Raw genomic sequence first — 106,481 nt, forward strand, 5'->3', positions numbered from 1 at the left:
AATCCCTGGAGCGCGCGGTGCCGCCCCTCGCGCAGGCGGTACGCACCTTCCGGGAGCTCGCGGGGCGCGCCGGGCCTGGGCGGGTGCGCTGGCGCTACGACCCCATCTACCTCTCGCGGGAGACGGACGCGGCCTTCCACCGGCGGAACTTCGCCCGGATCGCCGATGCGCTCGCGGGCGCGACCGGGGAGTGCATCGCCAGCTTCGCCGACATGTATGGGAAGGTGAGGCGCAACGCGGCGAGGCTCCCGGAGGGCCTCCGGCCGGAGGAGGGGACGCTCGAGGAGCGCAAGGCCCTCCTGGACGAGCTGGCGGAAATGGCCGGGGAGCGTGGCATGAGGCTCCTCGCCTGCTGCGAGGACGCCCTGGTGGGAGGCCCCGCCGGCAAGGCGCGCTGCGTGGACCCCGATCTTCTGGACCGCCTCGCGCCCCTGGGCGGGGGCCGGCTGCCGCTCCGCCCCACCCGGGAGGAGTGCGGCTGCGCCGCCTCGCGCGACATCGGGGCCTACGACACCTGCCCGCACGGCTGCGTCTACTGCTACGCCAACGCCAGCCCCGAGGCGGCGCTGGCGCGCTACCGGGCCCGGGACGCCGCGCTGGCCTGGCTGGGATAGGGGAGGCGGTCTCCCGCGTCTGTAGGGGCGGTCCCCCTGTGGCCGCCCCGGGGGCAGGCACGGGGGCCTGCCCCTACAGACGTTTCGTGGCCCCATCCGGCTGACAACCCCCGGCGAATCCGCTAGAGTTCGCACCACCGGATGATGTGAATCCCGTCATGAACAGGAGAGCGCGCATGGCCCAGGAGATCCAGACGAAGGGCGTCGAGTACCTCCACGCGAAGGACGGCCGCACCCTCGCGCTGGTCATCCGCGGCGACTTCGACGACTACGCGGCCTTCCCGCCCTACCTCGACACCCCCGAGGAGCGGGCCCACCTGGCGGCGGCCTACCAGGGCGCCGACCCCGAGACCGAGCGGCGCACCAAGGCCCACATGACGGCGGACGAGCTCCCGCTCCAGATCGTGCTCTTGAACCGCAACCCGGGCGCGGTGGTGAAGCCGCACTACCACCTCGTCACCGAGCGGCCCTCGAACACCACCCGGCACCAGATCATGATCTGCCGCTCGGGCCGGATGCGGATCAACATCTTCTCGAAGGAGGGGGACAAGGCGGGCAGCGTGGTCCTCGAGCCAGGCGACCTCGTGCTCATGTACGAGGGCCACTCCATCGAGTTCCTCCTGCCGAACACGAAGGCCATCGAGATCAAGGAAGGGCCCTTCCCGATCACGGACGAGGCGGACAAGGTGGAGTACAAGTAGGGGGGGGCGAAGACCGATTCGGTACGTAGGGGCTCAGGGCGGGTTCCGCGAAGATGTCATCCTGAGCGCAGCGAAGGATATCGGTTTGGTTTTTGAACAAAGGCAAAGCCACACCGATATCCTTCGGTCGCCCTCTTTTCCGGGTGGCGGTGCCCGCCACCGCCAGGCGGCGAGCCGCCTGGGCGGGCTCCCTCAGGATGACAGGGGCGCGCCGGTTGGGACGACAAAAAGGGCCGGGCCCGATGGGGCCCGGCCTTGGTATTTGCGAGACGGGAAGGCGCCGGCGGCGTGCAGGGGCGGTTCGCGAACCGCCCCTACGGACAAATTGGCCGCTATCGGTTTTCCCCTTCCAATTTCGGAATGGACGGCGCGGTACGGCCGCCGTTCCCCCTATTTCTTCGCCCCCAGCTTCTGGGCCGCCTCCTCGGCGCTCTTGAGGTAGAGGGCCTGGAGCTCGGGCGTGGGGGCGGTGGGGCTCTGGTAGCGGCCGAGATAGCGCTGGCCGTCGGACCAGATCTCGCGCACGGCGAGGACGGAGTCGAGGGTGCCGTCGCTGCCCCGGTCGATGAACTCGTAGTAGAAGCGGCTCGACTGGTTGGTGGCCGAGGCGAAGTGGACCTCGTCCTTGTGGTAGAGGGACTCGAAGGGTTTGGGCGCCGGCACCTGCAGGCGGAGGTCGCGCGAGCCCAGGATGGAGTCGTGCGCCCGGATCACGTACCGGCTGCTGTTCGCCTGCCGCTCGAAGGTGTAGACGCTCCCGGCCAGGGTGGGCTTCTGGCCCCCCATGGCCAGCGCGGCGAGCCGCCCCGGGACGCCGGTGTTCATCTCCTTGGCGAAGTTGTTGGAGACGGCGTAGACGAACAGCAGCACCACCGCCGCGGCGAGCCCGACCAGCGCGGGCGAGCGGCGGGCCTTGGCCTCTCCGGCGCCGCGGGCGGCCGCCACGTCCTCCCGGAGCACGGCGAGGGGCTTATACATCTCCTCGGGGGAGAGGACGAGGGGCTCGGGCTTGGGCTCGGGCTTCGGCTCGGCCTTCTTGGCGGGGGTCTTCGCGGGAGCCCCCGCGGCGGAGGCCCCTGCGGCCGCGGCCGGGGCGGCGGCGGGGGCCGCGCCCAGGTTGGCGAACCAGTCGCGGTTGATGGCCGCGTACTTCTGCCACTGGCCCGGCAGATCGCCCTCGGCGAAGATGGCCTCGACCGGGCAAGCCGGGACGCAGGCCGCGCAGTCGATGCACTCGGCGGGGTCGATGTAGAGCTGCTTTTCGGCGCTGAAGCTGCCCTTGGAGCCGCCCTCGTAGGGGTGGATGCAGTCCACCGGGCAGGCCTTCACGCAGGCCGTGTCCTTGGTGCCGATGCAGGGCTCGGCGATGACGTGTGACATCTGGAGCGGTTCCTCCAATCGCGGTGTTCTGGCCGATGGCGGGGGCGGGACGCGGCGAACGCTGCCGGACCACTCTTTTTCCTTCGCCCCATGCTAGCACAAGGAGGCCCCGCAGGCGCAAGCGGGGGAGGATGCCGCAGAGATGGGACGGATTTGAAACGACAAAAGCCCGCTGACCAACCGAAATCCGTAGGGGCGAACCTCGTGTTCGCCCCCTTCGCCCGAAACGGCGGGCGATGACAAGCATCGCCCCTACAGAATCATTCAGCCACCCACATCCCCAGGGCCGGCCCTGCAAGAAACCCAGGCGCCCCCTACATCTACCCGCCCGTCAGCTTCTTGAGCAGGTTCTCGGCCTCCTTGAAGTGGGGGTCGAGGACCATCGCCCGGCGCAGGGAGCCCACGGACTGCTGGATCTCGCCGTTCTCGGCCAGGGCCAGGGCCAGGTTGTAGAAGATGACGGGGTCGTTCTTGGCGACGACGAGGGCCTTGCGGTAGTTCTCGATCGCCTCCTTGAACTTCTTCTGGCGGCGGAAGGCGATGCCGAGGCGGTTGAAGTAGTGGACGTTCTCGGGGTCGGCCTCGAGGGCGAAGGCGTATTCCGCCTCGGCCATGTCGGCCCGCCCGATGGAGAGGAAGAACTCGGCCGCGGCGGCGCTGCGGGCGGCGTCGCTCGCCTCGTTGGAGAGGGCCTTGTGGAGGGCGATGCGGGCCTCGTCCTCGTTGCCCTTCTCGAGGAGCGCCTTGCTGATGCGGAACTGCCGGTCCCGGTTGCGGGGGCTGATCTGGGAGGCCTTCCGGAGGAGCTCGAAGGCCTCGTCTTTCTTGCCTTCCTTCTCGAGCATGGTGGAGAGGTTGTCGTAGGCCTTGGCGCAGTCGTCGTCCACCTTGGTGGCCTCCTTGTAGGCCGTCTTCGCCTTCTCCTCCTTGCCCATCTCCTCGTAGAGCTCGCCCGATTTGACCCACACGCGCGAGGCGTCGGGCTTCTTCTGCTGGGCGGTCTGGAGCTCCGCCTCGGCCTCGTCGAAGGCGCCGATGTCGGTGAAGGCCGCCGCCCGGGCGAGGGCGATGTTGGGCTCCATCATGTCGGCGCGGCTCTTGCCGATCTCCTTGATTTTGGTCTCGATCTCCTGCTGGTTGACCGGCTTGACGAGGAGGCCGTCCACGTCGTTCTCGCTGGCCTCGGCGATGTCTTCGGGCTCCATCTGGCCCTTACGGCTCATCAGGAGGAAAGCGATGGGATGGAGGATGGGGCTCTGGCGGACGAAGTAGAGGAGCTGGACCCCGTTGATCTCGGGCGCCTTCCAGTCGCAGAGGACGAAGTCCACCGGCTGGCGGATGAGGATCTCCTTCGCCTCCTCGTCCGTCGTGGCGTTCAGGACGGCGCCGGCGCCGAGGCCCTTGAGCATCCCCACGATGGCCCGGCGGAGGTCGTTTTGGCCCTCGACCACCAGGAACCGCAGGTTCTGGGACGCCGAATCAGCATTCATGCCCGGCCTCCCGCCCATCGCAATGTGAGCCAAATCACAATTTTCATGGGGAGCATGAATCAGACCAGCCTCTGACTGACCTCGCGCGGGCGTTCCAGCCTAACCCTTGCCTCTGACGCAATTCTGGTGCCCATTAAACGGGGATTTTACCGATATTTATCTCTATTTTCCATTATTTTTTGTGAGGTATGGCGTCCGGGGCGGTGTCCCGGGGGTTTCGGGGGCCGGGGGCTTGCCGGGACCTCTGGGCCATGCTAGCGTGCGCCCCGCTCCCGGCCCGGAAAAATCGGCCCAAAACCCGGGTTTTCCTTGAATTTGCTGCCCTTTGCCCCTTTTGAGGAGCCACATGTCCGTCATCACCGTCGAGCGCGCCGAGCGGCTGAAGCGCCTGCCCCCCTATCTTTTCGCCATGATCGACAAAATGAAGCGCAAGGCCATTGAGGCGGGGATGGACATCATCAGCCTAGGCGTGGGGGACCCCGACCTCCCCACCCCCGGCCACATCATCTCGGAGCTCGACCAGGCCGCCCGGCGCCCCGCGAACCACCAGTACCCCTCCTACGAGGGGATGCTCAGCTTCCGCAAGGGCTGCGCCGACTGGTACGGCAAGCGCTTCGGGGTCCAGCTCGACCCCAGGACGGAGGTGCTCTCCCTCATCGGCTCCAAGGAGGGCATCGCCCACATCTCGCTCGCCTTCACCAACCCCGGCGACTACGCCCTGGTGCCCGACCCGGCCTACCCGGTGTACGAGATCGGCACCTACTTCGCCGACGGCAGGCCCCACTTCATGCCGCTCAGGGAGGAGCGAGGCTTCCTCCCCGACCTCGGCGCCGTGCCCACGGATGTCGCGAAGAAGGCCAAGCTCATCTTCATCAACTACCCGAACAACCCCACCGCCGCCTGCGCCGAGGTCGGCTTCTACCGCGAGGTGGTCGAGTTCGCGAAGAGCCACGACCTCATCGTGTGCAGCGACAACGCCTACTCCGAGATGTCCTTCGACGGCTACGAGCCCATGAGCTTCCTGAACGCCGAGGGCGCGAAGGACGTGGGCGTCGAGTTCCACTCTTGCTCCAAGACCTACAACATGACGGGCTGGCGCATCGGCTTCGCCGTCGGCAACGCCGACGTCCTCGCCGGGCTGGGCGCCATCAAGACCAACGTGGACTCGGGCGTCTTCCAGGCCGTCCAGGAGGCGGGCCTGAAGGCCCTGACCGCCGACCAGTCCTGCGTCGCCGCGATGCGCAAGACCTACCAGCGCCGCCGCGACGTGATGCTGGAGGGCCTCGCGGAGCTCGGCCTCCGGGCGAACAGGCCCAAGGCCACCTTCTACGTGTGGGTGAAGTGCCCCGAGGGCTACACCTCCATGGAGTTCACGGCTCACCTCCTCAAGACCTGCGGCGTGGTCACCACCCCGGGCGTGGGCTTCGGGAAGTCCGGCGAGGGCTTCGTCCGCATGGCCCTGACCGTGGAGGAGCCGCGCCTGCGCGAGGCCATCTCCCGCATCAAGAAGGCCGGTTTCCGGCGGTGACGGCCTATGTCTCCCTGGGGGCGAACCTCGGGGAGCCCGGGCGCCAGCTTCGGGAGGCGGTGGATCGGCTCGCGCGGGAGCCGGGCGTGCGCCTCGCCGCCCTCTCCTCCCTCTACCGCACCGATCCGGTGGGGCCGGTCCCCCAGCCCGCGTACCTCAACGCCGCGGCCGCGGTGGAGACCTCCCTCCCGCCCCGCGAGACGCTGGAGGCGCTCCTCCGGGTCGAGCGCGCGATGGGCCGGGAGCGCCGCCTGCGCTGGGGCCCCCGCACCATCGACCTCGACCTCCTGCTTCACGGGGGCGCGGTGGTGGAGGAGCCCGGGCTGAGCCTCCCCCATCCCCGCATGCACGAGCGCCGCTTCGTCCTCGCCCCCCTGGCCGAGATCGCGCCGGGTGCGGTGCACCCCGTCCTCGGCAAGACCATCGCCGGACTCCTCGCGGCGCTGGGGGAGGGCCCGGGCGTCGAGCGGATGGAGGAAAGGGGGTGGGCGGGGATTCGATTGGATACGTAGGGGCGGCCCCCTGTGGCCGCCCTCTGAGGGGGAGGCGCAAGGGCCTGCCCCTGCGGATGAATCTGTCTGGGTTGCTTTTGAGTGCGTTCAATTGAACGCCTCTACGGGCAACAATGGCGGGTGATATTGTAGGGGCGTATTGCAATACGCCCCTACTCTCGCTGCGAAGGATGCGCCGCCCATGCCCATGGATGATCGGGCTACCCCTCAAAAAGTCCTGCTGGCGTGGTCCAGCGGCAAGGACAGCGCCTGGGCCCTTCACTGCCTGAGGCGGGAGCCGGGCGTCGAGGTGGCCGGGCTCCTTACCACGCTCAACGCCGCCTTCGGCCGGGTCGCCATGCACGCCGTGCGGCGGGAGGTGCTGGAGCGGCAGATGGAAGCCGCCGGCGTTCCGCCCTGGCTCGTGGAGATTCCCTACCCGTGCAGCAACGCCCAGTACGAAGAGGCCATGGGCGGGGCGGTGCGCCGCGCCCGCGAGATGGGCATCTCGGCCGTGGCCTTCGGCGACCTGTTCTTGCGCGACATCCGGGACTACCGCGAAAGGCAGCTGGCCGGCTCGGGCGTCGAGGCGCTCTTCCCCCTCTGGCTGAAGGACACGGCCGCGCTCGCGCGGGCCATGCTGGCCGCCGGGCTGAAGGCCCGGGTGGTCTGCGTGGACCCGAAGGCGCTCGACCCCTCCTTCGCGGGCCGGGAATGGGACGAGGCCTTCCTCCGGGAGCTTCCGGCGGGCGCCGATCCCTGCGGCGAGAACGGGGAGTTCCACACCTTCGTCTATGACGGCCCCATGTTCTCGCGCCCCGTGGCCGTGAGGACGGGCGAAGTCGTGGAACGGGACGGATTCGTGTTCGCCGACCTCCTGCCGGGCTAGGCCCTTTTGGACCTTGGGGCCGTCCCGCCTGAGGCCTTCCCTTGTTTTCGCCCCGGAAACCCTGCAAAATAAGGGGGATAGACGTTCTCCCCCGCCCAGGCTCCTCGGGCGGGGATTCCGCCGCCTGCGGTCCGGAATCTCGCCCATGCGCCTCATCGAGTCCCCCAGCGAAATGCGGGAGGCGGCCGAAGCCCTCCGCCTCTCCCGCGCGCCCGTGGGCCTTGTGCCCACCATGGGGGCGCTGCACGAGGGCCACCGGAGCCTCATCCGCCGGGCGGCGGGAGAATGCGGGGCGGCCGTGGTGAGCCTCTTCGTGAACCCCGCCCAGTTCGGCCCGGGCGAGGACTTCGCCCGCTACCCGCGCTCGCTCGAGGCCGATCTCCGGATGTGCCGGGAGGAGGGCGCCGTAGCCGTCTACCGTCCCTCCGCCGAGGCCGTGTACCCCGGATGCTTCTCTACCTGGGTGGAGGTCCCCGCCCTGGCGGAGGGCCTCTGCGGCCCGCACCGCCCGGGCCACTTCCGGGGCGTGGCCACCGTCGTCCTCAAGCTCTTCGCGGCCTGCCGGCCCCACCGCGCCTACTTCGGCGAGAAGGACTACCAGCAGCTCGTCCTCATCCGGCGCATGGAGCGCGACCTCGACCTGGGGGTCGAGGTCGTGGGCTGCCCCACCGTGCGCGAGGCGGACGGGCTGGCCCTGAGCAGCCGCAACGCCTACCTGAGCGCGGAAGAGCGCCTCCGCGCCCTCTCCCTCATCCGGGGGCTGCGCAAGGCGGAGGCCCTGCTCGCGGAAGGCGAGCGCGCGAGCGCCCGGCTCGCCCAGGCGGCCTGCGGGGAGCTGGACCGGGCCGGGGCGCGGGTGGACTACGTGGAGGTGGTCCACCCGGCTACCCTCAAGCCCGTCGAGCGGGTGGAGGGCGAGGCCCGCATCGCCGTGGCCGCCTGGATCGGCGGGACGCGCCTCATCGACAACATCCCGCTGAGGGCCGCGCCGTGAGGCTCTCCGCGGGCCTCGGCCTCGCCGCAGGGGTGCTCTGGCTCGCCCTCGCCTCCGGCTCGTCCTCCGCCGCGCCGGGCAAGGAGACGCCCCCCGAGGTGCTCCACTTCGGCCTGAGCGCCTTCCGCGACGGGCTCTACGATCCCGCCATCGAGGCCTTCCGCGGCTACATCGCCCGCTGGCCCGCCGGCCAGGGCGCCGCCTCGGCGCGCTACTACCTCGCGGAGGCCTACCGCCGGCGCGGGAAGCCCGCCGAGGCCCTCGCGGCCTACCAGGAGTTCGCCGCGCGGCACCCGCGGGACGCGCGGGTTCCCGAGGCCCGGCTCATGATGGGCGAGCTCCTGGAGAAGAAGGGGGACCGCGCCGGGGCCCTCCAGGCCTACGCCTCGATCAAGGAGGGCCCGCTGCGCCCGGAGGCCCTCCATCGCACGGCCGCGCTCCACGTCGCGGCGGGGGAATGGATGGGGGCGGCCCGGGCCCTGGGCGAGTTCCGGCGGCTCGCGCCCCGGGACCCGCGCCAGGAGGCCGCCGCCTACGACCACGCCCTGGCCCTGGACCGCGCCGGGCGGCCCGAGGAGGCCGAGGCGGCCATCCGCGAGGTCCTCGAGAAACATCCGCACAACCCGCGCGCCACGGAGTTCCGCCGCCGGCACGGCTTCATCCTCCTGGGGCTCGGGCGACCCGAGGCGGCGGAGCGGGCCTTCGAGGCGCTCTTCCGGGCCGCGCCCAGCGAGCGCCACCGCGCCGACGTGCGCCTCGGGCACGCGGCGAGCCTCATGGGGCAGAAGAAGCACCGCCAGGCGGCGGGCGTCTTCGAGGGCGTGCTGGCCTTCTCGCCCTCGGCCGGGGAGCGCCGCACCGCCGAGCGGGGGGCGGCCGCCGCGTGGTGGGAGGCGGGGGAGTTCGCCCGCGCCGCCTCGGCCTACCGCCGCATGGCCGCCTCCTCGGGCAAGGAGGCGCTGCCCCGCTACATCGCCAGCCTGGACCGCGCCGGGCAGTGCGGGGGCGAGAAGGGCCGCGAGTCGCTGCGCTACGTCCTGGGCGCGCTGGAGCGGGGGGCCGATCTCGCGCCCCCCGACCGGCTGCGGCTCGGGGACTGCCTGGCGAAGGCCGGGATGGACGGCGAGGCCGCCGCCCAGTGGGAAGCGCTCGTGAAGGCCGCCCCCGCCTCGGAGGAGGGCCTGTGGGCCGCCCTGCGGCGGGCGGGGCTGCTCGAGCGCGGGGGGAAGCCGAAGGAGGCGATGGCCGCCTACGCCGCCCTCGCCGAGGCCGCGCAGGGCTTCAAGGGAGAGAAGGAGAAGGCGGCCGAGCCGCTGCGCCAGGCCGCCCTCCGGGGGGCCTTCCTCCACTACGGGGCGGACGACTGCGCGGGCGCCCTCGGGCTCCTCAAGTCCCTCCCGCGCGACGCGGTGCCGGAGGAGTCCCGGGCCGAGCTGGCATCGCTCCGGGCCGAGTGCGCCTTCCGGGCGAAGCGCTGGGAGGAGGCCGAGGTGTACTACGAGCAGGTCCTCCTCGGGGCGCGCCGGCCCGAGCTGGCCGCGCGGGCGCGGCTCCAGCTCGCCGCCGCGGCCGAGGCCAAGGGGGACCGGAAGCTCGCCATCCGGCGCGTGAAAGAGGCCCTGCCGCTCCTTCCGCCCGAGGCGGCGCGCGAGGCCCGGCTGGCGGGGGCGCGGCTGCTGCGCGGGGAGGGGGACCCGCAGGGGGCGCGGGAGATGCTCCTCCCCTTCGCGGAGGACGAGAAGGGCGACCCGGAGCGCAGGCGCGAGGCCTGGCTCTTCCTGGCCCGCGAGGCCGCCGGGCGCGAGGACTGGAAGGAGGCGGACCGGGCCCTGACCCGCTGGCGGGGGCTCTCGCCCGCCGATCGGTCCGAGGGGCTGGGGATCGAGGCCAAGGTCCGCTGGCGCGAGGGCCGCTGCCCCGAGGCGTCCGAGGCGGCCCGCCAGGCGCTGGCCGGGCCGGGGGACAATCCGGAGCGGGGCGAGCTGCGGCGCATCGTCGCCGCCTGCCTGCTGAGGGAGGGGAAGTTCGCCGAGGCGGTGCCCGCCCTCGAGGAAGTGACCCGCCTGGAGCCCCAGGCGCCGGACGCGGCCTTCGAGCTGGCCCAGGCCCTGGACCGGGCGGGGGAGGCCCGGAGGGCGGAGGCCGCTTACGCGGACTACCTCGATCGCTTCCGGGGGGAGGGGCGGTGGCAGCGGGCCGCGCTGCGCCTGGGCTACCTCCGGCTCGCGGAGGGCCGGGAGGGGGAGGCCCTGGAGGCCTTCCGGCTGGCGGCCGGGGCCGAGGCCCCCGAGGTCCGCGGCCCGGCCCGCTACGAGGTGGCGAGGAGCCTCGAGGCCTCGAAGCCCAAGGCGGCCCTCGATGCCTATGAGAAGCTCGTGGCGGAGGGCACGATCGAGGCGGAGTGGCGGCGCAACGCGGCCTGGCGGGCGGCGGCGCTCCGGGAGCGGGCGGGGGAGTGGAAGGAGGCGCTCGCGCTCTACCGGAGGCTCGCGCAGGAGAAGGCGGGCGGCGAGGGCGAGAGCCGCCAGGCGCACGCCCGGGCCGAGCGGATCGAGGCCTACCTCAAGCAGGCCGAGGAGCGCGAGGAGAAGATGCGGACCCGGGAGCCGCTCTTCCGGTGAGAGAGAGGGTGGGGATGCGCGCGGGATGGTTGGGCATAGGGCCTGTGTTCCCATCTGTAGGGGCGAGGCATGCCTCGCCCCTACGAACAGGTCAGGGCATGATCTGTCTGTGCGCCCTCCTCGCCGCGCTCTTGCTCGCCGCCCCCCCGGCGTGGGCCGGGCCGGCCGCCAAGAAAGGCGCCCCCCCCGCCGAGTCGCGCCTCTCGCTCTCCCTGCCCGAGGTGGTGATCGAGGTCCCGGACGTCGAGCAGCTCGTCGCCCAGCGGGTGCGCCCGGTCCCCCCGGAGCGGCTGGGGGTGCGGCTGCCGGACGTCCTCCTGGACGGCGAGATACCTCCGATGACGCTCCCGGAGCGGCCCCTCCCCGCCGAGCGCGAGCCCGACCCCGAGCTCACCCGGGCCTGGGGCGGCCTCTCCCGCGCCTTCGGGAGCAACGAGAAGATCTTCGAGACCGGCCTCGCCTACTGGAAGAAGAGCGCCCCCGTCGAGGCGCTGCGCTTCTTCGAGGAGGCGGCGCAGAAGACCCGCGAGCCGCGCCTCAAGGCGGCCTCCCTCTTCTGGGCCGGGGAGGCGGCGCTGCGCCTCGGCCGGAAGGAGGAGGCCCGGCGGCACCGCGAGGCGGCGCTCCGCGTCCAGGGGGCCGAGCCGTACCCCTCGACGGCGCGCTACGCCATCGCGGAGGAGCAGTGCCAGGGGGGGGACCTGCGCGGCTGCCTCGCCACCCTGGACGGCGGGCGGTGGCGGCCCGGGTCGCTCGCCTCGGAGGAGGGGCGCCTCCTCCGGGCCTGGGCGCACGAGCGGCTCGGGGCCCGGCCCCAGGCGCGCGGCGCCCTGCGGGAGCTGGCCGGGGAGTCCGGGCCCTTCGCCACGCGGGCGCTCGTGGTGCTGGGCCACTGGGACCGGCGGGAGGGCGACTTCCGCCGAGCGGCGGACCGCTACGCCCAGGCGGAGGCCTCGGGCCCCCCGCGCGGGGAGGCGCAGGCGGCGCTCCTGGGCGAGGCGCTCCACGGGCTGGGCTGGGCGCGCCTGCGGCTGGAGCGGCCGAGGGAAGCGGCCGACGCCTTCGCGCTCTTCCTCCGGCGCCACCCGAAGCACCCCCTCCTGCGCTCGGCCGAGGCGGGGGCGCTCGCCGCCCGCATCGAGGCCGCCGGCAAGGGCGCGGCCAAGGAGCTCGCCTCAGTCCTCGACGCCTTCCTCAAGAGGCATCCGGGCAGCCCCGAGGCGGGGCCGCTCCGGCTCCAGCTCGCCTGGTGGCTCTTCCGGCGCGAGAGCTACGCCGAGGCGGGCCGGCGTGCCGCCGCGGTGAGCGACGCCTATCCGCTGGGGCGCACCTACCGGCTCGCCCGGGTGATCGAGGGGCTCTCGCTCTACCACCAGGGGGAGGCGGGCCGGGCCTACGGGGTCCTGCGCCTCGGGGCCGAGCGCCCGCCCGCCGAGGGCCAGGACCCGGCCGAGCGGGCCGCCGCGCGCTCGGCGGCCATGGCCACGGCCTTCGCCGCCTTCCGGCTGCGGGACTTCTCCGGGGCGCAGGCCATCCTCGCCGAGTGGGCGTTCGGGAAGGACCCGCGCCGCGCCGCCGACGCCGAGGCGGCGCTCTGGCACGGGGAGGCCGCCTTCGAGGCGGGAGGCCTGGACGCCGCGCGCCGCGCCTTCGCGGCCATCCCCCGCGAGCACGGCCTTTACCTCCGCGGGCAGGCGGGCCTCGCCTGGGTCCACTACCGCCGGAAGGAGTGGGGGGCGGCGGCGGCCGTCTTCGACCAGCTCATCGAGAGAAGCCCCGAGGGGCCGCTCGCCGCCGAGGCGCTCGCCCGGGCGGGGGAGGCCCGCTACAACCTGGGCGACTTCCAGGGGGCCATCGCGGCCTTCGAGCGCGTCGAGCAGGGCCACGCGGGGCGCGAGGTGGCGGCCGAGGCCGTCCTCCAGAAGGGGAAGCTCCTCTTCCGCAGGGGGCGCATGGACGAGGCGGAGGCGGCTTTCCGCCACTTCCTCGGCCGGTTCCCGCGCAGCCCGGCCGCGCCCGAGGTCGAGTACTGGTCCGCCCTCGTGCCCTTCCAGCGCGGGGAATTCGGGACGGCGCGCGAGCGCCTGCTCGAGTTCGCCGGGCGCCGGAAGGACTCCCCCCTGGCCGGCGACGCCTACCTGCGGGCCGCCGACGCCAGCTACAACGAGGGCAACTACCTCCAGGCCGACCGCCTCTACCGGCTCGTGATGGCCCGGTTCCCCGACCACCCCCGCTACCGCGAGGCCTCCTACGGGCTCCTGCTCACCCGGCTCCAGCGCGAGGAGTTCGACGCCTTCCTGAAGGAGGGGCGCGCCTTCGCGGACCGCTTCCCGTCCTCCCCGCTGAGCATCGCGCTCCTGTTCCAGGTGGGGGAGGTGAACCTCACGCGCGGGAACATGGAGGAGGCCCTGCGCGCCTACCGCGAGGTGGCGGCCCGTTACCCCGAGGACGAGCTGGCCGCCCACGCCGTGCTGCGCATCGGGGGCATCCACCGGCGCCGCCAGAACGTCGACGCCGCCCTGGACGCCTACGAAACCCTCATCGTCCGCTACGCCGGCAGCCGCCTCAGGCCGGACGCCCTCTTCGCGGCGGGCGAGACCCTCGCCGGCATCGGCCGCTGCGCCGAGGCCAAGCGGCGCTTCGAGGAGTTCCTCTCCAAGCACCCGCGGCACGACTTCTCGCTCCTGGCCCGCTTCGAGCTGGGCCGCTGCGAGGCCCGGCTGGGGAACGAGCGGGCGGCGGCGGAGCACATGCAGGCGGTTGCGGGCTCGGAGGAGGCCGGGGGCATCCGCGCCCAGGCGGGGCTCCTGCTCGCGGCGCTCCGGGCCAAGGCGGGCGATCTCGACGGGGCGGACCGTGCCCTCCAGACCGCGCTCGGCTCGGACGACCCGGCCGTGGCGGCCGAGGCCCTCTTCAGCCGGGCGGACCTCATGGCCCGGCGGGGCGACCCCTCGGCCGCCTCGGAATTCCTCAAGTTGACCTACCGCTACCCGGAGCAGAGAATATGGGCGGCGCGCGCCCTCGCGCGCGCCGGCGAGATGTACGAGAAGGCCGGGAACCAAGCCACCGCCCTCCGGATCTTCCAGAAGATGCGCGAGACCGCTCCCCCCGGGGAGCTGCGCCAGGCCGCGGAGGAAGCGGTGCGGCGCCTGAGCCAGGCGCCCGCCGCGCGGCGCTGAACGCGAAGGCAATAATCCGCCGAGGAGAAATCCGGAGCCCGTTGGCCGGGATCGCGTAGCGCGATGGCAATCCCCCCCCTCCCAAAGGGAGAGTGGGGAGGCCCGGACCCTCCCAGGGCGAGCTTCGCAGGGTTCCACGCTGGCAGACGGCTTGTCCGCCCATCCACCGGCGTACGCGAAAGGGGCAGGGGATGCTCGAATTCCTGATGAAGGGGGGGATCCTGATGATCCCTCTCGGCATCTGCTCGATCCTCGCCCTGGCCATCATCCTCGAGCGCGCCTACAACCTGCGCTTACCGCGCGTCATTCCGGCGGATCTCATTCAGCAGGCGCGGCACCTGCTCGCGGAGGACCAGGTCGAGGAGGCCGTGCTCCTCTGCCGGCGCCACGCCTCGCCCATCGCGCGCATCATGCTGGCCGCCATCTCGAACTACGACCGGGAGAAGGAGGAGCTCAAGGAGATCGTCGAGGACGCGGGGCGCCAGGAGGTGCCCGTGCTGGACCGCTACCTGGGCGTGCTGGGCACCATCGCCGCCGTCTCGCCCCTGCTGGGCATCACCGGCACCGTCTTCGGCATGATCCGCACCTTCGCCACCATCAGCGAGAAGGGGGTGGCGCACCCCAGCCAGCTCGCGGGCGGCATCTACGAGGCGCTCATCACCACCGCGGCGGGCCTCGTGATCGCCATCCCGTCGCTCATCTTCTACAACTACTACGCCGCCCAGTCCGACCGCCTGGTCCTCGAGCTCGAGAAGCAGGCCTACCGCGTCCTCGAGATTCTCAAGCGCTGAGGAGGGGACGATGAGATTCCGCGAGCTGCGCCGCGTGCAGGCGGAGCCGGGGATGACGGCCCTCATCGACACCGTCTTCCTGCTCCTGCTCTTCTTCGCCCTGAGCTCCTCGTTCGTCATGCAGGTCGGCATCAGCGTGAACCTCCCCCGCACCGTCTCGTCCGAGACCGCCGTGCGCAAGGACGTCATCGTCGTCGTCGCCCGCGACGGCCGCATCTTCGTGAACAACGAGGAGGTGCCCTTCGACTCGCTGTGGGGCCGCCTCATCGAGGAGCTGCGCGTCCAGCCCGAGGGCGCCCTCATCCTCCGCGCCGACCGCGACGTGCCCCACGGCCAGGTCGTGCGCGTCATGGACGTGGCCAAGCAGGCGGGCGCCGGCCGCATCGCCATCGCCACCGAGCCCGCCCGGAAGGACGAGATTCCGGGCCGCCCCGCGCCGCCCGCCGAACCGAAGAGATGAGCCTGTCGCTGCTCTACTCGCTCCTCGCCTCGTTGCTCCTCCACGCCTTCCTGCTCGTGTTCGGGCCGGCCGTGGGCCCCCTGGAGGTCGAGCCCCCGCCCGCCGTCGAGGTGGAGCTCGTCCGCCGCCAGGTGCCGATCCCCGAGGCCCTGCAGCTCAAGCCCCTGCCCCCCGTGCCCCTGCCCGAGCCGCTCGACCTGGGCCGCCTCCTGAGCGAGGACCGCGCGAAGACGGGCCTCCCGGACCCCTCGCTCGAAACCCCGCTCTCCACGCGCCCCCCGGGGGAGCCCCCCGAGAGCAAGCCCTCGGGTCCCCCCAAGCTCGAGATGCCCCGGATCGCGCCCCCGCCCGACCCCCTGGCCATGCGGCCCCCCGCCGCCGGCGAGGTGCTCGAGGACGTGCTCCAGGGCGCCCCCCGGCCCGCCCCCTCCAAGCCCGCCGGGGAACACCGCCCGCCCGCCTCCGAGAAGGAGGAGGCGGCCCGCATCGAGGAGGAGATCGCCCGCCTCCTTCCCATGATCGAGCGCCAGGAGGCCGCCCGGCCCCCCATCCGGGGCCCCGCCGCGAGCCGCCGCGTCGTCTTCCAGCCCCCGCCGCCCCAGGTCGCGGGCCTGGACGAGACGGCCGACATCATCCTGCGCTTCTGGGTGCTGCCCGACGGAACGGTGGGCCGCGTCATCCCCATCCGCAAGGGGAGCGCCCGGCTCGAGGGCATCGCCACCACCCATCTCAAGCGCTGGCGCTTCACCCCTCTCCCCTCGCACGAGGCGCCGCGCGAGGAGTGGGGCATCGTCGCCTTCCGGTTCCGGGTGCGGTGAGATCGGGTATCATCGAACGCGCGGAAAGATAGGCGTGCGGACGCCCCTACGGACATTGCCGGCGGTGATGTGTATCCGCAGGGGCGTATTGCAATAGCCCCTACATGACGCAACGCCCGCACGCCGATCATGACGTAGGGGCGGCCCCCGTGCCTGCCCCGGTGGAAAGGCGGCCGCGGAGAGCCAACCCTGCCGGTATGGCGGGCGGCGGGGTTCCGGGGAGGAGAGGGGCGGTGCCGATGAAACCTTCCGTCTTTGCCCTCGTGGCGGCCCTGATCCTCCCGGCCCTCCCGGCCGCGGCCCGCGCCGCGGAGAAGGAACACCCGGGCGAGCGGCGGGTGCGCGAGCTGAACTGCGCCGCCTGCCACCCGATCGGGCCCGCGCCCCCGGCCCGCCCCGCCCCCCAGGTGGGGCCTCCCCTCCATCGGGCGGGCCTCCGCCTCCAGCCGGACTGGCTCAAGGGCTTCCTCGCCCGCCCCGCCAAGCTCCGGCCCGCGGAGCCGGCCCGGATGCCCGACTTCCGCCTGGCCGCCTGGGAGATCGAGGCCCTCGCCGCCCATCTCCAGGGCCTCCAGGAGCCCTGGGAGGAGGGCGCGCCCCCATCGGGGGCCTCCTTCGGCGCCCTCTACCGGGGCCTCCCGCCCGGGGACGCGAAGCGGGGGCGGGCCGCCTTCGAGCGGAACGAGTGCGCCAAGTGCCATCCCGATCCGGAGGGCAAGCTCCCCCCGCCCGGGGAACGCAAGGCCTGGGGCCCCGACCTGCGGGAGATGAGCCGCAAGCTCACCCGCGAGGGGCTGGCCGCCGTCCTCTTCGACCCCGCCCAGGCGCGGCCGGGCTCCGCGATGCCGAGCTTCTTCTACGACCAGGGGGAACCCCTCGACCCGGACGCCCCGCGGCAAATCGCCGACCTCGCCGCCTACCTCGCCTCCCTCGCGGGGCCCCCGCCCCGGGTGCTCGACCTGACCTCGGGGGGAGCCTCCCCCGGGACGCGGGAACGGGGCCGGCGGCTGGCCCTCCAGCTCAACTGCGCGGGCTGCCACGCGGGGACGGGCCTCGACCCCCGCCGCCCGGCCCAGGTGGCGCCTCCCCTGGGCTACCGGAACGCCCCCCGCACCTACACCCGGGAGATGGTCGCCGGCTGGCTCCAGCGCCCGGCCACCATCCCCATGCACGAGCGGATGATGGGCTTCGGCCGCATGCCCACCTTCGGCCTCTCCCGGGAGGAGGCCTGCCGGATCGCGGACTGGCTCTTCACCCTGGACAGGGCCGGCGGGGGGATGGGGGGCGGCATGACGATGATGAGCCAGGGGGGCGGGGTGAAATGCTGACCGGCGCGGGTTCGTTCGCAGGGGCGGATTTCAAACCCATCCCTGCGGACGAGGTCGGCGGGGATGTTCGTCCGTAGGGGCGACCGGCCGGTCGCCCCTACAGATGGGTTCGGCGGTGATGTGCGTTTGTAGGGGCCCCTACGGACACCCGGCGGTGACGCAGGGGCGTATTGCCATGCGCCCCTGCGGGTTGAATGTCCGTCGCGGATCGCACCCGTGGGGGCGGCCCCCCGTGGCCGCCCTTCGGCAAAGGGACAGGCTGTGTGGATGGGGCAGGCACGGGGGCCTGCCCCTACCGATGCATGCGGGGATGTCCGCCCGCCCAAGGAGACCCTCATGCCCGGCCTGTTCTACGAGGACCTGACGGAGGGCCGCGCCTGGGTCACCCCGGAGCGCGCCCTGGGCGAGGCCGAGGTCATGGCCTTCGCCGAGCTCTCGGGCGACCGCACCCACCTCCACACCGACGCGGAAGCGGCGGCGCGCGGGCCTTTTGGCGAGCGCATCGCCCACGGCCTGCTGGGGCTCTCGGCCCTCTCGGGCCTGATGATGGGGATGGGCTTCCTCGAGGGCACGGTCGAGGCCTTCCTGGGGCTCGAGTGGCGCTTCACGGGGCCCATCCGCTTCGGGGACCGGGTGAGGGGGGAGATCGCGGTCAAGGCGAAGCGCCTCAGCCGCAAGGGCCAGGGCCTCGTCACCTTCGGGCTGAAGATGAAAAATCAGAAGGATGAAGTGGTGCAGGAGGGCGAGTTTACGCTGATGGTAGCGAGGCGGGAGGGGGAGCCCCGCCCGTCATTCTGAGGGAGCCCGCCCAGGCGGCTCGCCGCTTGGGGACCCGGAAAAGAGGGCGACCGAAGAATCCGTTTTTCTTCGATGATAGGCCGAAAAGCAGAAGCAGATCCTTCGCTGCGCTCAGGATGACATCCTCATAATATCTCCTAAGCCTGGAGTTGCCTCTCCGGCGAAATAATTATAATTTTAGTTATAAGGAGGGACGCGCCATGCCCAGCACCAGGACGAAGGCCGCCAAGCCGAAAGCCGCGAAGCGGAAGGCCAAGAAAGCCTCGCCCGCCCGGAAGGACACCGTGAAGCTCCGGAAGGTGGGGGGCTCCCTGGGGGTGATCCTCCCCAAAGAGGCGCTCGACGCCCTGAATCTCAAGGAGGGCGACGAGATGTTCCTCCACAGCACGCCCGAGGGGGTGAAGCTGACGCCGTACGATCCGACCTTTGCCGAGGTCATGGAGTCCACTCACGACTACATGCGCCGCCACCGGAACGCCCTGCGCGAGCTGGCGAAGTGAAGGCCGAGCCCAGGTGGCTCACCGTCGCAATAGTTAAGGACGTCCATGAGGCGCAACTCCGCCTCTTCGGAGGTTCGTTCGGGATACGCGACGCGGGCCTTCTGGAAAGCGCCGTGGAGCGCCCGAAGCATCTCTTTCACTACGGCGAGAACCCGTCGCTTTTCGACCTGGCTGCTACCCTTTGCATGGGTCTGGTCAAGAATCACCCCTTTGTGGACGGCAACAAGCGTGCCGCCCTGCTGAGCGCCCGCGCCTTCCTCTACATCAACGGCCAGGTATTCGAGCCGGAGGAGGTGGACGAGGTGCGCATCATGCTGGCCGCCGCGGCGGGCGGGGCGGACGAGGCGCTCCTGGCCCGCTGGTTCAAGGATTTCTCGAAGCGCCGCCGCTGATATCCTCGCCCCCGCCAAGACGGCAGCCATTCTTTCCTCTCCCCCCCCAAAAAATCCCCCCGTGCATGAAATTGCTGTCATTTGCCGCGATTTGCGGTAACGGACTTTTCCCCTCCAGGCCCTAGATTGCCTCCGGGCGGGCGAGCGCGCGCCCGCGCGGAGGGAGGATTGCGCATGGGAGGAGAGCGTTTGAGGGGCCGTCGCGGGAATTGAGGGGAAAAGCCCATCAAAAGATGGAGGCGCGGCCGGCCGTCGCCGGAGGAGGAAGTAACGGTTAGTAACGGATAATAAGGGATAAAGCCCATCAAAAAAGGGTTGGGCGTGGCCTGACCAGTCCCCTTACCCTCCGACGATGGCCGGGAAGACGGAGAGCTCGGCGCCCTCCCGGAGGGGGGCGTCCGGGGTGGCGTGGCGGCCGTCGAGGAGGATGACGTAGGCCTCCTCGTGGGGGATCTGAAAGCGGTCGAGGACGTCCGCGACCCGGGCGCCCGGGGGCAGGCCGAGGGAGTGGGCGCCCTCCTCGTCCACCTCGGGGGGCATCTTGCCGGCGAAGTCGGCGTAGAGGCGGAGCCGGATGTTCATGGGTCCTTTCCCGGAGCGGCGCGGCCCGCCGTGGGCGCGGCCGAGCGGGCGGCGGCGAGGGCGGCGTCCATCACTTCCTTGAGGGGGGCGCCCGAGGCCTCGGCCAGGCGGCGGCAGTCCTCGAACTCGGGGGCGAGGTTCACGATCTCTCCCTCCCAGCGCGCCCGCTTGACCCGCGCCCGGCCCCAGGGGAGGTCCACCTCGATCCAGTCGCGCTCCGCGGTCGAGCGCTCGGCGGCGCGGTGGCGCACCCCCAGGGTGGTGGTTTCGCGGAAGAGCATCCGGGTCAGCTCCTCGCGGCGCTCGGGGGGGCAGAGCAGCGTCAGCAGGTGGGCGGGCCGGCCCTTCTTGCCCACGGTGGGGACGGCGAAGGCGTCGAGCGCCCCCAGCGCCAGGGCCCGCTCGATGACGTGGGGGAAGAGCTCGGGCCGCATGTCGTCGAGGTTGGCCTCCAGGATGGAGACGACGGAGGGCGGGGCGTCCCCGGACGCCGCTTGGCCGGCCTGGGAGGCCTCGCCCAAAAAGGCGCGGACGAGGTTGGGGAGGGCGGCGTCCCGTTCCCCGGAGCCGTACCCCACGGCCGCGACCTTCATGGCGGGCATGGGGCCGAACGAGGCGGCGCTCTCGGCCAGGAGGAGCGCCCCGGTCGGGGTGAGCACCTCGCCCTCCAGGCCGTTGTCGAAGACGGGGATCCCCTCCAGGAGCTTGGCCGTGGCGGGGGCGGGGACGGGCATCCGCCCGTGGGCCGCGTGGACGTAGCCCCGGCCCACCGGAAGGGGGGAGGCCGTCACCCGCTCGACGCTCAGGAGCTCCAGGGCCAGGAAGTAGCCCGCGATGTCCACGATGGAGTCCTCGGCCCCCACCTCGTGGAAGTGGATGGACTCGACGGGGACGCCGTGGATGCCCGCTTCGACCTCCCCCAGCCGCCGGAAGGCCTTGAGGGCGCGCTCCCGGGGCCGGGGGGGCAGGGAGGACTGGCGGATGAGGCGCTCGATCTCGGTGAGGGAGCGGCCGTGGCTGTGCCCGTGGCCTTGGTGCTCATGCCCGTGCCCGTGATGGGAGTGATCATGAGGGCGCTCCACGTGCACCCGGAACTGGGAGGCGGAGACGCCTCGCTTCACCACCCGGCCGAGCGAGAGCCGAACACCCTCCAGCCCCAGGGACTGGAGCGGCCCCTCCAGGGAGGCGAGGGGGAGCCCCAGGTCGAGCAGGGCGCCGAGGAGCATGTCCCCCGCGACCCCGGCGAAGCAGTCGAAGTGGAGGGCTCTCATCTCTTGGCCGCCAGGCGGTTGATGAGGTGGGCCTGGCAGCCGGCGCCGAAGCCGTTGTCGATGTTCACCACCGAGAGCCCGGCCGCGCAGGAGGTGAGCATCGCGAAAAGCGCCGTCAGCCCGCCCAGGCTCGCGCCGTACCCGATGGAGGTGGGGACGGCGATCACCGGCACGTCCACCAGCCCGGCCACCACCGATGGCAGCGCCCCCTCCATCCCGGCCACGACGACGATGGCGTTCGCCTCGCGCAGCGCCGGGAGATCGGCGAGCAGGCGGTGGAGCCCGGCCACCCCGGCGTCGTAGATGCGCTCGGCGCGGGAGCCCAGCGTCTCGGCGGTGACGGCGGCCTCCTCGGCGACCGGGAGGTCGGAGGTCCCGGCGCAGACGACGGCCACGAGCCCCACGGAGGCCGGGGGCTCGGGCGAGGGGAGGACGGCGATGCGGGCCGCCTCGTGGTGGACCGTCTCGGGGAAAATCTCGCGGAGGGCGCGGACGTGCTCATCCTTCGCCCGGGTCAGGAGGACGGGAGAGCCCTTGGCCCGGAGGCTCCGGGCGATCTCGGCCACCTGGGCGGCCGTCTTCCCGGCCCCGAAGATGACCTCGGGGAAGCCGTTGCGGAGGGCGCGGTGGTGATCGACGCGGGTGTGGCCCAGGTCCTCGAAGGGGAGGTCGCGCAGCCGCTCGGCGGCCTCCTGGGGGCTTATGGCCCCCTCGCGCACCTGCTCCAGGAGAGCCTGGATCCGGCCGGGGTTCACGGGAGGACGGGGAGGCCGTTCCGCCCCCGGAGGACCTCGTTCATGCTCCCGGAGCGGAAGCCCTCCAGGTCGAGGGCGACGTAGGTGAAGCCCGCCGCCTTGACGCGCCGCGCGGCCTCCTCCGCGAGCCCCCGGGCGAAGAGGGCGGGAATCTCCTCCCTGGGGATCTCGATCCGGGCGATGGTGCCGTGATGCCGCACCCGGAGCTGGCGGAAGCCCAGCTCGCGGAGCGAGGCCTCGGCCCGCTCCACCTGGGCGATCTTCTCGGGGGTGATGCGGTCCCCGTAGGGGAACCGGCTGGAGAGGCAGGCCTGGGCGGGCTTGTCCCAGGTGGGGAGGCCGAGCTCCCGCGAGAGGTGGCGGATCTCGGCCTTGGTGAAGCCGGCCTCCATCAGGGGGCTGCGTACCTCGCGCTCGCGGGCGGCCCGCATGCCGGGGCGGTGGTCCCCCAGGTCGTCGGCGTTCGAGCCGTCGGCGATGACCGGGAGGCCCTCCTCGTCGGCCACCCGGCGGAGGACGCCGTAGAGCTCGTCCTTGCAGAAGTAGCAGCGGTTCGGCGGGTTGTTGCCGAAGGAGGGGTCGCTGATCTCCTCGGTGTCCACGATGCGGTGGCGGATGCCGATGCGGCGGGCGAGCTCGGCCGACTCCTCCAGCTCGGCCCGGGCCAGGGTGACGGATCTCCCGGTGACGGCCAGGGCGCGGGGGCCCAGCACCCGGTGGGCCACGCAGGCGAGGAGGGTGCTGTCCGCCCCGGCCGAGAAGGCGACGAGCACGCCTCCCGCTTCGCGGAGGATGCCCTCGAGCCTGCGGGTTTTCTCTTCCAGATGGGCCGATTCCAAGCCGATTTCCTCCCTTGCCCGGGCATTTTATCTTGGGCGCCGCGGGGGAGCAATGAGGCCGTTCCCGGGGGCCGTCCGTTGAAACGCCTTGTGATAGACTTGCGGCCCTTCGGCGGGGAGGCCGCCCGACCGAAATGTTCATTCTGTAGGGGCAATTGGCTGTCGCCCCTACGGACGAATTGATCCACTTCCCCCTCTCCCTCCGGGAGAGGGGCGGCAGCCACGAAACGATATTTGCTTGAGAACTTGCCAGCGGAGGATCGGGCGAGGCTTCATCGCCCGATCTGATTCAAAGGAGATCCCCGCGATGCCGTTCGACCCCAAGGCCCTGCTGCGCAAGGGAGTGGACTCCCTCGCGCCCTACATCCCCGGCCGGACGATGGAGGAGGTGGCCCGGGAATACGGCGCGGCGGACATCGTGAAGCTGGCGAGCAACGAGAACGCGCTCGGGCCCTCGCCCGCGGCGCTGCGGGCGCTCCAGGCCGCGGTCGGAAAGCTGCACCGCTACCCGGACAGCGCGGCCCGGGACCTCCGGGCCAAGCTCGCCGGGAAGCTGGGGGTGGCGGCGGGGCAGGTGTTCGTGGGGAACGGCGGGGACGACGTGCTCTCCGTGCTGGCGCGCACCTTCCTGAACGAGGGGGAGGAGGCCGTCATCCCCGCGCCTACCTTCAGCCCCTATGCCCACGTCTCGCGGGTCATGGGGGCGCGGGTGGTGACGAGCCCCCTGCGGGACTTCCGGATCGATCTCGGGGACGTCCGCGCCAAGGTGACGGAGCGGACGAAGCTCATCTTCCTCTGCAGCCCGAACAACCCGACGGGCGCCATCCTCCCCGAGCGGGAGCTCGTCCCCTTCCTGAAGAGCCTGCCCCCGCGAGCGATGGTGCTCCTGGATGAAGCCTACGGGGATTTTGTGGAGGACCCGGCGTTTCCCGATTCCATCGCGCTGAGCGGGCGGTTTCCGCTCGTCGTGCTGCGCTCGTTCTCGAAGATCTACGGCCTGGCGGGCCTGCGGGTGGGCCTGGGGGTGGGGCGGGAGGAGCTGATCGGTTACATGGATCGGGTGCGGGAGCCGTTTAACGTGAACCTTCTGGCCCAGGCCGCCGCCGCCGCCGCCCTGGACGACGAGGCCTACCGCCGGAAGGCCATCGAGACGGTGAAGGAGGGGAGGCGGAGGCTCTACGCCGCCTTCCGGCGGATGGAGCTGCCCTGCCTGGAGAGCCAGGCCAATTTCGTCTTCGTCCGGGTAGGGGACGGGGACGGGGTGTTCGAGGCGCTCATGCGCCGGGGGGTCATCGTCCGCCCGGGGAGCGTCTTCGGCTGTCCGGAATGGATCCGCGTGACGGTGGGCCTGCCCGGAGAGGATGCGAGGTTCCTGGAGGCGCTGCGGGAAATCCTCGGTTGATCCATCGCCCGGGTGCAAGACGGATTGTCTTGCACCCGCCGGTCCGGGCTACTTGTTGACCGCGTCCTTGAGGGTCTTGCCCGCCGAGAACTTGGGGACCTTCGCCGCCTTGATCTTGATGGCCGCGCCGGTCTGAGGGTTGCGCCCCATCCTGGCCGAGCGCTTCGAGACGGAGAAGGTGCCGAAGCCGACCAGGGAGACGCGCTCGCCCTTCTTCAGCGCCTTCGAGAGGTTGACCAACAGCGAGTCGAGCGCGCGGTCGGCGGCAGCCTTGGAGATTCCTGCCTCTTCGGCAATCTTCACGACCAAGTCGGATTTCTGCATGAAACTTCCTCCAGGCCCTCAATGAGCACCACGACAGGGGAATAAGGATTCGAAAAGGATGCCCTCCAGATAGACGGGAATCTAGCCCACCACCCTGCCAACGTCAATCATTTTTCTCCGAGGGCATGTGAAAAAATCGGGGACGAGTGACGGAGATCGCAAGGCGCCCGCAACCGCATGTGCCTGGCCCGTGAAGAGACAAATCGAGAAAAGACAAATGAAACAGCGGAACCGCGCGGCCGCTGAGGCGTGTCGCGGGTTGTTTCAGTCGGATTCCAGCAGCCGGCGGAGGCGCCGCGCGAGCAAACGGAAAAGCGTTTTACCGCAGAGAGAGGCCGCTCCGCCTGGGCATGTTCCGCAGGCGGTCGTAGCGCGCGACCGGCGGCTGGTCCTTGAGCGGGCGGGGCTCGCCGCCGAGGCCCTTCTGGTGGATGTCGTTCTGGAGGCCGGGCAGCCCCACGCGCGGAAGGGCCTTTCCGATGAAGCGTTCGATATTCTTCACGAGCATGATCTCGCTCGGCCCCATGAGCGTGAGGGCGTACCCCACCCGCCCCGCGCGCGCCGTGCGCCCCGCGCGGTGAACGTAATCCTCCGGGTATTCAGGCACGTCGTAGTTGATTACATGAGAGATGTCGGAGACGTCAATCCCCCGGGAGACGATGTCGGTCGCGACGAGCACCCGGTGGACGCCCTCCTTGAAGCCGCTCAGCGCCTTCTCCCGCTGCCGCTGGCTGCGGTCGGAATGAATCCGCGCGACGGGAATGCCTCTGCTTTCGAGGAAATCGCTCAGGTGGTCGGCGCCCGCCTTGGTGCGGGTGAAGATGAGGACGATGGTGGCCTCGGCCTGCTCCAGGATGCACATGACGGCCCTCGGCTTGTTGGAGGCGCCGATGGGATACACCCCGTGGAAGATGCCCTCGGCCGGCGTCGCGGGCGGAGCCACCTCGATGTGGACGGGCGAGTCAAGGGCCTTGCGGGAGAGTTCCTCGATGGTGGTGGGGATGGTGGCCGAGAAGAGGAGGGTCTGCCGCCGCCGGGGGAGGCGCTGGAGGATTTCCTGGATTTCCTCGGCGAAGCCCATGTCGAGCATGCGATCGGCCTCGTCCAGGATCAGGATTTGAAGACCCGAGAAATCGGCCGTCTTGCGCTTCATGTGGTCGAGGAGGCGCCCCGGCGTCGCGACGATGATGTCCACCTCCTGCTCCAGGGCGCGGAACTGAGGCTCGTAATCCACCCCGCCGTAGATCACCGCCGTCCGCAGAGCCACGTGCCGCCCCATGAGGCGGAAGTGCTCGCCCACCTGGACCGCGAGCTCCCGCGTCGGGGTGAGGATGAGGGCGCGGGTGCCGGAGCCGCCCATGAGGCGGTGCAGGGTGGGCAGGGCGAAGGCAGCCGTCTTCCCCGTCCCTGTCTGGGCGCTTCCGATGATGTCGCGCCCGGCGAGGGCGATCGGGATGGCCTCCACCTGGATGGGGGTGGGCTCGGTGAAGCCCATGAGGTGAATGGCGCGAAGCAGTTCGGGGGCGAGATTCAGGTCCCGGAAAGCGGGGGACATCTGGGAGACGTCGAAATCGCCTATGCCGACCTCCCGTTCAGGCTCATCGGCGAACGAGGAGCCGCTGTAGAGGCCCTCGCTGTCGAAAGCCCGTCCCTTGCGGGCAGGAGCCTGGGATACGGCTTCGCCGCGCCGGCGCCGGGTCCGGCTTCGCCCGTGGCCCTTCTTCCCCTCCTTCATGGGCCCCCCGGGGGCCGCCGGATCGACGGTGGCTTGCGGGCTCGCTTTCTCCGCGGCGGAAGCCGATGCGGCCGCTTCCCCGCCCGCTCCCTCCGCGCTCCGGTGCCCGGAGCGCCGCCTGCGCCGCCTGCGCCGGGTGGGGGTGCCGCCCGTTCCGTCACCGCTCTCAGGGGAGGGGGAGGAAGCCGAATCCTCGTGATCGGATAAATCTGTATTGCTCAAGAAAACAATCCTTTTGGAAGTTGAAGTGAAGACGGGATATTAGGGGCGGGGTCAAGCGGTAAATGGGGCCGACTGGCCAAAGATGCTTCAATCTTCACGCAATGTTTATAAAGAATGGGGGGAAGGGTGTCAAGGCGGCCCATCGGCATCCCCAAAGGCCAGGGTGAGCTGATGGGAGGACCGCGGTTTTGAGGCGGGGCGGGGCGCCCCCGCGCCGGCGCCGGAAGGCGTCCGGGAACCCGCCGCCGCGGACAGGGAAGGGGGCGCATCCGGGAAGAGCGAGTTGCCGCCCGGAGGGGTCCACCGCGGCCGCCGGGGCGGAGGGGGTGGCGCCTCCTCCGCTTCCCCGGGCGCTTCGCCCTGCCGGGCCGCCTCCCGGGCCTCCTCCAGGGCGGCGAGCAGCCCCTTGGGCGGCCGCGCCCATCGCTCCTCCTCCGGAGATTTTCCCACCGGCCGGCCCGGCCCATAGAGCTTGGCCTTCAGGTCCTCGATCCGGCTGTAGAAGCCGGGGCTGTGCGGGGTGCTCGGGATGCGGTAGTGCTTGCGGTCGAGGTGGTGCATGAACTCGTGGATGAGGGTGTCGAAGAAGGTCTTGCCCGCGACCACCTTTTCCCGGATGGCGGTGTAGTGGGCGATCTGGATGAGCTGCTCCTCGAAGTGATAGACGCCATAGAGCTTGGCCGCGAGCCTTCCTCCCCGTAGGGTATGGGGCTGGGGGGTCTCAATCACCCGCAGGCGGACGGGCGGGATGCGCATCTTCTGGCAGATGCCGCTCAGGAGGAGCTGCCCGAGGGCTTCCCGCTCGGAAGCGCGCTGGCTGCCGAGGAGCCTCCCGGCGAGAGCGCGCTCCTCGGCGCCGGGATGATAGGAGGTCCTGAGGATCTTGCTGGAGCGGACGAAGTCGGGGGTGTCGCGGCGCTTGCGCATCGGCTCATTTCCCGGGCGGGCGCGGCCATTATAGCGGCTCCCCGCCTGCCGCGCGACGGCATTCCGCCCCGGCCCCGAATCGTTGACACCCGGGGGGGCGGGTGCTAGCGTCGCGGCGGATTTCCTGCCCCTCGCGCTTGTCCGATCCGGCGGCCCGGCGGACGCAGCACAGACATAGCAGACACGGAAGGAGAGGCGGATGGCGAAGTACCCCACGTGGGCGCGCGGCGGGAGCATGGTGGACTGGGAGCACCGGATCGACTTCGACCGCATGCGCCGGGAGCGGGTGGCCAGGACCCAGGCCGCGATGAAGCGGGCGGGCATCGACGCCCTCATCCTCTGGAAGGACGAGAACGTCCGCTACCTCACCAGCGCCCGGGTCATCATGATCCAGTTCCGCTCCTCGACGACCTACGGCGTGCTCCTCACCCAGGACAACGGCCCCACCCTGCTCGCCTCCTCGGGCGAGGCCCACCGTATCCAGGAGTGCATGCCCTGGATCGAGGACTACATCCCCATCGGCATCCTGGAGGAGCCGGGGCTGGTGGAGAACACGGTCCGGGACGAGATCGCGCCCCGGCTCAAGAAGTGGGGGGTGGCGGACAAGACCGTCGGCCTGGACCTCCACACCTTCATGCAGCGCCAGGCGCTGGACAAGCATCTGCCCGAGGCCAAGTTCGTGGACGGCGAGCGCTTCATGTACATGAGCCGGGTGCGGAAGACCCCGGACGAGGTGGCCTGCCTGCTCCAGGCCTGCGCCATCGCGGACGCGGTGACCCAGACCGCCCTCGACACCGTCCGGCCCGGCATCCGGGAGTTCGACGTGGCCGCCGAGGCCATGAAGACGCTCTTCACCCACTGCGGCGAGTTCGCCCACCTGGCCTCGCCCTTCGTGGCCTCGGGCGAGCACATGGCGCCCCCGACCCGCTTCCCGACCGACAAGATCATCCGCAACGGGGACATCGTCTTCATCGACATCGGCGCCTGCTGGAACGGCTACTTCGGCGACTGCGGCCGGGCCACCCTGGCGGGCGGGCCGCCCCACCCGATGCAGCGGAAGGTCTACACCACGGTCTACAAGGCCCTGAAAAAGGGCATCGAGAAGATGCGCCCCGGCTACACGAACGACGACTCGGCGGGGGAGTTCCTGGAGGTGGCCCGCTCGGCGGGCCTGGAGAAGAACTTCATCAAGCTCTTCATCGGCCACGGCTGCGGCATCTCGCCGAACGAGCCGCCCTACATCGGAGAGGTCATGCCGGGAGCCGAGAGCGTGAAGTTCGAGCCGGGGATGACCTTCGCCGTGGAGCCTCTCATCTTCGTGCCGGGAATCCCGGGAGGAGCCGGGGTCCGGATCGAGGACCACATCCTCGTGACCGAGGACGAGCCGGTCTACATGACCCGCGCGCCCTACTGCCAGGAGCTGATTCTGCAGGACTAGGCGGCGGGGACTTCGGGGAGGGGCGCTGGGTGAGATTGCCGGAGAGGGACGCTCCGTGAGCCGGGCCGTCCTGCTTGCCGTCATCTCCTCCGTCTGCTTCTCCCTGACTTACATCTACTCCCGCATCGGGACCATGGGAGCCTCCTCCCTGCTGGGAGGCTTCATCTCCACCTCGGTCGTCGCCCTCTTCTTCCTGCCATGGGTCGCGGCGACGGTCCCGGCCTCCGCCTACGGCGATCCGAGGCTCCTGTGGTTCGTGGGGCTGGGCCTTTTCATGCCGGGCCTGGTCCGCGCCATTCAGGTGGAGGGCATCAAGCGCATCGGCGCCGCCCCCTCCGGCATCCTGCGGGGGCTGGCCCCGTTCGTGTCCACCACCCTGGCCGTGGTCCTGCTCGGCGAGCGGCCGAGCCCGCGGGTGATCGCGGGGACGCTGGCCATCATCGCGGGGCTGGTCGTCCTCTCCATCCGCCCGGGCGAGTTGCGCTCCTGGAACCTGGCGGGGGTCCTCCTCGGGCTCCTCGCCACGTTCACCTGGTCGGTGAGGGACGTGGTGATCCGGTACGCCCAGCCGGGGGTGGCCCACGAGGGCCTGCCGATTTTCGTCATGTCGGCCACGTCCATGCTGACGATGGGGCTGGGCTGCCTGGTGGCGGACCGGGAGGCCTTCGGCCGGGCGACCCGCCGGGGCGTCACGGGATTCGTGCTCGTGGGGCTGGCGAGCACCGGCGCGCTCACCACCCTCTTCGCCGCCCTCCGGCAGGGCGAGGTGGCGGTGGTCACCCCCATCGTCTCGACCCAGCCCCTGTTCGTGCTGCTCTTCGCCCCGATCCTGCTGAGGGGGATGGAATCCATCACCCGCCTGATGGTCCTGGGCGCAGTCCTCATCGTGCTGGGCGGCGCCCTCATCGGGATGAAGTGAGGCCTACCCCTCCAGCCGGTCCTCCAGCTTGAGGGAGGCCGCCAGCTCGCGGAGCTGCTTCAGCAGGGTCTCGTTCACCGGGACCCCCTTCTCGCGGACCTCGATCTGGGAGCGGTGCTCCAGCTCCCCCGGCAGGAGGATGGGCCCCTTGCCCTCCATGGGGGTGGAGTCGCGGATCTCACGGATGCGGAAGTCCATCTCCGCCTTGAATCCCTTGATGTCCCGGAAGAGGTCGGGCCGCATGACGAAGTACATGTGCCCGGTGTTGGTGACGCTCTTGAAGTCCTTGTTGAAGTCGATGACGGCGCTGCCGAAGGCGGCCCCGTTCATCACCCCGGCCAGGGCCCCCAGGATGAAGTTGAGCCCGTAGCCCTTGTAGCCCCCGATGGGGAGGAGGAAGCCCTCGTCCGAGCGGTTGGGGTCGGTGAGGGGCTCGCCCTTCATGTCGATCATCCAGCCGGCGGGCATGGTTTCGCCGCGCTGGGCCGCCAGCTTGATCCGGCCGTAGGAGACGACGGTGGTGGCGATGTCCAGCACCACGGGAGGCTCCTCCCCCGCGGGGACGGCGATGGCCAGGGGGTTGGTGCTGAGCAGGCGGTCCACCCCGTTCCAGGGCGCCATGTGGTTCGCGTTCGCCACGGTGCTGTACATGGCGACCATGTCGTGCTTGAGGGGAAGGGAGGCGTAGACTCCGCCGCAGCCGGCGTGGTTGTCGTGGTGGGTGCCGATCCAGGCCATGCCGCTCTCCTTGGCCTTCTTGATGGCGAGCTCGGCCACGAAGGTCATCACCACCTGCCCGAGGCCGTTGTCCCCGTCCACGAGGGCGCTCACGGGCGTCTCGCGGGTCACCTTGATCTTGGGATTCAGATTGTAGCCGCCCTCCCGGATGCGCCGGCTGTAGGGGGGGAGCCTCAGGATGCCGTGGGCGCCCATGCCGCGCAGATCGGATTCGATCATCCGCTGGGCGGCGATCTCCGCGTGCCCGGCGGGCACGCCCTGGGCCACGAAGGCCGCCCGGATGAAGCTCTGGAGCCGGTCCACCGGAAAGCGAATCTCAGCCATCTCGTCCCTCGGCAGGAATTGAGCAAAGGCGGGGCGCCGGGGCGGCCGGCGCGCGGTTTCATGGAATGGTGTAAAATCTCCGCACTTCCTTTATCCCTGTGAAAACGGCCTTTTGACATGATGGCGCCGCCTGGGATCGGCAGGGCAGGATTCGCGGGAAACTATAATACAGGGCCGGTTGTTTCTCCAACGAAGCCGCTCGCGCGTCCGCGCCCGCGGTTTGGGGCCGGTGCCGCTGGAAAGGAGGGGCGATGAACTTCATCCGAAAGCCCGGCTGGGCCATTCCCGAGCGGGAGGCCACGCCCGAGGAGGTGTTCTTCGGCCGGCGGAAGTTCCTCATGGGGGCGGCGGGCGCCCTGGCCGGGGGGCTGGCCGGCAGCCTTGCCGGCCCAATGGCCGCCGGGGCCGCCCCGGCGAAGGAGGCGGAGGACAAGACGCTGGGCCTCTACCCGGCCAAGCGCAACCCGGCCTTCACCCTGGACCGCCCCCTGACGGAGGAGAAGGTGGCGGCCCGCTTCAACAACTTCTACGAGTTCGGGGGGAGCAAGACCATCTCCTGGCTCGCCCAGCGCCTGAAGATCCGGCCCTGGCAGGTGAAGGTCGGGGGCCTGGTCCGAAACCCCAAGACCTACGACATCGACGATCTCGTCCGCTCCATGCCGCTCGAGGAGCGCCTGAGCCGCTTCCGCTGCGTCGAGGCCTGGGCCATGGCGGTGCCCTGGACGGGCTTCCCACTCGCCGCTCTGGTCAAGGCGGCCGAGCCCACGAGCGAGGCCCGCTACGTGAAGTTCACCACCTTCTACGACCGCACCGTGGCCCTCGGCCAGATCTGGCCCACCTATCCCTGGCCCTACGTGGAGGCGCTGACCATCGAGGAGGCGATGAACGAGCTCGCGCTGATGGCGACGGGGGTCTACGGCAAGCCCCTCCCCAAGCAGCACGGGGCGCCGCTGCGCCTCATCACGCCCTGGAAGTACGGCTTCAAGAGCATCAAGTCCATCGTCTCGATCGAGTTCACGAAGGAGCGCCCGGTGAGCTTCTGGGAGAAGGTCCAGGCCAGCGAGTACGGCTTCTGGGCGAACGTGAACCCCGGGTTCGACCACCCGCGCTGGTCCCAGAAGACCGAGAAGATGCTGGGGACGGAGGAGGAGCGCCCCACCCTCCTCTTCAACGGCTACGGGAAATGGGTGGCCGCGATGTACCCGGACCTCAAGGACCGCAGGTACTTCATGTAGACCGGACAGGCAGCCTGTAAGGCAAGGGTTCCAGCGGGCTGAAGGAGTTCACAGGAGATACGTACCGCCTCAGCGCGTAACGTCGAAAATCACGGGCCGCGGTACGCCGTACCGTGGAGTTGTTGGTTCGGCTCGTCCTTCTGGTCATGGAAGTGAAACCAACTGAGCAGATGGTCTTTGCCCTCAGTAGTTGGGTCAATGATGCAGACCAGCCGCCTGAGTGGTCGGCGGCAGTCCGAGAACCACCAAGTTATCTCTCGCGTCTTGTTAGAGAAATCATCGCGGTGCATCCAAAAGATGGTGGAGAACTCACTCGGGCCTTCACTCCGAAGTTGCATTTGCTCCGCAAGGGCTCCAGCAATCATGTCAGGAATGGCGAGGAAGTCCTCAATCTGTTGCGATCCGTCGTCACATTTGCTGGTTCCGCACCGGCAATGCCCCAGATTGAACGTTAGGTACTGACTGCTGATCCACCCGAACAACTGAGTCAATTCCCTAACTCTATCGTCGTTGGCTGCTATGCTGTCCTCGTCAGTGAACCACATTACGTTTTGTCCTGGGGCCGCGAGTCCTCCCAGAAGCACACCGAGAACGTGCACAGCGAAGAATGCCTTCTCCAAGGCCGTTGCCTTCCACTTGCGGAACGCTGCGAAGTTGGGATTGGAAATATCCAACGAGGGACGGGCAGCGAAGAGAGACTCACATTTCTTGTTCAACGCAACGGAGAAAGACAGCCCCTCCAAGTTGTTCGCCGCCTCCAGCAAAGGAATCAAGGCTTGTCTGCGTTGCTCGTCACCGAGGCGCTTGAAGGACATGCGCCGCGAGTTTGTGAGATGCTGCCGTCTCACCTCCAACCGTTTTGGCTCCCAGCCGGCCCAGGATTCCAGGGACGTCAGAAGGAAGGAGAAGACGAGGTAGGGTGTGCCGGACGATTCCCCGCTGTAGTCGGACCCTACGAGAAGCGTTGTTGCCGACCGGAGATTGGGTAGGCAATCAACGTACTTAGCGTCCAGACGCAACATCTCCGAGTTCAAGAGGCCCGTAAAAGTTCTCCCTTCCACTTGAACTGGTTTCCATGTTGCGTTGCGCAATGCGATTCTCCGGTCAGCCCAACAATAATTAGCCCGATCCGCCTAAGCCGCGGAATTTATTTCGGCTGCCCGCATGACATGCCGTTGATTCATCGGGCAGGGCCGCGATAACCCCTTCCGTCCCAGCCGGTTGCGTCCGATGCCTTTTTCGCTCCTCCGCCTACGCCTCGTCGAGCACCTCGACCGCCTTGAAGGGCCGGCCCTCCAGGAACTCGAGGCTCGCGCCCCCGCCCGTGCTCACGTGGGAGACCTTCTCGCTCAGGCCCATTTGTTCGATGGCGGCCGCGCTGTCCCCCCCGCCGATGACGGTGGTGGCCCCCTTGGCCGTCGCGGCGGCCAGCGCCTCGGCGACGGCCCGGGTGCCCGCGTCGAAGGGCTTGGTCTCGAAGACCCCCATCGGTCCGTTCCACACCACCGTGCGCGCCTCCTGGATGAGGCGGGAGAACTCTTGGACGGCCTTGGGCCCGATGTCCAGCCCCATCTGGCCCTCGGGCACGTCCCCCTCGACGACCTGGGCGGGCGCTCCGCTCTTGATCTCGGGCGCCGCGACGGCGTCGGCCGGGAGGTGGAGCTTCCCGCCCCCGAGCTTCATCAGGCGGGCCGCCTCGGCGATCTTGTCCTCCTCGACCAGGCTCTTGCCGGTCTTGCGGCCCTGGGCCCGGGCGAAGGTGAACATCATGGCGCCCCCGATGAGGACGTGGTCGCACTTGGCCAGCAAGGCCTCGATGACCCCGATCTTGTCCGAGACCTTGGCCCCGCCCAGGATGGCGGCGAAGGGCCGCCGGGGGCGGTCCAGGGCGTCGCCCAGGTACTTGAGCTCCTTCTCGAGGAGGAAGCCCGCGACCCGGGGCTTGCCCGCCATGAGCTGGGGCACGGTGAGCATGCTGGCGTTGTCGCGGTGGCAGGTGCCGAAGGCGTCGTTCACGTAGACCTCGGCCAGGGAGGCCATCTGCTTGGCGAAGGAGAGCTTCTTCTCCTTCAGGGCGGGGTCCTTCGCGGCGTCCTTGTCCTTGATCTCCTCGGCGGAGTGGAAGCGGACGTTCTCGAGCAGGTAGCATTCCCCGTCCTTCAGGGCCGCGGCGGCGCGCTCGGCCTCCGGCCCCACGCAATCGGGGACGAAGGCGACCGGCCGGCCGAGCAGCTGCTCCAGGCGCTTGGCCACCGGCGCCAGGGTCCACTGTTTGTTGGCCTCCCGGCCGTCCCCCTTGGGACGGCCCAGGTGGCTCGCGAGGAGGAGCCTCCCGCCCCTCTCCAGGACGTGGCGGATGCTGGGAAGCGCCATCCGGATGCGGCGGTCGTCCGTGATGGCGCCGGACTTGTCCTGGGGGACGTTGAAGTCCACCCGCATGAGCACGCGCTTCGAGTGAACGTCGAGGTCCCTGATGGTCTTCTTCGCCATGTCGGTCTCTCTGGGTGAGGGTCGCCGGAAAGGGATGAGGCCGGCCGCGTTGGCTTCCGTTTTTCCAATATAGGACAATCGGGCGTTCGGCACATCATGCGGAGGGCGGTCCGGGCGCGGAGTCCGCGCCCGTCGAGGGCGCTTTATTTTCGGACCAAGGAGGAAAGAGGGTGATCCCCATCGATCTGAGCGGCAAGGTCGCGCTGGTGTCGGGAGGGAGCCAGGGCATCGGCCGGGGGTGCGGGGAATGGCTGGCCAAGGCCGGGGCGGCGGTGGCCCTGGTGGCCCGGAACGGCGAGAAGCTCAACGAGGCGGCCGAGGCCATCCGCAAGGAGGGGGGCCGGGCCGAGGCCATCGCCGCCGACCTGACCCAGCCGGGCAAGTGCGAGTGGGCCGTGAGCGAGACGGTGGCGCGCCTCGGGGGGCTCGACATCCTGGTGAACGTGGCGGGCGTCGCCCGCCGCTCCGATCCGGCCGAGACCACCGACGACGACATCGACACCGCCATCAACCTCAAGGTGCGCGCCGCCGTCCGGATGGTGAAGGAGGCGGTTCCCCACATGAAGGCCCGGGGCGGCGGGAGCATCATCTTCACCCTGGGCCTGAGCCACGTGCACACCTCCGTTTGGCACGGCTCGGGCTCCATGTCGAACGGAATGCTCCTTCCCTACAAGCACCAGCTCGCCAAGCGGGTGGCGCCGTGGAACATCCGCGTGAACGTCGTGAACCCGGGAGCCACCGAAACCCCCCGGATGTCCATCCAGCAGCGGCGGATCGCCGAGATGAGCGGGAAGAGCGTGGACGACGTGGCGCGGGAGCGGCTCGCGAACATCCCGATGGGGCGCTTCGTGCGCGTGGACGACGTGGCGAAGCTGGTGCTCTTCCTGTGCTCGGACATGGCGAGCTACATCACGGGCGAGTCCATCTCGGTGGACGGCGGGGAGAACAACGCGGTGCGGTAGGCCCTCTACCTCCGCTCCAGGGCCTCGCGGAAATCCTCCTCCTTCCCGGGGGAGGGTTTCGCGCCTTCGGGCGCGCCTCCCTTCCGCGCCAGGACGACGCACCAGCCCACCAGCGCGGCGTTCAGGACGAAGAAGAAGAGGAATACCCCCAGGCCCCCCACCCGCGCCGCCTGCTCGTGCAGGGCGTAGAGGCGCTCGACGGGGAGGGAGGCGAGCCGCACCCCCTCGCGCAGCACCGTCATCCCCAGCACCGAGAGCAAAGCTCCCGCCGAGGCGGCCGCGAGGAGGCCAGGCCTCAAGTCCGGCTTGCTCCAGAAGGTCAGCCAGATCCCCGCCTGGAACATCCAGCCGATCAGCGCCAGGCCCAGGTAGGGGGCTCCGGCCCCTCCCGAGGCGAACTCCCGGGCGCCGGGGGGCAGGAGGGTGCCATAGCCGGCGGCCGCGAGGGCGCTCAAGAGGAGCCCGAGCAAGGCGAGGGCGGCCAGGCGGCGGACCTCGGCGGGGGAGCCCACGCCGCCGAGCCACAGCTGCCAGCACACGAGGAGGGCCATCACGGGGATGGTCCCCGCGGCCCAGAGCGAGAGACGGGGGAGGAGGGCGGCGGTCCAGAAGAAATAGGAGCCGGCCCCGAAGAAGGCGGGCCAGGCCCCGGGCTGGAGGCTCAGGAGGTGATTTTCGGTCCAGGAATAGCCGGTGAAGGCGAAGCACAGCCAGGCCGCGAGGGCGAGGGCGCCTCCCCGCCACGCGGGGCCCTCGGCGGCGCGGCGGCTCTTGAGCAGGTAGAGCAGGTAGAAGCCCGCGATGAGGACGGGGAGGATGGCCATCCAGCGGTGGAAGAGCAGGAGGTTCGCCGTGTAGAAGGACCGCTGGTAGAGGATCTGGATGAAGAGCAGGGGCGCCACCCCCGCGGTGATGGCCCCGCTCAGGCCGAGGGGCATCCAGTCCCGCAGCGTCTGGGCGGCGGGACCTTTATGGCGGGGGGCCGAGGGATGGCCGGGCAGAAAGTGAACCGCCGCGAGATACCCCGTCCCCGCCAGCGCGTAGCTCACGAACAGCACGTGAATCACCAGCGTGAGCACGTACAGGGTGAGATAAAAGGCCGTCGGCAGGGGGAAGCCGAAGGGGAAGGGGGCGTTCATTGTTTCCTTTCCCGGTACCAGCCAGGGGAGATACCCGCCTCCTGGAGCCACCGGTCAATCTGCACGATGGTGGCGATCTCGTTCGAGGAGGGCCACTCACTGGGACTTCCCGCCTTGGCCCAGGCGATCATTTGCACCAGGGCCTCCAGCTCGTCCGCCGTCCCGGAGAAGGGGGGCATGAAGGGCTTCGTCTGCTGGAGCTTGGCGATGTTCAGGCGCATCTGGTCGGGGGTCCAGGTGCCCGCCAGGTGCACCAGGCCGTTCGCGCCGCTCAAGGTGTGGCAGACGCTGCACTGGAACCGGAAGACCTTGGCCCCCAGCCGCACCTGGTCGTTGGGGTAGCGGGCCGCGTCACGCAGGGGGTAGGGGTCCCGCGTGACTGAGCCGATGCGCCGCAGCTCCGCGATCTCGTCCGGCTTGATGGAGTTGGAGAACAGGGCCGCCCGGATGGTGTAGGGCTTCCGCACCCCCTCCCGGACGAACTCGCCCCCGCCCGTCGCGACGAAGGCCAGGCCCAAGAGGAGGGTGGCCGTGGCCCCGTTGATGGTGAGCCGCTGGAGATTCAGGCCGATCAGGGCGTAGAGGCCGACGAAGAGGGATGCCCCCGCCGCCACCCCCGTGAAGAGCGTCATGGCGGCGCTCCCTCCCAGCGCCCAGGCCCGGCTGTCCGGGGGAAGGGTATAGAGATACCACAGGCCCAGGAAGGGCATGAGGACCATGGGGATCAGGAAGTGCGCCGCGCGATGGATGACGGCGTCCCGCTGGGCGAGGCTCAGGCGGGGGTGGGCGTTCACCACCACGCAGGCGACCAGGGCGGCGATGCTCGTCGAGGCGAAGGTCCGGTAGAGCAGGGAGGGCCAGAAGCTCGGATTGAAGAAGCCCGCCCACACGTTCCCGCCGGGCGCCCAGCCCCCCGGTGTGAGCTGCCAGGAGAGAATGCCGTTGACCCAGAAAAGGCTGAACCAGGCGGCCACGGAATAGAGGACCAGAAGGCGCATCCGGGCGGGATCGGAGAGTCCGGCGCCGTGGCGGTAGTAGGCGTAGCCCGCGGCGATCTCCAGGCAGAAGAAGGTCCACTCGGTCGCCCAGATCCAGTGGAACTCCTCCACCATCATGCCGATGGTGCGCGGGCTAATCTGGATAGCGGTGAACCACATCCCTACGCCGGTGAGGGCGCCGGTGACGAAGCTGACGAGGACGAGGAACTTGAAGTAGCCGTCCAGAGCCTCCCGGGCTGCGGGCTCGCGGCCCGTCTGGGAGAGCCACTGGAAGTAGCACATGAGCATCCCGCCCCCGATCGCGAACTGGGCGAGGAAGACGTGGAAGATGCCGAGCCCGCCGATGATCATGCCCTTCATGGCGGGCCCGAAATCATTGATGGGGTAGTACGGGAACTCCATGCGCGGCGGTATCCTCAAGGTGCGAGGCCCAGGCGGGCCCGGCTACTTTACCACCGCGCGCCGGTGAGGTACATATGGACGGGGTTCCTCACTACGCCGAGAAAATCGCCACCAGAAGCGGGAGCGCGGGATGCGCGCCCGCGGGAGGGAGAGATGACGCCAGCGCAGGCGCCGGCCGCCCTGTCCGCCTGGAACATGGAGTTCGTGGGATACCACGGGCTGGAGGATCGGCCCGCCTTCAAAATTGCCATGCAGGAGAAGAACGGCCGCTTTTATCTGTATTTGTCCTGCTTCTGGGTGAGCGGCTGGAGCGTGCTGGACGTCACCGACCCGGCCTCGCCCCAGTATTTGCGCTTCATCCCCGGCCCCGGCAACACCTGGACCCTCCAGGTCCAGGTGGCCGATGGCCTGCTCGTCACCTCGCTCGAGAAAATTCCGCCCGGTTGGGGCCCCCGGCCGGACGATCCTCCCGAGAAGGAGGGTGTCTTCATCTGGGACGTGGACACGGACCCTTCCTCCCCCCGGCTCCTCTCCCACTGGGAGACCGGCGCCCAGGGCACCCACCGCAACTTCTACAATGGGGGCCGCTATGCCCACCTCTCGGCCTACTGCCCCGGCTACGACGGCAACATCTACCGGGTCATCGACCTCCAGGACCCCTCCCGGCCCAAGGAAGCCTGCCGCTGGTGGCTTCCCGAGCAAGAGAAAAAAAGCGGCGGCGTCACCCATGGCGGCGGGGAGGGGAGGCGCATCTTCCAACACGGCCCGGCCCACGCCGAGGGGGGGAGGGTCTACCTCCCCTATGCCGGGGGCGGCATGGTCGTCCTGAACATCGAGGACATCTCCTCCCCCAAGTTCATCAGCCGGCTGAACGTGCACCCGCCGCTCGGCAGCACCCTGGCCATGCACACCATCTATCCCTACCTGAAGCGGGGCATCGCCATCGCCAACAGCGAGGCGCTCAAGGAGAACTGCGACGAGCCGCTCAACTACGCGGCGGTCATCGACATCAAGGACGAGAAGAGCCCCCGGCTCATGAGCCTCTTCCCCGTGCCGGATCCCCCGCCGGGCTACAGCCACAAGAACTTCTGCGAGCGGGGAGGGCGCTTCGGCCCGCACAACCAGCACCACGCGCAGGGGCTCCCCTGGATGGAGCAGCGGGACGATCGCGTCTATCTCACCTACTTCAACGCGGGCCTGCGGGTGTACGACCTCCTGGACCCGGTCCATCCGCGGGAGATTGCCTACTACGTCCCCTCGGACCCGGACCGGCGGCTGGGCATGCTCCCCAAGACCCTCGTCACCCAGAGCGAGGACGTCCTCGTGGATCGGCGGGGCTTCATCTACGTGACCGACAAGAACCACGGCCTCCATATCCTTCGCTGCACAGCCTAGGGGAAGGCCCCAAGGAGAGACGAATGAAGATCATCGACCTCAGCCGCGAGATCTACCACCGGACCCCCCAGTACCCGGGCCAGCCCTCCATCATCGTGGGGATGTGGAAGGACCACGACGAGGCCTTCCGCGACTCGGGCAACGTGTGGGGCAACGCCGTCATGTATTTCTCGATGCCCGACCACGGGACGACCCACCTAGACGCGCCCCGCCACTTCCACAAGACCGGGACGAGCATCGACAAGTTCCCGCTCGAGCGCTGCATCGTCCCGGGCGTGTGCCTGGACTTCCGCCACATGGCCCCCCGGGCCGAGATCACGCCCAAGCACCTCGAGGAGGCGGCGGCGAAGGCGGGCGCGCCCATCCCCAAGGGGGGCACCGTCCTCCTCTGCACCGGCCATCACGCCCGCACCTTCCCCAAGCCGGCCTACAACACCGACAACCCGGGAGTGAACGTCGCCGCCACCGAATGGCTGGCCAAGCAGGGGATCGTGAGCTTCGGCATCGATTCCATGCGCCCGGGGCCAGAGGGGAGCGTCAATTCGCTCGTTCACAAGGCCTGCCACGAGCTGGGCATCACCCACATGGAGAGCCTCGTCAATCTGGAGGAGCTCGTCGGGAAGGGCCAATTCCAGTTCATCGGCCTGCCTCTCAAGATCAAGGAGGGGACCGGAAGTCCCATCCGGGCCGTGGCCATTCTGGAAAATTAGCCGTTTTTCGGGCTAAATTCGGACAAAGGGCCGGGCAAAAGTTTTCTTTTCGCTTTTTGTCCGCCATGGTAGGATAGCGGGAACTGATTTTCTGCTCCCCCCTCGCCCAGGGGATAGGCTCCGCCGCCTTCCTGCCCGCCTATGGCCAAGCCCTCCGATCTCAAGGAAGTGGGGAAGCGCATCGCCCAGGCCCGCAAGAAGCGGGGCCTCAACCCGAACCAACTGGCCCGCAAGGCGGACATCTCCTGGGCCAATCTCATCCGCTACGAGGAGGGGAAGAACGAGCCGGGGGCGGGGAAGCTCCTCCGCATCGCCGATGCCTTGGGGGTGACGGTGGACTGGCTTCTGGGCCGGGACGGGGCCGCCGAGCAAGAGGAGGCGCGGCCCCTCGACGTGGCGGTCCGGGTCGCGGACGGGGTCCAGGGGCCCGGGCGGCTGCGGGATGTGGACTTCCGGGCCGTGCCCCTCGTATCCGGTTCCATCGCCGCCGGGAAGAGCCGCATCGTGGAGGAGGCGATCGAGGAATACGCCCTCATCCACGTCTCCCAGCTCGGGAGGCGGGGGGACGTGGTCGCCGTCCGGGTGAGCCGCGAGATGGGGCGGAGCATGCTCCCCCTCATCCAGCCCGGGGCGGTGGTCGCCATCGACCGCCGGGACAAGGTCATCACGCCGGAGGGAATCTACGCCGTGCGCGACGAGGCGGGCGGCTGCACCCTCAAGCGGCTCCAGTGGACGCCGCCCCGGCTGTGGCTCATTCCGGAGAACCGCGACGAGCCCGTCTCCCACCTCGACCTTCCGGACGAGGACCCCGGGGCGCGCATCGTGGGGCGGGTGGTGTGGGCCTACCAGCCGTTCGTGTAAGCAAAAAAGCCGGGGGCGGCGGCCCGCCCCCGGCTTCGTGCTTTCTGCCGGCTAGTTCTGCATCAGCTCCTGGACCTTCTTCGTGAACGCCGGGAGAACCTTCCTGTAGTCCCCCACCACGCCATACTTGGCTCGCTGGAAGATGGGCGCCTCGGGGTCGGTGTTGATGGCCACGATGTTCTTGCTGGGCCCGGCCCCCACCATGTGCTGCATGGCGCCCGAGATGCCGACGGCGATGTAGAGGTTGGGGCTCACGATCTTGCCCGTCTGGCCCACCTGCATCGGGGTGGTCGCCCAGCCGGCGTCCACGGCGGCCCGGCTGGCCCCCACGGCCGCCTTGAGCACCTTGGCCAGGTCCTGCAGGTAGGAGAAGTTCTCGGCCCCGCCCAGGCCCCGGCCGCCGCTCACGACGATCTCGGCGTCCTCCAGGCGCACGCCCTCGGCCTCCACCCGCTTCGTCTCGACGAAGCTCATCTTGAGTGCGCCGGCCTCCACCTTCACATCCAGGCCCGCGAGCTCGCCCGCCCGGCCCTCCTGGACATCCGAGAGGGGGAAGGCCTTGGCGCGCGTGCTGGCCACGGCGAGCGCCTCGGTGCGGGAGCGGACGTGGCTGACCGCGCTCCCGCCGAACACCGGCCGCACGGCCGCCAGCCGCCCGCCCTCGATGGAGAGGTCGGTGCAGTCGTGGGCGTAGCTCGCGCCCCGCCGGAAGGCGATGCGGGGCGCCACGTCCCGCCCGACCGCGGTGTTGGCCACCAGAAAGATGGCGGGCGAAACCTGGCCCACCGCGGCGTCCACCACCTGGGTGTAGACGGCGTTGGTGTAGTCCGTCAGGTGCTCGGATTCGGCCGCGATGACCTTGTCCGCCCCCAGGGCGATGAGGCCCTTGGCCAGATCCTTCGTGCCCGGGCCGCCCAAAAGAACGGCGACGAGCGAGCCGCCCGTCTCCTTGGCCAGCTTCCGGCCGACCCCGCACAACTCGCTGCTCACCAGGGCGAGGCGATCCCCCGCCCGCTCCGCCAGAATCAGGACATCCTTTGACATCCGGTTTGCCTCCTTAGTTAGATGATCTTGTCCGCCCGGAGGCGCAGGGCGAGGTTTGCAGCCGCTTCCTCCAGCGTTTCGCCCGTGATGAATTCGCACTGCCCCGTGAAGACGGGCTTATAAAGCCTGGTGAGTTCCATGGTGGCCGCCGCCGCCCCGACGCTGGCCGCGTCCAGCCCCAAGTCCGCCGCCTTCCAGAGGGGGATCTGCTTGCGCGAGGCGGTCAGGATCCCCTTCACCGAGGGGAGGCGGGGCGTGTTCATCTCATTGCTGATGGTGAGGAGGCAGGGCGTCGACACGTCCACGACCTCCACGCCGTCCGCGAGCGCGCGCTCGCAGCGGAGGCCGCCGTCCTTCACCTCGATCGTCTGGAGCTGGGTGACGCTCGGCAGGTTGAGCGCCTCGGCCAGGGCGAGCGGGGTCGCGCCGTAGCTCCAGTCGCTGCTCAAGCGGCCGCAGAGGATGAGGTCGAAGGCGCCGATTTTCCGGATGGCGGCGGCCAGGGCGCGCGCCACGCCGAAGGCGTCGGAGCCGTCGAAAGCCTGGTCCTGGAGCAGGACGGCCTCGTCGCAGCCCATGGCGAGGCATTTCTTGAGGGCGTCCTTGGCCTTCTCGCCGCCCACCGTGACGACGGTGATCTTGCCGCCCTTGGACTCCTTGAGCTGGATGGCGGCTTCCACGGCGTTCTCGTCGAAGGTGCTGATGACGGGCGGGACGTTCGCCGGGGGCACCACCATCATCTTCTCTTCATCCACCTTGAAATCGCGAGGCGGGATGTCGGGGTCCTGCACTTGCTTGATGCACACAACGATGTCCACCGATTCGCTCTCCTTCGTGTCAACGTTCCCAGGGGCCGCGGGGGTAGGGTTCGATAACCTCTTGGTCCATGACCCTTACGAAAACCGGACTAACAGGTAGATTATGTTGGGTATGAAATGGCGTCAACCCGCGACCGCTGCCCTTTCTGGGACGATTCGCCCCGTTTGACAGCGAAAAAAGGGCACCCCTAAGATGGGTGAGCGCCCTTGGCCCCTCTTAGGGTCTGGAATTTTCCCGGCCAAGGGCGGCCATTCGGCCCCCATCTCCAGCCTGAACGACCCGGGAGAGAGCGTCCCCATGCCCGATATTACGCAGGAGCAGATTGTCGAAGCGCTGAAAAAAGTGAAAGACCCCGACCTGGGGAAGGACCTTGTGGCCCTCAAGATGGTCAAGGACATCACCATCTGCGCCGACGCCGTGGCCTTCACCCTGGAGCTGACCACCCCGGCCCATCCCCGGAAGGAGAAGTTCCTGGAGGATTGCCGCCTCGCCGTTGGCTCCCTGCCGGGGGTGAAGACGGTCAACGTCCGCCTCACGAGCCACGTCGCGGCCCGGCCCGCCGTCCAGGGGAAAATGTCCATCCCCGGAGTGAAGAACATCATGGCCGTGGCGAGCGGCAAGGGCGGGGTGGGGAAGTCCACCGTGGCGGCGAACCTGGCCCTCTCGCTGCACCTGGACGGGGCGAAGGTCGGCATCCTCGACGCCGACATCTACGGCCCGAGCCAGCCCCTGATGCTGGGGATCCAGGGGGAGAGGCCCCTCGCCGCGGACGACAACAAGATCTACCCCCTCAAGGCCCACGGGGTGAAGGTGATGTCCATGGGCTTCCTCGTGGGGGAGGACTCCCCCGTCATCTGGCGCGGCCCCATGGTGATGAAGGCCCTGGTACAGTTCCTGGGGGACACGATCTGGGGCGAGCTCGACTACCTCGTGCTCGACCTCCCGCCCGGCACCGGGGACGCCCAGCTCACCATCGTCCAGCAGGTCGCCCTGGCCGGGGCGGTGATCGTGACGACCCCGCAGGACATCGCCTTGCTCGATGCCCGCAAGGGCCTCCAGATGTTCCGCAAGACGGACGTTCCCATCCTGGGCATCATCGAGAACATGAGCCACTACCTGTGCCCCCAGTGCGGCCACCGCGAGGACATCTTCGACACGGGCGGGGGCCAGCGGGCGGCCGATCGGTACGAGGTCCCCTTCCTGGGCGCCATCCCGCTGGACATCAAGGTCCGCCTCGGAGGGGACCGCGGGACGCCCGTGGTGGCGGGGGAGCCGGACAGCCCCATCGCCCGCGCCTTCCGCGAGGCCGCGCGGAACGTGGCCCTCCAGGTGGCCATCCACAACTCCTCGGCTCCCTTCACGGTGCCCGAGCTCAAGATCATCGGCTAAACGGAAAAGGCGGGGCCGGGCGCCGCGCCCGAAGCCGGCCGGCGCGTCTGCGGAAAGAGGGGAGCGATGAGCGGCAAAGGACCGTTGGGGATCGCATTCATCGGGCTGGGCTGGTGGGGCGAGGTGCTCGCCGAGGCCGCCCTTGCCTCAAAGGAAATCCGCGTGACGGGAGGTTTCGCCCGCACGCCCGCGAGCCGGGAGGCATTCGTCCGGAAGTTCGGCGGGCGCGACTTTTCCTCACTGGACGATCTCCTCAAGGACAAGGACACCGAGGCGGTCGTCATCGCCTCGGCGAACAGCGTCCATCGGGAGCAGGCCGTCGCGGCGGCAAGGGCCGGAAAGCACGTCCATCTCGAGAAGCCCATGGCCCTCAGCGTCTCGGACGCCAAGGCCATTGACGCCGCCTGCAAGGAGGCGGGCATCCGCCTCCACATGGGGCAGAACTTCCGCCGCTGGCCCATGTTCCGCAAGGCGAAGGAGGTGGTCGGCAGCGGGACGCTGGGGACGGTGAGCCTCATCGTCGCCTCCTTCTCCAACAACCACGGCCTGACCGCCGGGCCCCAGAGCATGCGCTGGGATCCGGTCGAGAACCCGGGCGGCCCCCTCTACAGCTACACCATCCACCTGGGCGACACGCTGGAATATCTGTTCAGCGAGGTGGCCGAGGTGAGTGCCGGCACCGCCAAGGTGGGCGGGCCCAACCGCACTGAGGACGCGGCGGCGGCGGTCTTCCGCTTCCGCAGCGGGGTCATGGCCGCCGTCTCCGGCAGCTACGTCGCCCCCTTCAACTTCCTCTTCGACATCCACGGCACCGAGGCCAACCTGAGCCTCTCGACGGCCTTCATGCCCCGCCTCCAGCGCTCCGTCGGCAAGATGGGCGGCATCGAGACCGAGACGCTCGACGTGGGCTGCGACTTCGTGGAGGGCCGCAACCGGGCCAACCGGGAGCAATTCGTGGACTTTGCCCGCAGCATCCGGGAGGGGAAAGACCCCGAGGTGACCGGCGTCCACGGCATCCGCGCCCTGGCCATCATGCGGGCCATCCTCAAGAGCCACGCCGAGCGCCGCGCCGTCTCTGTGGACGAGATCCTCGAGCGGGACTGACGGTTCAGGGCCTAGGCAGGGAAAGGAGCGAGCGGCGTGGCCAAAGTGATACTCATCGACCCTCTCTATGAAACCCCGCAGTGGAATGTGGGCAAGGACTGGCTCGGCGCCGGGCACGAGGTGGTCCGGCCCTCCGCCTACACCCCCACGGCTATCATGCCGCTCCTGCCGGACGCGGAAGGTATCCTCACCGTCTTCAAGCCCGTGACGGCCCAGATGATGGACGCCGCCCCGCGCCTGCGGGTGATCGCAAAGCCGGGGGCGGGCGTGGACAACGTTGACACCCCGGCGGCGACCCGGCGGGGCGTGATGGTCTGCAACGCCGAGGGCGTGCGGGGGCTGTCGGTGGCCGAGCATGCCTTCTTCCTCATGCTCTACCTCGCGCGCCACGCCTGGATGAAGGACGATCAGAAAGCCTGGGAACACATGGCGGCCGTGCAATTGAGCGGCAAGAGCCTGGGCATCGTCGGGCTGGGAGACATCGGGCGCCGGGCGGCCCGCATCGGGCACGGGTTCGGCATGAATATCCTCGTCAACACGCGCACGCCGGACCCAGGCTACGTCCCGGGCGTGCCGATGGAGTTCATCTCCTTCGGCCAGATGCTCCCCCGGGCGGATTTCCTCGTCCTGTGCATGCCGCTCACGGCCGAGACGCGGGGAATGATCCGGGCCGAGACCCTGGCGCGGATGAAGAAGGAGGCCATCCTCATCAACGTCGCGCGCGGCCCCGCCGTGGTGACGGACGACCTCCTTCACGCGCTTCAGGCCCGCGCCATCGCGGCCGCCGGCCTGGACGTGACCGACCCCGAGCCTCTCCCGGACGACCATCCGCTCCGCTTCCTGCCGAACGTCCTCATTACCCCGCACCACGCTTCCCGCACGCCCGAGTGCCAGCAGGCGGCCATGGACCGGACGGCGGAGAACATGCGGCTCGCCCTGGCGGGGCGGCGCCCCGTCAACCTGGTGAACCCCGAGACGTTCACGAGCGCCCCGCGGTAAGGCGCTTCGAGCGGAGGGCCGTGTGCCCGTCGAATTTGCGGCGCTGATCCCCGCCTTCTTCTTCTCGCTATCGGGCATCATGACCCGCCGGGGGATGGAGGGGAGCAACCCCCAAACGGGAAGCCTCGTGGTCGTGGAGGTGAACTTCGTTGTCTTCACGGCCTCGCTCCTGGCCGTGGATTTCTCGGGTTTGGGCTTCTCCTGGTACTGGCTTTCGTTCCTGGCGGCGGGGGCGGTTTCTCCGGCGCTTTCCCTGCTCCTGATGTTCCGCTCCATCGACAAGATCGGCGTGGCTCCCACCAGCTCGCTGGCCAACGTGAACGCCTTCTTCGGGGCCGCCTGGGCGTTCGTTATTCTGGGCGAGCGCCCCGCGCCCATCATCTGGGCGGGGATTGCGCTCGTGGTCGCGGGGATGTACTTCATCTCGGGCGGCGGGGCGGGACGAGTGAAGCCCCGCGACATGCTTCTCCCGCTGTCCTCGGCCGCCTGCTTCGGGTTGGCCCATACGCTGCGGAAGCTGGGTTTCCTGGGATACGAGCCGCTCCTGTTCGAGGCGTTCCTCCAGGGGCTGGCGGCGGCCGTCGCGTCACCCATCCTGTTCCGTTTGGGAGGGACAGCCCGGCCGCTCGCCCTCAACCGCCGGTCGCTCGGGTTCTTTCTCCTGGCGGGCCTGAGCCAGGCGGCGGCCCAGCTCGGCGTGCTGTACGCGCTGCGGCGGGGCATGGTGGCGGTGATTTCTCCCATTGTCTCGACGGCGCCCCTGTTCACCATCCTGCTGACGCCCCTTCTCCTGCGCGGGCGCGAGAAAATCACAATAAGACTGCTCCTGAGCGCCCTGCTCATCGTGGCGGGGGTGGTCCTGGTGACTTCGCGCAGGTAGGGTGTACATCCGGTTGACACGGGGCGTTTGAGGTAGATAATCGAATAAAGGGAAGGGCGGCTGGTGCGTCCTCTCGTTCGTCCGGGAGGCCGAAAATCAAAGACCGGGGGGACAAATTACCGGCCCCGCTGCCGGCCCTCCAGAGGAGACGACCCGTGCCCGCATCTCCTGCCGCTGGCGCGGCCGAAATCCTGCGCGAAATCTATGCCGAGGCCGAGTACGGGGTCACGTTCCGTCTCTGGGATGGAACGGAAGTCCGGGTCGGCCGGCAGGTTTGTCCCGTGACGGTGACATTCCGTTCTCCCTCGGCGCTGCGCCGCGTCCTCGTCAACCCCACCGTGAGCGAATTCGCCGAGGCCTATTCGGAAGGCGATCTCGACATGGATGGCGATCTCATCGCTTCCATGCCCGCGGCGGACGCCTTCGAGGAGATCGACATCCCCATCTGGAGGCGCCTCGTGCTCGCGGTGAAGCTGAGGAGGCTCGGGGAATGAGCGGGTGGGACGTCATCGTCGTCGGCGGAGGGCCGGGAGGCAGCACGGCGGCCTGGCGCCTCGCGCGGGCGGGGAAGAAGGTCCTCGTCCTCGACGCGGCGAAGTTCCCCCGGGTGAAGCTCTGTGCGGGCTGGGTAACCAAGAACGTGCTGGCGGACCTGGAGTTGAATCCGGCCGCCTATCCCCACACCATCCAGCCCTTCGAGGCCGTCTATGTGAGCTGCGGGGGCCCCTTGAGGGAGACCCGCTGGCGGGAGCCGGCCAGCTACGGGATCATCCGCAAGGAGTTCGATGCCTTCCTGCTCCGCCGGGCGGAGGCGGCGGGCGCCGTGGTCCGCGAGGGTGTCCGGGTGAAATCCGCCTGGGAGGCGGGCGATGGGGTGCGGGTCGAGGCGGATGAGATATACGAGGCGCGGGCCGTCATCGGGGCCGGCGGCCATACCTGCCCGGTGGCCCGGGCCCTTGGCGGGGTGTCGGACGAGGAGGCGGTCGTCCTGACCCAGGAGAGCGAGACGCTGGTGGGGGAGGATGTCCTGCGCCGCGTCGCGCCCCACTACGGGCTGCCCGAGCTCTTCGCGGAGCCCGACTTCAAGGGCTATGCGTGGTACTTCACCAAGGGCGGGTTCCTGAACATCGGGGTGGGCTGCATCGGCAAGAATCCGAGCGTGCACAAGCGCCTCGAGGCGCTGATGGCGCTCCTTGAGGAGAGCGGCCGGGTTCCCCGCGGCGTCCCGCTCGCACCCTTCAGGGGGCATGCCTATTCGGTCCGGCGGTGCGCCGTCCGCCGGGCGGCGGGCAGGCGTTTCCTCCTGGTGGGGGATGCGGCCGGCCTGGCCCGGGACTTCAGCGGGGAGGGCATCGGCCCCGCCGTGCGCAGCGCCACCCTCGCCGCCGATGCCCTGGTGAAATGGCTCGAGGGCGGGGGCGCCCTCGAGGACTATGCCGCCCGGATCGAAACGCTCTACGGCTCGGGCGAGCGCGGCGTGGGCACTTGGCTCGCCGGCTTCCTGCCGGAGGGCGTGGTGCGCGCGGTGGCCAAGAGAATCTGCGGCAACGCGTGGCTGCGCCGGAAAGTGGTGCTCGAAGGAGCTTTCGGCATCGGCTGAGCCGCCATCGGGAGAGGATCATGATCCGGACGCGAAGCAAGGAATTCGACGCCGAGGCGATCTCCCACCATTACGACCTCTCCAATGAGTTCTACAAGACGTTCCTGTGCGAGAACATGGTGTACACGTGCGCGTACTACCGGACGCCGGACGGCGACCTCGCCCAGGCGCAGCGGGACAAGATGGACCTCGTCTGCCGGAAGCTCCGCCTCTCGCCCGGGGAGGACTACCTGGACATCGGCTGCGGGTGGGGGAGCCTCGCCATCTGGGCCGCCAAGCATTACAGCGTGAATGCCTCGGCCTTCACCCTCTCGCGGGCGCAGGCCGAGTACGGCCAGGAGTGGGCCCGCCGGGAGGGGATCGAAGACCGCTGCCGCATCTACCACATGGACTACCGCGACTTCCCGGTCGAGCGTACTTTCTCCAAGATATCCGCCATCGGCATCATCGAGCACGTCGGCATTCCGAATTACTCGATGTTCTTCTCCTCCGTCCGGTCGCGTCTGCGCGACGGCGGCCTGTTCCTCAACCACGGGATCACCTGCAATAAGTTCTGGAAGCCCACCAGCCAGACGGACTTCCTGCTCAAGTACGTCTTCCCGAACGGAGAGCTGGACAACATCACCCACATGATGGACGTGATGGAGCGGGAGGCGTGGGAGATACTGGACGTGGAGAACCTCCGTCTTCACTACGCCCGGACCTGCCGCCACTGGCTCGAGCGCCTGGAGGCGAACGAGCGGCGCATCGTTGGAATGGTAGGGGAGAAGAAGTACCGCATCTACCGCGTCTGGCTCGCCTGTTCTTCGAGCGCCTTCTACGCGGGCTCCCTCGGCCTCTACCAGGTGCTGCTCCAGAAGCACCAGATCAGCCGCCGCTTCGACCCGCCCTCGACGCGGGGGGATATCTACCGCTTTTCGGAGGATTCATTTTAGGCCGAGTACTCGCCCACGTACCCGGCTTCAAGGAAGAAAGGAACCGCGCATTTTTCGGCCCGCCTGGTTTTGCCCCGGCCCCATGCTCCAGAGCATGTGGGGAGCGCTTTTCCGCCGGCCCGGTGTCTTCCCCTGGCGTCGCGAGCGCTGGTCCACCCCGGACGGGGATTTCCTCGACCTGGACTTCCTGGGCCCGCCGTGCGCCGGCGCGCCCACCCTCCTGGCTCTACACGGCATGGAGGGTTCCTCTGCTTCCCACTACATCCAAGGACTGGCGGGTGAGGCTTTCCTCAAGGGATGGGGTTTCGCCGCCCTGAATTTCCGCTCCTGCAGCGGGGAGTTCAATCTCAAGCCCCGTTATTATCACAGCGGGGAGACCGAAGATCTCCAATTCGTCGTCGGCAAGCTCCTGCAGCGCCTGGAGGGGCCCCTGCTGCTGGCGGGCTTCTCGCTTGGGGGAAGCGTCTTGCTCAAGTGGCTGGGGGAGCGGGGGGAGGGGATTCCCGCGCCGGTGCGGGGAGCGGTCGCCATCTCGGCCCCCTTTTCCCCGGGGGAGTGTGCGCGGCGCCTGGATTCGTTCCTGGGGACCGCATTCCGATGGAGTCTCTTGTCCACGCTCCGGGCGAAGTGCCGCGACTTCGCGCTCCGCCACCCGGACGTGCTGGACCCGGAGCGGGTCAGGCGCATCCGGACCATCGCGGAGCTGGACCGATGGTATATCGCGCCCCTGCATGGTTTCGCCAACGAGCAAGATTATTACGACCGCACCAGTTGTCTCGGGTACTTGGCAAATATCCGGGTGCCCGCGCTCCTGCTGAGCGCGGCGGACGATCCCATCGTTCCCGCCTCCTGCTTTCCGCACGGCGCCGTGCGGGGCTCGGGCTGGCTGACGGGCGAGCTCCTCCCCCGGGGCGGCCACATGGGCTTCGTGTCGGGGCGGGATCCCAGGGCGCCGGTCTTCTGGGGGGAGCGCCGGGCGGCCGCCTTTCTCGCAGGGTGCGCCGGCAATGGGGGCGGCTAGACGCTACGTCAGCGACTTGCGGATGTGGTTGTACACCTCCCGGCTGAAGACCATGCGGGCGTGGCCGAGGTTCTCCACGGTGATGTTGATGACGCCGTCCCTTTCCCAGCGCGCGTTGTCGTTCGGGATCACCAGCTCGTCGAAGGTCGAAGCGATCGCCACGGCCCCCATGCCTTCCCGAAGCCCCGCCCCGTCCAGCGAGCGCAGGAGCTCCCCGTCCGGACGGAGCTGCCGCCCCGACGCGTAAATCGAGAACCGCCACAGCTCGCTGCCCCGGTGGGGCGTCCCGATGGTCACGACCCGGCGGATCGGATGGGTGCCCTCGTTCATCTGCATGTAGCGCCGGGCGATCAGGCCGCCCAGGCTGTGCGCCACCAGGTCGAGCTCCTCGTAGCCGTGCTCCTGGCGGATCCTCTCGATGAACATGCTGAGCTGGCGAGCGTAGCCGTCGATGAGCCGTCCCGGGGGCCAGTAGGTGAAGAGGTGAACCGTCCTTCCTTCCCGCCGGAGTCTCAGGGCCAAGGGCAAGAGGGCGAGCCCGCGCATCCCCATCCCGTGGATGAGGATCACCGGCCGCCCTGTGGCGGACGGCGGGGAAAAGTGCGTCGGCTCAAACGACCGCGCGGCCGATTTGGAGCCGAAGCGCTCGAGAAGCCACCGGAGGCCGGTAATCACGAAATCCGCCCCGGTCAGCACCAGCATGGCGAGGTGGCTCGCCATCTCCGCCAGGATGGGGAGGACGAGCCGGGGCGAGAATTCCCAGATGCTGTGTTCCTCGCCCCGGCGCTTCGCCTCCTCGTACCAGCGAATGGAATATGTGAGGACGTGAAAGATGATGAACAGGAACAGGAAGATATACAGGAGCAACTCGAGCAGCCCCATGCCGCGGTCCTCCCTGCCGGTGTGGACAACCGTGGCGGCCCGGCCGGAGCGGCCGGCCCAGAACGGAAGGATAGGATAACGGGGAACCGCCGCCGTGGGAAGAGGGCCTTTTCAGGATATCCTTTGGAAGCTGCGGGAGCGGGTCTGCTCCGTCCGGGAGAAGGCGCAGGCAATGAGGCGGTCCAGCATGTCCGGGTATGAAATCCCGGCGGCCTGGATCATTTTCGGATAGCCGCTGAGGGGGGTGAAACCGGGCAAGGTGTTCACCTCATTGATGTAAATTTCGCCAGTCCGCTCCCGGAAGAAGCAGTCCACGCGGGCCAGGCCCGAGCAGCCCAGGGCCAGGAAGGCCGCGCGCGCATGGGAGCGGAGGCGGTCCGCGACGCTTTCGTCCAGGGGAGCGGGGATGAGGATGTCGGTCAGGCCGGGGGTGTACTTGGCGCGGTAGTCGTACCAGCCCGTCTTGGGCCGCACCTCCGCCAGGGGGCTCGCCAGGATATCCCCCACCGAGGGCCCCTCCAGAATCGAGCACTCCACCTCGTGGCCCTGGGCCTCCTCCTCGACGAGCACCTTGACGTCGTAGCCCATGGCGTCGGCCACGGCGCGCTCGAGCTGGTCCGGGTTCTCCACGCGGTGGACGCCCACGCTGCTGCCGAGCGAGGCGGGCTTGACGAAGACGGGGAAGGTGAACCGCGACTCCACCTCCGCCAGGATGCCCCGCTTGTCCGATTCCCATCGTCCCTTGGTGACCGTCACGGTGGGGAGCATCGGGAGCCCCGCGGCGCGGAGGACGGCCTTGGTGATCCCCTTGTCCATCGAGACGGCCGAGGCGGTGCAGCCCGAGCCCACGAAGGGGATGTCCGCCAGCTCCAGAAAGCCCTGGAGGGTGCCGTCCTCGCCGAAGGTGCCATGGATCATCGGGAAGAAGGCGTCCACGCGGGCGGCTTCCGAGCCGTCCGTCCCGAGGAGCGCCGGGCGCCCCGGGGCGGGGGAGAGGAGCACCTCGCGACCTTCGGCCGCCGCCGCCCTGGGCCCGGGCAGGAGAATCCACCGGCCCTCCCGGCTCACCAGGAGGGGCAGCACCTCGTAGCGCTCCCGGTCGAGCGCCTCCATGACGGCGCGGCCCGAGGCGAGGCTCACGTCGTGCTCGGCGGAACGCCCGCCGAAGATCACGCAAATCCGTTTCCTGCTCTGGGCTGCCATGTCGCCGGCCGTTCCTCTTGAGGGCGGAGGGCTCAGCGGATGAGCCGGGAGAGGGCCTTGAAGTCCTCGGTCCCGGCCACCCGGAGAAGATCGAAGAGCGCCTGCTCGGCGGTGGTCGGCACCGCTCCGGCCCGCTCGAGCGCCGCGAGCCCGGTGCGCCAGTTGAGCTTGGAGCGGGAGCAGAGGGCGTCCGCCACGGCATGGACGATGAAACCGTTCTCCATCAGGTCCAGGGCGGTCTGGTAGCAGCACACGTGGGTCTCGGCTCCCGTGAGGAGCACCTTGGTGCGGCCCAGGCTCCGGAGGCGCTCCATGAAGCCCTCGGCGCCGCAGCAGCTGAACGACATCTTGGGGAGGGGGGCGGTCCCCTGCGGGAGGGCGGAGGCCACCTCGCCGAGGGTGGCGCCCAGCCCCTTGGGGTACTGCTCGGTCACGATTGCCGGGAAGCCCAGCCGCTTGCCTGCCTCGATGAGGGCCTGGATGCGCCCGATGACCTGCGGGCGCACTTTCTCCGGCATGGCGGCCATGAGGCGCTCCTGGACGTCCACCACGACGAGGACGCATTCCTCGGGCCGCAGGCGCAAGGCTTGGATGTCGCTCATCGGGCCTCCGGTTCGGCGGGCGAAGCCGGGTAGGGGGTATCACAGCGCCCGCGGGGGGTCAACGCCTTGATCGGGCGGTGGGGCTGGGATAGCATCGGACCCGAAATTCTCGTTGCCCTCCCCAGGCGTGCCGCGCGCGCCGCTCGAATCCTCGTGACAGGAAAGGGGAACCGGAATGGCTGGGAAGGCGAAGGTGGTCCTGACCGATTACGTCTGGGAATCGCTGGACGTGGAGAAGAAGACCTTGGAAGGCATCGCGGATCTCGTGGCGCTCCAGACCAAGAAGCCCGACGAATTCATCGCCCAGGCGGAGGACTGCGACGCGCTCCTGAACACCTACGCCGGGCCCATTACGGCCGAAGTCATGGGCCGGATGCGCAAGTGCAAGATCATCGCCCGCTACGGCATCGGCGTGGACACCATCGACCTGGAAGCCGCCACGAAGGCCGGCATCATCGTCACCAACAACCCCACCTATTGCATCGAGGAGGTGGCCGAGCACACGATGGCCCTCCTCGTCTCCTGCGCCCGAAAGATCCCCCTCTACGACCGCCTCGTGCGGGCCGGGCGCTGGGAGGTCCCGCCCGGCAAGCCCATGTTCCGCATGGTGGGGCGGACGCTGGGCCTGGTCGGCTTCGGGAACATCGCCCGCGAGGTGGCGGTTCGCGCCGCTGCCTTCGGGATGAAGGTGCTGTTCAGCGACCCCTTCGTGAACGAGGGGCAGTTCCCCGCTCCGGGCAAGAAGATGGAGCTGAACGGCATGCTGCGGGAAGCGGATTTCGTCTCGCTCCATCCCCCCCTCATCCCCCAGACGCGGGGGATGATGAACGACGAGATTTTCGGGTTGATGAAGCCCACGGCTTTCGTCATCAACTGCTCCCGGGGCCCCATCATCAACACGGACGCCCTGGTGCGGGCGCTGGACGCGGGAAAGATCGCCGGGGCGGCGCTCGACACCACCGACCCGGAACCCCTGCCGAACCCCCATCCGCTGCGCGGGCGCGAGAACGTCATCATCACCCCCCACGCCGCCTGGTACAGCGAGCAGGCCATGGTGGGCCTCCAGGCGGGCGCTCCGAACGAGGTGAAGCGGGTGCTCACGGGGCAGTGGCCGGTCAACGTGGTCAACAAGGCGGTGAAGGGCAAGAGCCGGGCGGGCATCTAGGCGCCCGACGCCGAAGCCCATCCGGGCCCGATCAGAGGAGAGCCTCATGAGCCAGGCGCCCAAGGTCAACGAGCGCACCGAAGTGCGGGACGGCATGAAAATCACCTGGCACCAGGGAATCCCGGTGGATGACGGCATCGTCCTGCGCGCCGACGTCTACCGCCCCATCGAGGATGGCAAGTACCCGGTCATCCTGACCTACGGAGTGTACGGGAAAGGGGTGTCCTACCAGGAGGGCTACCATCACCAGTGGAAGAAGATGGTCGAGGACTACCCGGAGATCCTCGAGGGCTCGACCAACAAGTACCAGAACTGGGAGGTGACGGACCCCGAGCGCTGGATCCCCCACGGCTACGTCTGCGTCCGGGTGGACTCCCGCGGCGCCGGCTGGTCGCCAGGCTTCCTGGACGTGAACTGCCCCAGGGAGATCGACGATCTCTACCAGTGCATCGAGTGGGCCGGCACCCAGCCCTGGAGCACCGGCAAGGTGGGGATGCTCGGCATCTCCTACTATTCCCGGAACCAGTGGCGTGTCGCGGCCCGTAAGCCGCCCCATCTCGCGGCCATCATCCCCTGGGAAGGCGGAAACGATCCCTACCGGGACTCGGGCTACCACGGGGGAATCCTGAGCCAGTTCGCCGAGACGTGGTCCAGGGTACAGGTGGCCCACGTGCAGTACGGGTATGGGGAGCGCGGGAAGCGCAACCCCAACACCGGCGAGCCCGCCGCGGGCCCCGTCACCCTCTCGGACGAGGAGTTGGCCAGGAACCGCACCAACGCCTTCGAGGAGCTCAAGAAGCACCCCCTCGACGACGACTGGCACAAGTCGCGCCGCGCCGAGTTCTCCAAGGTCGAGGTGCCGCTTCTCTCCTGCGCGAACTGGGGCGGGCAGGGCATCCATCCGCGGGGGAACTTCAACGGCTACATGGAGGCGGCCTCCAAGCAGAAGTGGCTCGAGGCCCACGGCGACTCCCACTGGTCGCTCTTCTCGGCCAACTACGGCCTCGCCCTCCAAAAGAAGTTCTTCGACCACTTCCTCAAGGGCATCGACAACGGCTGGGAGAAGACCCCGCCGGTAACGCTCAACATCCGCCACCCCGGGCCCAAGTTCGTGCCCCGGCACGAGAATGAATGGCCCATCGCCCGCACCCAGTGGACGAAGTTCTACCTCAACCCGGAGAACATGAGCCTCGACGCCAAGCTCCCCGCCAAGACGCTCAAGGCGGAGTACGAAGCGATGGGCGACGGCCTCACCTTCTGGCTCCCCCCGATGGAGAAGGACACCGAGATCACCGGCCCGATGGCGGCCAAGATTTTCCTCTCCTCCTCGACCAAGGACGCTGACCTATTCCTGGTCGTCCGGGTGTTCGATCCGCAGGGGAAGGAGCTGACCTTCATGGGCTCGACCGACCCCAACACCCCCGTCGCCAACGGCTGGCTGAGGGCCTCCCACCGGGCGCTGGACCCCAAGCTCTCCAAGCCCTGGAGGCCCTACCATCCCCATGACAAGGTGGAGCCGCTGACCCCGGGCGAGGTCTACGGGTGCGACGTGGAGATCGTCTCCTCGTGCCTCGTCGTCCCCAAGGGCTGGAAGCTGGCTCTCTCCGTCCGGGGGAAGGACTACGAGTACACGGGCCAGCTGAGCGAGTTCGCCAAGAGCTTCCACTACGGCACCCGGGGGACGGGGGGCATGACCCACAACGACCCAGACAACCGGCCGAAGGAGGTCTTCCACAACCGGGTGACGCTCCACTCGGGAGGCGGCAGGGACACCCACCTGCTCCTGCCCATCATCCCCCCCAAGTAACCGGTAGAACCAGTTTCCTTGGGGGCGCCGGGGAGAGAAATTGCCCTCCGGCGCCCCTTCTGCTAGCATTCGTCTGGGGAAGATTTCCCTCAAATCAATCTTTTTCAAGCGGTTGCCACTCGCTCCTGCCCGCCCGGGGACGGGCCCGGGGCCCTGGCGCCGCCGTGGCGGTTGATGCCGCTCCGATTGATGCTGCCGGAGAGGAGGTTTTCATGCGCACCACCGCCGGCGCCAGGCGCGCCGCGCGCGCGAAAGCCTCCGGCACGGCCCGGGAAATGGAAGCCCTGCGCGAGCGGGTGGACAGCCTCTCGCGCCTCATGGAGGTGACCGCTCTCATCTCCTCGACGCTGGACCTGGACGAGGTTCTGCAGCGCGTCATGAAGCTGGCCAAGGAGATCATGGGGGCCGAGGCGGCTTCCGTGATGCTGTGGAACGAGGCGGAGCAGTGCCTGGAGTTCCAGACGTCGGTGGGCGGCGTGGGGGTCGAGGAGCTGAAGACCATCCGCATTCTCAAGGGGCAGGGCATCGCCGGCTCGGTGATGGAATCGGGCCAGCCGCTCCTGGTGGCCGACGTCAGCAAGGACCCGCGCTTCTTCTCGAAGGCGGACGAGAAGACCGGCTTCGTGACCCGCTCCATCCTCGCCGCGCCGCTCATCGTCCACGACAAGGTGGTGGGCGTGGGCGAGGTCCTCAACCACACGGACGGCCGTCCCTTCAGTGAGCTCGATCTGCAGTTGTTCTCCAGCTTCTGCCGCCAGGTCGCCGTGGCCATCGAGAATGCCCGGCTTCACCGCTCCGAGGTGCGGCGCCACCTCCTCGATCAGCAGATGGAGATGGCGGCCTCCATCCAGAAGAGCTTTCTCCCCGCCGCCCTGCCCGTGGACAGGGCGGGGCGCTTCGAGCTGGGGGCGTTCAGCCGCTCGGCCCAGGAGGTGGGGGGTGACCTCTACTGCGTGTCCAGCCTCCCCGACGGGCGGCTTGGCGCCTGCGTGGGGGACGTCTCGGGGAAGGGCATCCCGGCGGCGCTCTACATGGCCCGGGTGGTGAGCGAGTTCCGGCTGTTCTCGTCGGGAGGCGCCCCCGCGGGCGAGGTGCTCGCCTCGCTGAACCAGAGCCTCGGCCAGGGCGGCACGCGGGGGATGTTCGTCACCTTCGCCTACGCGGTGCTGAATCCGGCCACGGGCGCTCTCCATGTGGCCAACGCGGGCCACCTGCCCCTCATCCTGGCGGAGAAGAAGGGCGGGGCGCGGTTCGTGGGTGGAGCCGCGGGCCCGCCGGTGGGGATGCTCCCCCGGGCGCGCTTTCAGGAGGAGGAGGTCCGCCTCGCCCCCGGCGACACCGTGCTCATCTACTCGGACGGCATCCTGGAGGCGCGCGGGAAAGACCGGGAGCTGTTCGGCGAGGAGCGCCTGCTCGCGGCGGCGGCGGCCGCGCCGCGGGGGGCCTCGGGCCTCCTGTCGGGCGTGCATCAGGCAGTCGAACGTTTCACGCAGGACGAGCCTCAGGCCGACGACATGACCATGGTCTCCCTTTCCTGGGGGGGATGAGCGCGTGGCCGGCGAGGAATGCCCGCGGCGTTTCCAGATCGAGGTGCCTTCGGACCCCGCCTTCCTGCGGATGGTCCGGACGGCCGTGGACACGCTGTGCGCGGTGGCGGGGATGGATGAGAACGGCCGGTGCATGATCGTGCTGGCCGTGGACGAGGCGTGCGCCAACATCATCCGCCACAGCTATGACGGCGCGCCGGACAAGCGGATCATCTGCGAGGGCAGGCTGGAGGAGGACGCTCTCTCCTTTGTCCTGCGGGACTTCGGCAAGAAGGTCGAGCTCTCCCGCATCCAGCCGCGCGAGCTGGACGAGGTCCGGCCCGGCGGGCTGGGGGTGCATTTTATGCGGAAAGTGATGGACAGCGTCGAGTTTGAGGATTGCGGCGCCGACGGCACGTGCCTGACCATGCGCAAGCGGATTTCAGTGGCCCGGGAGGGGTAAGATGCAGATCGACACGAAGGAGATTGGCAAGGCCACCCTGCTCCAGGTGTCGGGCGAGGTGGACATGTCCAACTCTCCCCAGGTGCGCGAGAAGCTCATCGGCTTCATCAAGAAGAAGGCGCCCGCCATCCTGGTGGACCTGGGCGGGGTGACCTACATGGACAGCTCGGGCATCGCCACTCTCGTCGAGGGGCTCCAGGAGACCATGGGCTACGGCGGCAAGTTCCGCCTCGTGTCCCTCACGCCCAAGGTGCGCCAGGTGTTCGACCTGGCCCGGCTCACCGACGTCTTCGAGATTTATCCCGATCTGCCGAGCGCGCAGGAGGGGCTCTAGCCTTGCCGGCACCCGAAGACGCCCTCGCGGCCATGGGGCGCGCCGCCATTCACGCGGCGGACGTGGCCCGCGACGTGTGGGGGCTCCTCAAGGACATCGTTTTCTGGATGTTCGTCGCGCCCTGGAAGCGCCAGAGGGCCGGCATCCGCTGGGAGAGCGTCATCGAGCAGGGAGTGCGGATCGGCTGGGACGCCATCCCCATCGTCGTCCTCATCAATTTCTTCATCGGCATGATCTCGGCGCTCCAGAGCGCCTCGCTCCTCAAGCAGTTCGGCCAGCTTCTCCTCATCGCGAACGCGGTGGCGCTCTCCATGACCCGCGAGCTTGGGCCGCTCCTCACCGCCGTCATCGTCTCCGGGCGCAGCGGCTCGGCCTTCACGGCCGAGATCGGGAGCATGAAAATGGCCGAGGAGGTGGACGCCCTCTCGACCATGGGGCTCAACCCCACCCGATTCCTGATCGTGCCGCGCATCCTGGCCATGGCAGTGGCCGTCCCGATGCTCACGCTGGTGGCCGACTTCATGGGCATCTTCGGAGGCTGGCTCATCGCCGTCACGGTGGTGGACCTGGGCTCATGGCAGTACCTGAGGCACACGGCGGACGCCATCGACATGGGCGACGTGATGCGCGGCCTCACCAAGAGCTGCGTCTTCGGCGGGATCATCGCCACGGTGGGCTGCTACCTGGGCGTCCACGTGGAAGGAGGGGCCGCCGGAGTGGGTCGCTCGACGACCAATTCGGTCGTGGTTTCCATCTTCCTGGTCATCTTCGCGAACCTGATCTTCACCGCGTTCTTCTACGTGATCGAGTGAGACGATGAGCGAGAAAGAATCCCTCCCCCGCGAATCCGCGCCGGCGGCCACGCCCGGCGAGCCGGTGATCGAGGTGCGCAACCTCGAAACCTATTACGAGGAGCGGCACATCCTCAAGGACGTGAGCTTCGACATCCATAGGGGCGAAATCTTCGTCATCCTGGGAGGCAGCGGAAGCGGGAAGTCGACGCTTCTCCGGCACATCATCGGGCTGCTCAGGCCCTCGGGCGGGTCCATCAGGGTATTCGGCCAGGAGACGGTGGACATGGGCGAGGAGGAGTGGGAGAGGCTGCGCCGCCGGATGGGGGTGCTCTTCCAGGGCGGCGCCTTGTTCAATTCGATGACTGTGGGCGACAATGTGGCGCTTCCCCTCCGGGAGTTCACGGACCTTTCCGAGGCCACCATCGGGATCCAGGTCCGGCTGAAGCTCGGGCTGGTGGACCTGGCTGGGTTCGAGAACCTGCGGCCGGACCAGCTTTCGGGCGGGATGAAGAAAAGAGCGGGGCTGGCGCGGGCCATCGCCATGGACCCGCAGGTGCTTTTCTTCGATGAGCCCTCGGCCGGGCTGGACCCCATCGCGGGGGCCGGGCTGGACGAGCTCATCCTCCGGCTCCGCTCCACGTTCGGGATGACGATCGTTGTCGTCACCCACGAGATGGAGAGCGTCAAGAAGATCGCGGACCGGGTGCTGATGCTCTTCAAGGGCGAGGCGGTGGCGGTCGGCCGGCTGGAGGAGGTCATGCGGATCGACCATCCGCGGGTCCAGCAGTTCTTCCAGCGCCAGGCCGACGAGGAGAGGGTGGACCCCAGGCAATACCTGGAGTACCTGACGGCGGGCGGTAGAAGGGAGATTTGAGGGAGTTCAGAAATGCCCAGGAACAAGTCGCACGAGGTCAAAGTCGGGATTTTTCTGTCCGCCGGGCTCGCCATCTTCGCCGTCTTCGCCATCGTCCTGACCGGCATCGCCGTCTCGGGGGGTGAAGACCTCTATCGGGTGAAGTTCCGCAATATCGCCGGCCTCGAGAACGGCAGCGTCGTGGCTCTCGGGGGCCTGAAGGTGGGGCGGGTCGATAGCGTGGGTGTCGCCAAGGACAATCCCTCGATGATGGAGGCGGTGATCCACGTGAAGAAGGGGACCCCCCTCCGCGCGGACAGCAGGGCCGAGATCACCTCGGTCGGTCTGACGGGCTCGATGTATCTTTCCCTCACCCTCGGCAGCCCGGACGCCCCCATGCTGAAGCCGGGGGCCGCGCTCCGCGGGGTCGAGGCGGCCAGCTTCCAGGAGGTGATCAACGAGGCGCGCCAGGCGGCCGAGAAGGTGAACAGCATCCTGGGCGGGCTCGGCGAGACGGCCCAGGCCATCGCCAAGGACGCGCAAGGGCTCATGAGCGACGTGCGGGGGCAGGCCTCCAAGCTGATCTCCACCACCGACCGGGTGCTCGTCCGGGCCGAGAGCATCCTGAGCGCCCGCAACGAGCAGAACATCAACCGCTTCCTCAGCGCCGTGTCGCGGGTGGCCGACAGGCTGGAGAAGAACATCGATCCGCTCGTGACCGAGTTCAACGAGACCCTTCGCATGGCGCGAGCCTCCCTGCGCGAGGTGAACCGAACGGCCGACGCCTACGAGAAGCTGGCGGGCCAGGGCTCGACGCTGGTGGCGGAAATCCACAAGCGGATCGAGCCCCTCGACCGGCTCCTCCAGACCGAGGCTGCGGCTACGGCCGAGACCATCCGGAATGAGATACGCCAGATCGGCGAGCAGATGCGCCAGACGCTCAAGGAGGGCGGGAAGGACTTCGCGAGCGCCGTGGGCGCGGTGGACGGGGTTTCGAGGAAAGTGCAGGAGTTCTTCGAGACCAACCGCCGGGAGCTCCGGACCATCGTCGTCAACCTGAGCGAAGTGAGCGTACAGGTAAACAAGGTGCTGACCGATCTCGCCGGCGGCAAGAACGGCGACCGCCTGACCGGGGCGGCCGAAGAGCTCCGGCTGGCTCTTGGCCGCGCCCGTTCTCTGATGACGAACCTCGACGAAACCGTCGCCCGGCATCGCGAGGACGTCGAAACCCTCATTACCGATTTGCGCGATATGGCCAGCAACCTGAGCGAGCTGAGCGTCACTTTGCGCGAGCGGCCCTCCCACTTCTTCAAGGGGCCCGCCTCTCCCCGGGAGTTCCAGGAGTGATTGCCAATCCGAACTGCAAGCCAACCGTTTTTTCGTCGCGCCTCGGGCGCCTCATGGGAGCGACGGCCTGCCTGGCCTTTCTGGCGGCGGGCTGCGGCGTGGGGACCGCCGATATCCCGGACACTCGCTTCTTCGTGATCGATTACCGCGTGCCGCCTTCCAACCCAGGGACGGGCCAAATGCTCCCCGTGGTCCTGGGAGTGGAAAGCTTCCGTGCCGATTCCGTCTACCGGACCGACCGAATCGTGTACCGCAAGGTGCCCTACCGGGTGGATTTCTATCCCTACGAGCGCTGGGGGGCCCGGCCGGACGAATTCGTGACGGACCGGCTCTTGGACCACCTCGCGGCTTCGGGCCGGTTCAAGGATGTGGTCAGGGCCTCGGCGGGGGCCTCGTACGATTACTTGGTGCGAGGCCGGGTGAAGCGATTCGAGGAAGTGGGATCGTCCAACGGGAAGTTCTCCGCCCTGGCCCAGCTCGATCTGTCCCTCATCGACCGGCACACGGGGAAGGTGATCTTTCAGCAGCAGTTCACCCAGTCGACCGAGGCCGGCTCGAAGCCGCCCCAGGGCTTCGTGGAGGCCATGGCGGAGAATCTGAAGACCCTCTTGGCCGGGGCCACCAAGGAGATCATCGAGGCCGCCAGCCGCCATCAAGGGGCCGCGCGGCCTTGACAGGCCGCCCGGGGCGCCGTAAGAAAAAGGCACAAGGGGCCGATGCCGACTCGAACCATTTCCTGTTTGCTTGCCGCCCGCGACGCCGGGGAGGAAGGCCGCGCCAGACCGAAGCAAGCGACCGTCCGGTTCAACGGCGGTCGCCGGCGGGCCGGGTGAAGGCTACTCTTTTATCCGGAATGTGACTTCTTGAGGCGAGGATGAGTCCCACGAGGTTGAAAGCTCCCAGCGTCAAGCTTCCCGCGGAATACGAGGCCGAGTCCCAGCAGAAGCCGCGGGGGATGGACCGACGGCGCTTCCTGAACTACACCGGCTGGCTCGGGATATTGGGCAGCTTGGCGGTCGGGCTGCTGGGCTTCCTGCGGTTCCTCTTTCCGCGGGTGCTCTTCGAGCCGCCCGCCCAGTTCAAGGCGGGCCTTCCCTCCGAATACGCCGTGGGGGCCGTGGACACGCGCTTCCTGAACTCGCAGCGGGTGTGGATCGTGCGCGAGGAGCAGGGCTTCTACGCGCTCTCCGCCGTCTGCACCCATCTGGGGTGCACCCCCGCCTGGCTGGCCACCGAGAACAAGTTCAAGTGCCCCTGCCACGGGAGCGGCTTCCGGCGCAGCGGGGTGAACTTCGAGGGCCCGGCGCCCCGGCCGCTCGAGAGGGTGAAGATCTCGCTGGGGGAGGACGGCCAGCTCTTGATCGACAAGGGCAAGATTTTCCGCCAGGAGAAGGGGGAGTGGACGAGCCCGGACGCATTCCTCATCGCCTAATACCGCTTCGGACTGACGACTTAACGCGGGGGCCCTCCCCGGACGACGGAGGACAGGGATGCCGAGCCTGAAGGAGCGCTTCAACCTGGAGCAGATGAAGCGCAATATCTTGGACTCGCAAGTGTGGCGCTCCATGTTCCGCCACGGGTACGAGGACACCCCGCGCAACCGGGTCCTCATGGTGGTGGATAACCTCTGGCTCCACCTCCACCCGACGAAGATCCGCCGCCACGCCATCCGCATCCGCTTCACCTGGTGCATGGGCGGCATCACCTTCCTGCTGTTCCTCTACCTGGTGGTGACGGGCGTCGTCCTCATGTTCTATTACCGGCCGGTGGGGGAGTACGCCTACGCCGACATGAAGTACCTCGAGTTCGACGCCCCCTTCGGCATGTTCATGCGGAACATGCACCGGTGGGCGGCCCACGCCATGGTCATCACGGTCTGGCTGCACATGCTCCGGGTGTTCATGACGGGCTCCTACAAGCCCCCCCGGGAGTTCAACTGGGTGGTCGGCGTGATGCTGCTGACGCTGACCCTCCTGCTGAGCTTCACGGGCTACCTTCTGCCGTGGGACCAGCTCTCCATCTGGGCCGTCACCGTGGGGACCAACATGGCGCGCGCTACGCCCCTGCTCGGGCATGAGGGCCCCTTCGCCGATGTCGTCGGCGTGACCCCCCGCTTCGACGCGCGCTCCGCCCTGCTGGGCGGCACCATCGTCGGTCCGCCGACGCTGCTGCGGTTCTACGTGCTGCACTGCATCGTGATCCCTTTGATCGCCTCCATCCTGATGATGGTGCATTTCTGGCGCATCCGGAAGGACGGCGGGATCTCCGGCCCGCTATAGGTCCGAAGCCGCTCGGGAGGCTGAAGAAGTGGCGAGAGAAGACAAGATCGTCGGGACCTCCGAGGACCTTCCCCGCACGAGCTGGGAGCGGGTGAACGACAAGGTCCATGTCTGGCCCTACCTGACGCGCCTGGAGTTCATGTGCGCGATCATCGTGACCATCCTCCTCACGGCGTGGTCCATCCTGGTGGACGCCCCGCTGGAGGAGCCCGCCAACCCCTCGGTGACGCCGAACCCCTCGAAGGCGCCCTGGTACTTCCTGGGCCTCCAGGAGATGCTGGTCTACTTCGACCCCTGGGTCGCGGGCGTGGTGCTGCCGACGCTCATCATTGTGGGCCTGATGGCCATCCCCTTCATCGACGTGAATCCCAAGGGAAACGGCTACTACACCTTCGGGGAGCGGCGCTTCGCCATCCTGACCTACCTGTTCGGCTTCCTGGTCCTGTGGGTCTGGCTGGTCGTCCAGGGCACCTTCCTGCGGGGCCCGGGCTGGAACTTCTTCATGCCCTGGGAGGAGTGGGACCCGCACAAGGTGGTGGCCCTGACCAACGTGGACCTGCCCTACCTCCTGGGCTTCCGCAGCTATTGGGGGCAGGCGGCCGTGGGGGCGGCGCTGATCGCGGCCTGGTACATGACCATCCCGGCCTGGTACGTCTGGCGACGCCGCTCGCTCCGGAACTTGGGCTTCGTCCGCTACGCCATCAAGAGCTTCCTCTTCGTGACGATGATGGGCCTCGTGGCCAAGATGGCGCTGCGGATCGGCCTCAACGTGAAGTACATCCTTGTCACGCCCTGGTTCAACATCTAGGGGCTCCGAGGGGACGGCATGACGCAGGAAGGGCGGCAGCGGAAGCACCTGTGGTGGGACGCATGCGGCCTGCGCCTCGCGGCGGTCATGCTGGCGGGCGGCATGGCCGCCTACCTTTGGTGGGCCTGAGAGGCCTATCCGCCGGCCGGCCGCGAAGCCGATCAAACCAAAGCCGCCTCCCTCGCGGGAGGCGGTTTTTTTTTCAAAAAAATTTCCGCGAACGGGAGGGGCGGCTTACGCGGCGGGCCAGAGGATGCCGTTTTCCTTGAGGATTTCGCGCAGCCGCGAGACGTTGATGAGTTCCATGGGGGCTCCCTCGGCGTACTTCTGGACCTCCTCGGTGAAGTAGCCCGTGGTGATGAGGATGCCCTTGAGCGCCCGCTCGGCCCGGACCGTGTCCGAGAGGCCGATGACCCGGATGGAGGAGACGAAATCCCCCTCCGGGACCAGGATTCCGTGCACGATGTACTCGCCCCCGATGACGGGGGCGGGGTTGTTCGCCAGGATGTCGATCTCCTCGTCGTTCACCCAGCGGACCTCGACGATCCGCAGGCCCAGGCTCTCGACGAGCTCCCGGAGCATGCTCTCGAAGGCGCGCCCCGGCATCCGGCGCAGGACCTGGATCTCCTCGTCGCCCCGCGCCCGCTCGGCGTCGGCCTCGAGAGCGACGTTGGAGGTGGTGCGCCGGACGAAGATGATGAGGACGAAGCCCAGGATGAGGGCGAAAGCGATCAGCTCGAGCATGATGCTCCCCGGGTGGAGAGGGAGGTGGGCGGCGCCCGTCGGCCCCGGCGCCCTGGACAGGCGGCCCGGCCGGCGCCCGCTCAGCGGATCATGTCGTCGTAGACGGCGTCCTTCTTGCCCTGCTTGATCAAGCGGTCGTGACGGATGCCCTGGGAAATGGCCCACCAGACGCAGAATCCCACGAGGGGGATCATGATGGCGATGGGGATGTTGTCGGACTTGGTCAGAATCTCGAGAAAATGCTCCATGCGCTCCTCATTCAAAGAAAGGGTTCCCGGGGCCGTGCAGGACCGGGAGCCATTCTGGGCCAAAACGGCGGCCCGGGCAACCCGTCCGGATATGCCCGTCTTGACAAAAAAGAGTCAACCCAATATGAAATAGAGGAACGGAAAACCGAGGGGCGGCCGCCGCCGGGGCCGCCCGTCACGCGGGATGCTGCGAGGCCTTTCATGCCCCATTTCATCTTCGATGCCTGTATCGGCTGCGGCGTCTGCGAGCCCGTGTGCCCGACGGACGCCATCTCCGGCGTTCTCCGCGACATCTACAAGATCGAACCCGGCCTGTGCATCGATTGCGGGGTGTGCGGCAAGTATTGCCCGGCTTTCGCCATCCAGGACAACGAAGGCAGCGTCATCCAGAACATCAAGCACAAGGAGATGCCGAAGGCCCACGTCCTGGAGGAGAACTGCACCGGCTGCATCTGGTGCGTGGACGTGTGCCCCTTCGACTGCATCCGCATGGCCCCTTCGGCCGTCGAGCGCGACCATTCCATGGTGGCGGTGGTGGACCAGAGCACCTGCGTGGGCTGCCGGCTGTGCGAGGAGATCTGCAACAAGGGGGCCATCGTCGTCCCCCGGCACGAGGACGAGGCCGAGTACATGACGCCGGCCATGCACGCGTTCGTCCAGGCCCCCCTGCGGGCCTACTGAGACGGCCCCCGCCCCGGCGCACGCCTGACCCCTCCCCGGCCCGGGGAGGATTTTCTCTACAAATCAAAGGCTTGCGCCAAGTTCCTTGACGGCCTTTCCCCCCTCGGATAGCGTTTGGGGATCAGGGGACTTTTCCCCTCTGGCCTATCCGGGGGAAGGGCGCCGTTCCGGCAGGATTCCGGCCCGCGATGCCCATCCCGCCGGCGGCGCTCCCGAAGCCGCTCCAGGCCAGCCATTGAGGGCTTTCGGATGCCTCCCGTGCTCACCGGGCGCCCCCCCGCCCGCATCATGGACATCGTGGACCTGGTGGAGGAATACGCCCCCGGGTACGGCGATCTCCTCATGCGGGCCTATATCTTCACGGCCAAGGTGCACCGGGGGCAGTCCCGCATTTCGGGCGAGCCTTACATCTCCCACCCTCTGGAGGTCGCCCGCATCCTGGCGGAGATGCGCCAGGATCCCGAGACCGTCGCGGCCGGGCTCCTGCACGACACGGTGGAGGACACCTCCACCACGCTGGACGACATCCAGACCCTCTTCGGCGAGCACGTGGCCTCCCTCGTCAACGGCGTGACCAAGCTCGCCCGCATCGACCTGCCTAACACCCAGGCCCTCCAGGCCGAGAACTACCGCAAGATGCTGATCGCGATGGCGCACGACATCCGCGTCATCCTCATCAAGCTGGCCGACCGGCTCCACAACGCCCTCACGCTCGAGTACCTGCCGCCCAAGCGCCGGGAGCGCATCGCCCAGGAGACGGCGGAAATCTACGCCCCCCTGGCCAACCGGCTGGGCATCGGCTGGCTGAAAGGCGCCCTGGAGGACATCGCCTTCAAGCACCTCCATCCCGAAGCCTACAACGAGATCGACGAGAAACTCCGTGAGGGGATGGCCGAGCGCGAAGCCTATCTCGAGGAGGTCAAGAAACAGGTCGAGGAATCCCTCGCGAAGGCGGGCATCGCCGCTGCCGTGACGGCCCGCTTCAAGCTCCACTCCAGCATCCACCGCAAGATGCAGACCCAGAACCTCGACTTCCATCAGGTATACGACATCAGCGGCCTGCGGATCATCGTGAACGAGATCAAGGACTGCTACGCCGTCCTGGGCATCCTTCACTCGCTGTGGCGGCCCATCCCCGGGCGCTTCAAGGACTACATCGCCCTCCCCAAGGCCAACCTCTACCAGTCCCTCCACACCACCCTCATGGCGGGCGGGGGCCAGCGGGTCGAGTTCCAGATCCGCACCAAGGAGATGCACCGCGTGGCGGAAGAAGGCATCGCCGCCCACTGGCGCTACAAGGAAGGCGAGCAGATCGACTCGGGCGTCATGGACAAGTTCGAGTGGCTCCGCCGCATCATGGAGAGCCTCCAGGAGGAGACGGACCCGCGCAACCTCGTCGACTCCGTCAAGCTCAACCTCTTCCAGGACGAGGTCTTCGTCTTCACCCCCCGCGGCGAGGTGCGCAACTTCCCGCGCGGGGCCACCCCCGTGGATTTCGCCTACTCCATCCACACGGAAGTCGGCCACCACTGCGTGGGGGCCAAGATCAACGGGCGCATCGCCCCCCTCAACACGCGGCTCGAGAACGGCGACATCATCGAGATTCTCACCAACCCCCACCGCACTCCCACCCAGGACTGGCTCAAGTTCGCCGTCTCGGCCCGCGCCAAGCAGAAGATTCGCGCCTGGATCCGCCAGGCCCAGCGCGACCGCTCCATCTCCCTGGGGCGGGAGCTCCTCGACCACGAGCTCGCCCGCTTCGGGGTGAAGCCGGCCGATTACATGAAGCCCGCGAGCCTCCTGGAGGCGGCCCGGAGCCTCGGCCTCCAGAGCGAGGACGATCTTTTCGCCATGGTGGGCTTCGGCCGCACCTCGGCCCGGCAGGTCGCCGGGAAGCTCCTTCCGGACGAGCTCCTCCGCCAGACCGAGAAGCGCGAGAAGTCCCGGTTCCGGCGCCTCGTGGCCCGGATGAGCGGCAAGGCCCGCCCCGGCATCAAGGTCAAGGGGCAGGACGACATCCTCATCCGGTTCGCCAAGTGCTGCGACCCGATCCCGGGCGAGCCCATCATGGGCTTCATCACGCGGGGCCGGGGCGTGACGGTCCACGCCGCGAGTTGCGCCAACGTGCGCTCCATCACGACGGACGAGGAACGGCTGGTGGAGGTCTCCTGGGGTGACGTGAAGAAGGAGGACCTCTACGTCGTCACCCTCGAGGTGGAGGCCATGGATCGGCCGGGCGTGCTGGCCGGCCTGAGCGCGGCCATCGCCTCCTGCGAGTCGAACATCGTCCGGGTGACGGCCGAGGCGGCGCGGTCGCGCGCGGGCATCCACCTGGAGGTGCAGGTCCGGGACCTGGACCATCTCAAGGAGGTGATGAAGAAGGTCCGGGACGTGAAGGGCATCGTGTCGGTCGTCCGGACCGGGCCCAGGATACCGCGGGACGGGGTGCGGGAGATGGCCGGCGGCGAATAAAACTTTCCGCGCCCCGGGGCTGTGCGGCGGCGGCGCGGTTATCGTATGATGGCGTTACGGAAATTCCGGAAACAGGCACAGGAGACGGCCACGCGGGCGGATCACGGCAAGGCGGCAATCCGCTCCGGTCATCCTCCCCAGGAGCCTCTCGGCGTCCATGGACATACTTCGCCACCGCCTGCTTTTCCCGGCCATCCTCCTGTTGATGGTCCTCTCCTTGGGCGTCGCCGGCTACATGATCGTCGAGAAGTGGAAGTTCATCGACGCCCTGTTCATGACGGTGATCTCCCTCACGACCGTGGGGTACGGCGAGACCAACCCGCTCACGACGAACGGCCGGATTTTCACCATGTTCCTCCTGCTCAGCGGAATGGGCGTCCTCGCCTATGGGATCGGGACCGTCACCGCTTTTTTCGTCGAGGGGCACCTGTCGGACATCCTGAGGGAACGGAAAATGCTGAAGCGCATCCAGCGCCTGAGGGATCACATCATCCTTTGCGGCTACGAGGGCGAGGGGCACTACGTCCTGGAGGAGCTCGTCAAGACGAAGACCCCCCACGTCGTCATCGCCCGCGACCTCGTCCGCCTGAAGCAGATGTTCCCGTCCGAGGCCCTCTGCCTCGAGGGGGACCCCTCTAAGGAGGGCATGCTCGCGCAGGCCAACATCGAGCGCGCGCAGGTGCTCATCAGCGCCATGCCGACGGACCACGAGAACCTCCTGGTGGTGCTGTCGGCCCGGGGGATGTCCCCGCGCATCCGCATCATCACCTGCGTCTACGACCGGGAGAACCTCCACAAGTTCCAGCGCGTGGGCGCGAACGGAACCGTGATGGGCACCTTCATCGGAGGTCTGCGCATGGTGTCCGAGGCCATCCGGCCCACGGTGGTTTCCTTCCTGGACCAGATGCTCCGCGACATCGACAAGACCATCCGCATCGAGGAGGTCATCGTTCCCGACGCGGACTGCGCCTGGGCGGGGAAACCGCTAAGCGAGATCGATTTCCCCGCGCGAACGGGCCTTGTCGTCATCGCGGTCAAGTCCATTCGCACCCAGCGCTACATCTACAATCCGCGCGGGAACTACGTCCTGAACGCCGGCGACGTCCTGATTGTCATCGGGGAAACCTCCCAGACCCTGGAGATGAAGCGCCTGCTGGGTCACGAAATCGCGGCGGACGGGGAGGAGCCCGAAGAAGAAGTCCCCGCCGCCCCGGGCGAACGGGCCTAGAGGGCGCGGGTGGGCCGGCCGGCCTCCCTCCTTCTCCATTCCTGGTCCCTGACCCCCGCCGAAGCCATCCTCCTGCAGCGGGAGCTCAGGAGCCGCGTCTCCCTGGAGCCCCGCCGCCGCCCGCCCCGCACCATCGCCGGGGCCGACATCTCGATGCCCCGCTTCGGCCGCCGCGCGGCGGCCGCCATCGTCGTCTGCTCCCTGCCGGGGCTGGCCGTGGTGGAGGAGTCCCTGGCGTCGGGGGAGCTCCGTTTTCCCTACGTGCCGGGCCTCCTCTCCTTCCGGGAGGGGCCTCTCCTCGAGGCCGCCTTCCGGGGGCTGAAGCGCCGGCCGGACCTCCTCCTGGTGGACGGGCAGGGGATCGCCCACCCCCGCGGGCTCGGCATCGCCTCCCACCTGGGCCTTAGGCTGGGCCTCTGCACGGTGGGGTGCGCCAAGAGCCGCCTGTGGGGGGAGGAGACGGAGCCGCCCCCGGCGCGTGGAGGGTGGTCGCCCCTCAAGGGCCCGGACGGAGGAGTGGTGGGCGCCGCCTTGCGGACGCGGGCGGGGGTCAAGCCCGTCTACGTGTCCCCGGGCCACGGCATCGACCTGGAGGGCGCCATCCGCTGGACCCTCGCGGCCGCGCCGCGCTACCGCATCCCGGAGCCCCTGCGGGCCGCCCACGAGCGGGCGAACGCGGAGCGGAGGCGCCTCGGGCTCTAGGGTGTCAAGCCTGAACAAGGGGTTCATTGGGAGAGGCCCAGCGCAGGCAATGGACCTCGGATGGTTACGACACCCCCTCCCTCCGGGAGGGGGTGGGGGGGAGGGAAGAGCCAAGGGTTCCCCCTCCCCGGTGGGGAAGGGGGACAGGTGTCCACATCTATAGTCGGAACAATATGCCTTGGTTTCACATCTGGGCTGGAAGATCCCAGACAAACAAACAGGCCGCCTCCTTGGCGGGAGGCGGCCTTTTTGCGTGCGCGGCTTGAATCAGCTCCGGGGGCGCGAGGGTCCTTCGGCCCGGGGGGCGCCGCCCTTGGCGGGAGGCGCGAACTTCTCCTCGATCATGAGGTAGTCGCGGAGCGCCTGGATCTGCTTGTAGGCGTCCCCGCCCAGGACCTCCGGGTCGATCGGATCGCCGTGGTTCTCGACCTCGGCCTTGCCGATGGTCCGCCCCAGGTCGGGCAGGCCGGTGAGCGTCACTTTGCGGCCCTCCACGCCCTTCACCTTGGCCACGTGGCTCTGGCCGCCGATGTTCAGGCTGACGATCTGGTTCTCCTGGAGCTCCACGTCGGCCCCGGCCTCGAGGGCATAGGTCCAGCGGTCTCCGTCCCTCTCGCCCTGCGTGCCCTGGCGGATGGCCAGCTTGAGGCCCGCGTTGGGGAAAAAGACGGGCATCTTGGTGCCCGGCTGGAGCCGGCCGGGGTTGCGGATCCAGTCGATGATCCAGTCCGGCCGCAGGCGTTCCTTGGCGAAGCGCAGGTTGGGCGCCGTCGGGGGCTCCTGGCCCTGTGGCGGGGGGAACTCCCCGTGGCAGGAGAGGCATTCGGCCTTCTGGAAGAGATCCTTGCCCGCCGCGGCTACCTGGGGCGTCACCGCCGACCGGTCGAAGTGGACGTAGGGCTGCATCTTGTTGTCCAGCGCGGCGAAGTAGTCCACGAGCGCGGCGGCGTCCGGGTCGGGCAGGGAGAAGCTGGGCATCCGCACCTTGAGCCAGGGCCGGAGGGTGACCACGTTCCGCAGGAACTTGTAGAACCAGTCGGGCTGCACCTTGGCGCCCTCGCCGTTCAAGAGCGGGGGCCCTTGACCCGGGTCCTCGTAGCGCCCGAGGAGGACGCCGCTGCCGGAGGCGTTCTCGACCACGTGGCAGCCGATGCAGTTGTACTTCTCCATCATCCGCCGCCCGGCCTCGACCCGCTTCTCGCGCTCGTTCATCGCCGGCGTGGCGAAGTGAGGGGCGCCGTGGCGGTCCATGGAGCGCAGCAGGGTCCGGATGGCGGTGACTTCCTGGTCCGAGAGGTCGAAGTTCGGCATGAGTAGCTCTTCGCGCTCGGTCTGGTAGATCTTGGGGTTCTTCAGCTTCGCGAAGGTCCAGGCCTCCCACGTCTTGGGGATGTCCACCACGTTGCCGAACGAGAGCTCGAAGTTCTTCTTGCGGGCGAAGCTGGAGAGGTCCGGCCCGATCTTCGAGAGCTTCTCGGTCCCCGGGATATCGTGGCAGCCGAAGCAGCCCCGCTTGGCCACCAGCTTCTTGCCCCGTTCGTAGGCGGCCTGATCGCCCAGCCTGGCGGAAACCACCTTCGGGTCCGGGGATGAGAGGCTCAAGAGGTAGCCGGCGACGGCATTCGCCTCCTGGTCCGAGAGCCGGAGGCTGGGCATGGTCGTCTCGTGCCAGTAGTTCTGGGGATTCTTCAGCCACCTCACGAGCCAGTCGGGCTGCACCTTCTGGGCGATCTTCCCCAGGGCGGGGGCGAAGTCGCGGTTGCGGAAGACGATGGGGCGGCCGCTCACCCCCTCGATGGGTTTCCCGGCCTTGCGGTCCTCATCGTCCCGCACGTGGCAGCCGAGGCAGCCGACCGACTCGAAGAGCTCCTTCCCCTGCTGGATGAGGGCGGGGTCGTTCAGGCCCTCGGGCTTCTGGGAGGGTTCCTTCCACTGGCCCGTGCCCCAGATGAAGGTGGCGATGTCGAACGCCTCCTGATCCTCGAGGCTGAAGAAGGGCATCTTGGTCCGCGCGTTATAGTCGCGGGGCCGCTTGATCCAGCCGGGCAGCCAGCCCGGATACACCTTCTCCTGAATGCGGCTGAGGTCGGGCCCCGCCTTGCGGATGTCCTGCGTCCCGGGGATGGTGTGGCAACCGAAGCAGCCCAGCTCGCGGACGAGGGAGATTCCGCGGGAGACGTGGGGCGCCTCGGGGATGTTCGTGACCTGGGCGTGGCAGGTGCGGCACTTGGTCTGAACCTCGGGACCCTTGAGGAGGGGGTCCTCCCAGAACGTGACGTGGCCGTGCGCCTTCTCCACGCTGGTGATGGCCGATCCCTGGCCGCCGTGGCAGGAGGTGCACCCGACCTTCTCGGGATCGTGCTTGCCCAGGTAGAGCTCGGGATGGGGATGGCTTCGGAAGGGCTGCGGCGCCTTCTCGAAGCCGGCCCGGTCGATGGCCAAGTGGCAGGTCTGGCAGCGGTCCACCCGCATGACCGGCTCATTGAAACTGTTCCGGTCGTACTCGCGGTAGACCGCCTGCTTCACCTCGTAGGTGCGCGCGCGGATGGACGAGAGGCGGCGCTCGAGATCGGCGAGGTCCTTGGCCGCCTCGCGGCGCTCCCGCTCGGCCTCCACCAGCGGCCGGCGCCCGGCGGCGATCTTCGCCTCGATCTCGGCGAGGGCGGCCTCCGCCTTTTCCGCGATAGGCTGGAGGCGCTGGAGCTCCTTCCGGTGCGCCTCGACGTCGCGGCGCTCGCGCGTGGTGTCGCGGCCCTGGCGGATGGCCTCCTGGTACTCGAAGAAGGACTGGTCGTAGACGGCTTTGGCGAACCCGAACTCCTGGACCTTCTCGAATGTGTCGATCTTCTGCCGGTCCAGCTCCTGGAACATGCGCTGAAGCTCGGGGTCGCCGTTCAGCTTCTGGGTCAACTCGGCGATCCGCTTGTCGAGGCCGGCGATTTTTCCTCCCGACTCCTTGTGGACCTCGGACAGGAGCTTCTCGACCAGGGCCTGCTCATAGGTGTTGAACTGCTTTTGATAGGACTTCCACGGCCGCCGGGTGAAGGTCTCGTCCCAGACGGTCCAGAAAGTGAATGCGACCATGACGATGCCGAGGATGAAGAATGGGACGGGGCTGGTTCTCTCCTCGGGCGGCTTAAAATCTCTCGAGGGCATGAGAAGCGGCACTCCTGGGAAAGTTCCGGCGGTCTGTTAAGGATTCGGGCGAAGACCCGGCGGATTATAGGTTTGGCGCCCCCGGCGCGTCAACCTAAAGACGGGCGGCGAGGCGAGGCATGGCGGGGCTTATTTTTCGGCCCGGGCCAGGGAGGAGCGGAGCTGATCCTGGTTGCGGATGATGGAGGCGAGCTGCTCGATGATGGCGATGGAAATGGAGGGGTGCTCCTGGACCAGCAGGAGCAAGGGGTCCTTCTCGATGCCCAGGAGCGAAGTGTCCTGCGCCGCGCGGGCGGCGGCCGAGCGTCCCTGGTTGCCGAACAGTGCCATCTCGCCGAAGCACGCGGAGGGACCCAGGACGGCCAGGATCTCCTCGTGCGTGACGCCCGGGTCGTTCACGATCTCGATCTGGCCATCGACGATGACGTAGAGGTAGTCGCAGGGGTCGCCCTTCTCAAAGAGGATGTCCCCGCCCTGAACCTGAATCTCGCGCGAGATGTTGCTCAGGATGCGGAGCTGGTCCGCCGTCATCCTCTCGAAGAGCTTCACCCCCTTGAGGAAGAGCGCTTTCTCGATGGTGGACAGCATTTTCTCCTCTCCTTGATGCGAAGTCCCGTCCCCGTTCAGTGCCAGAAGCAGCCGGCGGGCCTGGAGCCGGACCCGCTCGTCCCCGTCGTCGCGGGCGGCCTCCGCCAGGGCGCGGCCCTCGCCGCCGCCCAGACGGCCCATCGCCGCCAGCGTCGCCTCCCGCACATAGGGGTCCTCATCATAGGCCAGCGTCCGGAAAAGGGCGAGCCACGCCTCCCGGTCCTGCGCCGGCAGGCGCTGCCACCGGGGGGCGACGTACCGGCCCGCCGCGTCCGCCGCGACGGCCCGGAGCCAGGGCTCGTTCGCGCCCATGTAGAGGCGGAGCACCGACTCCATGGAGGGCAGCCCCAGGTTCCAGTGCTTTCGCCCCTCGGCCACCTTGTCCTCGGTGCTGCCGGGGGCCAGGAGCGGCTCCAGGAGGAGAATGATTTGCCGGGCCGGGCCGATGGCGTTGGCCGCGGTCAAGGTCTCGACGGCGATGGCGCGGAAGGACGCCTCGCCCCGCGCCAGCGACATCGAAACCGTGTCCACCGTCTTCTCGTCCCCGATGACGCCCAGCAGCTCGAGCAGCAGGCGCTGGCGATCGTACACCTTGTCCCAGAGCAGCTTCCGCAGCATGAAGACGTCGGTCAGATCCCCCTCCCGCTCGATGGCGCTCAGATGGCTGATGACCTCGTACACCTCGCGCAGGTGATCGAGGGAGAACGTCCCCAATTCCTGGACCAGGTCTCCCGCCGGGAGGTCCTGCGCGCCGCCGTTGGCTTCCGGGTGGAGCCACCGCCCCAGGAAGGCGAAGAACGGCCCTCCCTCCAGGGAGAGGGCCCGGGAGCGCTTCATGGCCTTGAGGCAGCCCACCGCCTCGTGCCGCACGAGCGCGTCCGGGTCCGTGATGGCGGCCAGGAGCCGCTGGAAGTCCAGGCGTGTTCCCCGCGAGCCCAGCAGCCGGATGGCGCAGCGGCGGACCGCCGGGCTGGAGTCCGCGAGGGTGATGTGCAGCACCTCCTCGAACTGCGACGCGTCGGCCCGGCCCGGCGGGAGGAGGCGTTCGATGGCCTTCACAGCCGCCTCGCGGACCTCTGGGTGCGGGCTCCGGAGGAAGGGGATGAGACGGCGGACGAAGCGCGGGTTGCCCAGTTCGGTGATTCCCTGGAGGGCGGCGACCTGCTCGGTGACGGAGCCGGTCTCCATCATGGCGTGAAGGGTCTGGAGGCCGGAGGCCAGCCAGAACAAATCGTCGGAGCGGACCAGAAGCTGCACCGCCCGCACCCGCACCTCGGGAGAGGCGTCCTGCAGGATGTCCTGCGCCTGCTCCAGGGCCTCCTCGATGAAGCCGAGCCGCTCGATGGCGTCCATGGCGGCGATGCGCTCCTGGGGGTCGCCCTCGCGGAGCGCCTTCAGCAGCCACTCGCGGGCGACCGGATCCTCCTTCGCCCCGGGCGACGCTCCGAGGAGCCGCAGGAGCTGGGCGCGCACGGGTCCCTGGCGCCGGGACAACTCGTCCAGGATGGCCGCCAGGGCCTCGATGCGGTCCGTCTCGGCGAGCATCCCCGCCGCGAAGAGGCACATCTCGTCGTCTCCCTCCCGGAGATTCCGGAGGAGGAGGGCCATGCTCTCCCCGTCCATGGCGCCGAAGCCTTCCTGGGCGTAGCGGAAGAGGCCCAGAGTGCGGTCCTCGAGCATCTTCCGCAGGGCGGCGCCGTATTCCCGCCGCATCATGAAGCCCCCCGCCAGGTAAAGGGCGCCGAAAACGAGGGAGATGACAGCGACGCCGCGCGGGCTCAACGGGAAAAGGGCGAAGCCCGAGGGCTTGATGGCCAGGAGGAAGAGGCCGCTCACGATGCTGCCCACCGCCACCACCTGTCCCGACACGAAGGCGCCCAGGCGCCCGCGGATGCGCGTCGGGACGGCGTTGTACAGCAGGGCGTTGATGGTGTTGCGGATGGACTCCTGGAGGTTCCGGTTGTTGAACCGCATGAACAGCGCGGGGAAGAAGCTGGGCGAAACGGCCATCGCCGCCAGGCCGACGAGGGTGGTGAAGGGGTAGATGAGGTTGGCAGTGCCGAGCCCCAGGCGGCGGATGAGCCGGGGCGTGACGAAGGTCTGGATGAGGAGGGCCAGGGTGCTCCCGATGGCGGTGAAGTAAGCCAGGAAGGTGGCGAGCCCCTGGCGATCCGGGAAGACCTCCCGGAAAACGACCGAATACTGGAAATCCTGGAACGTCCGGAGGATGACGACCAGGAAGCTGAATAGGGCGAAGGCGGCCACGTAGGGGTTGGTCCGCATGAGGGAGATGTTGCCCTCGCGGGCCGCGCCGGCCTTGGCGCCGCTGCGGCGGCGGACGGGGGCGTCGTCCTCGATCCTCCGGTGGCCGAGGCGGGTGTCGATGAACGTCATCAGGCCGATGCTGCCCAGGATGGCGGCCGCCCAGACGAAAAGGAGGTTCGCCACGTTTCCCAGCACCGGCAGCAGGATGGGGACGAGGAGGCCGCCCACGATTCCGCCGTAGCGTCCCCCGGTGAGGATGAGGGGGACGAGCCGCTTCGACTGGAGGACGTCCAGGTAGAGGCCGTAATGGGCCCGGAAGTTGTTGGGGACCATGTTGGTGAACATGACGTTCAGGGTGTGGAGCAGGGGGTAGGCGACCGGCATCCCGAGCAGGCGGATGTCCACCCCGATGAGGAAACGGATGCCGAGGATCAGCGCGAGGAAGAAAATCAGCACGGCGGCGAACATCTTGGAAACCGAGAGGCGCTCCGTGAAGGAAGAATACACGCTGCTGACGAGGATGATGGCGATGGCGTTGAGGATATACATGTATGGAAGGAAGGAGGGGCCCACCTCGGCGAGGAAGAGGGCCTCCGAAACCGTCAAGCCGATGGAGAATTGGAGCCCGATCAGGAAATAGAAAAAAAAGAAGCCGCTGAATACGTGCAGCTCATCCGGCCGGACATTGAACAGTCGCTTGAAAAAATTGGACATTCCCGCTCAGCCACAGGGTGAGAGTGAAAAGGGGCGCAAACCTGGGGATTCTAGCTCAACTCCCGCCCGTCTTCCAGGAGTAGTAGGCGATGGCGTCCTCCAGCCACTCCTCGGCGTTGGCCCGGAAGCGCTCCCAGCGGGTGTTGGGGCACTGGGCGCGGACGGGGTCGGCGTTTCCCTCGGCGATGAGGCCGTTCAGCGGCGAGATGTCGAACTCCGCCCGCACGGGCAGGATCTTCCGCTCCTCCGCGGGGAGAAGGCTCACGAACCGCGCGAAGGCATAGAAGGCGCCGCGTATCCGCTGGGCGAGGGCGTCCACCCCGCCCACGGCGGCCACGAGTGCGGGATGCAGGGGGGCATAGCGGTTGAACTCCATGCCCATCCCCGCCCGGTTGGAGATGCTGTCCACCCCGATGACCCCGATGGTCCGGTCCGTGAACTCCACCGGAAAGAGCCGGGCGTAGAGGGATTCCAGGAGGGGTCCGCTCCGGCTCATGCGCAGGTGGACCCTCAGGCTGAAGAGGCCGAAGTCGATCCACTCGCAAAGGAGCGGCTGGTACCGGACCTCGAAGAGATCCTCATAGTTGCCGATGGCGCGGGCGAGGCGGCGCTGGGCCTTCCCGAAGGGCTCGGCCGCGCCCCGGAGGCCCTCGATGAGGATGGGAGGGCAGCGGCGCAGCAGGTTCCCCAGGTAAGCCGTGCGCGCGCCGCCCCGGCGCAGGGAGGGCAGGGCGCTTCGGTCGAGGTAGGCCCGGGCCGTCGCGGGGCTGGCGGCGAAGCGGTTGGCCACGAACGCGAGGGCCTTCAGGTGAGCGCGGTCGCCCGGATCGAGGGGGAGAGGCACGGGGCAGGTCCGCTCCGGCGGCACGCCCAGGCGGCTCAGGTCGGGCAGCGAGAAGCCTTCCGGGAAGACGTCGATGCGGAAGGCGCCCCGCCCGCCTCCCCCCTCCTGAGGTTTGACGAAGAGGGTCTGTGTGTTCCACTCCCCCGAGAGGCGCCAGGCTTGCTCCAGGATGGCCCGGGCCACCGCCGCCGGGCCGTCGCCGTCGACCTCGATGGTCTGGTAGCGCGCGGCCAGGGGCCCGGAGTGGCCGTTCGCGCCAGGCCCCGCGCCGCCGTTGAGGAGTTCGTAGGTTGTTTTCTTGTTGGACAGGGGGCCGCCGGGGGCGGTGAGGGGACCAGGCACCACCACGACCCCCCGCTCGATCAGGGCCTCCGCCAGGTGATTGTCATAGAGGCTCCGCTGGGCCGCCTGGCTGAGGACGAGGGTGTCCCGGGGCGAACGGGCGGCCCGCGCCAGGAGCGCCTCGCGCCGGGACACCACATGGGTGGTGACCTCGGCCCCCCGGGCGGCCAGCCAGGCGGCAGCCACGCGCTCGGTCTCGGCCGCCAGGGGCATGCGGCTCGGCGAGCCGTCGAGGAGCAGGATCTCCGCGGGAAGGCGCCTCCAGCCCTCCTTGCGCAGGCGCAGCCCGGACAAGGCCTCCTCGCGGGCCGCCCAGCCGTTCACGCGCTCGATCAGTTCCTCGGTCAGGTTCCCAGGCGAGAAGTCGAACTCGCGGCTGACGCGCAGCAGGTCCCATTGCCCGTCGCTGGCGTCGGGGGAGAGCCGGTAGAGGGAGGGGTCGCGGCGGATGGGTTCGCGGGCGATTCGGGAGGAAGAAGCGGCTGAGCGCACGCGGGCCCTCTTTTTAGACATTCAGGGAGGTCGTCAGGCGATCACGCGGCGGCGCGACATGATGTGGCGCAGCACCCAATCGGCCAGGGCGCCGCCCGCCGTTTTTCCCCCCAAGGCGGAAAGCCCGCTCGGAGAGGTGCAGTTCACCAGGCTGACGCCCGTCATCCGGGACGCCTCGCGGCGAAGGTCCTCGTCGTTCGCCACGCGCCCGGAGATGAGCAGGTTCTCCTCCTCGATTCCCATGTGGCTTCGGATCCAATGCACGATGAGCGTCGATCCCAGCGTGTCGCAGGCGCAAATGACCAAGCCCCGCCGGCGCAGCCAGCTCAGCAGCCAGGGGTCCGTGGCGGCCGCGACGCTGCCATCCGCGCAGGGGGAATCCGCCACCTCGGCCAGCACGATCTCGCTGTGGACGGCGGCGTGGCCGAGCAGGAGGCGGGCCGACCAGCGGGCCTCGTCCTCGGGGACCTCGAAGGTGGTGGCCAGCCCGGCGTCCACGAAATCCCATGCGAGGCGGGCCGAGTCGAAGAACCCGCTGGAGCGCCCGTAGTTCACCCGCATGAGGTCGCGCATCCGGCCCGTGCCCGTGAGCTTGACGTAGCTGACGCGGATGCCCGCCGCCCGCAGGGCGAAGGCGAGGGAGGCGGCGCAGGTGGTCTTGCCCACGTCCATGTCGGAGCCGGTGACGAGGACGACGGGGGTGCCCGGCGTCGCGTCTTCGTCCACGGGAACTCCCCCGCCCGGGATGCAAATGAGGTCGCGGACGGCGGCCGGGCGCCCGCCGCGGTCCACCCCGCCCAGGATCCGGAGCTTGACCAGCGGCAGGTCCGGCTCGTGGCACAGGCCCGTCACCCCCCCCACGTTGAGGAGGTCGAGCTCCGCCCCGGGTGGTACCGGGCGGTCCGGGGCCCGGCCCGAGATGCTCCGGTTCGCGAAGCGCCCGCCGAGGGCCACCACCACCCGTTGGCCCGGCGCGAGGAGCGCCTCCCGCGTCTGCCAGGCATCGGCCGAGCCGGCGAGGGGCTCGATCACTTCCAGGCGATCCACCGTGCAGCCGTCCGGAGCGGCGGTCACTTCCGCCACCGCCACATCGCCCGCGGCCAGAAGGGCCTCGGCGAGGGAGACTTCCCGCGCCTCCCGGGAAAGGGGGTGCTCGGCGAGGAAAAGGCCTCGGACCGTGGTGGCGAAGTGATCGATGTTCATCTTCACGGAAATCTTCCTGCCTTTCGAAGCGCTGCGCGCTGACGGTTAATGCAACTCCGAGACGGCCAGCCCCCGGGTGAAGCTCTCGACCGCCCTCGGGACCCAGGGGGCGATGCTCCCCACCTCCTCATCGTACAGGGTCCCCAGCCCCTCCAGCTTGAAATAAACCCCGCGGGGCTCCACCACCGTGCCCTCCGCGGGCGGGGAGCACGTCAAAAAGACCTCCGACGGCTCCTTAAGCTCCGAAATTCGGACCCCTTCCCTCAGGAAGCGCGGAGAAGCCTCTAGATTACCATAAATTCCGGGCCTTAACGACGCCCCGACCCTCTGGGGCGAGCTCCCCGTGTTCCGCAGGAGAAGCTGGAAACCCTCCAGGCGGGGGCGGGACAGGGGGAGAAGCCAGCGCTCCGCTTCCTCCCGGGCGTCCAGCCCCAGAAATCCGGCCAAATGCCAAAAAACCGAGGGAGGCGCCTCGTTCTCCCTCCGCTCCAGCTCGGTCAGGAGCTGGGTCGTACCCAGCATCCGGGGGTTGAGCTCCAGGGCGTAGGCTTCCCCCTCATGGACGATGAAATCGACTCCGAAAATCCCTTTATAGCCCGAGGCGGCCGCCCACTCCCCGATCCGGAGGGTGGAGATCTCAATCTGCTCCCGGGCCCGCCGGGGAAGGCGGAGGTAGGCGCCGTAATCGCTCCCGGCGTAGTCGAAGCGGTGCATGGCGCAGCCGGCGAGGCCGGTCACCATGACCGAAGGATGGGACATCCACGTCCTTCCTCCATAAACAATCCCCGTCGCGCCCACCGCCGGCCCGGGAAGGAAAGCACTCGCCACGACGAGCACTCCGGGGCCCAGCTTGACGGTAAGGTCTTCGCGGAGGCGTCTCAGCGCCCCAGCATCCTCGATCAGGTGGGTCTGATTCCCCGAGGAGCCGACGCGCTCGGTGACCACCATGGGAGCGCCCCACCGCTTGAGGAGCTCCGCCTCCAGGCCCTCCGCCTCGACGATCTCCCCCGGGGGCACTCGCAGCCCCCGCCGGGCGGCCTCCTCCCGGAAGGCGACCTTGTCGTCGAAGCGGGCCTTGAGGGCCAGCGGGTTGGCGAGAATCGAGAGGCGGCCGCCGCTTTCTCCGGCCAGCCGGGCCAGGAATTCCGTCGAGCGGTAGGGGACGACGAAGCGGGGGAGGTCGTCCCGCCGGAGGAAGGCCCGCATCTCCTGGCCCAGGGGGCCGTCGTAGGCCTGGACCAGGGAGGCGTGGGTCCAGACGATGCGCCGCCCGCCCCCGCGCTCGACGGAGAAGTAGCGGAGCCGGCCGTCCCAGCCGGGGCCGTCGAGCCCCCAGTCGCAGGCGATGAGGAACTCGAGGGGGAGGCATTCCTCGACCGCGATCGAGTCGGCGGCCCTCAGGCCCTGGAAGCCAAAGCGGGCGGAGGAGGGGGCGGCGGCCGCGAGGCGGCGCGCGAAGCTGTCAAGGGCGAAGGACGGCAAAGGGGAGGGGTCTCCTGTGGTCCGGGGCTCGGGCCCTCGGGCCCATGCCCGGGGAAATCGCGCGATTCTAGAGAGATCGCGTTTCTCCTGCAATTCTCCTCCCGCGTGTCATCCCTCCGCGCGGGAGAGGGCGCGAAATCGCGGGCTGTGCTAGTATCACCCGCGTCTCAAACCGCCATGATTTGGAGAGCGAAAGGGAGGACTTTCCCGCCTATGGTTCGGCAGGAAGCCCTTGCACTGCCAGACGAAGAGTCCGCTCCGGCTTTTTCCGCCCGGATGGGCCTGGCACGGAGCCTCAGGCGCTATAAAACGGCCTTCCTGGGATTGATATTCCTCGGTGTCCTCCTGCTGATGGCCCTGACCGCGCCGCTCATCGCTCCCCATGACCCCCACAAGATCGACGTGGCCAAGCGCCTTTGGCCCGCCTACTGGACGCCCGGCGGCATCCGGGCCCACCCCCTCGGGACGGACTCCCTGGGGCGCGACATCCTGAGCCGCCTGATCTACGGCGCCCGGGTCTCGATCATGGTGGGCGTCGTCTCGGTGGCCATCTCCGGCGTGGTGGGGATCACCCTGGGGCTCGTCGCCGGCTTCTTCGGGGGAAAACTGGACGATTTCATCATGGGGCTGGCCGAGATCCAGCTCGCCTTCCCCTTCATCCTCCTGGCGATCACCGTGATGGCCGTCGTGGGACCGGGCCTCTTCAACGTGATCACCGTGCTGGGCATCAGCCGCTGGGTGGCGTACGGCCGGGTGGTGCGCGGGCAGGTGCTCACCGTGCGGGAGAAGGAATTCGTCGAGGCCGCCCGGGCCCTGGGATACCCGCTGCACCGGGTGCTTTTCTTCCAGATCCTGCCGAACATCACCTCGCCGCTCATCGTGATCGCCACCTTCGCGGTGGCGGGGAACATCATTTCGGAGTCCTCGCTGAGCTTCCTGGGCCTGGGCGTGCCCACCTCCACCGTGACGTGGGGGAGCATGCTGGCCGAGGGCCGGGAATATCTCCGGGTGGCCTGGTGGCTGGCCGCTTTCCCGGGCCTGGCCATCATGCTCACCGTGCTCAGCATCAATCTCATCGGGGACTGGCTCCGGGATTACTTCGATCCTCGGCTGCGCGATCAGCCTTAGGCGCGGCGCTGGCCGCCGCGGGGAGACCTTCATGCGTAGGAGATTCACGGACGCCGCGCTGGTCCTCCTCCTGGCCGCCCCTTTCCTCGCGGGGTGCGGCAAGCAGGAGGGGGAGAGGCCCTTCACCGTCCTTGTGCCGGTCGAGGCCAACACCCTGGACCCTCATTTCGCCACGTCCACCATCGAATGGACTATTCTGATGAACGTGATGGAGCCCCTCATCGCCCGCTCGGACGGCATGCGGGAGGCCCCGGCCCTCGCGGAGAGCTGGGAGGTGGACGGCACGAAAAAAGTGTGGACCTTCCGCCTGCGGAAGGGGGTCAAGTTCCAGAATGGGGAGTCGTTCGATGCCCGCGCGGTCAAGTATACCTTCGAGCGGATGCGGGACAGGAGCCTCCGCGCCCGGACCACGGTGCCGAACCGCATCGCCCTCGACAAGGTGGAGGAGGTGGACGCGCACACCGTCCGGATTCACACCAAGACCCCGATCGCCATCGTCCCGGCCTGGCTGGTCAACGCATTCATCCTCCCTCCCAAGTACTATTCCTCCACGCCTCCCAAGGAGGTCCTCGGCAAGCCGATGGGGACGGGGCCCTACAGGATGACCGAGTGGGTGAAGGACAGCTTCATCCGCATGGAGGCCCATGAGGGATGGTGGGGCGGCAAGCCCCGGATTCGCACCGTCGTGTGGCGGCCCGTGCCGGAGGCCTCGGCCCGGGTGGCGGAGCTCGAATCCGGGGGAGCCGATCTCATCACCGCCATCAGCGCCGACCAGGCGAACCTCATCGCCCGGCGCAAGGAGGGCTTCCAGACGTTCAGCATCCAGGGCGGCCGCCGGGTCTACATCGGCATCCGGACGGACTGGGACGCCTTCGGCGACGCGCGGGTGCGCCAGGCGATGAACTACGCCGTGAACTTCGAGCTCGTCGCCAAGCAGTTCCTTCTCGGCCACGGCAGCCGGATGGCGACCGTGGTGTGCCCCCCTAACGGGAACCCCCAAGTGAAGCCTTATCCCTACGATCCCGCGAAGGCGAGGGCCCTCCTCGCCGCGGCCGGCCTCAAGGACTCGGACGGCGACGGGATACTGGAGTCGAACGGGCGCCCCCTGCGGCTCAAGCTGGACGTCCCGGTCGCGCGCTATCTTCAGGGAATGGAGATCGCCGAGGCCGCCGCCGCCGATCTGCGGGCCGTCGGCATCCACGTGGAGGTCCAGCCGCTGGAGTGGTCGGTCTTCCTGTCGAACCGCCGGAAGAAGGCCCTCTCGCCCCTTTACCTGCACGGTTTCAGCTCCGCCTTCAACGCGGAGACGGACCTCGGAGCGCTCCGCCCCGCGCTCTTCGCCAACATGACGGGATGGAAGAACGCCGAATTCGTCGAGGGCTTCAACAGGCTGCGGCAGACGTTCGACGAAGAGGAGCGCAAGCGCATCAGCGACCGCCTCCAGGAGCTGGTCCACAAGGAAGCCCCCTGGATCTTCCTGTGGAACCAGTACGACTTCTTCGCCGGAAGCTCCCGCGTCGAGTGGAAGCCCCGCCCCGACGAGCGGATCTACCTCCCGGCCGTCTCCGTGAAGGAAAAGCCGGCCAAATAGGGAGGCCGAGTGGGCGCTTATCTCGTACGAAGGGCCATCCGCGCCGTCCTGGTCGTCGTCGGCGTGAGCTTCATCTCTTTCGCCGTCCTGTTCATGTCGGGGGATCCGACCGACGTCCTGGTGGGGGAGGATTGGACGCGCGAGGAGGTCCGGCGGCTGCGCCATGAAATGGGCCTCGACAAGCCTTGGGTCGTCCAGTATCTGCTCTACGCGAGCCGGGCCGTGCGCGGGAATTTCGGCGAGAGCCTGCGCTACCGGCGCCCCGCCTTCGACCTCATCAAGGAGCGCCTGCCGGCCACCCTGGAGCTGGCCCTCGTCGCCCTCCTTCTCTCCATCGTCCTCGCCCTCCCGGTGGGCGTCCTGAGCGCCGTGAAGCGGGGCTCCGTCTACGACCAGTTCGGCATGCTGTTCGCCCTGGTGGGCCAGGCCATGCCGGTCTTCTGGCTGGGGCTCATGCTCATCCTGATCTTCGGCGTCGATCTGGGATGGCTGCCCGTGAGCGGGCGCGGCACCTTGGCTCATCTCGTGCTGCCGGCGGCGGCGCTCTCGACCTACTCGATCGCGCGCAACACCCGCGTTATCCGAAGCTCCATGCTCGACGTGCTCATGAACGACTACATCACCACCGCCCGTGCCAAGGGCTTGGCCGAATGGACGGTCATCCACCTGCACGGGCTCCGGAACGCCATGATCCCGGTCGTGACCATCATCGGGCTCGAGTTCGGCCACCTGCTGGGCGGCGCCGTGATTGTCGAGACGATCTTCGCCTGGCCGGGCATCGGCCGGCTCATGATCCAGGCCGTCTACGCCAAGGATTTTCCGCTCGTGCAGGCGTCCGTCACCATCACGGCGCTCATCTTCGTCTCCCTGAACTTCATCGTGGACCTCCTCTACTCCGTCCTCGACCCCCGCGTCCGGCTGGCATGAGCCGCACCGCCTACTACTGGGACGAGGCCTCGCTCCGGCACGACACCGGCGACTTCATCGAGGGCATCCCGCGCGCGGAGGTCCTCCGCCCGGAGGCCCTCGCGGGGCGGGTCCCGGGGCTGGACCGCCGTCCAGCGCGCCCCCACGGGGCAGAGGAGTGGGTGCTCCGGGTGCACGAGCGCCGCCACCTGGAGCGCGTCCGTCAGGCCTGCGCCCAGGGCCCGGGTCTCGTGGACAACCCGGACACCCCCGTCGGCGGCCCCGGGAGCTTCGCCGCCGCCCTCGCCGCCGTTGACGCCGCCCTGAGCGCCGCCGATGCAGTGGCGGCCGGGGAGGCGGACAACGCCTTCTGCGCCGTCCGGCCGCCCGGCCATCATGCCCTGCCGGACTACTCGATGGGCTTCTGCCTCTTCGCCACCATCTCCATCGCGGCGCGCTACCTCCAGGAGCGGCACGGCCTGCGCCGCCTCGCCATCGTGGACTGGGACGTCCACCACGGGAACGGCACCCAGGCCGTCTTCTGGCGCGATCCGGACGTCTTCTTCGCCTCCCTCCATCAATATCCCTTCTATCCCGGCACCGGGGCGGCCCATGAGCGGGGGGAGGGCCCGGGGGAGGGGACCATCCTGAACATTCCCCTTCCGGCGGGGACGCCGGAGGAGGTTTTTCTCGCCCGGTTCGAGGCGGAGGTCCTCCCCGCCGTGGAGAACCACGCCCCGGAGGCCATCCTGATCTCGGCCGGCTTCGACGCCCACCGCTCGGACCCCCTAGGGGGCCTCCGCATGACCGAGGCCGGCTTCGCCCGGATGACCCGGCAGATCAAGGCGCTCGCCGCGAGGCGCTGTGCCGGGCGCCTCGTGAGCCTCCTGGAGGGTGGCTACAACCTCGGCGCCCTCCAGGCCTCCGCGGCGGCCCACCTGCAAGCGCTGGCCGAATAACCTTTAGTTACTTCTCCTTTTTCTATGTTTTACATTTGAATTTATTGCTGTTCCATATTCATCTCAAAATTTAGTTGACTGACTAACTAAGAGGTATATATTGAGTGTCAGGAGGAAGAGGCATGACAACTGGCACAGCGGTGGCGGAGAAACGGGGCACGCGGGAGAAGGTCATCCTGGCGGCGGCGGATCTCATCTACCGGCAGGGTTTCACCGGCACCTCGCTAGACATGGTGGCCGTGAAAGCGGGGGTGAACCGCGGGAGCCTGTACTATTTCTTCCGCTCCAAGAAGAACCTCGGCTCGGCCGTCATCGGGCACTATGAGCGCCTCCTTCACGAGAATTTCCTGGAGCCCGCCCTGGGGGGGGAGGGCACCGGGCGGGAGAAGCTGGCCCGGCTGGCCGATCTCTACTCTCATCTGCCCCTCTCGGACCGCCCCTGCTGCGGCTGCCCCATCGGGAACCTCTCGCTCGAACTGAGCGGCCTGGACGAGGAGCTGCGGCTGCACCTGAAGGAGGTTTGGACGGGGGTGTTCGCCCGGGTGGCCGAGGCCGTCCGCCAAGCCCAGGAAGAGGGGGAGCTGGATCCGGGCGCGGACGCGATCGGCCTGGCCCGCGCCTTCTTCGCGCAGATCCAGGGGGCGCACCTTTTCGCCCGCACATCATTGGACGAGGACGCCTTGCGGGGGGACTGCCGCCAGGCGCTGGACGCGCTGCCGTGGACGGGGGCGAGGAAGCGGTCATGACGCAAGAAATTCCCGCGTACGGCCTGTGGTTCCTCGTCCTGGTCAACTCAGCCATCTTCATCCTCTTCGCGCTGAGCTTCGTGCGCCCCAGATCGGCCCGCGATTGGCGTTCCTTCGGCGCCTTCTCCGGCTTCCTGCTGGCGCTCTTCACCGAGATGTACGGCTTTCCGCTCACGGTTTATTTGCTTTCCGGCTGGCTCGGCACGCGCTACCCGGAGGTGGATCTCCTCTCCCACAACGCGGGGCACCTCTGGTCCACCCTGCTGGGCGAGGAGGGAGATCCGCATTTCAGCCCCTTGCATCTCCTGAGCGGCCTGCTGATCGGGGGCGGGTTCATCCTCATCGGCTCGGCCTGGAAGGTGCTGCACGAGGCCCAGAGGACCCGGCGGCTGGCGGCGGCCGGTCTCTACTCCCGTGTCCGCCATCCGCAGTATCTGGGCTTCATCCTCATCATGCTGGGCTTCTTGCTCCAATGGCCCACGCTGCCGACGGTTCTGATGTTCCCCCTCTTGGCCTTCATGTACGTTCGGCTGGCCCGGCGCGAGGAAATGGAGGCGCTGGAGGAATTCGGCGACGAATACGCCCGCTATGCGAAGGAAGTTCCTCCATTCATGCCTCATTTCCCGCTAAGACCGCGCGGGGAGGCCCTGTGAATATTCCACGCGATTCGCGTGAGGGAAGGAGAACATCCAAATGGTGACAGTGAAGAAAATGGCAACCCTTCAGACGCTGGACCTCCCCGTCGAGGGCATGACCTGCGCCTCGTGCGCGGCCCGCATCGAGAAGGCGCTCAACGGCTTCGAGGGCGTCGAGCGGGCCTCCGTGAACCTCGCCACCGGGCGGGCCCGGGTGGACTATGACACCGGGAAACTCAGCCCCGCCCGCATCGCCGGCCGCATCGAGGAGACGGGCTACGGCGTCCCCGAGGCCCGGGTGGAGCTCGCCATCGGGGGAATGACCTGCGCCTCGTGCGCGGCCCGGATCGAGAAGGCCCTGAACGGGATGGAGGGCGTGACCTCGGCCTCGGTGAACCTGGCGAGCGAGCGGGCCCAGGTGCGCTACAAGCCGGGCTCCGCCTCGGTCGAGGACCTCATCCGCCGGGTGGAGGAGACGGGCTACACCGCCCGCGAGGCCGCCGGCCAGGACGAGGACGCGGAGGAGGCCGGGCGGGCCCGCAAGGCCCGCAAGGACCTCTGGATACTTGGGGGCGCGATCGCTTTCTCCCTGCCCCTCCTGTTCCAGATGGTGGGCATGTTCACGGGAGGATTGCACGGGGAGATGCCCCGGTGGTGGCAGTTCGCCCTCGCCACCCCCGTCCAGTTCATCGCGGGCTGGCGCTTCTACCGGGGCGCCTGGCACGTTCTCAAGAACGGCGGCGCCAACATGGACGTGCTGGTGGCCCTGGGCACGAGCGCCGCCTACTTTCACAGCGCCGCCGTGACGGCGCTGGGGCTCCACGGCCAGCACGTGTATTTCGAGGCCGCGGCCGTCATCGTCACCCTGATCCTCCTCGGGAAGGTGCTGGAGGCCGGCGCCATGATCCGCACCTCCGCGGCCATCCGGAAGCTCATGGGCCTCCAGGCCCGGACCGCCCGGGTCATCCGCGGCGGCGAGGAGCGCGAGGTCCCGGTCGAGCAGGTGCAGGTGGGGGACATCGTGCTGGCCCGGCCCGGCGAGAAGTTCGCCGTGGACGGGGAGATCATCGACGGCCGCACGGCGGTGGACGAATCCATGCTCACCGGGGAGAGCCTGCCCGTCGAGAAGGGCCCGGGCGATCCCGTCATCGGGGCCACCCTCAACAAGAACGGAGCGGTGCGCTACCGCGCCTCGAAGGTGGGCAAGGACACCGCCCTGGCCCAGATCATCCGCCTCGTGCGGGAGGCCCAGGGCTCCAAGGCCCCCATCCAGCGCCTCGCGGACAAGATCTCGGGCGTCTTCGTCCCCATCGTGCTGATGGTCGCGGCGGCGACGTTCGCCCTCACGTACTACTTCGCGGGCTTCACCCCCGCCCTGGTGAGCGCGGTGGCGGTGCTGGTCATCGCCTGCCCGTGCGCCCTGGGCCTCGCGACGCCCACCGCCATCATGGTGGGGACGGGGAAGGGGGCCGAGACGGGCATCCTCATCAAGAACGGCGAGGCCCTGGAGACCGCCCACAAGCTTCAGGCCATCATCCTGGACAAGACGGGCACCCTGACCCGCGGCAAGCCCGAGGTGACGGACATCGTCCCCTTCGACGGCATCGGAGAGAAGGACCTCCTCGCCCTCGCGGCGAGCGCCGAGCAGGGCTCGGAGCATCCGCTCGGGGAGGCCATCCTCGCGCGCGGGAAGGCGGAGGGGGTGCAGCTCCTCCCGGCCTCGGACTTCACCGCCGTGCCCGGCCACGGGCTGGAAGCGAGGGTCGGGGGACGGATGGTGCGCCTGGGGAACCTCAAGCTCATGGCGCGGCACGGCTTCTCCCTGGACGGGCACATGAGCGCCGCGGAGAGGCTGGAGGGCGAGGGGAAGACGGTCATGTTCCTCGCCGACGAGAGGCGCGTCCTCGGGGCGGTGGCGGTGGCCGACACCTTGAAGGAGAGCTCCCCGGCCGCCGTGCGGGCGCTCGAGGAGATGGGGATTGAGGTCTGGATGCTGACCGGGGACAACCGCCGCACGGCCGAGGCCATCGCGGCCCAGGCGGGCATCACCCGGGTGATGGCCGAGGTGCTCCCCGAGGAGAAGGCGGCCAAGGTCCAGGAGCTCAAGCGGGGCGGCAAGGTCACGGGCATGGTGGGGGACGGCATCAACGACGCCCCCGCCCTCGCCGCGGCCGACGTGGGCTTCGCCATCGGCACGGGCACCGACGTGGCCATGGAGGCCTCGGACGTGACCCTGATGCGCGGGGACCTGATGGGGGTGGCGGACGCCGTCCGCCTCTCCCGGGCCACCCTGCGGAAGATCCGCCAGAACCTCTTCTGGGCCTTCGTCTACAACGTGCTGGGCATCCCGCTGGCGGCGCTGGGCTTCCTCAGCCCGGTCATCGCCGGGGCGGCGATGGCCCTGAGCTCGGTCTCGGTGGTTTCGAACGCGCTCCTGCTCCGGCGCTGGCGGCCGGAGAGGTAGGGGGGAAATTACCGAGGGGCGGAATGTCTGTAGGGGCGTATGGCAATACGCCCCCACTGGCGGCGGGACAGGAAGCTCCTGTGGGAGGGGTCGCGGGATGGCCGGCGGAGGACTCACGCGGAGAAGGGTGCTGGATTTCCTCCTGGGGGGCGGGGCCGTCGCCATGTTGGGGAGCATGCTGTACCCGGTCTTCCGGTATCTGCTCCCCGCCAGGCCCGCCGCCGTCGAGACGGGCAACGTCCGCGCGGCCGGCGCGGCGGAGCTGAAGCCCAACGCCGCCAAGATCTTCCGCTTCGGGGGCGAGCCCGCGATCCTGGTCCGGACGCCCCAGGGGGAATACCGGGCGTTCAGCGCCATCTGCACCCACCTGTCCTGCACGGTGCAGTACCGGGCGGACCTGGAGCACATCTGGTGCGCCTGCCACAACGGGCACTTCGACCTCTTCGGCCGGAACATCGGGGGCCCGCCGCCCCGCCCCCTGGAGGCCTATTCGGCGGCGGTCCGGGGCGAGGAAGTCCTGGTTTCGAGAAAGGCGTGAAGCCGGGCGGGGGCCGTCCCGCCTGACGAGGAGGATTCGATGGACTGGCTGTGGTTCCTGGCGTTCGCGGGGCTGATGATCGTGATGCACCGGTTCGGGATGGGCTGCTGCGGCGGCCACGCCCACGGAGGCGGTAAGGGCCATGACGCGCACTGCGGGGCGCCGAAGCCGGACGGCGAGGACAAGAAGCCGGCCGCTCAGGCGGTCCCGGAGGAAAAGGCATGAACCGCAGCAGGGGGATTTGGATGCCGGCCGCGTCCGGGGCGATTGCCGCCGGGGCGCTCCTGGGGCTCTTCATCGGGGCCCTCACCCTGGCGAACAAGCTCGAGTACGCGATCGAGGAGTTCGAGCGGCTGAAGTGGTGGTTGGTGGCGCTGGCGGCGGGCTTCGGGACGCAGGTGGCGCTTTACGCGCACATCAAGCTCGCCGCGCGCGCCCAGGCCAAGGGGGGAGCGGAGGTGGCGGCCTCGGGCGGCATCTCGGCGGGGGCCATGCTCGCCTGCTGCTCCCATTACGTGACGAGCATCCTGCCCATCGTGGGCGTCTCGGCCCTCTCGATGTTCCTGACGAAGTACCAGACCTCCTTCCTGGTGCTGGGCATCTTCTCGAACCTCGTGGGGATCACCTACATGCTCTACTTCATGCAGCGCCACGGCCTGCTGCCCCGGTCGATGGGATCGGGCGCGCTCGCGCGGTGCGACATGAAGACGGTGCGGAACGCGGCGCTGGCCGCGGGGGCGGCCGCGGTGGCCGCCTCCTTCTTCTTCCCCGGAAACTGAGTGCCTCCGGGGAAATCGCCATCATATCGATCTTATTCTGGAGGCGGAGCGATGCGGCGGAGATGGATCGGGGTCATCATGGCGGGGCTTATCGCCGCGGGGGGCGGCGCCTGGGCGGCCTCCAAGAAGGATCTGACGCGGAGGGACTCCCGCGCGGCGGTGACCGTGAGCGTCACCTACCTGAACCCGCTGGAGAAGGGTGCGAAGGACACCCTCGACTTCGCGGTGGAGATGAACACCCATTCGGTGGACCTCGACCCCTTGAAGGTGGAGGAGCTCGCCGTCCTGCGCGCCGGGAAGGCGGAGGTGAAGCCCCTGGGCTGGTCCAAGCCCGAGGGCGGCGGCCACCACCGCTCGGGCGTCCTGCGCTTCCCAGCCAAGGACGCCTCGGGCAAGCCGCTGCTGCCGGAGAGGAAAGGCAAGATCGAGCTTCGCATCAAGGGCGTCGGCTCTCCCGGCGAGCGCGTGTTCGCGTGGGAGCTGCCGGTGAAATGACGGGGGAATTTTTCCCCCTGACGCAGATTTCCGCTGGGGCGTTCGATTGAACGTCCCCACAGACAATCATCTCGATGGAGGATAGATCACATGGCAAGCGCGAAGATCATCGTGAAGGGCATGACGTGCGGGGGCTGCCAGGCGGCCGTGCAGCGGGCGCTGGGCTCGGTGGCGGGGGTCTCGAAGGCCCAGGTGGACCTCGCCGGCGGGGTGGCCACGGTGGAGTACGACGAGGGCAAGGCCGGCCTCCCCGAGCTCAAGAAGGCGGTCGAGCGGGCCGGGTTCCAGGCGGCCTGAGCCAGGACGGAGAGAACAGCGGGTTCCCCGCCCCGCCTCAAAGCCCCCCTTTGCCAGGCAACGGCCCGGCGCCGCCGGGCCGCAGGGGGCGGGGAATCCGCTTTTTTCGTCTATCCGAAGGCTTTCCCGTACGCCCGAAGGAGGCGAGATGCCCCGCCTGATCGATGCCCCCGCCGTCGTCGAGGCGGCCGGGACCAAGCCCAAGCGCATCGAGGAGTACGCGGGTCGGGTGCGCACCGGCCACGAGCGGGTGAGCGTGGCCCGCATGGTCTCTCCCCAGGGGTGGGAGGAGCCCGGCCAGCGGCCCGAGTTTGAGGAGATCACCGTCGTCCTCAGGGGGATGCTCCGGGTCGAACACGCGGGCGGGGTCATGGATGTGAAGGCGGGGCAGGCCGTGGTCTGCTCGCCGGGGGAGTGGGTGCGCTACTCGACGCCGGAGCCGGGGGGCGCGGAATATGTCGCCGTGTGCCTGCCCGCGTTTTCGGCGGAGACGGTGCACAGGGACGGGTGAATGGGAAGATAGAAGCAGATTTCTCGCCCCTTCCGATTGCCGAGCGGCCGTTCAAAGGCGCTGCCCGAAAAAATCCTGACCTCGATTTCGGACCTCGGACCGCTCACCCCAACCCACGTGAGGGATGCACTGACGCATGGGCGGGGTTGGTCATGAGCACCCCGAGCCATGCGAGCGAAATGCGAAAGCCTCGGGCTCGGCTGGCGGGCGGGATGGTCCCGGAGAGGGATTTCCATGGCCCGAAAACATGGCGCGAAAAGAGTTCCTGGAGAGCCCGGAACAAAGTGCTTGGGAGGAATGTTAGTTTACCCGGATGCCTACTAAATGCGATGGAGGGAGGAAGTGTCACCGCGTGTGCGTGGTGCGTCACTTCTTCCGTGTGACGCTGGGAAAGCTCTCCAGCGCGGGTTCGGCCGGCAAGTCACGCAACGGCAGGAATTAAAAAGGAGGGGGATGAATGGTCAGGAGAACCCGTCTGATTCTGCTTGGTGCGGCAATTGCGTCATTCCTTTGGGGTGGCTCGGCACAGGCGCAGCAAAGCGCACCGCCTCGAACTCCACCGCAGTTCCCGAACATGACCTTCTTCATCTCAAGCACGAGCGGCCCCGATGGCGCCAATTTCGGCGGCATCGAGGGCGCCGACAGGCATTGCCAGGCGCTGGCGGCAAAGGCGGGCGCGGGCAAGAAAACGTGGCGGGCCTATCTCAGCACGCAGGCGGCCGGCGGAAAGCCGGCGGTCAACGCGCGCGACCGCATCGGCAAGGGCCCGTGGGTGAACACGGAGGGAGTGCAGGTCGCCGCGAACGTCGACGAGCTGCATTCGAACAACAACAAAATCAATGTCGAGATCGGCCGCTCCGAGAACGGCCGGCGCATCCCCGGGCGCCTGTTCGTCGTCAACCAGCACGACGTTCTGACGGGCTCGACGGTGGACGGGCGCGCCTTTCCGCCGGAGAAGGACCTGACCTGCGGCAACTGGACGAAGAACGGGGAAGGAGCCGCCATGGTTGGCCATCACGACCGCATGGGCCTTCGCGATGACGCCCCGTCGAAGTCGTGGAACTCCTCGCATCCTTCGCGCGGTTGCGGCCTCGCGGCGCTTAAGAGTTCGGGCGGGGCGGGCCTGCTGTACTGCTTCGCCGCGAACTGAGGGCGGTACGCACGGACATGCGGGGCAGGCTGTGGTCCTCGCCCCGGGAGGATAAAGAAGAAGCAGATTCTTCGCGCCTCCGGCGCTCAGAATGACGGCATGGGCAAACGCATTCGGCCGTCATTCTGAGCGAAGCGAAGAATCCGCTTCTGGCTTAAAACGTAGGGGCGACCGGCCGGCCGCCCCTACGGATTTTCCATCTGCTGCGAGTTTCTTCCCTACCTCGGCTGGCCGTCCTTGAACTCCCGCTCCAGGAACTCGCCCAGGGTGCACTGCAAGAAGCCGTTGAGGCGCCCGACGGGGTGGAGCTTCTTCATGTCGATGTACTTGCCGGTCATGACGGCCGGGTCCACGTGGAAGTAGACCACCTCCCCGATGAGGAGGGGGTGCTTGTTGGGGCCCAGGTAGATGACCTGGTGGGTCTTGCACTCGAAGTGAATGGGCGCCTCCTTGACGCGCGGCGCCTTGATCTTGACCGAGGGGATGGGGGTGAGGCCCGTCACCTCGAACTCGCTGACGCCGTCCGGGTAGCCGTTGGCGGAGTCCACCATCCGCTCCCAGGTGTCCTCGGTCACCACGTTGAAGCAGAACTCCCCCATCTCCTCGGCGTTCACCAGGGTGTGCTTCTTCCGCCCGTCCGGATGGCGGGCGATGGTCAGGGAGATCATCGGGGGCGCCACGCACACCACCGTGAAGAAGCTGAAGGGGGCGAGGTTCGTCACCCCCTCCCGGCTCACCGTCGAGGCCCAGCCGATGGGCCGGGGCACCACCGACCCCGTGAGGAGGCGGTAGACCTCCCGCCGCTCGATCTTCGAGGGGTCGAACTCCAGGTATTCCCGAGCCGGCGTCTCCACGCGCGTCCCGTCCATCTCAGTCCACCAGCCCGACGGCGGCCAGGTCGCGCTTGAGCTCCTCGCGCTCGGCGGGCTTGAGGGGGATCATCGGGGGGCGCGAGGGCCCGCCGTGCATCCCCATGAGGTCCATCCAGGTCTTGAGCGCCGGGATGGAGAAGGCGCCCCGGCTCCAGGGGCCCCAGATCCACTTCTCTTGCACCCGGCGGGCGTCGTTCATGGCCTCGCGCGCCGTCCAGGCCTCCTCGAGGTTCCCCTCGTCGATGAGCCGGGTGTAGCGGTCCATGCCAAGGTTGCCCTTTCGCTGCATGAGGAAGGGGTCGGGGCCGCTCATGAAGGTCTGCTGCTTGTTGTAGGCGCGGTTGAAGAACCAGTGGCTCTCCATCGGGTTGCTCACCACGATGTCCCGGCCCACGGCCTCGCGGACCTCGTCGCAGTGGTTCATGGGGGCCGCGTTCTTGATGCAGCAGATGCTCTCGTTCTCGTCCACGATCTGCCTCACCAGCTCGGGGGACATGAGGTAGCCCGAGGAGCCGAAGTTGAAGAGCGAGACGCCCAGCTCGGTGTTGTCGCAGACATACTTGAAAAACGCCCGCACGCGCTCCGGGATGCCGCCCGTGCCGAGGTAGGGGTTCCCCACGATGGCGTAGGTGCAGCCGGCCTCGGCCGCCGCGTCGATGAGCTCGACGCACTCCTTGGCCGAGGTGTGGCCGGTGTGGGCGATGATGGGCACCTCCCCCGCCTCGTCCGCCGCGATGGCCTGGCCCCGCAGGCGCTCCTCCTTCGTGAGGCACCAGAATTCGCCGATGAGCCCCCCGACGAAGAAGCCCTTGATCTTCAGGTTGTCGATGTAGTGCCGGATGTCGGCCCGGAAGGCCCCCTCGTCGATGCGGTCGTTCTTGTCGAAGGGGTAGGGGATGGCCGCCCAGATCCCCTTCATGTTCTCCTTGCAGTAGGCGCGGGCCTGGGACTTCTTGTAGCGGGGCATGGGAATTCCTCTCGTGGTGTGGTTTAGCCGAATGAAAATGCCGATTCCGTAGGGGCGAGGCATGCCTCGCCCCTACAAAAGGAATTTCACCTCCTGAACTCTATCACCATCCCATCTCCCCATCCAGCGGGATGAGGGGGAAGGCCTTGAGCTTCACGGCCTCGTTCGTGCCGAAGCCGTGGAGGTAGCTCAGGACGTCGCGCCAGCACTTCTCGGGGGTGGGGCGGTCGGCGAAGTGGACGGCGCCCGCCTCCTCCCAGAGCTCCATCGCCATGCGGCAGACCTTGATGGCCGCCTCCGAGGCGAAGACCTTGGACATGAGCCGGCGCTTGGAGTCGTCCGTGGGCTTTCCCCCGTGCCAGGCGGCCGCATGGAGGACGGTGCGGCCCGCCTCGATGAGCATGTACATCTCGGAGATCGCCATCTGCGCCCACTGGTGCCGGGCGGTGCCGCGCTCGCGCACGGCGCGCCGGGCGAGGTCGAAGGCCAGCCGGGCCGGGCCCATGACCGGGATGAGGGCCCCGCTCACCATGCGGCGGAAGATGTCGAGCCCCTGGTTCCACTCGCCCAGGAGGTCCTCCTCCGGGACGCGGCAGCCGCTCAGCACGAGCTCCCCGTTCTGGAGGAGGCGCCGCCCGAGCTTGCTGTGGGCCTCCCCGATGGTGAAGCCGGGCGCGCCCCGGGGGACGACGAAGCCGGTCAGCCCCTGGCTCATGGGCTTCCCGGGGTCGGTGCGGGCGAAGATGAAGTAGAACTTCGCCAGCCCCCCGTTCGAGATGAAGTGTTTCGTACCATTGAGTATGTAGGAATTCCCATCTTTCTTCGCCGTCATGCGGGGCCCGGCGCCGGGGGCCTCGTAGAGGAGGAAAGAGTCGGTGCCGCTCTGGGGCTCGGTGATGGCGATGGCCAGGAGCGCCCGGGGGTCGGTCAGGAAGCCCGCCAGGTGGCGCGCGCGCTGCGTCTCGGTCGTCTCCTCGCAGATGAGCTGGGTGAACTTGTAGGTCTGGTCCATCGAGACCGCCACGCCCAGATCGCCGTAGGCCAGCTCCTCGGTCACGATGGACTGCTGGAGGTGGTTCGCCCCGTAGCCCCCGAAGCGCCGCGGCACCGTCAGGGTGCGCAGCCCCAGGGCGTCCAGCTTGTCGATGAGGGGCCAGGGGAAGGCCTCGTTCGGGGGCGAGTTCCGGTCGCGCTCCGCCGCGATGGGGAGGATCTCCTCCCGGGCGAAGGCGCGCGCCGTCCGCTGCAGCGCCAGGTCCTCGGGGGCGAGGGTGAGGTCCATGGGGATACTAGTCCTCAGAAGATTCGTCACCTACATGCACGAAGAACGGAATTTTGATCGAGTCCAGGGAAGGAGGATCTACGACTTCTATTTCCTTATGTTCTTTGTCTTCGAAATTTCGTTCAATCAGTACGGTCATGCACGCCTGCATGAAATATCCAAAATACGAGGAACAATTGTTGAGATCATCGAAAAACTTATTGACCGCCGCCTCTCTACCTCCTCCGTAAATTCGGTCGACCAATGTTTCCATCATCACGACCTCGGATAGATAGTAGAGGCAATTTCCATTTCGTTCTCCCAGCAGAATTGCAAGCTCATCTGTCTCAGGAAGACTTTCAAAAGATTTCTTTATCTCGGGAATGTCATAGTGAAATGTCAATTTATTGCGCACCGTACAGAAATGATTATTCTGCCCAAAATAGCGCTTAAGTTCGGTCAGGGCATCTTTGCCATACTGTGGCATGTCAGCAAATAAAGATCCTTCGAATAGTTTATCGTTAAATATCAGCAGCCCGACCTTATTCCATGCTTCAAATAGCTTTGAGACTAACACCTTCGCAATCAGCAAAGACTGGGTGACGACAGCCCAGCTTTCTTCTTGGGTTTTCTCTGTCTCGCCGGCGGGAATGCACATCAGCAAGAGTTTTTGGAGAATTATGTTTTCATTCGCAATGTGTCCCAGAAGAAACAACAAATTTCTGTCTTTCTCGGGCATCTTTGCCAAATCGTCTTTTGTAAATTCAATTTTATGTATCTTCATATGTCCCACGGCCCCTTAGTGCAAATACCTCCCCCCGTTCACGGCGACGGTCTGGCCGGTGAAATAGGCGCCCTCGGGGGAGCAGAGGAAGAGCACCCAGCCCACCATGTCCGAAACCTGGGCGATGCGGCCGACGAGGGTGCTCTTGCCGATCTGGGCGCGCTGCGCCTCGTTGCGCACGGCGACCACGCGCTCGGTGGCGGTGGTGCCGGGGGCGATGGCGTTCGCGGTGACGCCGTACGGGCCGAGCTCGACGGCCAGGACGCGGGTCAGGGAGTGGATGCCGGCCTTGGCGGCCGAGTAGGGGGGCGAGGAGAGGGCGCCCGGGAAGATGGAGAGGCCGGCCATCGAGCCGATGTTCACGATGCGGCCGTAGTTCTGCTTCTTGAAGTAGGGGATGACGAACTTGCAGGTGAGGAAGATGCTCTTGAGGTTCAGGTCGACGACCTTGTCCCACTCCTCCTCGGAGGTCTCCTCGACGGTGAGCTGCTGCCAGAAGCCCCCGGCGCTGTTCACGAGGATGTCGATGCGCCCGGCCTCGCCCCCGGCCTTGTCGATGGCGGCCTTCACTTTCTTCGAGTCCATCACGTCGCAGGCGAGGAAGGCGGCCTTGCCCCCCTTCTCCCGGATGCCCTGGGCCACGGCCTCGCCCAGCTTCTCGTCCAGGTCCACGACGTAGACGCGCGCCCCCGCCTCGGCGAACGCCTCGGCCGAGCCCCGGCCGATGCCCTTGGCGGCGCCCGAGACGACGGCCACTTGCCCGGAGAAATCGAACTTGGTCTTGCCCACCGGGGTGTCTCCTATGATGGAAGAAGGCGCTCCCGCCGGGCCGGGGCCGCCGGGGCCCCGTCCTTCCCGCGGGAGAGAAAGGAGACGGAAAGATACCACCGCCCCGCCCCCGATTGACAAGCCGGGCGGAGTCTCCGCGCGGAGACGCGGTGAGGGCGCGAGGGGAAGGGCCGGAAGGGAAGGGGAAAGCCGCTTAGCGGGAGCCTTCGATGAAGGCCGCCACGGTGTCCACGATCCCGTTGTCCCAGAGGGTCCAGGCGGTGACCATGACGACAAGCAGGAGAGCGAAAAGGAGGAAGTACTCGATGACCCCGCGCTTCGCGCCGCGTGTTAGCTGGGTGGGCTTGGATTCGCCGCTCGCCATGGAAAGAAGCATGCCTCAGGCCGGGTCGAAGGGCGGCGTCCCGAATGCCCTGAAAGTATATCGGGCCTGGGGCCGGGAATGCAACCCCAAGGTTGACGGCGCGTCCCATGCCGTTTTGGTGTAGGATCGGCGGCGGCCCCGGGGGGCAGGGGGCGCATGCGCGCCGGCGGGAGGACGCGATGTTCGTGGCTCGGCACAATTTCGGACTGGTGGAGTCGATCAAGCCGGAGGCGATCGGCTCGCCGGGCAAGCGGATCTTCCGCATCCTGGTGGACGCCCCCACGGCCTCGGCCGCCACCCTCTGGGTGGAGAAGGAGCAGGTGTACGGCCTCTCGATGGCCATGAAGCGGATGCTGGAGGCCCCCGCCGCCGGGGAGCCGGAGGAGGGCCAGGAGGCGAATTTCCCCCAGCTCGCCGACTCGTCCATCCTGCGGGGGGGCGACTCCCAGGTGCTCGAGTTCAAGGTGGGGCGCCTGGGCCTGGCCTTCGGGCCGGGCGAGGAGCACATCACGGTCTTCTTCCACGACGAGCGCGACGAGCCGGAGGACGAGGACGACGAGGCGGACGAGGAGTCCCCGGAGGCACAGGAGGCCGCCGTCCCGGCGCCCACGCTTCAGCTCTGCGTGAAGCGGAAGCAGGCGGAGGCCTTCATCCGGGAGAGCCTGGAGGTGACTTCCTCAGGCCGCGGGACGGACGCCATCTCCCGCCATGCGATGGTGGCTTCCGGGAAGGTGGACCCGAACCGGAACGGCCACTTCCGCCACTAGGCGGGAGGCGCCGCGCCCCGCTCACGATCTTCGCCGCCCGCTGAGGTGGTCGCGTTGAACCCGAAGGCGCACCGCAGCCGCGCGTCCGGCTCCGCTCCCGGGCCGCACGCCGAGGTCCGCTTCACCTTCGAGGAGGCGGAGCGGCTCCTCCTGGACGCCGAGGTGGAAAAGAGCGAGCTCATCCCGCAGGGGTCCAACTACACCTTTGCGCTCCACCTCAAGGCGAGGAAGACGGCCTTCTACGCCGTCTACAAGCCCGCGAGCGGGGAGCGGCCCCTGTGGGACTTCCCGTTCGGCACCCTCCACCGCCGGGAGCGCAGCGCCTTCCTGGTGTGCCGCTTCCTGGGCTGGGACTTCATCCCCCCGACCGTCATCCGCGACGGCCCCCAGGGCGAGGGCTCGGTGCAGCTCTACATCCCCCCGGTGGGCAACTCCAACTACTTCACCCTCAAGGAGGAGAGCCGGCCCGAGCTGCCGCTCCTCGCGGCCTTCGACCTCATCGTGAACAACACCGACCGCAAGGGCGGCCATTGCTTCAAGGGCCAGGACGGCCGCGTCTGGGCCATCGACCACGGCCTGACCTTCCATCCCGATCCCAAGCTCCGCACCGTGATCTGGGACTACGCCGGCCTCTGCCTGGGCGGCCAGCCGCTGGGAGACCTCACGCGCCTGGCCGAGGCCCTCGAGGACGGGCAGGGCCCCCTCCGGCGGGAGCTGGACGCGCTTCTCGATCCGGAGGAGGTGAAAGTCTTCAAGCGCCGCGTGCGCGGATTCCTCAAGAACCCCAAGCTCCCGTCCCCCCAGGAATACCGGAGCGTGCCTTGGCCCCTGATCTGAGGCCCATCCGTCCAAGGAGAGGTAGACCCGAATGAAGAGTCTCCGTTTCGCCCCCTGGTTGCGCGCCCTCCTCGCGCCGGCCCTCCTGGCGGCCTCGCTGGCGGGCTGCGGGAGCCTTCTCGCGGGCCCGCCGCCGTCGGCCTCGGTGGTCGCGGGCCAGGACGCCGCCGACTACGAGATGGCCGCCACCGAGCACACCGCCCGCTCCTACGCCCGTTACCTCGAGCGGCACCCGAAGGGCGCCTTCGTCCGCCAGGCGCGGCACTGGGCCGAGCGGCTGGCCTACTTCGACGCCGTCTCCTCGCGCGACCCGGCCGTGCTCCAGAACTTCCTCAGGCGCTTTCCCCAGAGCGGCCACGCCGACACGGCGGAGGCGAGCCTCCAGCGGGCCGAGTACGAGAAGGTGAAGGCGCGGGACGCCATCGAGAGCTACCGCGCCTTCGTCGCCCGCTACAACAAGCAGCGCAGCGAGTGGACCGCCGCCGCCACCCAGCGGCTCGAGCGCCTCCTCCTCGACAAGGCGAAGGAGGAGCGCAAGGAGATCGGGCTCTCCCGCTACATCCACGACAACCCCGGCAGCCCCTACCTCGACGAGGCCCGCGAGGCCCTGCGCCGGCTCGCCTTCGAGCGCGTCATGCAGTCCAAGGACGAGAGGGATTGGATCGATTTCGTCCGCGGTCACCCCGGCACGCCCGAGGCCCAGGAGGTCGCCGGCCACATGGAGGAGGAGGCGCTGCGCGGGGCCGAGCGCTCCGGGCGCGTGGCCGCGTTCGAGCGGTTCCTCGAGCGATACCCCAACTCCCACTACCGGGGGCGCGCCCGGACCGCCATCCTCCTCATCCAGCGCGGGCGGGACCGGCAGGCGCCGGGCCTCGTGAAAATCCTGAACGCCGAGATCGAGGTGCATACCCCGCCCAAGTGCTCGGGCTGCAGGCCCGTCCTGCGGGTCCACGGCACCCTCCACAACACCGACCCCGACTTCTCCTACGACCTCACCCTGGAGGCCCAGGTGGACGACCGCGGCCGCAAGTGCTGCCTCACCCGCCACCAGGAGAAAGCCGTGAGGCCGGGCGAGCGCCGTCCGTTCGTCTTCCAGGTACCCGACCGGGCGGCCCCGGCCTCGGGCCGCCCGCCCGACTTCGAGGTCCGGGTGGCACAGGGCCGCTCGTACAAGGACAAGGCCGCCGGCGCGCGCGTGGCCATCCCGGGGCTGGGCACCGGCGAGAAGGCTCCGCCCGCCGACACCTTCCGGCCGGAGAAGGTGCCGCCGCTGAGATAAAAAAGGGGGGCGCCCCGGAGGGCACCCCCCTTTTCAACGGCGGATTGGAAGGCGGGGGAGCTACTGCTTCTGCTGGCGCTCCTTGCGCTCCTTCTCGACCCTCTCCTTCAGGGCCTGGGCCCGCTCCTTGATCTCCTGCATCGTGTCCCGGTCCTGCTGGGTCGGTCCCCCCGTTTGCTTGTCGGAGCCGATCTCCTTCGTCTCCTTCTCCTTGGGCGCGACCTCCTTCACCTTCGTCTCCTTCACCTTCTTCTCCGCGGCCCAGGCCGGAGCCCCGGCCAGCATCACCGCGAGCGCCGCCCCTAGCACCATCCCCGTCACCCTGCCGAAGCGAATCATCCCTCTTCCCTCCCCATGAGACGAAGCCGCCCGCAAACTCCGCACGAACGGGCGGAAGCAAGGCCAAGCGAGAGTGTATTATAGAATGGGGCGAACGGCTCCGCCCGCCGGCACCTTCCGGCCGGAGAAGGTGCCGCCGCCGAGGTGAGAGGGGGAAATTCCCCCGGGAACCCTGGAAGCCGTCATCCTACAGACGCGATCGAAATTCCGTAGGGGCGACCGGCCGGGCGCCCCTACGTAAGACAGGCTCCGCGAAAAATTTGCTTCAGCGCCTGTCTTCACCGGATGTCCCTCTGAGAATCGAGCCTGTTAGGATCTTTGCGTGCCGCCTTTCCCGGGCTTGCGCCGCCGGAGGAAAGGAGATGCCCAGCCTCATGCGGGCGGCCGGGGGAGCGGCGCTGGCCGCGGCCCTCCTCTCGGGGGCGGCCGAGGCGGCGGTGTACCGCTCCGAAGTCCGGCCCGCCCCGGGTTCCCAGACCCAAGGCGTCCTTTCGCTCCAGGTCGCCGGCACCGTCCTCACCGTCTCGGGCAAGCTGGAGCGGGTGCCGCCCGGCCCGGTTTACGGCCTGCTCATCTCCCGGAAATGCGGCGAATTCGAGGACGGCTCGAGCTTTCTTCTCGCCAGCCTGCTCGAATCCGGAGGGGATCGGGCCCTCTCCGTCCATGAGAGCCTCTCCCTCGATTTCCGCCTCTCGTCCGCCGTCGAAAAACTGGAAGACATGATGATCAGCCTGTTCCGCCAGTCGCACGTCGTCACGATGAAGGCGGCGTATCCGCGGCCGGTCACCCACATCGCCTGCGGCGCCATCGAGCTCTGGAGTCCTTGAGCGGATGCAGGGAAACACCTGCAAGGCGGCCCTCGCCCCCCGGCGATCCTTTTCCAGGCGCCGCCTGAATCGGGGGGGCGGGAAAATAGTTCACGCGCAAGTCATGCTTCAGACGCCGCATGTACGCCGACAGGGAGCGAAACTCGCCGTTTCTTTCGGCCGAAGCGGTTGCGCGGAGGCTTATTTTAATAAACAGAAGGTTGATGTTCGCGGAAGCGGATCGGACGGAGCGCTTCCGCCATGAGCCCGCTCCAGTCCCCCGGCCTCTTCCCCTTTCCCTCCGGCCGGGCGAATCAGCCGCCGCGCCGCCTGCCTCGGATCATCGTTCGGAGCCGCCTGACCGGTGAGTGAATGGCCGGGAATGGGAGATGTGTGCAATGCGGTCGAATCCTTTTTCGGAATCCGTGAAGCGCAACTTCCGCTATCTGATGGACGAGTACGGCTTCCGGGTGACGTCGGAAGGCTACTCCCCCCGGACCATGGGCAACTCCGCCCTGGTGCTCGAGTCGGCCCGGGTGGGCGTGGAGATCGTGCTCGACCGGGGGCGCGTCATCATCGCCCTGGGCCCCCGCGCCCAGCCCAAGGGCACCTGGTACGAGTTCACCGAGGCCGTGCGCCACTTCGCCCCCGAGATCGGCGAGGACTATTTCCGCCCCCATGACGATCCGGATCAGCGCGCGCGCGTGGAAGCCCAGGTGGCCCGCCTCGCGGGGCTGATGCGCTGCTATTGCGGCCCGATGCTGCGGGGCGATTTCTCGATGTGGGAAAGGACCAGGAAATCCACCGCCGCGGCGTGGTCCGGCTGAAACCGGGCCGGGCCCGGGCGCCTCCCAGGCGTCCATCGCCCGGGCGCCGCGCGTTTCCTCCCGGGGCGGCTCCGCCTCCCAAATGCGCGCGCCTGCGCGAGCCGCCGCTCCCGTTAGGCACGCCCGCCGCTCACCCGCACCCGGCCCCGCCGCTCAAGCCGCTTCACGCAGGACGGGGCGGACGGTTTCCCCTGCCGAAGCCTCCGCCCGGCCGCCTCCCAGAAAGCGAGTGCGCCCCCCTGGCGCGCCGGAGAAATTCCTCCGCCGTGCTGGGCGCCGGGCGTCCCCATTGGGAGATTTCATGGCATGCCTGTTTTCCACGTCTACGTCATGACGAACGAGGCCCGCCAGCTCTTCATCGGCGCCACGAGCAACCTCGCGCAGCGCGTGTACGAGCACAAGAACGGCCTCGTCTCCGCCTACTGCACGCGGCACGGCATCGCGCGGCTGGTCTATTTCGAGGAGGCCCGGAGCCCCCAGGCCGCCGTCGAGCGCGAGCAGCAGATCAAGAGCTGGCTGAGGAAGCGCAAGGTCGAGCTCATCGAGTCCATCAACCCCACCTGGCACGACCTCGCCCAGGGCTGGATGGACGCCGGTTCCAAGCCGGACGTCCCCGAACCCGCCCCGTAGCGGCGGCGCCCCCCGCGGCGGGAGGGAAAAATGGCCTTCAAGAACCCGGCCCCGGCCCGGAGAGCCCATTCGCTGCTGGAGGAGTTCAAGCGCTTCGCCTTCAAGGGCAACGTCATCGACCTGGCCGTCGCCGTCATCATCGGCGCGGCCTTCACCAAGATCACCGATTCCCTGGTCAAGCACGTCCTCATGCCCCTCGCCGGGGTCCTCCTTCCCGCCCAGCGGGGCTACCTGGCCTGGAAGCTCAATGTCGCGGGCCAGGAGATCCCCTACGGCCTCTTCATCGGCGAAGCGCTGAACTTCCTCATCGTCTCACTCGCCCTCTTCCTCTTCATCGTCAAGTTCCTCGGCTGGCTCGCCCGCTCCCGCACGGAGGAGGCCGCTCCCCCGCCCGCCCTGACCAAGGACCAGGAATTGCTCGCCGAGATCCGGGATTTGCTGAAACGGGGCACGGGGCAGTCGTAGAGGCCGCAAAGCCGGGAATGGAGGCGGAGGCGCGGCGGCCCGGACCCTGAGGATTGCCATAATCCCAATGATTCCATAACGGTTTCACCCGCGAGTGTCCGAATTTAGTGTCCGAATTTGCAGCGGGCTCGCCTCGTCATTCCGAGGGAGCCCCGCCAAATTAGGACACCACCCCGCAAGCCCCTCAGATTCGAAGGTCATGGAATATTTGCGGACCCAATAACCTTTTTGGATAGAATTGAAGGGTTATTGGGGAAATATCGGCCGAACCCAGGGGAATGTGGGGACATATATCGGATTATTGGAGGCAAAAATGCGACAACTGCTGGACAAGCACTTCTCCCTTCCCGCATCCGAACTCCTCCGCCAGGTGAGAGATGCGCGCGGGCGCACGCTGGAGCTGGCCGCGGACCTCGACGATGCGCAGTTCACCGTTCCGCTCCTTGAGATCGTGAACCCCTTCCTCTGGGAGCTCGGACACACCGCTTTTTTCTATGACGTGTTCCTTTTGCGGGTTCTGGACCGCGCGGAACCCATCATGGAGGGAGGGGATGACTTCTACAATTCGTTCACGGTGGACCACGACGATCGCTGGTCCTTGCCTCTCCCCTCCAGGGATGAAACGCTGGGTTACATGCGCCGGACACTGGAGTTGACCCTGGGCCGCCTGAATTCGCATGAGCCCAGCGCCGAGGAAACCTATTTGTATCTCAACGCCGTTCATCATGAGGACATGCATGGCGAGGCGTTCACATACATGCGCCAGACCTTGGATTACCCCGAGCCGCAAATCGCGATCGCCCGCGCCGGCTCCCTCCCCGAAGAAGTGGGCGGGGGACCATTGCCCGGGGACGTGGAGGTGCCGGGAGCCGCGTTTCAACTCGGGGCCACGCCCGACCTCCCCTTTGTGTTCGACAATGAGAAATGGGCGCATCCCGTGGAGGTTTCCCCGTTCAAAATCGCCCGCGCGCCGGTCACGAACGCGGAGTTCGCGGAGTTCGTGGAAAGCGGCGGATATTTTCGGCGCGAATGGTGGGGCCGCCAGGGCTGGGTCTGGCGGGCCAAGGCCGGGGCGCAGCATCCCATCCATTGGAGGCGCGAGGGGACGGGATGGCTGCGGCGGCATTTCGACCGGATGGTGCCCCTCGAGGAACATGCCCCCGCCGTCCACGTGAACTGGTACGAGGCGGAGGCGTATTGCAATTGGGCGGGCAGGCGGCTTCCGACGGAGGCGGAATGGGAGATGGCCGCCAGCGCGGTGCCCGCAAGGGATGGGATTGAAAAAGGCAAGCGAAGGTATCCGTGGGGAGACGCGCTCCCTTCCCCCGGCCACGCCAATCTGGACTCGCGCCGCCTGGGGTGCGCCGATGTCGGCGCCTTTCCTTTGGGAGACAGCGCCTTCGGATGCCGCCAGATGGTGGGGAACGTCTGGGAGTGGACCGCTTCCCCCTTCTATCCGTTCCCCGGCTATCTCGTGGATTTTCCCTACCGGGAATATTCGGCCCCCTGGTTCGGGTACCGGAAAGTATTGAAGGGAGGGGCCTGGGCCACCCGCTACCGCCTGGCGAACAACCAGTACCGCAATTTTTTCCAGCCCTACCGCAACGACATCTTCGCGGGGTTCCGCACGTGCGCCCG

At 68.4% G+C, this 106,481-nt stretch carries 101 protein-coding genes and 1 pseudogene; 69 read left to right on the forward strand and 33 right to left on the reverse strand.

All coding sequences use genetic code 11. The annotated features are described in order from the left end of the window. Both HYZ11_10965 and HYZ11_10970 read left to right on the forward strand, forming a co-directional pair. The coding region (locus tag HYZ11_10965) for a DUF1848 family protein (GenBank protein ID MBI3128115.1) at positions 1 to 614 on the forward strand (614 nt) is incomplete at its 5' end. A gap of 176 nt (positions 615 to 790) precedes the next feature. Beyond that, the gene (locus HYZ11_10970; GenBank protein ID MBI3128116.1) at positions 791 to 1,315 is read left to right on the forward strand and encodes a hypothetical protein; all 525 of its coding nucleotides are present in this window, start codon (positions 791 to 793) and stop codon (positions 1,313 to 1,315) included. 1,146 nt (positions 1,316 to 2,461) lie between these two features. Here HYZ11_10970 and HYZ11_10975 read toward each other — a convergent pair. After that, positions 2,462 to 2,695 (reverse strand): annotated as a pseudogene (locus tag HYZ11_10975) (4Fe-4S binding protein). Positions 2,696 to 3,015: 320 nt separating this feature from the next. Further along, positions 3,016 to 4,185: a tetratricopeptide repeat protein gene (locus tag HYZ11_10980; GenBank protein ID MBI3128117.1), complete on the reverse strand. Its 1,170-nt coding sequence runs from the start codon at positions 4,183 to 4,185 to the stop codon at positions 3,016 to 3,018. Between the two features lie 346 nt (positions 4,186 to 4,531). On the opposite strand from HYZ11_10980, the gene HYZ11_10985 reads away from it, so the two are divergent. From HYZ11_10985 to HYZ11_11045, 13 genes are all read left to right on the forward strand, one after another. Then, positions 4,532 to 5,713 carry an LL-diaminopimelate aminotransferase gene (locus HYZ11_10985; GenBank protein ID MBI3128118.1) on the forward strand — a complete coding sequence of 394 codons (1,182 nt, stop codon included), beginning with the start codon at positions 4,532 to 4,534 and terminating at the stop codon, positions 5,711 to 5,713. After that, positions 5,710 to 6,225, forward strand: coding sequence for a 2-amino-4-hydroxy-6-hydroxymethyldihydropteridine diphosphokinase (folK, locus tag HYZ11_10990; GenBank protein ID MBI3128119.1), 516 nt, complete (start codon positions 5,710 to 5,712; stop codon positions 6,223 to 6,225). Before HYZ11_10985 ends, folK begins: the two co-directional genes overlap by 4 nt. 187 nt (positions 6,226 to 6,412) lie before the next feature. Continuing rightward, complete coding sequence (locus HYZ11_10995; GenBank protein ID MBI3128120.1) at positions 6,413 to 7,093, forward strand: adenine nucleotide alpha hydrolase; 681 nt, start codon at positions 6,413 to 6,415, stop codon at positions 7,091 to 7,093. A gap of 145 nt (positions 7,094 to 7,238) precedes the next feature. Beyond that, a complete protein-coding gene (locus HYZ11_11000; protein ID MBI3128121.1) occupies positions 7,239 to 8,087 on the forward strand; it encodes a pantoate--beta-alanine ligase in 849 nt (282 codons plus the stop codon). Beyond that, positions 8,084 to 10,708: a tetratricopeptide repeat protein gene (locus HYZ11_11005; protein ID MBI3128122.1), complete on the forward strand. Its 2,625-nt coding sequence runs from the start codon at positions 8,084 to 8,086 to the stop codon at positions 10,706 to 10,708. Before HYZ11_11000 ends, HYZ11_11005 begins: the two co-directional genes overlap by 4 nt. A gap of 98 nt (positions 10,709 to 10,806) precedes the next feature. After that, complete coding sequence (locus HYZ11_11010) at positions 10,807 to 13,887, forward strand: tetratricopeptide repeat protein (protein MBI3128123.1); 3,081 nt, start codon at positions 10,807 to 10,809, stop codon at positions 13,885 to 13,887. A gap of 191 nt (positions 13,888 to 14,078) precedes the next feature. After that, complete coding sequence (locus tag HYZ11_11015) at positions 14,079 to 14,678, forward strand: MotA/TolQ/ExbB proton channel family protein (GenBank protein MBI3128124.1); 600 nt, start codon at positions 14,079 to 14,081, stop codon at positions 14,676 to 14,678. Positions 14,679 to 14,688: 10 nt separating this feature from the next. Continuing rightward, positions 14,689 to 15,138 (forward strand): biopolymer transporter ExbD, encoded by a 450-nt coding sequence (locus tag HYZ11_11020; protein ID MBI3128125.1) that lies wholly within the window; start codon positions 14,689 to 14,691, stop codon positions 15,136 to 15,138. Beyond that, positions 15,135 to 15,956, forward strand: a complete 822-nt coding sequence (locus tag HYZ11_11025; GenBank protein MBI3128126.1) for a hypothetical protein — start codon at positions 15,135 to 15,137, stop codon at positions 15,954 to 15,956. Before HYZ11_11020 ends, HYZ11_11025 begins: the two co-directional genes overlap by 4 nt. Before the next feature lie 233 nt (positions 15,957 to 16,189). After that, entirely contained in the window at positions 16,190 to 17,284 is a 1,095-nt protein-coding gene (locus tag HYZ11_11030) for a c-type cytochrome (GenBank protein MBI3128127.1), read from the forward strand. A 336-nt stretch (positions 17,285 to 17,620) separates the two neighbouring features. Continuing rightward, on the forward strand, positions 17,621 to 18,082 hold the full coding sequence (locus HYZ11_11035) for a dehydratase (protein ID MBI3128128.1): 462 nt from the start codon (positions 17,621 to 17,623) through the stop codon (positions 18,080 to 18,082). Between the two features lie 200 nt (positions 18,083 to 18,282). After that, positions 18,283 to 18,582, forward strand: coding sequence for an AbrB/MazE/SpoVT family DNA-binding domain-containing protein (locus HYZ11_11040; GenBank protein MBI3128129.1), 300 nt, complete (start codon positions 18,283 to 18,285; stop codon positions 18,580 to 18,582). After that, the gene (locus tag HYZ11_11045) at positions 18,579 to 18,974 is read left to right on the forward strand and encodes a type II toxin-antitoxin system death-on-curing family toxin (GenBank protein ID MBI3128130.1); all 396 of its coding nucleotides are present in this window, start codon (positions 18,579 to 18,581) and stop codon (positions 18,972 to 18,974) included. The genes HYZ11_11040 and HYZ11_11045 overlap by 4 nt, the downstream gene beginning before the upstream one ends. Before the next feature lie 339 nt (positions 18,975 to 19,313). On the opposite strand, the gene HYZ11_11050 is transcribed toward HYZ11_11045, so the two are convergent. Genes HYZ11_11050 through larE form a run of 4 tightly spaced genes read right to left on the reverse strand, consistent with a single transcriptional unit; the run spans position 19,314 to position 22,406 of the window. Continuing rightward, complete coding sequence (locus HYZ11_11050) at positions 19,314 to 19,556, reverse strand: MoaD/ThiS family protein (GenBank protein ID MBI3128131.1); 243 nt, start codon at positions 19,554 to 19,556, stop codon at positions 19,314 to 19,316. Next, entirely contained in the window at positions 19,553 to 20,827 is a 1,275-nt protein-coding gene (larC, locus tag HYZ11_11055) for a nickel pincer cofactor biosynthesis protein LarC (GenBank protein ID MBI3128132.1), read from the reverse strand. The genes HYZ11_11050 and larC overlap by 4 nt, the downstream gene beginning before the upstream one ends. Next, positions 20,824 to 21,582, reverse strand: coding sequence for a nickel pincer cofactor biosynthesis protein LarB (gene larB / locus HYZ11_11060; protein MBI3128133.1), 759 nt, complete (start codon positions 21,580 to 21,582; stop codon positions 20,824 to 20,826). The genes larC and larB overlap by 4 nt, the downstream gene beginning before the upstream one ends. Further along, on the reverse strand, positions 21,579 to 22,406 hold the full coding sequence (larE, locus tag HYZ11_11065; protein MBI3128134.1) for an ATP-dependent sacrificial sulfur transferase LarE: 828 nt from the start codon (positions 22,404 to 22,406) through the stop codon (positions 21,579 to 21,581). Before larE ends, larB begins: the two co-directional genes overlap by 4 nt. Before the next feature lie 322 nt (positions 22,407 to 22,728). Between larE and HYZ11_11070 the strand changes: the two genes are divergently transcribed. After that, positions 22,729 to 23,823, forward strand: a complete 1,095-nt coding sequence (locus tag HYZ11_11070) for a histidinol-phosphate transaminase (GenBank protein MBI3128135.1) — start codon at positions 22,729 to 22,731, stop codon at positions 23,821 to 23,823. Positions 23,824 to 23,871: 48 nt separating this feature from the next. Here the strand turns inward: HYZ11_11070 and HYZ11_11075 are convergent, their stop codons facing one another. The 3 genes from HYZ11_11075 to HYZ11_11085 form a co-directional block, all read right to left on the reverse strand. After that, a complete protein-coding gene (locus HYZ11_11075; protein MBI3128136.1) occupies positions 23,872 to 24,147 on the reverse strand; it encodes an HU family DNA-binding protein in 276 nt (91 codons plus the stop codon). 319 nt (positions 24,148 to 24,466) lie between these two features. Next, positions 24,467 to 25,702, reverse strand: a complete 1,236-nt coding sequence (locus HYZ11_11080; GenBank protein ID MBI3128137.1) for a DEAD/DEAH box helicase — start codon at positions 25,700 to 25,702, stop codon at positions 24,467 to 24,469. A gap of 531 nt (positions 25,703 to 26,233) precedes the next feature. Continuing rightward, a complete protein-coding gene (locus tag HYZ11_11085; protein MBI3128138.1) occupies positions 26,234 to 27,031 on the reverse strand; it encodes a hypothetical protein in 798 nt (265 codons plus the stop codon). 199 nt (positions 27,032 to 27,230) lie between these two features. On the opposite strand from HYZ11_11085, the gene HYZ11_11090 reads away from it, so the two are divergent. Further along, positions 27,231 to 28,469, forward strand: coding sequence for an aminopeptidase P family protein (locus HYZ11_11090; protein ID MBI3128139.1), 1,239 nt, complete (start codon positions 27,231 to 27,233; stop codon positions 28,467 to 28,469). A gap of 55 nt (positions 28,470 to 28,524) precedes the next feature. Further along, the gene (locus tag HYZ11_11095) at positions 28,525 to 29,388 is read left to right on the forward strand and encodes a DMT family transporter (protein ID MBI3128140.1); all 864 of its coding nucleotides are present in this window, start codon (positions 28,525 to 28,527) and stop codon (positions 29,386 to 29,388) included. Between the two features lie 3 nt (positions 29,389 to 29,391). Here HYZ11_11095 and HYZ11_11100 read toward each other — a convergent pair whose 3' ends face one another. Beyond that, on the reverse strand, positions 29,392 to 30,450 hold the full coding sequence (locus HYZ11_11100; protein MBI3128141.1) for an Ldh family oxidoreductase: 1,059 nt from the start codon (positions 30,448 to 30,450) through the stop codon (positions 29,392 to 29,394). A gap of 251 nt (positions 30,451 to 30,701) precedes the next feature. Between HYZ11_11100 and msrP the strand changes: the two genes are divergently transcribed. After that, entirely contained in the window at positions 30,702 to 31,685 is a 984-nt protein-coding gene (msrP, locus tag HYZ11_11105) for a protein-methionine-sulfoxide reductase catalytic subunit MsrP (GenBank protein MBI3128142.1), read from the forward strand. Positions 31,686 to 31,774: 89 nt separating this feature from the next. Here msrP and HYZ11_11110 read toward each other — a convergent pair whose 3' ends face one another. Together HYZ11_11110 and HYZ11_11115 are read right to left on the reverse strand one after the other, a co-directional pair. Continuing rightward, positions 31,775 to 32,539 (reverse strand): hypothetical protein, encoded by a 765-nt coding sequence (locus tag HYZ11_11110; protein ID MBI3128143.1) that lies wholly within the window; start codon positions 32,537 to 32,539, stop codon positions 31,775 to 31,777. Between the two features lie 397 nt (positions 32,540 to 32,936). Beyond that, entirely contained in the window at positions 32,937 to 34,175 is a 1,239-nt protein-coding gene (locus HYZ11_11115; protein ID MBI3128144.1) for a phosphoglycerate kinase, read from the reverse strand. Between the two features lie 170 nt (positions 34,176 to 34,345). On the opposite strand from HYZ11_11115, the gene HYZ11_11120 reads away from it, so the two are divergent. After that, the gene (locus tag HYZ11_11120) at positions 34,346 to 35,137 is read left to right on the forward strand and encodes an SDR family oxidoreductase (protein ID MBI3128145.1); all 792 of its coding nucleotides are present in this window, start codon (positions 34,346 to 34,348) and stop codon (positions 35,135 to 35,137) included. Between the two features lie 5 nt (positions 35,138 to 35,142). Here the strand turns inward: HYZ11_11120 and HYZ11_11125 are convergent, their stop codons facing one another. Further along, entirely contained in the window at positions 35,143 to 36,276 is a 1,134-nt protein-coding gene (locus tag HYZ11_11125; protein ID MBI3128146.1) for a hypothetical protein, read from the reverse strand. Continuing rightward, on the reverse strand, positions 36,273 to 37,676 hold the full coding sequence (locus HYZ11_11130) for a cytochrome c (protein ID MBI3128147.1): 1,404 nt from the start codon (positions 37,674 to 37,676) through the stop codon (positions 36,273 to 36,275). Before HYZ11_11130 ends, HYZ11_11125 begins: the two co-directional genes overlap by 4 nt. A gap of 153 nt (positions 37,677 to 37,829) precedes the next feature. Here HYZ11_11130 and HYZ11_11135 point away from each other — a divergent pair, with 153 nt between their 5' ends. From HYZ11_11135 to HYZ11_11145, 3 genes are all read left to right on the forward strand, one after another. After that, entirely contained in the window at positions 37,830 to 39,071 is a 1,242-nt protein-coding gene (locus HYZ11_11135) for a hypothetical protein (protein ID MBI3128148.1), read from the forward strand. A gap of 23 nt (positions 39,072 to 39,094) precedes the next feature. Further along, positions 39,095 to 39,781 (forward strand): cyclase family protein, encoded by a 687-nt coding sequence (locus tag HYZ11_11140; GenBank protein MBI3128149.1) that lies wholly within the window; start codon positions 39,095 to 39,097, stop codon positions 39,779 to 39,781. Between the two features lie 141 nt (positions 39,782 to 39,922). Then, on the forward strand, positions 39,923 to 40,642 hold the full coding sequence (locus HYZ11_11145) for a helix-turn-helix domain-containing protein (GenBank protein MBI3128150.1): 720 nt from the start codon (positions 39,923 to 39,925) through the stop codon (positions 40,640 to 40,642). Positions 40,643 to 40,693: 51 nt separating this feature from the next. Here HYZ11_11145 and HYZ11_11150 read toward each other — a convergent pair whose 3' ends face one another. Beyond that, positions 40,694 to 41,686 carry an electron transfer flavoprotein subunit alpha/FixB family protein gene (locus tag HYZ11_11150; GenBank protein MBI3128151.1) on the reverse strand — a complete coding sequence of 331 codons (993 nt, stop codon included), beginning with the start codon at positions 41,684 to 41,686 and terminating at the stop codon, positions 40,694 to 40,696. 17 nt (positions 41,687 to 41,703) lie between these two features. Next, complete coding sequence (locus HYZ11_11155; GenBank protein ID MBI3128152.1) at positions 41,704 to 42,504, reverse strand: electron transfer flavoprotein subunit beta/FixA family protein; 801 nt, start codon at positions 42,502 to 42,504, stop codon at positions 41,704 to 41,706. A 298-nt stretch (positions 42,505 to 42,802) separates the two neighbouring features. Between HYZ11_11155 and apbC the strand changes: the two genes are divergently transcribed. The 8 genes from apbC to HYZ11_11195 all read left to right on the forward strand — a co-directional run bounded on the left by apbC (position 42,803) and on the right by HYZ11_11195 (position 50,433). Further along, the gene (gene apbC / locus HYZ11_11160) at positions 42,803 to 43,894 is read left to right on the forward strand and encodes an iron-sulfur cluster carrier protein ApbC (protein MBI3128153.1); all 1,092 of its coding nucleotides are present in this window, start codon (positions 42,803 to 42,805) and stop codon (positions 43,892 to 43,894) included. Positions 43,895 to 43,960: 66 nt separating this feature from the next. Then, on the forward strand, positions 43,961 to 44,998 hold the full coding sequence (locus tag HYZ11_11165; GenBank protein MBI3128154.1) for a Gfo/Idh/MocA family oxidoreductase: 1,038 nt from the start codon (positions 43,961 to 43,963) through the stop codon (positions 44,996 to 44,998). A 36-nt stretch (positions 44,999 to 45,034) separates the two neighbouring features. Continuing rightward, positions 45,035 to 45,997 (forward strand): hypothetical protein, encoded by a 963-nt coding sequence (locus HYZ11_11170; protein ID MBI3128155.1) that lies wholly within the window; start codon positions 45,035 to 45,037, stop codon positions 45,995 to 45,997. Positions 45,998 to 46,019: 22 nt separating this feature from the next. Then, positions 46,020 to 46,877 carry a DMT family transporter gene (locus HYZ11_11175; GenBank protein ID MBI3128156.1) on the forward strand — a complete coding sequence of 286 codons (858 nt, stop codon included), beginning with the start codon at positions 46,020 to 46,022 and terminating at the stop codon, positions 46,875 to 46,877. 155 nt (positions 46,878 to 47,032) lie between these two features. Beyond that, complete coding sequence (locus tag HYZ11_11180) at positions 47,033 to 47,371, forward strand: hypothetical protein (GenBank protein MBI3128157.1); 339 nt, start codon at positions 47,033 to 47,035, stop codon at positions 47,369 to 47,371. Continuing rightward, positions 47,368 to 48,477 carry an NAD(P)/FAD-dependent oxidoreductase gene (locus HYZ11_11185; protein MBI3128158.1) on the forward strand — a complete coding sequence of 370 codons (1,110 nt, stop codon included), beginning with the start codon at positions 47,368 to 47,370 and terminating at the stop codon, positions 48,475 to 48,477. The genes HYZ11_11180 and HYZ11_11185 overlap by 4 nt, the downstream gene beginning before the upstream one ends. Before the next feature lie 20 nt (positions 48,478 to 48,497). Next, positions 48,498 to 49,412 (forward strand): class I SAM-dependent methyltransferase, encoded by a 915-nt coding sequence (locus HYZ11_11190; protein MBI3128159.1) that lies wholly within the window; start codon positions 48,498 to 48,500, stop codon positions 49,410 to 49,412. Positions 49,413 to 49,506: 94 nt separating this feature from the next. After that, positions 49,507 to 50,433, forward strand: a complete 927-nt coding sequence (locus HYZ11_11195) for an alpha/beta fold hydrolase (GenBank protein ID MBI3128160.1) — start codon at positions 49,507 to 49,509, stop codon at positions 50,431 to 50,433. A gap of 3 nt (positions 50,434 to 50,436) precedes the next feature. Here the strand turns inward: HYZ11_11195 and HYZ11_11200 are convergent, their stop codons facing one another. The 3 genes from HYZ11_11200 to HYZ11_11210 all read right to left on the reverse strand — a co-directional run bounded on the left by HYZ11_11200 (position 50,437) and on the right by HYZ11_11210 (position 53,120). Next, entirely contained in the window at positions 50,437 to 51,315 is an 879-nt protein-coding gene (locus HYZ11_11200) for an alpha/beta fold hydrolase (protein ID MBI3128161.1), read from the reverse strand. A gap of 111 nt (positions 51,316 to 51,426) precedes the next feature. Continuing rightward, the gene (locus HYZ11_11205; GenBank protein MBI3128162.1) at positions 51,427 to 52,518 is read right to left on the reverse strand and encodes a D-alanine--D-alanine ligase; all 1,092 of its coding nucleotides are present in this window, start codon (positions 52,516 to 52,518) and stop codon (positions 51,427 to 51,429) included. Positions 52,519 to 52,550: 32 nt separating this feature from the next. Then, the gene (locus tag HYZ11_11210) at positions 52,551 to 53,120 is read right to left on the reverse strand and encodes a hydrolase (GenBank protein MBI3128163.1); all 570 of its coding nucleotides are present in this window, start codon (positions 53,118 to 53,120) and stop codon (positions 52,551 to 52,553) included. Between the two features lie 175 nt (positions 53,121 to 53,295). Here HYZ11_11210 and HYZ11_11215 point away from each other — a divergent pair, with 175 nt between their 5' ends. The 12 genes from HYZ11_11215 to HYZ11_11270 all read left to right on the forward strand — a co-directional run bounded on the left by HYZ11_11215 (position 53,296) and on the right by HYZ11_11270 (position 64,496). Continuing rightward, positions 53,296 to 54,285: a C-terminal binding protein gene (locus HYZ11_11215; GenBank protein ID MBI3128164.1), complete on the forward strand. Its 990-nt coding sequence runs from the start codon at positions 53,296 to 53,298 to the stop codon at positions 54,283 to 54,285. Between the two features lie 94 nt (positions 54,286 to 54,379). Continuing rightward, a complete protein-coding gene (locus HYZ11_11220) occupies positions 54,380 to 56,092 on the forward strand; it encodes a CocE/NonD family hydrolase (GenBank protein MBI3128165.1) in 1,713 nt (570 codons plus the stop codon). Between the two features lie 212 nt (positions 56,093 to 56,304). Beyond that, the gene (locus tag HYZ11_11225; GenBank protein ID MBI3128166.1) at positions 56,305 to 57,639 is read left to right on the forward strand and encodes a SpoIIE family protein phosphatase; all 1,335 of its coding nucleotides are present in this window, start codon (positions 56,305 to 56,307) and stop codon (positions 57,637 to 57,639) included. Positions 57,640 to 57,643: 4 nt separating this feature from the next. Continuing rightward, positions 57,644 to 58,081: an ATP-binding protein gene (locus tag HYZ11_11230; protein ID MBI3128167.1), complete on the forward strand. Its 438-nt coding sequence runs from the start codon at positions 57,644 to 57,646 to the stop codon at positions 58,079 to 58,081. Between the two features lies 1 nt (position 58,082). Then, on the forward strand, positions 58,083 to 58,415 hold the full coding sequence (locus HYZ11_11235; GenBank protein ID MBI3128168.1) for an STAS domain-containing protein: 333 nt from the start codon (positions 58,083 to 58,085) through the stop codon (positions 58,413 to 58,415). A 2-nt stretch (positions 58,416 to 58,417) separates the two neighbouring features. Beyond that, positions 58,418 to 59,227 (forward strand): ABC transporter permease, encoded by an 810-nt coding sequence (locus tag HYZ11_11240; protein ID MBI3128169.1) that lies wholly within the window; start codon positions 58,418 to 58,420, stop codon positions 59,225 to 59,227. A gap of 4 nt (positions 59,228 to 59,231) precedes the next feature. Continuing rightward, positions 59,232 to 60,083, forward strand: coding sequence for an ABC transporter ATP-binding protein (locus tag HYZ11_11245; protein ID MBI3128170.1), 852 nt, complete (start codon positions 59,232 to 59,234; stop codon positions 60,081 to 60,083). Between the two features lie 12 nt (positions 60,084 to 60,095). Then, complete coding sequence (locus HYZ11_11250; GenBank protein ID MBI3128171.1) at positions 60,096 to 61,409, forward strand: MCE family protein; 1,314 nt, start codon at positions 60,096 to 60,098, stop codon at positions 61,407 to 61,409. Further along, positions 61,406 to 62,083: a membrane integrity-associated transporter subunit PqiC gene (locus tag HYZ11_11255; GenBank protein MBI3128172.1), complete on the forward strand. Its 678-nt coding sequence runs from the start codon at positions 61,406 to 61,408 to the stop codon at positions 62,081 to 62,083. Before HYZ11_11250 ends, HYZ11_11255 begins: the two co-directional genes overlap by 4 nt. A gap of 200 nt (positions 62,084 to 62,283) precedes the next feature. Beyond that, entirely contained in the window at positions 62,284 to 62,841 is a 558-nt protein-coding gene (locus HYZ11_11260) for a Rieske 2Fe-2S domain-containing protein (protein ID MBI3128173.1), read from the forward strand. A 94-nt stretch (positions 62,842 to 62,935) separates the two neighbouring features. Beyond that, positions 62,936 to 63,688 (forward strand): cytochrome b N-terminal domain-containing protein, encoded by a 753-nt coding sequence (locus tag HYZ11_11265; GenBank protein ID MBI3128174.1) that lies wholly within the window; start codon positions 62,936 to 62,938, stop codon positions 63,686 to 63,688. A 139-nt stretch (positions 63,689 to 63,827) separates the two neighbouring features. Beyond that, positions 63,828 to 64,496 carry a cytochrome C gene (locus HYZ11_11270; protein ID MBI3128175.1) on the forward strand — a complete coding sequence of 223 codons (669 nt, stop codon included), beginning with the start codon at positions 63,828 to 63,830 and terminating at the stop codon, positions 64,494 to 64,496. Positions 64,497 to 64,730: 234 nt separating this feature from the next. On the opposite strand, the gene HYZ11_11275 is transcribed toward HYZ11_11270, so the two are convergent. Together HYZ11_11275 and HYZ11_11280 are read right to left on the reverse strand one after the other, a co-directional pair. Next, positions 64,731 to 65,240, reverse strand: coding sequence for a restriction endonuclease (locus HYZ11_11275; GenBank protein ID MBI3128176.1), 510 nt, complete (start codon positions 65,238 to 65,240; stop codon positions 64,731 to 64,733). 80 nt (positions 65,241 to 65,320) lie between these two features. After that, on the reverse strand, positions 65,321 to 65,488 hold the full coding sequence (locus tag HYZ11_11280) for a hypothetical protein (GenBank protein MBI3128177.1): 168 nt from the start codon (positions 65,486 to 65,488) through the stop codon (positions 65,321 to 65,323). A 201-nt stretch (positions 65,489 to 65,689) separates the two neighbouring features. Here HYZ11_11280 and HYZ11_11285 point away from each other — a divergent pair, with 201 nt between their 5' ends. The 4 genes from HYZ11_11285 to HYZ11_11300 all read left to right on the forward strand — a co-directional run bounded on the left by HYZ11_11285 (position 65,690) and on the right by HYZ11_11300 (position 70,571). Next, the gene (locus HYZ11_11285; GenBank protein MBI3128178.1) at positions 65,690 to 66,169 is read left to right on the forward strand and encodes a 4Fe-4S binding protein; all 480 of its coding nucleotides are present in this window, start codon (positions 65,690 to 65,692) and stop codon (positions 66,167 to 66,169) included. 249 nt (positions 66,170 to 66,418) lie between these two features. Beyond that, on the forward strand, positions 66,419 to 68,641 hold the full coding sequence (locus HYZ11_11290) for a bifunctional (p)ppGpp synthetase/guanosine-3',5'-bis(diphosphate) 3'-pyrophosphohydrolase (protein MBI3128179.1): 2,223 nt from the start codon (positions 66,419 to 66,421) through the stop codon (positions 68,639 to 68,641). 157 nt (positions 68,642 to 68,798) lie between these two features. Beyond that, positions 68,799 to 69,869: an NAD-binding protein gene (locus HYZ11_11295; GenBank protein MBI3128180.1), complete on the forward strand. Its 1,071-nt coding sequence runs from the start codon at positions 68,799 to 68,801 to the stop codon at positions 69,867 to 69,869. Positions 69,870 to 69,878: 9 nt separating this feature from the next. Next, complete coding sequence (locus tag HYZ11_11300; GenBank protein ID MBI3128181.1) at positions 69,879 to 70,571, forward strand: endonuclease V; 693 nt, start codon at positions 69,879 to 69,881, stop codon at positions 70,569 to 70,571. A gap of 267 nt (positions 70,572 to 70,838) precedes the next feature. On the opposite strand, the gene HYZ11_11305 is transcribed toward HYZ11_11300, so the two are convergent. The 5 genes from HYZ11_11305 to HYZ11_11325 all read right to left on the reverse strand — a co-directional run bounded on the left by HYZ11_11305 (position 70,839) and on the right by HYZ11_11325 (position 81,657). Further along, on the reverse strand, positions 70,839 to 73,727 hold the full coding sequence (locus tag HYZ11_11305; protein MBI3128182.1) for a c-type cytochrome: 2,889 nt from the start codon (positions 73,725 to 73,727) through the stop codon (positions 70,839 to 70,841). A gap of 129 nt (positions 73,728 to 73,856) precedes the next feature. After that, a complete protein-coding gene (locus HYZ11_11310; protein MBI3128183.1) occupies positions 73,857 to 77,294 on the reverse strand; it encodes a cyclic nucleotide-binding domain-containing protein in 3,438 nt (1,145 codons plus the stop codon). Between the two features lie 55 nt (positions 77,295 to 77,349). Continuing rightward, a complete protein-coding gene (locus tag HYZ11_11315; GenBank protein ID MBI3128184.1) occupies positions 77,350 to 78,972 on the reverse strand; it encodes a hypothetical protein in 1,623 nt (540 codons plus the stop codon). Between the two features lie 33 nt (positions 78,973 to 79,005). After that, a complete protein-coding gene (locus tag HYZ11_11320) occupies positions 79,006 to 80,181 on the reverse strand; it encodes a DUF1611 domain-containing protein (GenBank protein ID MBI3128185.1) in 1,176 nt (391 codons plus the stop codon). Between the two features lie 39 nt (positions 80,182 to 80,220). Further along, positions 80,221 to 81,657, reverse strand: a complete 1,437-nt coding sequence (locus tag HYZ11_11325) for an ATP-grasp domain-containing protein (GenBank protein MBI3128186.1) — start codon at positions 81,655 to 81,657, stop codon at positions 80,221 to 80,223. A gap of 213 nt (positions 81,658 to 81,870) precedes the next feature. On the opposite strand from HYZ11_11325, the gene HYZ11_11330 reads away from it, so the two are divergent. From HYZ11_11330 to HYZ11_11395, 14 genes are all read left to right on the forward strand, one after another. After that, positions 81,871 to 82,785 carry an ABC transporter permease gene (locus HYZ11_11330; protein MBI3128187.1) on the forward strand — a complete coding sequence of 305 codons (915 nt, stop codon included), beginning with the start codon at positions 81,871 to 81,873 and terminating at the stop codon, positions 82,783 to 82,785. 31 nt (positions 82,786 to 82,816) lie between these two features. Beyond that, positions 82,817 to 84,376 (forward strand): ABC transporter substrate-binding protein, encoded by a 1,560-nt coding sequence (locus HYZ11_11335; GenBank protein MBI3128188.1) that lies wholly within the window; start codon positions 82,817 to 82,819, stop codon positions 84,374 to 84,376. A gap of 9 nt (positions 84,377 to 84,385) precedes the next feature. Beyond that, entirely contained in the window at positions 84,386 to 85,303 is a 918-nt protein-coding gene (locus HYZ11_11340; GenBank protein ID MBI3128189.1) for an ABC transporter permease, read from the forward strand. Then, a complete protein-coding gene (locus tag HYZ11_11345; protein ID MBI3128190.1) occupies positions 85,300 to 86,241 on the forward strand; it encodes a histone deacetylase in 942 nt (313 codons plus the stop codon). The genes HYZ11_11340 and HYZ11_11345 overlap by 4 nt, the downstream gene beginning before the upstream one ends. A gap of 122 nt (positions 86,242 to 86,363) precedes the next feature. Beyond that, positions 86,364 to 86,987 (forward strand): TetR/AcrR family transcriptional regulator, encoded by a 624-nt coding sequence (locus tag HYZ11_11350; GenBank protein MBI3128191.1) that lies wholly within the window; start codon positions 86,364 to 86,366, stop codon positions 86,985 to 86,987. After that, the gene (locus HYZ11_11355) at positions 86,984 to 87,640 is read left to right on the forward strand and encodes an isoprenylcysteine carboxylmethyltransferase family protein (GenBank protein MBI3128192.1); all 657 of its coding nucleotides are present in this window, start codon (positions 86,984 to 86,986) and stop codon (positions 87,638 to 87,640) included. The genes HYZ11_11350 and HYZ11_11355 overlap by 4 nt, the downstream gene beginning before the upstream one ends. Before the next feature lie 58 nt (positions 87,641 to 87,698). Further along, a complete protein-coding gene (locus HYZ11_11360; protein MBI3128193.1) occupies positions 87,699 to 90,086 on the forward strand; it encodes a copper-translocating P-type ATPase in 2,388 nt (795 codons plus the stop codon). Between the two features lie 97 nt (positions 90,087 to 90,183). Further along, complete coding sequence (locus HYZ11_11365) at positions 90,184 to 90,624, forward strand: Rieske 2Fe-2S domain-containing protein (protein ID MBI3128194.1); 441 nt, start codon at positions 90,184 to 90,186, stop codon at positions 90,622 to 90,624. A gap of 39 nt (positions 90,625 to 90,663) precedes the next feature. Then, positions 90,664 to 90,849, forward strand: a complete 186-nt coding sequence (locus HYZ11_11370; GenBank protein ID MBI3128195.1) for a DUF2933 domain-containing protein — start codon at positions 90,664 to 90,666, stop codon at positions 90,847 to 90,849. After that, positions 90,846 to 91,403, forward strand: coding sequence for a hypothetical protein (locus HYZ11_11375; GenBank protein ID MBI3128196.1), 558 nt, complete (start codon positions 90,846 to 90,848; stop codon positions 91,401 to 91,403). The genes HYZ11_11370 and HYZ11_11375 overlap by 4 nt, the downstream gene beginning before the upstream one ends. Before the next feature lie 51 nt (positions 91,404 to 91,454). Next, complete coding sequence (locus HYZ11_11380) at positions 91,455 to 91,898, forward strand: hypothetical protein (GenBank protein ID MBI3128197.1); 444 nt, start codon at positions 91,455 to 91,457, stop codon at positions 91,896 to 91,898. Between the two features lie 90 nt (positions 91,899 to 91,988). Then, positions 91,989 to 92,195, forward strand: a complete 207-nt coding sequence (locus HYZ11_11385) for a heavy-metal-associated domain-containing protein (protein MBI3128198.1) — start codon at positions 91,989 to 91,991, stop codon at positions 92,193 to 92,195. Positions 92,196 to 92,343: 148 nt separating this feature from the next. After that, the gene (locus tag HYZ11_11390) at positions 92,344 to 92,706 is read left to right on the forward strand and encodes a cupin (protein ID MBI3128199.1); all 363 of its coding nucleotides are present in this window, start codon (positions 92,344 to 92,346) and stop codon (positions 92,704 to 92,706) included. A gap of 457 nt (positions 92,707 to 93,163) precedes the next feature. After that, positions 93,164 to 93,856 carry a hypothetical protein gene (locus HYZ11_11395; protein ID MBI3128200.1) on the forward strand — a complete coding sequence of 231 codons (693 nt, stop codon included), beginning with the start codon at positions 93,164 to 93,166 and terminating at the stop codon, positions 93,854 to 93,856. Positions 93,857 to 94,074: 218 nt separating this feature from the next. Here the strand turns inward: HYZ11_11395 and HYZ11_11400 are convergent, their stop codons facing one another. The 6 genes from HYZ11_11400 to HYZ11_11425 form a co-directional block, all read right to left on the reverse strand. Further along, on the reverse strand, positions 94,075 to 94,725 hold the full coding sequence (locus tag HYZ11_11400; protein ID MBI3128201.1) for a flavin reductase family protein: 651 nt from the start codon (positions 94,723 to 94,725) through the stop codon (positions 94,075 to 94,077). Between the two features lies 1 nt (position 94,726). Beyond that, a complete protein-coding gene (locus tag HYZ11_11405) occupies positions 94,727 to 95,695 on the reverse strand; it encodes a dihydrodipicolinate synthase family protein (GenBank protein ID MBI3128202.1) in 969 nt (322 codons plus the stop codon). A 103-nt stretch (positions 95,696 to 95,798) separates the two neighbouring features. After that, positions 95,799 to 96,977, reverse strand: coding sequence for an acyl-CoA dehydrogenase family protein (locus HYZ11_11410; GenBank protein ID MBI3128203.1), 1,179 nt, complete (start codon positions 96,975 to 96,977; stop codon positions 95,799 to 95,801). Between the two features lie 7 nt (positions 96,978 to 96,984). Further along, the gene (locus HYZ11_11415; GenBank protein ID MBI3128204.1) at positions 96,985 to 97,695 is read right to left on the reverse strand and encodes a hypothetical protein; all 711 of its coding nucleotides are present in this window, start codon (positions 97,693 to 97,695) and stop codon (positions 96,985 to 96,987) included. 60 nt (positions 97,696 to 97,755) lie between these two features. Beyond that, complete coding sequence (locus HYZ11_11420) at positions 97,756 to 98,529, reverse strand: SDR family oxidoreductase (protein ID MBI3128205.1); 774 nt, start codon at positions 98,527 to 98,529, stop codon at positions 97,756 to 97,758. A 193-nt stretch (positions 98,530 to 98,722) separates the two neighbouring features. Beyond that, positions 98,723 to 98,893 carry a hypothetical protein gene (locus tag HYZ11_11425; protein ID MBI3128206.1) on the reverse strand — a complete coding sequence of 57 codons (171 nt, stop codon included), beginning with the start codon at positions 98,891 to 98,893 and terminating at the stop codon, positions 98,723 to 98,725. Positions 98,894 to 99,072: 179 nt separating this feature from the next. Here HYZ11_11425 and HYZ11_11430 point away from each other — a divergent pair, with 179 nt between their 5' ends. The 3 genes from HYZ11_11430 to HYZ11_11440 are packed head-to-tail and all read left to right on the forward strand — an operon-like array spanning position 99,073 to position 101,776. Further along, complete coding sequence (locus HYZ11_11430) at positions 99,073 to 99,660, forward strand: DUF3090 family protein (protein ID MBI3128207.1); 588 nt, start codon at positions 99,073 to 99,075, stop codon at positions 99,658 to 99,660. 54 nt (positions 99,661 to 99,714) lie between these two features. Continuing rightward, positions 99,715 to 100,497 (forward strand): SCO1664 family protein, encoded by a 783-nt coding sequence (locus HYZ11_11435; protein MBI3128208.1) that lies wholly within the window; start codon positions 99,715 to 99,717, stop codon positions 100,495 to 100,497. 31 nt (positions 100,498 to 100,528) lie between these two features. After that, entirely contained in the window at positions 100,529 to 101,776 is a 1,248-nt protein-coding gene (locus tag HYZ11_11440) for a hypothetical protein (GenBank protein MBI3128209.1), read from the forward strand. A 60-nt stretch (positions 101,777 to 101,836) separates the two neighbouring features. Here HYZ11_11440 and HYZ11_11445 read toward each other — a convergent pair whose 3' ends face one another. Beyond that, the gene (locus HYZ11_11445; protein MBI3128210.1) at positions 101,837 to 102,115 is read right to left on the reverse strand and encodes a hypothetical protein; all 279 of its coding nucleotides are present in this window, start codon (positions 102,113 to 102,115) and stop codon (positions 101,837 to 101,839) included. Between the two features lie 362 nt (positions 102,116 to 102,477). On the opposite strand from HYZ11_11445, the gene HYZ11_11450 reads away from it, so the two are divergent. The 5 genes from HYZ11_11450 to egtB form a co-directional block, all read left to right on the forward strand. Then, positions 102,478 to 102,942 carry a hypothetical protein gene (locus HYZ11_11450; GenBank protein MBI3128211.1) on the forward strand — a complete coding sequence of 155 codons (465 nt, stop codon included), beginning with the start codon at positions 102,478 to 102,480 and terminating at the stop codon, positions 102,940 to 102,942. A gap of 377 nt (positions 102,943 to 103,319) precedes the next feature. Then, positions 103,320 to 103,748, forward strand: a complete 429-nt coding sequence (locus HYZ11_11455) for a hypothetical protein (GenBank protein ID MBI3128212.1) — start codon at positions 103,320 to 103,322, stop codon at positions 103,746 to 103,748. A gap of 306 nt (positions 103,749 to 104,054) precedes the next feature. Continuing rightward, the gene (locus tag HYZ11_11460; protein MBI3128213.1) at positions 104,055 to 104,378 is read left to right on the forward strand and encodes a GIY-YIG nuclease family protein; all 324 of its coding nucleotides are present in this window, start codon (positions 104,055 to 104,057) and stop codon (positions 104,376 to 104,378) included. 30 nt (positions 104,379 to 104,408) lie between these two features. After that, positions 104,409 to 104,843 carry a large conductance mechanosensitive channel protein MscL gene (gene mscL / locus HYZ11_11465; protein MBI3128214.1) on the forward strand — a complete coding sequence of 145 codons (435 nt, stop codon included), beginning with the start codon at positions 104,409 to 104,411 and terminating at the stop codon, positions 104,841 to 104,843. 313 nt (positions 104,844 to 105,156) lie between these two features. Next, positions 105,157 to 106,481 (forward strand): ergothioneine biosynthesis protein EgtB (gene egtB, locus HYZ11_11470; GenBank protein ID MBI3128215.1); only part of this gene is annotated, 1,325 nt, incomplete at its 3' end.

It is taken from the genome of Candidatus Tectomicrobia bacterium, assembly GCA_016192135.1.
Classification (GTDB): domain Bacteria; phylum UBA8248; class UBA8248; order UBA8248; family UBA8248; genus 2-12-FULL-69-37.

What these genes read in the sequence shown, in the direction of transcription:
- HYZ11_11185 (MBI3128158.1), top strand. Translation starts at nt 47,368, where the DNA reads ATGAGCGGGTGGGACGTCATCGTCGTCGGCGGAGGGCCGGGAGGCAGC.
- HYZ11_11195 (MBI3128160.1), top strand. Translation starts at nt 49,507, where the DNA reads ATGTGGGGAGCGCTTTTCCGCCGGCCCGGTGTCTTCCCCTGGCGTCGC.
- HYZ11_11365 (MBI3128194.1), top strand. Translation starts at nt 90,184, where the DNA reads ATGGCCGGCGGAGGACTCACGCGGAGAAGGGTGCTGGATTTCCTCCTG.
- HYZ11_10995 (MBI3128120.1), top strand. Translation starts at nt 6,413, where the DNA reads ATGGATGATCGGGCTACCCCTCAAAAAGTCCTGCTGGCGTGGTCCAGC.
- HYZ11_11025 (MBI3128126.1), top strand. Translation starts at nt 15,135, where the DNA reads ATGAGCCTGTCGCTGCTCTACTCGCTCCTCGCCTCGTTGCTCCTCCAC.
- HYZ11_11260 (MBI3128173.1), top strand. Translation starts at nt 62,284, where the DNA reads ATGAGTCCCACGAGGTTGAAAGCTCCCAGCGTCAAGCTTCCCGCGGAA.
- HYZ11_11290 (MBI3128179.1), top strand. Translation starts at nt 66,419, where the DNA reads ATGCCTCCCGTGCTCACCGGGCGCCCCCCCGCCCGCATCATGGACATC.
- HYZ11_11385 (MBI3128198.1), top strand. Translation starts at nt 91,989, where the DNA reads ATGGCAAGCGCGAAGATCATCGTGAAGGGCATGACGTGCGGGGGCTGC.
- HYZ11_11450 (MBI3128211.1), top strand. Translation starts at nt 102,478, where the DNA reads ATGCCCAGCCTCATGCGGGCGGCCGGGGGAGCGGCGCTGGCCGCGGCC.
- HYZ11_11370 (MBI3128195.1), top strand. Translation starts at nt 90,664, where the DNA reads ATGGACTGGCTGTGGTTCCTGGCGTTCGCGGGGCTGATGATCGTGATG.
- HYZ11_11415 (MBI3128204.1), bottom strand. Translation starts at nt 97,695, where the DNA reads ATGCCCGAGAAAGACAGAAATTTGTTGTTTCTTCTGGGACACATTGCG.
- HYZ11_11135 (MBI3128148.1), top strand. Translation starts at nt 37,830, where the DNA reads ATGACGCCAGCGCAGGCGCCGGCCGCCCTGTCCGCCTGGAACATGGAG.
- HYZ11_11010 (MBI3128123.1), top strand. Translation starts at nt 10,807, where the DNA reads ATGATCTGTCTGTGCGCCCTCCTCGCCGCGCTCTTGCTCGCCGCCCCC.
- HYZ11_11305 (MBI3128182.1), bottom strand. Translation starts at nt 73,727, where the DNA reads ATGCCCTCGAGAGATTTTAAGCCGCCCGAGGAGAGAACCAGCCCCGTC.
- HYZ11_11190 (MBI3128159.1), top strand. Translation starts at nt 48,498, where the DNA reads ATGATCCGGACGCGAAGCAAGGAATTCGACGCCGAGGCGATCTCCCAC.
- HYZ11_11295 (MBI3128180.1), top strand. Translation starts at nt 68,799, where the DNA reads ATGGACATACTTCGCCACCGCCTGCTTTTCCCGGCCATCCTCCTGTTG.
- HYZ11_11035 (MBI3128128.1), top strand. Translation starts at nt 17,621, where the DNA reads ATGCCCGGCCTGTTCTACGAGGACCTGACGGAGGGCCGCGCCTGGGTC.
- HYZ11_10970 (MBI3128116.1), top strand. Translation starts at nt 791, where the DNA reads ATGGCCCAGGAGATCCAGACGAAGGGCGTCGAGTACCTCCACGCGAAG.
- HYZ11_11150 (MBI3128151.1), bottom strand. Translation starts at nt 41,686, where the DNA reads ATGTCAAAGGATGTCCTGATTCTGGCGGAGCGGGCGGGGGATCGCCTC.
- HYZ11_11455 (MBI3128212.1), top strand. Translation starts at nt 103,320, where the DNA reads ATGCGGTCGAATCCTTTTTCGGAATCCGTGAAGCGCAACTTCCGCTAT.
- HYZ11_11390 (MBI3128199.1), top strand. Translation starts at nt 92,344, where the DNA reads ATGCCCCGCCTGATCGATGCCCCCGCCGTCGTCGAGGCGGCCGGGACC.
- HYZ11_11125 (MBI3128146.1), bottom strand. Translation starts at nt 36,276, where the DNA reads ATGAACGCCCCCTTCCCCTTCGGCTTCCCCCTGCCGACGGCCTTTTAT.
- HYZ11_11210 (MBI3128163.1), bottom strand. Translation starts at nt 53,120, where the DNA reads ATGAGCGACATCCAAGCCTTGCGCCTGCGGCCCGAGGAATGCGTCCTC.
- apbC (MBI3128153.1), top strand. Translation starts at nt 42,803, where the DNA reads ATGCCCGATATTACGCAGGAGCAGATTGTCGAAGCGCTGAAAAAAGTG.
- HYZ11_11330 (MBI3128187.1), top strand. Translation starts at nt 81,871, where the DNA reads ATGGTTCGGCAGGAAGCCCTTGCACTGCCAGACGAAGAGTCCGCTCCG.
- HYZ11_11375 (MBI3128196.1), top strand. Translation starts at nt 90,846, where the DNA reads ATGAACCGCAGCAGGGGGATTTGGATGCCGGCCGCGTCCGGGGCGATT.
- HYZ11_11335 (MBI3128188.1), top strand. Translation starts at nt 82,817, where the DNA reads ATGCGTAGGAGATTCACGGACGCCGCGCTGGTCCTCCTCCTGGCCGCC.
- HYZ11_11265 (MBI3128174.1), top strand. Translation starts at nt 62,936, where the DNA reads ATGAAGCGCAATATCTTGGACTCGCAAGTGTGGCGCTCCATGTTCCGC.
- HYZ11_11225 (MBI3128166.1), top strand. Translation starts at nt 56,305, where the DNA reads ATGCGCACCACCGCCGGCGCCAGGCGCGCCGCGCGCGCGAAAGCCTCC.
- HYZ11_11405 (MBI3128202.1), bottom strand. Translation starts at nt 95,695, where the DNA reads ATGCCCCGCTACAAGAAGTCCCAGGCCCGCGCCTACTGCAAGGAGAAC.
- HYZ11_11280 (MBI3128177.1), bottom strand. Translation starts at nt 65,488, where the DNA reads ATGGAGCATTTTCTCGAGATTCTGACCAAGTCCGACAACATCCCCATC.
- HYZ11_11285 (MBI3128178.1), top strand. Translation starts at nt 65,690, where the DNA reads ATGCCCCATTTCATCTTCGATGCCTGTATCGGCTGCGGCGTCTGCGAG.
- HYZ11_11165 (MBI3128154.1), top strand. Translation starts at nt 43,961, where the DNA reads ATGAGCGGCAAAGGACCGTTGGGGATCGCATTCATCGGGCTGGGCTGG.
- HYZ11_11425 (MBI3128206.1), bottom strand. Translation starts at nt 98,893, where the DNA reads ATGGCGAGCGGCGAATCCAAGCCCACCCAGCTAACACGCGGCGCGAAG.
- HYZ11_11355 (MBI3128192.1), top strand. Translation starts at nt 86,984, where the DNA reads ATGACGCAAGAAATTCCCGCGTACGGCCTGTGGTTCCTCGTCCTGGTC.
- HYZ11_11430 (MBI3128207.1), top strand. Translation starts at nt 99,073, where the DNA reads ATGTTCGTGGCTCGGCACAATTTCGGACTGGTGGAGTCGATCAAGCCG.
- HYZ11_11015 (MBI3128124.1), top strand. Translation starts at nt 14,079, where the DNA reads ATGCTCGAATTCCTGATGAAGGGGGGGATCCTGATGATCCCTCTCGGC.
- HYZ11_11250 (MBI3128171.1), top strand. Translation starts at nt 60,096, where the DNA reads ATGCCCAGGAACAAGTCGCACGAGGTCAAAGTCGGGATTTTTCTGTCC.
- HYZ11_10980 (MBI3128117.1), bottom strand. Translation starts at nt 4,185, where the DNA reads ATGAATGCTGATTCGGCGTCCCAGAACCTGCGGTTCCTGGTGGTCGAG.
- HYZ11_11310 (MBI3128183.1), bottom strand. Translation starts at nt 77,294, where the DNA reads ATGTCCAATTTTTTCAAGCGACTGTTCAATGTCCGGCCGGATGAGCTG.
- HYZ11_11460 (MBI3128213.1), top strand. Translation starts at nt 104,055, where the DNA reads ATGCCTGTTTTCCACGTCTACGTCATGACGAACGAGGCCCGCCAGCTC.
- msrP (MBI3128142.1), top strand. Translation starts at nt 30,702, where the DNA reads ATGAACTTCATCCGAAAGCCCGGCTGGGCCATTCCCGAGCGGGAGGCC.
- HYZ11_11395 (MBI3128200.1), top strand. Translation starts at nt 93,164, where the DNA reads ATGGTCAGGAGAACCCGTCTGATTCTGCTTGGTGCGGCAATTGCGTCA.
- HYZ11_11070 (MBI3128135.1), top strand. Translation starts at nt 22,729, where the DNA reads ATGCCGTTCGACCCCAAGGCCCTGCTGCGCAAGGGAGTGGACTCCCTC.
- HYZ11_11215 (MBI3128164.1), top strand. Translation starts at nt 53,296, where the DNA reads ATGGCTGGGAAGGCGAAGGTGGTCCTGACCGATTACGTCTGGGAATCG.
- HYZ11_11220 (MBI3128165.1), top strand. Translation starts at nt 54,380, where the DNA reads ATGAAAATCACCTGGCACCAGGGAATCCCGGTGGATGACGGCATCGTC.
- HYZ11_11040 (MBI3128129.1), top strand. Translation starts at nt 18,283, where the DNA reads ATGCCCAGCACCAGGACGAAGGCCGCCAAGCCGAAAGCCGCGAAGCGG.
- HYZ11_11115 (MBI3128144.1), bottom strand. Translation starts at nt 34,175, where the DNA reads ATGGCGAAGAAGACCATCAGGGACCTCGACGTTCACTCGAAGCGCGTG.
- HYZ11_11075 (MBI3128136.1), bottom strand. Translation starts at nt 24,147, where the DNA reads ATGCAGAAATCCGACTTGGTCGTGAAGATTGCCGAAGAGGCAGGAATC.
- HYZ11_11085 (MBI3128138.1), bottom strand. Translation starts at nt 27,031, where the DNA reads ATGCGCAAGCGCCGCGACACCCCCGACTTCGTCCGCTCCAGCAAGATC.
- HYZ11_11205 (MBI3128162.1), bottom strand. Translation starts at nt 52,518, where the DNA reads ATGGCAGCCCAGAGCAGGAAACGGATTTGCGTGATCTTCGGCGGGCGT.
- HYZ11_11130 (MBI3128147.1), bottom strand. Translation starts at nt 37,676, where the DNA reads ATGGAGTTCCCGTACTACCCCATCAATGATTTCGGGCCCGCCATGAAG.
- HYZ11_11400 (MBI3128201.1), bottom strand. Translation starts at nt 94,725, where the DNA reads ATGGACGGGACGCGCGTGGAGACGCCGGCTCGGGAATACCTGGAGTTC.
- HYZ11_11050 (MBI3128131.1), bottom strand. Translation starts at nt 19,556, where the DNA reads ATGAACATCCGGCTCCGCCTCTACGCCGACTTCGCCGGCAAGATGCCC.
- HYZ11_11145 (MBI3128150.1), top strand. Translation starts at nt 39,923, where the DNA reads ATGGCCAAGCCCTCCGATCTCAAGGAAGTGGGGAAGCGCATCGCCCAG.
- HYZ11_11350 (MBI3128191.1), top strand. Translation starts at nt 86,364, where the DNA reads ATGACAACTGGCACAGCGGTGGCGGAGAAACGGGGCACGCGGGAGAAG.
- HYZ11_11410 (MBI3128203.1), bottom strand. Translation starts at nt 96,977, where the DNA reads ATGGACCTCACCCTCGCCCCCGAGGACCTGGCGCTGCAGCGGACGGCG.
- HYZ11_11360 (MBI3128193.1), top strand. Translation starts at nt 87,699, where the DNA reads ATGGCAACCCTTCAGACGCTGGACCTCCCCGTCGAGGGCATGACCTGC.
- HYZ11_11440 (MBI3128209.1), top strand. Translation starts at nt 100,529, where the DNA reads ATGAAGAGTCTCCGTTTCGCCCCCTGGTTGCGCGCCCTCCTCGCGCCG.
- HYZ11_10985 (MBI3128118.1), top strand. Translation starts at nt 4,532, where the DNA reads ATGTCCGTCATCACCGTCGAGCGCGCCGAGCGGCTGAAGCGCCTGCCC.
- HYZ11_11235 (MBI3128168.1), top strand. Translation starts at nt 58,083, where the DNA reads ATGCAGATCGACACGAAGGAGATTGGCAAGGCCACCCTGCTCCAGGTG.
- larC (MBI3128132.1), bottom strand. Translation starts at nt 20,827, where the DNA reads ATGAGAGCCCTCCACTTCGACTGCTTCGCCGGGGTCGCGGGGGACATG.
- HYZ11_11140 (MBI3128149.1), top strand. Translation starts at nt 39,095, where the DNA reads ATGAAGATCATCGACCTCAGCCGCGAGATCTACCACCGGACCCCCCAG.
- HYZ11_11270 (MBI3128175.1), top strand. Translation starts at nt 63,828, where the DNA reads ATGTGCGCGATCATCGTGACCATCCTCCTCACGGCGTGGTCCATCCTG.
- HYZ11_11380 (MBI3128197.1), top strand. Translation starts at nt 91,455, where the DNA reads ATGCGGCGGAGATGGATCGGGGTCATCATGGCGGGGCTTATCGCCGCG.
- HYZ11_11275 (MBI3128176.1), bottom strand. Translation starts at nt 65,240, where the DNA reads ATGCTCGAGCTGATCGCTTTCGCCCTCATCCTGGGCTTCGTCCTCATC.
- mscL (MBI3128214.1), top strand. Translation starts at nt 104,409, where the DNA reads ATGGCCTTCAAGAACCCGGCCCCGGCCCGGAGAGCCCATTCGCTGCTG.
- HYZ11_11345 (MBI3128190.1), top strand. Translation starts at nt 85,300, where the DNA reads ATGAGCCGCACCGCCTACTACTGGGACGAGGCCTCGCTCCGGCACGAC.
- HYZ11_11200 (MBI3128161.1), bottom strand. Translation starts at nt 51,315, where the DNA reads ATGGGGCTGCTCGAGTTGCTCCTGTATATCTTCCTGTTCCTGTTCATC.
- HYZ11_11080 (MBI3128137.1), bottom strand. Translation starts at nt 25,702, where the DNA reads ATGTCCCCCGCTTTCCGGGACCTGAATCTCGCCCCCGAACTGCTTCGC.
- HYZ11_11090 (MBI3128139.1), top strand. Translation starts at nt 27,231, where the DNA reads ATGGCGAAGTACCCCACGTGGGCGCGCGGCGGGAGCATGGTGGACTGG.
- HYZ11_11020 (MBI3128125.1), top strand. Translation starts at nt 14,689, where the DNA reads ATGAGATTCCGCGAGCTGCGCCGCGTGCAGGCGGAGCCGGGGATGACG.
- HYZ11_11000 (MBI3128121.1), top strand. Translation starts at nt 7,239, where the DNA reads ATGCGCCTCATCGAGTCCCCCAGCGAAATGCGGGAGGCGGCCGAAGCC.
- HYZ11_11445 (MBI3128210.1), bottom strand. Translation starts at nt 102,115, where the DNA reads ATGATTCGCTTCGGCAGGGTGACGGGGATGGTGCTAGGGGCGGCGCTC.
- HYZ11_11100 (MBI3128141.1), bottom strand. Translation starts at nt 30,450, where the DNA reads ATGGCTGAGATTCGCTTTCCGGTGGACCGGCTCCAGAGCTTCATCCGG.
- HYZ11_11245 (MBI3128170.1), top strand. Translation starts at nt 59,232, where the DNA reads ATGAGCGAGAAAGAATCCCTCCCCCGCGAATCCGCGCCGGCGGCCACG.